The 99,209-nt window shown below is 68.6% G+C and carries 106 protein-coding genes and 13 pseudogenes (1 of these 119 cut by a window edge); 61 read left to right on the top strand and 58 right to left on the bottom strand.

The features are described 5' to 3' along the window. On the top strand, window positions 1-1,228 hold the 3' portion of the coding sequence (locus ACIRPT_RS26820; RefSeq protein ID WP_403831412.1) for a hypothetical protein. 911 nt of this gene lie to the left of the window's left edge; 1,228 of the gene's 2,139 nt are visible here — the last part of the coding sequence; its start codon lies beyond the left edge, outside the window; the stop codon is at window positions 1,226-1,228. Window positions 1,229-1,861: 633 nt separating this feature from the next. Continuing rightward, window positions 1,862-2,689, top strand: coding sequence for a MarR family transcriptional regulator (locus ACIRPT_RS26825; RefSeq protein ID WP_403831414.1), 828 nt, complete (start codon window positions 1,862-1,864; stop codon window positions 2,687-2,689). A 419-nt stretch (window positions 2,690-3,108) separates the two neighbouring features. Here ACIRPT_RS26825 and ACIRPT_RS26830 read toward each other — a convergent pair whose 3' ends face one another. Next, window positions 3,109-4,104 carry a GNAT family N-acetyltransferase gene (locus ACIRPT_RS26830; protein ID WP_403831415.1) on the bottom strand — a complete coding sequence of 332 codons (996 nt, stop codon included), beginning with the start codon at window positions 4,102-4,104 and terminating at the stop codon, window positions 3,109-3,111. Window positions 4,105-4,574: 470 nt separating this feature from the next. On the opposite strand from ACIRPT_RS26830, the gene ACIRPT_RS26835 reads away from it, so the two are divergent. After that, on the top strand, window positions 4,575-4,949 hold the full coding sequence (locus ACIRPT_RS26835) for a hypothetical protein (protein ID WP_403831416.1): 375 nt from the start codon (window positions 4,575-4,577) through the stop codon (window positions 4,947-4,949). Between the two features lie 333 nt (window positions 4,950-5,282). On the opposite strand, the gene ACIRPT_RS26840 is transcribed toward ACIRPT_RS26835, so the two are convergent. Further along, window positions 5,283-6,773, bottom strand: coding sequence for a sensor histidine kinase (locus tag ACIRPT_RS26840; RefSeq protein ID WP_403831419.1), 1,491 nt, complete (start codon window positions 6,771-6,773; stop codon window positions 5,283-5,285). Between the two features lies 1 nt (window position 6,774). After that, the gene (locus ACIRPT_RS26845) at window positions 6,775-7,437 is read right to left on the bottom strand and encodes a response regulator transcription factor (protein ID WP_403831672.1); all 663 of its coding nucleotides are present in this window, start codon (window positions 7,435-7,437) and stop codon (window positions 6,775-6,777) included. A gap of 334 nt (window positions 7,438-7,771) precedes the next feature. Between ACIRPT_RS26845 and ACIRPT_RS26850 the strand changes: the two genes are divergently transcribed. The 10 genes from ACIRPT_RS26850 to rocD all read left to right on the top strand — a co-directional run bounded on the left by ACIRPT_RS26850 (window position 7,772) and on the right by rocD (window position 18,704). Then, window positions 7,772-8,452 (top strand): DUF3159 domain-containing protein, encoded by a 681-nt coding sequence (locus ACIRPT_RS26850; RefSeq protein WP_403831421.1) that lies wholly within the window; start codon window positions 7,772-7,774, stop codon window positions 8,450-8,452. Next, window positions 8,449-9,639 carry a cytochrome P450 gene (locus ACIRPT_RS26855; protein ID WP_403831423.1) on the top strand — a complete coding sequence of 397 codons (1,191 nt, stop codon included), beginning with the start codon at window positions 8,449-8,451 and terminating at the stop codon, window positions 9,637-9,639. The genes ACIRPT_RS26850 and ACIRPT_RS26855 overlap by 4 nt, the downstream gene beginning before the upstream one ends. A 103-nt stretch (window positions 9,640-9,742) precedes the next feature. Next, the gene (locus ACIRPT_RS26860) at window positions 9,743-9,937 is read left to right on the top strand and encodes a ferredoxin (protein ID WP_403831425.1); all 195 of its coding nucleotides are present in this window, start codon (window positions 9,743-9,745) and stop codon (window positions 9,935-9,937) included. Window positions 9,938-9,945: 8 nt separating this feature from the next. Further along, the gene (locus tag ACIRPT_RS26865) at window positions 9,946-11,118 is read left to right on the top strand and encodes an NAD(P)/FAD-dependent oxidoreductase (protein ID WP_403831673.1); all 1,173 of its coding nucleotides are present in this window, start codon (window positions 9,946-9,948) and stop codon (window positions 11,116-11,118) included. Window positions 11,119-11,375: 257 nt separating this feature from the next. Then, on the top strand, window positions 11,376-12,230 hold the full coding sequence (locus ACIRPT_RS26870; RefSeq protein WP_403831428.1) for a MurR/RpiR family transcriptional regulator: 855 nt from the start codon (window positions 11,376-11,378) through the stop codon (window positions 12,228-12,230). 105 nt (window positions 12,231-12,335) lie between these two features. After that, entirely contained in the window at window positions 12,336-13,814 is a 1,479-nt protein-coding gene (locus ACIRPT_RS26875) for an APC family permease (RefSeq protein WP_403831430.1), read from the top strand. Then, window positions 13,811-15,118, top strand: a complete 1,308-nt coding sequence (locus ACIRPT_RS26880; RefSeq protein WP_403831432.1) for a glutamine synthetase — start codon at window positions 13,811-13,813, stop codon at window positions 15,116-15,118. Before ACIRPT_RS26875 ends, ACIRPT_RS26880 begins: the two co-directional genes overlap by 4 nt. After that, window positions 15,108-16,256 carry an amidohydrolase family protein gene (locus tag ACIRPT_RS26885; RefSeq protein WP_403831435.1) on the top strand — a complete coding sequence of 383 codons (1,149 nt, stop codon included), beginning with the start codon at window positions 15,108-15,110 and terminating at the stop codon, window positions 16,254-16,256. Before ACIRPT_RS26880 ends, ACIRPT_RS26885 begins: the two co-directional genes overlap by 11 nt. Then, the gene (locus tag ACIRPT_RS26890) at window positions 16,253-17,413 is read left to right on the top strand and encodes a M20 family metallopeptidase (RefSeq protein WP_403831437.1); all 1,161 of its coding nucleotides are present in this window, start codon (window positions 16,253-16,255) and stop codon (window positions 17,411-17,413) included. The genes ACIRPT_RS26885 and ACIRPT_RS26890 overlap by 4 nt, the downstream gene beginning before the upstream one ends. 43 nt (window positions 17,414-17,456) lie before the next feature. Then, window positions 17,457-18,704, top strand: coding sequence for an ornithine--oxo-acid transaminase (gene rocD, locus ACIRPT_RS26895; RefSeq protein ID WP_403831439.1), 1,248 nt, complete (start codon window positions 17,457-17,459; stop codon window positions 18,702-18,704). 395 nt (window positions 18,705-19,099) lie between these two features. Here the strand turns inward: rocD and ACIRPT_RS26900 are convergent, their stop codons facing one another. Further along, on the bottom strand, window positions 19,100-19,573 hold the full coding sequence (locus ACIRPT_RS26900) for a hypothetical protein (RefSeq protein ID WP_403831441.1): 474 nt from the start codon (window positions 19,571-19,573) through the stop codon (window positions 19,100-19,102). 204 nt (window positions 19,574-19,777) lie between these two features. Between ACIRPT_RS26900 and ACIRPT_RS26905 the strand changes: the two genes are divergently transcribed. The 3 genes from ACIRPT_RS26905 to ACIRPT_RS26915 all read left to right on the top strand — a co-directional run bounded on the left by ACIRPT_RS26905 (window position 19,778) and on the right by ACIRPT_RS26915 (window position 21,803). Further along, window positions 19,778-20,005 (top strand): hypothetical protein, encoded by a 228-nt coding sequence (locus ACIRPT_RS26905; protein ID WP_403831443.1) that lies wholly within the window; start codon window positions 19,778-19,780, stop codon window positions 20,003-20,005. Window positions 20,006-20,242: 237 nt separating this feature from the next. After that, window positions 20,243-21,283 (top strand): hypothetical protein, encoded by a 1,041-nt coding sequence (locus ACIRPT_RS26910; protein ID WP_403831445.1) that lies wholly within the window; start codon window positions 20,243-20,245, stop codon window positions 21,281-21,283. Between the two features lie 238 nt (window positions 21,284-21,521). Continuing rightward, a complete protein-coding gene (locus ACIRPT_RS26915; RefSeq protein ID WP_403831448.1) occupies window positions 21,522-21,803 on the top strand; it encodes a hypothetical protein in 282 nt (93 codons plus the stop codon). Between the two features lie 127 nt (window positions 21,804-21,930). Here ACIRPT_RS26915 and ACIRPT_RS26920 read toward each other — a convergent pair whose 3' ends face one another. The 3 genes and pseudogenes from ACIRPT_RS26920 to ACIRPT_RS26930 all read right to left on the bottom strand — a co-directional run bounded on the left by ACIRPT_RS26920 (window position 21,931) and on the right by ACIRPT_RS26930 (window position 23,173). Further along, window positions 21,931-22,344 carry a hypothetical protein gene (locus tag ACIRPT_RS26920; protein ID WP_403831450.1) on the bottom strand — a complete coding sequence of 138 codons (414 nt, stop codon included), beginning with the start codon at window positions 22,342-22,344 and terminating at the stop codon, window positions 21,931-21,933. A 269-nt stretch (window positions 22,345-22,613) separates the two neighbouring features. Beyond that, a pseudogene (locus tag ACIRPT_RS26925) lies at window positions 22,614-22,787 on the bottom strand (transposase); the annotation flags it as partial. A 59-nt stretch (window positions 22,788-22,846) separates the two neighbouring features. Continuing rightward, window positions 22,847-23,173, bottom strand: coding sequence for a nuclear transport factor 2 family protein (locus tag ACIRPT_RS26930; RefSeq protein ID WP_403831452.1), 327 nt, complete (start codon window positions 23,171-23,173; stop codon window positions 22,847-22,849). A gap of 710 nt (window positions 23,174-23,883) precedes the next feature. Here ACIRPT_RS26930 and ACIRPT_RS26935 point away from each other — a divergent pair. From ACIRPT_RS26935 to ACIRPT_RS26950, 4 genes are all read left to right on the top strand, one after another. Then, entirely contained in the window at window positions 23,884-24,630 is a 747-nt protein-coding gene (locus ACIRPT_RS26935; RefSeq protein ID WP_403831455.1) for a phosphotransferase family protein, read from the top strand. Between the two features lie 95 nt (window positions 24,631-24,725). Then, window positions 24,726-25,010, top strand: a complete 285-nt coding sequence (locus tag ACIRPT_RS26940; protein WP_403831457.1) for a hypothetical protein — start codon at window positions 24,726-24,728, stop codon at window positions 25,008-25,010. A gap of 282 nt (window positions 25,011-25,292) precedes the next feature. Next, window positions 25,293-26,003 (top strand): polyprenyl synthetase family protein, encoded by a 711-nt coding sequence (locus tag ACIRPT_RS26945; protein ID WP_403831676.1) that lies wholly within the window; start codon window positions 25,293-25,295, stop codon window positions 26,001-26,003. Further along, window positions 26,000-26,677, top strand: a complete 678-nt coding sequence (locus tag ACIRPT_RS26950; protein ID WP_403831460.1) for an HAD family hydrolase — start codon at window positions 26,000-26,002, stop codon at window positions 26,675-26,677. The genes ACIRPT_RS26945 and ACIRPT_RS26950 overlap by 4 nt, the downstream gene beginning before the upstream one ends. A 281-nt stretch (window positions 26,678-26,958) precedes the next feature. Here ACIRPT_RS26950 and ACIRPT_RS26955 read toward each other — a convergent pair whose 3' ends face one another. Then, window positions 26,959-27,453 (bottom strand): cupin domain-containing protein, encoded by a 495-nt coding sequence (locus tag ACIRPT_RS26955; protein WP_403831462.1) that lies wholly within the window; start codon window positions 27,451-27,453, stop codon window positions 26,959-26,961. Window positions 27,454-27,510: 57 nt separating this feature from the next. Here ACIRPT_RS26955 and ACIRPT_RS26960 point away from each other — a divergent pair, with 57 nt between their 5' ends. Continuing rightward, window positions 27,511-28,386, top strand: coding sequence for a LysR family transcriptional regulator (locus ACIRPT_RS26960; RefSeq protein WP_403831678.1), 876 nt, complete (start codon window positions 27,511-27,513; stop codon window positions 28,384-28,386). A gap of 127 nt (window positions 28,387-28,513) precedes the next feature. Here ACIRPT_RS26960 and ACIRPT_RS26965 read toward each other — a convergent pair. Next, window positions 28,514-28,753, bottom strand: a pseudogene (locus ACIRPT_RS26965) (GNAT family N-acetyltransferase); the annotation flags it as partial. Between ACIRPT_RS26965 and ACIRPT_RS26970 the strand changes: the two are divergent. Beyond that, window positions 28,743-29,200: pseudogene (locus ACIRPT_RS26970) on the top strand (IS5 family transposase); the annotation flags it as partial. The pseudogenes ACIRPT_RS26965 and ACIRPT_RS26970 overlap by 11 nt on opposite strands. A 3-nt stretch (window positions 29,201-29,203) precedes the next feature. On the opposite strand, the gene ACIRPT_RS26975 reads toward ACIRPT_RS26970, so the two are convergent. From ACIRPT_RS26975 to ligA, 3 genes are all read right to left on the bottom strand, one after another. Then, entirely contained in the window at window positions 29,204-30,298 is a 1,095-nt protein-coding gene (locus ACIRPT_RS26975) for an alanine racemase (protein ID WP_403831465.1), read from the bottom strand. Between the two features lie 132 nt (window positions 30,299-30,430). Next, a complete protein-coding gene (locus ACIRPT_RS26980; RefSeq protein WP_403831467.1) occupies window positions 30,431-30,868 on the bottom strand; it encodes a hypothetical protein in 438 nt (145 codons plus the stop codon). 541 nt (window positions 30,869-31,409) lie between these two features. After that, a complete protein-coding gene (ligA, locus tag ACIRPT_RS26985; RefSeq protein WP_403831469.1) occupies window positions 31,410-33,455 on the bottom strand; it encodes an NAD-dependent DNA ligase LigA in 2,046 nt (681 codons plus the stop codon). 496 nt (window positions 33,456-33,951) lie between these two features. Here ligA and ACIRPT_RS26990 point away from each other — a divergent pair, with 496 nt between their 5' ends. Continuing rightward, window positions 33,952-34,728: a class I SAM-dependent methyltransferase gene (locus ACIRPT_RS26990; RefSeq protein WP_403831472.1), complete on the top strand. Its 777-nt coding sequence runs from the start codon at window positions 33,952-33,954 to the stop codon at window positions 34,726-34,728. A 100-nt stretch (window positions 34,729-34,828) separates the two neighbouring features. Here ACIRPT_RS26990 and ACIRPT_RS26995 read toward each other — a convergent pair. After that, a pseudogene (locus ACIRPT_RS26995) lies at window positions 34,829-35,014 on the bottom strand (ATP-binding protein); the annotation flags it as partial. Window positions 35,015-35,032: 18 nt separating this feature from the next. Here ACIRPT_RS26995 and ACIRPT_RS27000 point away from each other — a divergent pair. Beyond that, window positions 35,033-35,446 carry a Tn3 family transposase gene (locus ACIRPT_RS27000; RefSeq protein ID WP_403831474.1) on the top strand — a complete coding sequence of 138 codons (414 nt, stop codon included), beginning with the start codon at window positions 35,033-35,035 and terminating at the stop codon, window positions 35,444-35,446. Between the two features lie 190 nt (window positions 35,447-35,636). Here the strand turns inward: ACIRPT_RS27000 and ACIRPT_RS27005 are convergent, their stop codons facing one another. Further along, window positions 35,637-36,380, bottom strand: a complete 744-nt coding sequence (locus ACIRPT_RS27005) for a TetR/AcrR family transcriptional regulator (protein WP_403831477.1) — start codon at window positions 36,378-36,380, stop codon at window positions 35,637-35,639. Between the two features lie 145 nt (window positions 36,381-36,525). Here ACIRPT_RS27005 and ACIRPT_RS27010 point away from each other — a divergent pair, with 145 nt between their 5' ends. The 4 genes from ACIRPT_RS27010 to ACIRPT_RS27025 all read left to right on the top strand — a co-directional run bounded on the left by ACIRPT_RS27010 (window position 36,526) and on the right by ACIRPT_RS27025 (window position 40,682). Continuing rightward, a complete protein-coding gene (locus ACIRPT_RS27010; protein WP_403831479.1) occupies window positions 36,526-37,659 on the top strand; it encodes an FAD-dependent oxidoreductase in 1,134 nt (377 codons plus the stop codon). 517 nt (window positions 37,660-38,176) lie between these two features. Next, entirely contained in the window at window positions 38,177-38,542 is a 366-nt protein-coding gene (locus ACIRPT_RS27015) for a hypothetical protein (protein WP_403831482.1), read from the top strand. A gap of 104 nt (window positions 38,543-38,646) precedes the next feature. Further along, window positions 38,647-39,543, top strand: coding sequence for an aminoglycoside phosphotransferase family protein (locus tag ACIRPT_RS27020; protein WP_403831485.1), 897 nt, complete (start codon window positions 38,647-38,649; stop codon window positions 39,541-39,543). A 641-nt stretch (window positions 39,544-40,184) separates the two neighbouring features. Next, window positions 40,185-40,682 carry a hypothetical protein gene (locus ACIRPT_RS27025; RefSeq protein WP_403831488.1) on the top strand — a complete coding sequence of 166 codons (498 nt, stop codon included), beginning with the start codon at window positions 40,185-40,187 and terminating at the stop codon, window positions 40,680-40,682. Window positions 40,683-40,749: 67 nt separating this feature from the next. Here ACIRPT_RS27025 and ACIRPT_RS27030 read toward each other — a convergent pair. The 6 genes from ACIRPT_RS27030 to ACIRPT_RS27055 all read right to left on the bottom strand — a co-directional run bounded on the left by ACIRPT_RS27030 (window position 40,750) and on the right by ACIRPT_RS27055 (window position 45,545). Beyond that, window positions 40,750-41,597 (bottom strand): IS5 family transposase gene (locus ACIRPT_RS27030; protein WP_403831490.1). Its coding sequence is split into 2 segments (ribosomal slippage): window positions 40,750-41,217 and window positions 41,220-41,597, totalling 846 coding nucleotides; the frame shifts between segments, so codons are not numbered across the junction. Between the two features lie 103 nt (window positions 41,598-41,700). Beyond that, window positions 41,701-42,567, bottom strand: coding sequence for a GNAT family N-acetyltransferase (locus tag ACIRPT_RS27035; protein ID WP_403831492.1), 867 nt, complete (start codon window positions 42,565-42,567; stop codon window positions 41,701-41,703). Between the two features lie 331 nt (window positions 42,568-42,898). After that, window positions 42,899-43,102, bottom strand: a complete 204-nt coding sequence (locus tag ACIRPT_RS27040; protein ID WP_403831494.1) for a hypothetical protein — start codon at window positions 43,100-43,102, stop codon at window positions 42,899-42,901. Window positions 43,103-43,569: 467 nt separating this feature from the next. Then, window positions 43,570-44,241 (bottom strand): radical SAM protein, encoded by a 672-nt coding sequence (locus ACIRPT_RS27045; protein ID WP_403831496.1) that lies wholly within the window; start codon window positions 44,239-44,241, stop codon window positions 43,570-43,572. A gap of 18 nt (window positions 44,242-44,259) precedes the next feature. Further along, window positions 44,260-44,820: a hypothetical protein gene (locus ACIRPT_RS27050; RefSeq protein WP_403831498.1), complete on the bottom strand. Its 561-nt coding sequence runs from the start codon at window positions 44,818-44,820 to the stop codon at window positions 44,260-44,262. Between the two features lie 95 nt (window positions 44,821-44,915). Beyond that, a complete protein-coding gene (locus tag ACIRPT_RS27055; RefSeq protein WP_403831501.1) occupies window positions 44,916-45,545 on the bottom strand; it encodes a hypothetical protein in 630 nt (209 codons plus the stop codon). Between the two features lie 179 nt (window positions 45,546-45,724). On the opposite strand from ACIRPT_RS27055, the gene ACIRPT_RS27060 reads away from it, so the two are divergent. Further along, a complete protein-coding gene (locus ACIRPT_RS27060) occupies window positions 45,725-46,408 on the top strand; it encodes a hypothetical protein (RefSeq protein ID WP_403831503.1) in 684 nt (227 codons plus the stop codon). 35 nt (window positions 46,409-46,443) lie between these two features. Here the strand turns inward: ACIRPT_RS27060 and ACIRPT_RS27065 are convergent, their stop codons facing one another. Further along, a complete protein-coding gene (locus ACIRPT_RS27065) occupies window positions 46,444-46,635 on the bottom strand; it encodes a hypothetical protein (RefSeq protein ID WP_403831505.1) in 192 nt (63 codons plus the stop codon). Window positions 46,636-46,918: 283 nt separating this feature from the next. Between ACIRPT_RS27065 and ACIRPT_RS27070 the strand changes: the two are divergent. Beyond that, window positions 46,919-47,185: pseudogene (locus ACIRPT_RS27070) on the top strand (GNAT family N-acetyltransferase); the annotation flags it as partial. A 73-nt stretch (window positions 47,186-47,258) separates the two neighbouring features. Here ACIRPT_RS27070 and ACIRPT_RS27075 read toward each other — a convergent pair. Then, on the bottom strand, window positions 47,259-47,822 hold the full coding sequence (locus ACIRPT_RS27075) for a GNAT family N-acetyltransferase (protein ID WP_403831507.1): 564 nt from the start codon (window positions 47,820-47,822) through the stop codon (window positions 47,259-47,261). 9 nt (window positions 47,823-47,831) lie between these two features. Here ACIRPT_RS27075 and ACIRPT_RS27080 point away from each other — a divergent pair. Then, a pseudogene (locus tag ACIRPT_RS27080) lies at window positions 47,832-48,008 on the top strand (transposase); the annotation flags it as partial. Window positions 48,009-48,148: 140 nt separating this feature from the next. Here ACIRPT_RS27080 and ACIRPT_RS27085 read toward each other — a convergent pair. Then, complete coding sequence (locus ACIRPT_RS27085; protein WP_403831509.1) at window positions 48,149-49,618, bottom strand: MFS transporter; 1,470 nt, start codon at window positions 49,616-49,618, stop codon at window positions 48,149-48,151. A 146-nt stretch (window positions 49,619-49,764) separates the two neighbouring features. Between ACIRPT_RS27085 and ACIRPT_RS27090 the strand changes: the two genes are divergently transcribed. After that, the gene (locus tag ACIRPT_RS27090) at window positions 49,765-50,331 is read left to right on the top strand and encodes a TetR/AcrR family transcriptional regulator (RefSeq protein ID WP_403831511.1); all 567 of its coding nucleotides are present in this window, start codon (window positions 49,765-49,767) and stop codon (window positions 50,329-50,331) included. A 96-nt stretch (window positions 50,332-50,427) separates the two neighbouring features. Here the strand turns inward: ACIRPT_RS27090 and ACIRPT_RS27095 are convergent, their stop codons facing one another. Further along, window positions 50,428-50,769 carry a Tn3 family transposase gene (locus ACIRPT_RS27095; RefSeq protein WP_403831513.1) on the bottom strand — a complete coding sequence of 114 codons (342 nt, stop codon included), beginning with the start codon at window positions 50,767-50,769 and terminating at the stop codon, window positions 50,428-50,430. 302 nt (window positions 50,770-51,071) lie between these two features. Further along, window positions 51,072-51,650: a TetR/AcrR family transcriptional regulator gene (locus tag ACIRPT_RS27100; RefSeq protein WP_403831516.1), complete on the bottom strand. Its 579-nt coding sequence runs from the start codon at window positions 51,648-51,650 to the stop codon at window positions 51,072-51,074. 119 nt (window positions 51,651-51,769) lie between these two features. Here ACIRPT_RS27100 and ACIRPT_RS27105 point away from each other — a divergent pair, with 119 nt between their 5' ends. Both ACIRPT_RS27105 and ACIRPT_RS27110 read left to right on the top strand, forming a co-directional pair. Next, window positions 51,770-52,696, top strand: coding sequence for an NmrA/HSCARG family protein (locus ACIRPT_RS27105; protein WP_403831518.1), 927 nt, complete (start codon window positions 51,770-51,772; stop codon window positions 52,694-52,696). Beyond that, window positions 52,693-53,592: an LLM class flavin-dependent oxidoreductase gene (locus tag ACIRPT_RS27110; protein ID WP_403831520.1), complete on the top strand. Its 900-nt coding sequence runs from the start codon at window positions 52,693-52,695 to the stop codon at window positions 53,590-53,592. The genes ACIRPT_RS27105 and ACIRPT_RS27110 overlap by 4 nt, the downstream gene beginning before the upstream one ends. A gap of 87 nt (window positions 53,593-53,679) precedes the next feature. Here the strand turns inward: ACIRPT_RS27110 and ACIRPT_RS27115 are convergent, their stop codons facing one another. Further along, entirely contained in the window at window positions 53,680-53,823 is a 144-nt protein-coding gene (locus ACIRPT_RS27115; protein ID WP_403831522.1) for a hypothetical protein, read from the bottom strand. Between the two features lie 220 nt (window positions 53,824-54,043). Next, window positions 54,044-55,111: a 5-methyltetrahydropteroyltriglutamate--homocysteine methyltransferase gene (locus ACIRPT_RS27120; protein ID WP_403831524.1), complete on the bottom strand. Its 1,068-nt coding sequence runs from the start codon at window positions 55,109-55,111 to the stop codon at window positions 54,044-54,046. 490 nt (window positions 55,112-55,601) lie between these two features. On the opposite strand from ACIRPT_RS27120, the gene ACIRPT_RS27125 reads away from it, so the two are divergent. Continuing rightward, on the top strand, window positions 55,602-55,781 hold the full coding sequence (locus ACIRPT_RS27125; RefSeq protein ID WP_403831527.1) for a hypothetical protein: 180 nt from the start codon (window positions 55,602-55,604) through the stop codon (window positions 55,779-55,781). Window positions 55,782-56,028: 247 nt separating this feature from the next. Here ACIRPT_RS27125 and ACIRPT_RS27130 read toward each other — a convergent pair whose 3' ends face one another. Continuing rightward, complete coding sequence (locus ACIRPT_RS27130; protein ID WP_403831529.1) at window positions 56,029-56,631, bottom strand: DUF6461 domain-containing protein; 603 nt, start codon at window positions 56,629-56,631, stop codon at window positions 56,029-56,031. 541 nt (window positions 56,632-57,172) lie between these two features. Further along, complete coding sequence (locus ACIRPT_RS27135) at window positions 57,173-57,748, bottom strand: TetR/AcrR family transcriptional regulator (RefSeq protein ID WP_403831531.1); 576 nt, start codon at window positions 57,746-57,748, stop codon at window positions 57,173-57,175. Window positions 57,749-57,873: 125 nt separating this feature from the next. Here ACIRPT_RS27135 and ACIRPT_RS27140 point away from each other — a divergent pair, with 125 nt between their 5' ends. The 5 genes from ACIRPT_RS27140 (at window position 57,874) to ACIRPT_RS27160 (ending at window position 61,863) form a co-directional block, all read left to right on the top strand. After that, window positions 57,874-58,719, top strand: coding sequence for an SDR family oxidoreductase (locus ACIRPT_RS27140; protein ID WP_403831533.1), 846 nt, complete (start codon window positions 57,874-57,876; stop codon window positions 58,717-58,719). A gap of 50 nt (window positions 58,720-58,769) precedes the next feature. Next, window positions 58,770-58,907, top strand: coding sequence for a hypothetical protein (locus ACIRPT_RS27145; protein WP_403831536.1), 138 nt, complete (start codon window positions 58,770-58,772; stop codon window positions 58,905-58,907). A gap of 623 nt (window positions 58,908-59,530) precedes the next feature. Further along, on the top strand, window positions 59,531-60,526 hold the full coding sequence (locus tag ACIRPT_RS27150) for a DUF6192 family protein (RefSeq protein WP_403831539.1): 996 nt from the start codon (window positions 59,531-59,533) through the stop codon (window positions 60,524-60,526). A gap of 2 nt (window positions 60,527-60,528) precedes the next feature. After that, on the top strand, window positions 60,529-60,948 hold the full coding sequence (locus ACIRPT_RS27155) for a RacP protein (protein WP_403831541.1): 420 nt from the start codon (window positions 60,529-60,531) through the stop codon (window positions 60,946-60,948). Window positions 60,949-61,014: 66 nt separating this feature from the next. After that, window positions 61,015-61,863, top strand: a complete 849-nt coding sequence (locus ACIRPT_RS27160; RefSeq protein ID WP_403831544.1) for an IS5 family transposase — start codon at window positions 61,015-61,017, stop codon at window positions 61,861-61,863. Window positions 61,864-62,090: 227 nt separating this feature from the next. On the opposite strand, the gene ACIRPT_RS27165 is transcribed toward ACIRPT_RS27160, so the two are convergent. Next, window positions 62,091-63,131 (bottom strand): hypothetical protein, encoded by a 1,041-nt coding sequence (locus ACIRPT_RS27165; RefSeq protein WP_403831546.1) that lies wholly within the window; start codon window positions 63,129-63,131, stop codon window positions 62,091-62,093. A gap of 330 nt (window positions 63,132-63,461) precedes the next feature. On the opposite strand from ACIRPT_RS27165, the gene ACIRPT_RS27170 reads away from it, so the two are divergent. The 3 genes from ACIRPT_RS27170 to ACIRPT_RS27180 all read left to right on the top strand — a co-directional run bounded on the left by ACIRPT_RS27170 (window position 63,462) and on the right by ACIRPT_RS27180 (window position 69,577). Further along, window positions 63,462-64,904: an NF041680 family putative transposase gene (locus tag ACIRPT_RS27170; protein ID WP_403831549.1), complete on the top strand. Its 1,443-nt coding sequence runs from the start codon at window positions 63,462-63,464 to the stop codon at window positions 64,902-64,904. A gap of 447 nt (window positions 64,905-65,351) precedes the next feature. Then, window positions 65,352-68,162: a class IV lanthionine synthetase LanL gene (gene lanL, locus ACIRPT_RS27175; RefSeq protein WP_403831552.1), complete on the top strand. Its 2,811-nt coding sequence runs from the start codon at window positions 65,352-65,354 to the stop codon at window positions 68,160-68,162. 152 nt (window positions 68,163-68,314) lie between these two features. Next, complete coding sequence (locus tag ACIRPT_RS27180) at window positions 68,315-69,577, top strand: lanthionine synthetase C family protein (RefSeq protein WP_403831554.1); 1,263 nt, start codon at window positions 68,315-68,317, stop codon at window positions 69,575-69,577. 51 nt (window positions 69,578-69,628) lie between these two features. Here ACIRPT_RS27180 and ACIRPT_RS27185 read toward each other — a convergent pair. Continuing rightward, window positions 69,629-69,919, bottom strand: a pseudogene (locus ACIRPT_RS27185) (transposase); the annotation flags it as partial. Window positions 69,920-70,347: 428 nt separating this feature from the next. Here ACIRPT_RS27185 and ACIRPT_RS27190 point away from each other — a divergent pair. Both ACIRPT_RS27190 and ACIRPT_RS27195 read left to right on the top strand, forming a co-directional pair. Then, window positions 70,348-70,662: a phage tail sheath C-terminal domain-containing protein gene (locus tag ACIRPT_RS27190; protein WP_403831557.1), complete on the top strand. Its 315-nt coding sequence runs from the start codon at window positions 70,348-70,350 to the stop codon at window positions 70,660-70,662. Window positions 70,663-70,978: 316 nt separating this feature from the next. After that, window positions 70,979-71,464 carry a hypothetical protein gene (locus ACIRPT_RS27195; RefSeq protein WP_403831559.1) on the top strand — a complete coding sequence of 162 codons (486 nt, stop codon included), beginning with the start codon at window positions 70,979-70,981 and terminating at the stop codon, window positions 71,462-71,464. 11 nt (window positions 71,465-71,475) lie between these two features. Here the strand turns inward: ACIRPT_RS27195 and ACIRPT_RS27200 are convergent. Then, window positions 71,476-71,769: pseudogene (locus ACIRPT_RS27200) on the bottom strand (transposase); the annotation flags it as partial. A 709-nt stretch (window positions 71,770-72,478) separates the two neighbouring features. On the opposite strand from ACIRPT_RS27200, the gene ACIRPT_RS27205 reads away from it, so the two are divergent. Then, entirely contained in the window at window positions 72,479-73,204 is a 726-nt protein-coding gene (locus tag ACIRPT_RS27205; RefSeq protein WP_403831562.1) for a hypothetical protein, read from the top strand. Between the two features lie 439 nt (window positions 73,205-73,643). On the opposite strand, the gene ACIRPT_RS27210 is transcribed toward ACIRPT_RS27205, so the two are convergent. Then, window positions 73,644-73,814, bottom strand: a complete 171-nt coding sequence (locus ACIRPT_RS27210; RefSeq protein ID WP_403831565.1) for a hypothetical protein — start codon at window positions 73,812-73,814, stop codon at window positions 73,644-73,646. A gap of 92 nt (window positions 73,815-73,906) precedes the next feature. Between ACIRPT_RS27210 and ACIRPT_RS27215 the strand changes: the two genes are divergently transcribed. Next, on the top strand, window positions 73,907-74,236 hold the full coding sequence (locus tag ACIRPT_RS27215; protein WP_403831680.1) for a DUF6308 family protein: 330 nt from the start codon (window positions 73,907-73,909) through the stop codon (window positions 74,234-74,236). Here ACIRPT_RS27215 and ACIRPT_RS27220 read toward each other — a convergent pair. Next, window positions 74,127-74,492 (bottom strand): DUF6192 family protein, encoded by a 366-nt coding sequence (locus tag ACIRPT_RS27220; protein WP_403831567.1) that lies wholly within the window; start codon window positions 74,490-74,492, stop codon window positions 74,127-74,129. The genes ACIRPT_RS27215 and ACIRPT_RS27220 overlap by 110 nt on opposite strands. A 70-nt stretch (window positions 74,493-74,562) precedes the next feature. Here ACIRPT_RS27220 and ACIRPT_RS27225 point away from each other — a divergent pair, with 70 nt between their 5' ends. Then, window positions 74,563-74,775: a hypothetical protein gene (locus tag ACIRPT_RS27225; protein WP_403831570.1), complete on the top strand. Its 213-nt coding sequence runs from the start codon at window positions 74,563-74,565 to the stop codon at window positions 74,773-74,775. A gap of 42 nt (window positions 74,776-74,817) precedes the next feature. Continuing rightward, window positions 74,818-75,063 (top strand): hypothetical protein, encoded by a 246-nt coding sequence (locus ACIRPT_RS27230; RefSeq protein WP_403831573.1) that lies wholly within the window; start codon window positions 74,818-74,820, stop codon window positions 75,061-75,063. A 149-nt stretch (window positions 75,064-75,212) separates the two neighbouring features. Here the strand turns inward: ACIRPT_RS27230 and ACIRPT_RS27235 are convergent, their stop codons facing one another. The 3 genes and pseudogenes from ACIRPT_RS27235 to ACIRPT_RS27245 all read right to left on the bottom strand — a co-directional run bounded on the left by ACIRPT_RS27235 (window position 75,213) and on the right by ACIRPT_RS27245 (window position 76,297). Next, window positions 75,213-75,341 carry a hypothetical protein gene (locus ACIRPT_RS27235; RefSeq protein WP_403831575.1) on the bottom strand — a complete coding sequence of 43 codons (129 nt, stop codon included), beginning with the start codon at window positions 75,339-75,341 and terminating at the stop codon, window positions 75,213-75,215. Window positions 75,342-75,494: 153 nt separating this feature from the next. Next, window positions 75,495-75,662 (bottom strand): annotated as a pseudogene (locus ACIRPT_RS27240) (aminoglycoside phosphotransferase); the annotation flags it as partial. A gap of 152 nt (window positions 75,663-75,814) precedes the next feature. Continuing rightward, complete coding sequence (locus tag ACIRPT_RS27245) at window positions 75,815-76,297, bottom strand: SAM-dependent methyltransferase (RefSeq protein ID WP_403831578.1); 483 nt, start codon at window positions 76,295-76,297, stop codon at window positions 75,815-75,817. 298 nt (window positions 76,298-76,595) lie between these two features. Here ACIRPT_RS27245 and ACIRPT_RS27250 point away from each other — a divergent pair, with 298 nt between their 5' ends. Beyond that, on the top strand, window positions 76,596-77,117 hold the full coding sequence (locus tag ACIRPT_RS27250; RefSeq protein ID WP_403831682.1) for a MerR family transcriptional regulator: 522 nt from the start codon (window positions 76,596-76,598) through the stop codon (window positions 77,115-77,117). Here ACIRPT_RS27250 and ACIRPT_RS27255 read toward each other — a convergent pair. Then, entirely contained in the window at window positions 77,021-77,557 is a 537-nt protein-coding gene (locus ACIRPT_RS27255) for a hypothetical protein (protein ID WP_403831580.1), read from the bottom strand. The genes ACIRPT_RS27250 and ACIRPT_RS27255 overlap by 97 nt on opposite strands. 249 nt (window positions 77,558-77,806) lie before the next feature. On the opposite strand from ACIRPT_RS27255, the gene ACIRPT_RS27260 reads away from it, so the two are divergent. Next, entirely contained in the window at window positions 77,807-78,349 is a 543-nt protein-coding gene (locus ACIRPT_RS27260) for a GNAT family N-acetyltransferase (RefSeq protein ID WP_403831582.1), read from the top strand. Window positions 78,350-78,663: 314 nt separating this feature from the next. On the opposite strand, the pseudogene ACIRPT_RS27265 reads toward ACIRPT_RS27260, so the two are convergent. The 9 genes and pseudogenes from ACIRPT_RS27265 to ACIRPT_RS27305 all read right to left on the bottom strand — a co-directional run. Next, window positions 78,664-78,777, bottom strand: a pseudogene (locus tag ACIRPT_RS27265) (hypothetical protein); the annotation flags it as partial. Between the two features lie 43 nt (window positions 78,778-78,820). Next, window positions 78,821-79,453, bottom strand: a complete 633-nt coding sequence (locus ACIRPT_RS27270; protein WP_403831584.1) for an HAD family hydrolase — start codon at window positions 79,451-79,453, stop codon at window positions 78,821-78,823. 193 nt (window positions 79,454-79,646) lie between these two features. Further along, entirely contained in the window at window positions 79,647-80,216 is a 570-nt protein-coding gene (locus ACIRPT_RS27275; RefSeq protein WP_403831586.1) for a hypothetical protein, read from the bottom strand. Window positions 80,217-80,599: 383 nt separating this feature from the next. Continuing rightward, window positions 80,600-81,226, bottom strand: a complete 627-nt coding sequence (locus ACIRPT_RS27280) for a hypothetical protein (protein ID WP_403831588.1) — start codon at window positions 81,224-81,226, stop codon at window positions 80,600-80,602. Between the two features lie 242 nt (window positions 81,227-81,468). Next, the gene (locus ACIRPT_RS27285) at window positions 81,469-81,744 is read right to left on the bottom strand and encodes a hypothetical protein (protein ID WP_403831590.1); all 276 of its coding nucleotides are present in this window, start codon (window positions 81,742-81,744) and stop codon (window positions 81,469-81,471) included. 104 nt (window positions 81,745-81,848) lie between these two features. After that, on the bottom strand, window positions 81,849-82,229 hold the full coding sequence (locus ACIRPT_RS27290; RefSeq protein WP_403831592.1) for a DUF6415 family natural product biosynthesis protein: 381 nt from the start codon (window positions 82,227-82,229) through the stop codon (window positions 81,849-81,851). Next, window positions 82,226-82,423, bottom strand: coding sequence for a hypothetical protein (locus ACIRPT_RS27295; RefSeq protein WP_403831595.1), 198 nt, complete (start codon window positions 82,421-82,423; stop codon window positions 82,226-82,228). Before ACIRPT_RS27295 ends, ACIRPT_RS27290 begins: the two co-directional genes overlap by 4 nt. Window positions 82,424-82,501: 78 nt before the next feature. Further along, window positions 82,502-83,692 (bottom strand): helix-turn-helix domain-containing protein, encoded by a 1,191-nt coding sequence (locus ACIRPT_RS27300; RefSeq protein ID WP_403831597.1) that lies wholly within the window; start codon window positions 83,690-83,692, stop codon window positions 82,502-82,504. A 78-nt stretch (window positions 83,693-83,770) separates the two neighbouring features. Beyond that, entirely contained in the window at window positions 83,771-84,442 is a 672-nt protein-coding gene (locus ACIRPT_RS27305) for an HAD family hydrolase (RefSeq protein WP_403831599.1), read from the bottom strand. A gap of 155 nt (window positions 84,443-84,597) precedes the next feature. On the opposite strand from ACIRPT_RS27305, the gene aac(6') reads away from it, so the two are divergent. Beyond that, window positions 84,598-85,071 carry an aminoglycoside 6'-N-acetyltransferase gene (gene aac(6') / locus ACIRPT_RS27310; RefSeq protein ID WP_403831602.1) on the top strand — a complete coding sequence of 158 codons (474 nt, stop codon included), beginning with the start codon at window positions 84,598-84,600 and terminating at the stop codon, window positions 85,069-85,071. A 323-nt stretch (window positions 85,072-85,394) separates the two neighbouring features. On the opposite strand, the gene ACIRPT_RS27315 is transcribed toward aac(6'), so the two are convergent. Beyond that, complete coding sequence (locus tag ACIRPT_RS27315; protein WP_403831604.1) at window positions 85,395-86,369, bottom strand: zinc-binding alcohol dehydrogenase family protein; 975 nt, start codon at window positions 86,367-86,369, stop codon at window positions 85,395-85,397. A gap of 115 nt (window positions 86,370-86,484) precedes the next feature. Here ACIRPT_RS27315 and ACIRPT_RS27320 point away from each other — a divergent pair, with 115 nt between their 5' ends. After that, on the top strand, window positions 86,485-87,078 hold the full coding sequence (locus ACIRPT_RS27320) for a TetR/AcrR family transcriptional regulator (RefSeq protein ID WP_403831607.1): 594 nt from the start codon (window positions 86,485-86,487) through the stop codon (window positions 87,076-87,078). A gap of 122 nt (window positions 87,079-87,200) precedes the next feature. Here the strand turns inward: ACIRPT_RS27320 and ACIRPT_RS27325 are convergent, their stop codons facing one another. Then, complete coding sequence (locus tag ACIRPT_RS27325; protein ID WP_403831609.1) at window positions 87,201-88,172, bottom strand: C40 family peptidase; 972 nt, start codon at window positions 88,170-88,172, stop codon at window positions 87,201-87,203. Then, a complete protein-coding gene (locus ACIRPT_RS27330) occupies window positions 88,169-88,879 on the bottom strand; it encodes a hypothetical protein (protein ID WP_403831687.1) in 711 nt (236 codons plus the stop codon). Before ACIRPT_RS27330 ends, ACIRPT_RS27325 begins: the two co-directional genes overlap by 4 nt. A 24-nt stretch (window positions 88,880-88,903) precedes the next feature. On the opposite strand from ACIRPT_RS27330, the pseudogene ACIRPT_RS27335 reads away from it, so the two are divergent. The 3 genes and pseudogenes from ACIRPT_RS27335 to ACIRPT_RS27345 form a co-directional block, all read left to right on the top strand. After that, a pseudogene (locus ACIRPT_RS27335) lies at window positions 88,904-89,212 on the top strand (ATP-binding protein); the annotation flags it as partial. Further along, entirely contained in the window at window positions 89,209-91,152 is a 1,944-nt protein-coding gene (locus ACIRPT_RS27340) for a hypothetical protein (protein WP_403831612.1), read from the top strand. The pseudogene ACIRPT_RS27335 and the gene ACIRPT_RS27340, both read left to right, overlap by 4 nt. Next, entirely contained in the window at window positions 91,149-91,580 is a 432-nt protein-coding gene (locus tag ACIRPT_RS27345) for a hypothetical protein (RefSeq protein WP_403831614.1), read from the top strand. The genes ACIRPT_RS27340 and ACIRPT_RS27345 overlap by 4 nt, the downstream gene beginning before the upstream one ends. A 70-nt stretch (window positions 91,581-91,650) precedes the next feature. On the opposite strand, the gene ACIRPT_RS27350 is transcribed toward ACIRPT_RS27345, so the two are convergent. The 4 genes from ACIRPT_RS27350 to ACIRPT_RS27365 all read right to left on the bottom strand — a co-directional run bounded on the left by ACIRPT_RS27350 (window position 91,651) and on the right by ACIRPT_RS27365 (window position 93,783). Continuing rightward, on the bottom strand, window positions 91,651-91,791 hold the full coding sequence (locus ACIRPT_RS27350) for a hypothetical protein (protein WP_403831616.1): 141 nt from the start codon (window positions 91,789-91,791) through the stop codon (window positions 91,651-91,653). 537 nt (window positions 91,792-92,328) lie between these two features. Then, window positions 92,329-92,763: a hypothetical protein gene (locus ACIRPT_RS27355; RefSeq protein WP_403831619.1), complete on the bottom strand. Its 435-nt coding sequence runs from the start codon at window positions 92,761-92,763 to the stop codon at window positions 92,329-92,331. A gap of 298 nt (window positions 92,764-93,061) precedes the next feature. Further along, entirely contained in the window at window positions 93,062-93,355 is a 294-nt protein-coding gene (locus tag ACIRPT_RS27360) for a hypothetical protein (protein WP_403831622.1), read from the bottom strand. Beyond that, window positions 93,352-93,783, bottom strand: coding sequence for a DUF6313 family protein (locus ACIRPT_RS27365; RefSeq protein WP_403831624.1), 432 nt, complete (start codon window positions 93,781-93,783; stop codon window positions 93,352-93,354). The genes ACIRPT_RS27360 and ACIRPT_RS27365 overlap by 4 nt, the downstream gene beginning before the upstream one ends. A gap of 379 nt (window positions 93,784-94,162) precedes the next feature. Between ACIRPT_RS27365 and ACIRPT_RS27370 the strand changes: the two genes are divergently transcribed. After that, window positions 94,163-94,546 (top strand): hypothetical protein, encoded by a 384-nt coding sequence (locus tag ACIRPT_RS27370; protein ID WP_403831626.1) that lies wholly within the window; start codon window positions 94,163-94,165, stop codon window positions 94,544-94,546. 163 nt (window positions 94,547-94,709) lie between these two features. On the opposite strand, the gene ACIRPT_RS27375 is transcribed toward ACIRPT_RS27370, so the two are convergent. Together ACIRPT_RS27375 and mihF are read right to left on the bottom strand one after the other, a co-directional pair. Continuing rightward, window positions 94,710-94,985 carry a hypothetical protein gene (locus ACIRPT_RS27375; RefSeq protein WP_403831628.1) on the bottom strand — a complete coding sequence of 92 codons (276 nt, stop codon included), beginning with the start codon at window positions 94,983-94,985 and terminating at the stop codon, window positions 94,710-94,712. Between the two features lie 136 nt (window positions 94,986-95,121). Continuing rightward, window positions 95,122-95,436: an integration host factor, actinobacterial type gene (mihF, locus tag ACIRPT_RS27380; protein ID WP_403831630.1), complete on the bottom strand. Its 315-nt coding sequence runs from the start codon at window positions 95,434-95,436 to the stop codon at window positions 95,122-95,124. 410 nt (window positions 95,437-95,846) lie between these two features. Here mihF and ACIRPT_RS27385 point away from each other — a divergent pair, with 410 nt between their 5' ends. Further along, window positions 95,847-96,239 carry a hypothetical protein gene (locus ACIRPT_RS27385; RefSeq protein WP_403831633.1) on the top strand — a complete coding sequence of 131 codons (393 nt, stop codon included), beginning with the start codon at window positions 95,847-95,849 and terminating at the stop codon, window positions 96,237-96,239. Between the two features lie 130 nt (window positions 96,240-96,369). Here ACIRPT_RS27385 and ACIRPT_RS27390 read toward each other — a convergent pair whose 3' ends face one another. Beyond that, a complete protein-coding gene (locus ACIRPT_RS27390) occupies window positions 96,370-96,657 on the bottom strand; it encodes a hypothetical protein (protein WP_403831635.1) in 288 nt (95 codons plus the stop codon). A gap of 623 nt (window positions 96,658-97,280) precedes the next feature. On the opposite strand from ACIRPT_RS27390, the gene ACIRPT_RS27395 reads away from it, so the two are divergent. The 3 genes and pseudogenes from ACIRPT_RS27395 to ACIRPT_RS27405 form a co-directional block, all read left to right on the top strand. Further along, window positions 97,281-97,697 carry a DUF3052 domain-containing protein gene (locus ACIRPT_RS27395; RefSeq protein ID WP_403831638.1) on the top strand — a complete coding sequence of 139 codons (417 nt, stop codon included), beginning with the start codon at window positions 97,281-97,283 and terminating at the stop codon, window positions 97,695-97,697. A gap of 437 nt (window positions 97,698-98,134) precedes the next feature. After that, window positions 98,135-98,695: a hypothetical protein gene (locus tag ACIRPT_RS27400; protein WP_403831641.1), complete on the top strand. Its 561-nt coding sequence runs from the start codon at window positions 98,135-98,137 to the stop codon at window positions 98,693-98,695. Between the two features lie 10 nt (window positions 98,696-98,705). Further along, window positions 98,706-98,924, top strand: a pseudogene (locus tag ACIRPT_RS27405) (GNAT family N-acetyltransferase); the annotation flags it as partial. A 57-nt stretch (window positions 98,925-98,981) separates the two neighbouring features. Here the strand turns inward: ACIRPT_RS27405 and ACIRPT_RS27410 are convergent. Beyond that, a pseudogene (locus tag ACIRPT_RS27410) lies at window positions 98,982-99,209 on the bottom strand (hypothetical protein); the annotation flags it as partial.

The raw sequence follows: 99,209 nt of genomic DNA on the forward strand, positions 1-99,209 counted from the left end.
GAGCGCGCAGTCGGGCGCTCTCGGCCAAGCGCTGTCTGCCGACTCGGGTGCCGACGCATACGGGGGCGTGGACTTCTCGACGCTGGAGATGCGTTATCTCTCCGACGGTTCAGACGGGGTGCAGTACGCATATTCTTCGCAGCCCCTACCCAAGGGCTACCAGCAGGACACCGCACTCGGAATGCGGATGGTGAAAAACCTGGGATCCGACCTGCGTACCTGGCTGGTGCTCGATCCGCAGAAGTTCTGGGTCAATCTCAATCCCACCGAACCGGACCGCATCGTCGATTCCGCGATGGGACAGACCAACGCCGGACGCGCCATGCTGGAGGCCGACCTCCAGATGAAGCGCACATCGGCGAAGATCCTGCACCCCGACTCGGCGACGGGAAAACAGTACTGGCGGCAACTCAAAAGCTCCGCGGACGGCTCCCTCTGTTTCTCCTCCCGGATGTGGATCGTGCCCGGAAAGGTCGAGGTGCGCCAGGACGGTGATGCGCTCTACATCCTCAAAGCACAGCTCGACGTGAAGACGCAGTCGGACCATATCGACGACCCCTATGCGAAGCCGTGCAATGCCGATCCGTCCACCAACGCCCACAACGAGAACCTGGAACGCACCCTCGTGCTGCCCAAGGTCGTGAAGGCGGTCAACACCGACCCGGAGTACGCGCCGCTGCGCCGCGCGTTCATGGCGCGGATCATCGCGCAGTGGGTGCGCGAGCGGCACCAACAGGGGCACCGGACCTCGTTCGACTCGCTGATCGGCTCCAAGGATCTGGGTCCGGCCAGGATGACCGGCGATTGGCGTCCCAGAAAGGTCTTCGACGACTACGTCCGCTCGTACCGCAACAAGGAGTTCGACATCAAGCGGGAGACCAACGACGGGCGGTACAAGCGCATCACCCGCTACGTGTACGGCGGCGCGGACCTCACGAACGTCCGGCTGACCGGCGTCTCCCCGGCGGACATGCGCAAGCGGTACCCACAACTCGCCCAGTCCGCACGGTCCTCCACCGACCACCAGGTGACCTCGGCCGACGGCTCGATCTGGCTGGGCGGTTCCGTCCAGGCGCCGGAACGGGGCTTCTGGGACGACCTCAAGGACCAAGCCACCCGCCTAACCAGCGGAAACGGCCCCCTCCTCGTGGTGATCCTGCTCGCCCTCGCAGCCATCCTCTTCGGCTTCCGCAACCGCCCCCACCGCGGCAACCGCCCCACCGCGTAAGCCCGACCGGATCCCACGGCGTGGCTGACCACTGCTCGCGCAGCACCTCGCGCGGGGCGGCACTGCGGTCGGCAGCAGCCGGGCTTCTTGAGCCAGCTGTACTGCGTCGCGCCATCCGCGTTCCCTCCTCCAACAGCCGCAGCAGCCCGACCCGCTGAACGGTCCTCATACGATCGTGGATGCCCTCGCAGATCGCGGCGTTCACCTCGCCGGGCAGGGACGACAGCCGCCAGGCCCGCGCGGCGGAGGGATGTGATGCGGATCAGGCGCCCGCGAATTCTGAGATGAGCTCGGTGCTCAGGTGGCTCTGCGCCGGCAGCTCTGTCTGTCCGTGTCCTTACCGCCTGGGCCGTCCCGGATGGACAACTCCGGTGCTCGGCTTTGCCGGGCGCGCCACACGCTTTGTTGGTGCGGTCAGGCCCTGACCGAGTGCCGGTCCTCGACCGGCTGGCCGCAAGCACAGCGGCCTCGCAGCTGGAGCGGACGGCACAGGTCGACGCCGTACCGTGCATGGAACCTCGTCTCCCATCGGGGCCAACCAGCGCGCCCCCGGACGTTCGACTGCCGCACCCAGGAGCTGATCCAGCGGCTCGTACTGCTCCACCGGGCGTGACCGCGGGCATGATGGAGGCCATGACTCACACCGCCCGCCGCATGTTCGAGCTCCTGGAGCCGATCTGCCTGGTCACTTACTTCGCCGACGAGTGCAACGAGGAGCTGGCCGCGCTCGGCCACCGCACCTACTGGGACGGCTACTTCGCGAGCCGCGCCGCGCCGCTCGGGCGGGTGCCGGCGCAGGTCGTGCACGCGGCGTTCTACAGCTTCGCCGACGGGGAGGCCGCGCGGCACATCCCGAGCGCGTGGGAGACGATCCCGCCCGCGGCGTCCGTCGCCGCGCGGGAGCGGGGCAGCGCGGCCTCCGTACGGCGGATCCTCGGCGACGAGCTGGCCGGCTCCCCGGGCCTGGTGCGCGCCGCCGACCTGACCACCAAAGCCGCAACGAGCGCGCCCACAGAAGGCCGGGTGATGTACGCCGGGATGCGCGCGCTTCCGGTGCCGAGCGACCCGGTCGCCCGGCTGTGGCATTCCGCGACCATGCTGCGCGAGCACCGCTGTGACGGGCACGTCGCCGCTCTCGTCGGCGCGCGCATCGGCGGCACGGAGGCCCACGTGCTCGACGCGCTGGCGCGCGGCATCCACCCGCCGGAGTCGTTCGGGCGCATCCATCACCTGCCGAAGGAGCGGCTGGCCGCGGTCATGGACGGCTTGCGCGAGCGCGGGCTCGTCGACACCGACGGCCGGTTCACCGACGCCGGCCGCGAGACCAAGCAACGCATCGAAGCCCTTACCGACGAGCTCGCCGCCCCGCCGTACGACGTCCTGTCTCCCGCCGAACTCGACGAGCTGGTCGCCGAGCTCGAACCCATCACCGCGACGCTGGTGGCCGCGGGATCGCAGTGACGAGAGGCGACTAACGGGACGAGGAGCCCGCCGTCCGGTAGGGCGAGTTCTCGGCCCGGTCTTCGCGCCCGAGGTGTTCGACCCGACGGTCGGCTTCCTGACCGCATCCCGATGCCGACGAGTCGGTCGGCGTGGGCACCGCCGGGCCCGCCCGCCTGCATCTGCGTGCCGCCGCACGGAGCGGACCCGAGCGCTCGTAGAGCCAGGTCCCGGCACCGCGGTTGTGGTACCCCGGGAGTGTCGGCGCCGCCTCGTCGTCTACGAGCCGTGCGATCTCGTCGCGGTCATGGTCCGGCCGGCACCCGCCACGAGCCGGCCACCGACGCCGACCCGCCAGGACCTGTCCGGTCGATCAGGCCGGGCTCAGTCTTCGGGAATCCGTACCACCCACCGAGAGCCTACGGAGCACCTCTGTCGGATCAGACGGCGATCGGCTTGCGGTAGCGGACGTACTCGTTCTGGCGTTGGAACCCTACGCTCTCGTAGAGGTCGTAGGACCGGTGCGGATTCGCCGACCCGGTGTACAACCGGGCGGTCTGCGCACCGTGCTTGCGAAGACACTGCAAGCCGTCCAGCAGCAGGGCCCGCCCAAGTCCCAGACGCCTTGACTCTGCCCGGACGCTCAGTTCTTCGACTTCGCCCACAGTGGCGTCGTGTCGGCGGATGGAGCACAGGGCGACCGCTGCCATGTGTTCTCCGTCCCAGGCAGCCCGCCAGCAGGTCGGGTCGGCCGTGGCAAGGAAACTCTCGAACGGCCACCTTTCTGTGAAGGCGGCATCCGCATACGAATCGACGACGGTCTTCCAGGCCGCGCGGTAGCTGCTCGGATCGACGGCACCGACTCGGATGCCGGCCGGCAACGGCTTGCCGTCGGGGAGTCGTCGGAGATCGACCAGCTCCAGCTCCACCAGGCTGAAGACACGCCGGTATCCCGTTTCGAGCAGCAGTGTCGTTGCCTCCTGTTCACAGGCCGTGGCGTTCGCACCGAAGACCGCCGTCTGTGTGGTTCCGTGCTGCTGCACGAGCCGGCGGATGCGGCATTCTGCCCAGTTGAGCATGGCTGAGCCGACGCCCTGGCCGCGGTGCTCGGGCAGCAGGTAGCCGCGGTGCAGGTACAAGCAGGTCCCGTCCCGCTCCTGCCACCACCTGATCGTCGAGTAGCCGACGACGCCACCGTCGTGCTCCACCAAGACCTGGTTCTCGGATGGGTCGTCCAACTTGGCGCAGGATTCGGCGATCTCGGCTGCCGTGGGGAGCCCCTCCACCACCGAGCGGGCGTCGATCCGATCCCGCTGTGCACAGCCCAGCCGCACAGCGGCCATCCCGTCATGGTCGCGGTGGCCGCGATACGGCCGGAAGACGTAGCCAGGCAACCGTTCCCACGATGCGGGGCCGCTGCCGCAGTTCACGCCCACACCAAGACCCCCGTTACGTTGGATATGCGCTGTCGTCGATCGCGGAAGCGTAGGCCGTGCCGATCAGACGGCAGAACTCGTTTTTTGCAGCGTGACCGTTCGCGGGACTCGACGGACGAGGCGTGGGACCGGGCTGCAGCCGGTCCTGCCGCCCGCTGTCCCTGGTCGTCACGCCGGGTCGTAGAAGCGGACCTTCGGCTGGCTCATGCACCGCAGCCGCCTCGTCCGTGACTGCGAGACCCACCCACGCCGATCCGAAGCCGTGATCGACCTCATAGCCCGATGCCTCACCCGCGAATCAACCCCGAACCGGCGCGACACCTGAACCTCGAACCAAAACACCATCACCGGAATGAAACGCTCTTCAATGCCGCAACGGTGTTTCCTGTGAGTAGGTGGTGTGGGCCGATAATGGGACCGCCGCGGCCGCACGGGTCGCGCAGGGCAACGAGCCGAGGGACCGAGGACCGATGGGTTTGACGCAGGGCCAGCGTGTGCGGCTGACGCAGGACATCGGGCTGGCCGACGCCGTCGCGGGCGCCTCGGGTGCCGTCGTCGGGTTCCTGTCCTTGGCGGCCGGCACCGCGGGCACCGTGGAGCGGATCGACGACCGGCTGCCCGAGAGCCACGAGGTCCGCGAGTACGAGCGGCTGACGTCGCTCCTCGAGGACTACGGCCACACCATGCCCGAGGCCAGCAGGAGGCGGCTCGAGGAGGAGATCGGAGTCCTGGAGCCGGAGTGGACCGCCTTCCGGGAGCGCGGCAGCCGCGCAACGGTCCGCGTCAGATTCGACAACGGCTTCGTCCTCGACGGCGCTGACGAGGCCTGCCTCACCCCGCTCTGACCTTCCGCGCCCCACCCGACGAAGAGGGGCCTCGCGGCGATCCGGCCGGCAGGGCGCGAGGCTCGCGCTCGTACTTGAACCAGAGTCTGATGTCGGCCACTGGCACCGGGGGTTTCTGGAGTTCAGCGATGCCGGAACCACCGCCACGACGTGTTCATGACGTGCTTGTCCATTGCTTGCGCGTGATCGTCATGGAACGGTCGCGGGGATCAGAAGGACCCGCACCCTGAGCTTGGTAATCCATCGGGACCGGTGCACTGAAATGGCGCTTGACGTGCGAGAACGCCATGAAGCTCGGTTCTCTGACAGTGCGCGGGGCCACCGCACGTCCGGTCAGGAGTCCGCTGAGCCGACGACGGGCTCCTCCTCACGAGGGGGCAGAGAGGCGCGAGGTGCGCAGGCAGGCAGGGTGAGGGTGAATGTGCTGCCCTCGCCCGGCGCGGTGCGTACGGACACCGTGCCGCCGTGCGCTTCGGCGATCGACTTGACGATGCTCAGGCCGAGTCCCGTGCCGCCGCGGCCGGGGGTGCGGGAGGCGTCGCCGCGGTAGAAGCGCTCGAAGATCCGGTCGGCGGTGTCGGGGGCCATGCCGGGCCCCTGGTCGGTGACGTTCAGCTCGACGTTGTCGGCGTCCGGCGCACACACCGTTACGGATATCGGGGTGCCGGGTGGGGTGTAGCGCAGTGCGTTGTCCAGCAGGTTCCGCAGCACTTGGAGCAGCCGGTCCTCGTCGCCGTGCGCGAACGCCTCGCGCCGTTCCTCGACAGTGACCGGCCTGCCGGGGTCGAGTGCGCGGGCATCGGCGACGGCGTCCTGGGCGAGCCTGCCGAGGTCGACGGGTGCGGCGGCGAGCGGGCGGCCCTGGTCGAGCCGGGCGAGCAGCAGCAGTTCCTCGACCATGCTGTGCATGCGGGCCGCCTCGTCCTCGATGCGCAGCATCGCCCGCTCGACCAGTTCGGGGTCCCGGGCCAGGCCGTGCAGGTGCAGTTGGGCCCAGCCTCTGATCGTGGTCAGCGGCGTGCGCAGTTCGTGCGAGGCGTCCGCCACGAACTGGCGCAGCCTCTCCTCGGAGTGCTGCCGCTCGTCGAACGCGCGGTTGAGGGCGGTGGCGACCTCGCCGATCTCGGAGGGGCGGTCGGCGACTTCGATGCGCTGGTCCACATGGCCCTCGGCGATCGCGGTCGCGGTCGTGGCCATGTCGCGCAACGGCCGCAGGCCCACGCGCAGCACGCCGCGGCCGAGGAGCGCGATGCCGCCGAGCGCGGCCAGGGTGGCCACGGCGTCGGCGCCGATCAGCCAGTACACCACGTCATCCGTGGGCCCGAGGCTCTCGGTGATCACCACGGTGCTGAACGGCTTCGGGACGACGCCGGGCCGTGGCTGGACCGTGGCGTGCCGGCCTACGGGGAAGGCAAGCGCGCGGTACCGGGGGAGGGGCGTGTCCTGGGCCGGCAGGGTGAGGGGGTGCTCGGCGAATCCGTCCGGGACCGGTGCCGGGAGGTTGGGCCGGGGTGCGGGCTTGCCGTTGAGGTTCCTCGTCCGTGTCTGTGCGACCACTCGGCCGTGCTCGTCGAGCAGCGCGACGTAGACCCCTCCGGGAGCCCGGGAAAGGAGGTCGGCATCGATCGTACGGTCGGGCGGGTTCAGGATGCGGTGCTGGATGGTGTCGCGGGCGTTGGTGAGCTTGGCGTCGGCGGAAGCGACGAGGTAGAGGCGCAGGGCGACCAGTGAAGTGGCGTTGACCGCCACCATGCCCAGGGCGGCCAGCAGGAGGACTCCTGCCATGAGGCGGGCCCGCAGGGAGCCTCGGCGTGCGCGGGCCATGTCACCCGTCTCCGGGGAGCCGCAGGCTGTAGCCGAATCCGCGTACGGTCTGGATCAACGGCGGCGCCTGGGCGTCGATTTTCGCCCGGACGCGGGAGACCAGCTTCTCGACGACGCCGTGACTGAAGTGGTGCTGCCATACGTGGTCCATGATCTGTTCCTTCGAGACCACGTACTCGGCGTTGACCAGCAGATACCGCAGGAGCTTGTACTCGGTCGGCGACAGGGCGATCAGGTGGCCCCGGCGGCGGACCCGTCGGCTGCGTTCGTCCACGGTCAGGTCCGCGAAGCCGAGTACCGGGCTGGGGTCTGCGGTCGTGCCGGCTCTGCGCAGCAAGGCGTGCACCCTGGCCAGCAGTTCGGGGACGCTGAACGGCTTGGTGAGGTAGTCGTCGGCGCCCATGGCGAATCCGGCCACCCGGTCCTCCACCGCGTCCCGCGCGGTCAGGAACAACACCGGCAGCCGCGCCCCGTTCCTGATGAGGCTCCGGCACACCGCGAAACCGTCCATGTCGGGCAGCATCACGTCCAGTACCAACAGGTCGGGGGAGACGGCGTCGTAGGCGCTCAGGGCAACGGCGCCGCGGTCCGCAGTCGTCACCTCGTACCCCGCCAGGCCCAGGGTCGTCTCCAGCAGCTCCGCCATCCTCGGGTCGTCGTCCACGACCAGCACTCGCTGCCCGGTCCCTCGGGGCAACGACAGGCCATCGGCAGGTGAAGCGGCGCGCATGACAGGTACCAATCGGGAGGGGCCACGTCGGCGACGACCGCTCGGGGCTGCCGCGTCTGCGTCGACAACGCACCGTCGCGCCCACGGGTTCCCTGCGCCTGCGGACCGGCTGCCACCCCGGCTCCACGTGTCCACAACACCGTGGCCGCGCAGGGATCGCCGACTGTCAGGCAATGGTCAGGTTGGCGACCGGGGCAGGTCAGCCGGGGTGGGTTCTCTTGAGCCATGACACCCCGACGACCACGTCGCCGAGACGCCAGGAGCAGCCGTGGAACGTGCAGCACACCCCGAAACCGACAGTGACGACGCTGCCGGAGCCGCGATCCGCGGTCGGCTGCGCAGCGGGGCGCTCGATGTTGCGCCGGTCCTCGGATTCACCCTGAGCCTGTCGCTCACCCATCGGATCGCCGTCGCGTTGACGGTCGCTCTGACGGTCGGGGCCGGCGGCTGCGTCGTGCGACTGGTACGCGGAGAACCCGTGCGGCGCACGCTCGGCGTCATCGGCATCGTCGGCGTCGGCGGTGCGCTGGCCGCACTCACCGGACAGGCCACCTCGTTCTTCATCCCCAGTCTGGTGATCCACTGCGTGATGGCCGTGGCGACTCCGGTGATGTTGCTCCTCGGATGGCCGCCGATGGGCCTGGCGGTGGGCCTGCTCACCGGTGAGCGGACCAGCTGGCGCCGCTGCCCGGCACGTCGGCGGGGGTTCATCAGGGGCAACTTGGTCATCTTGGCCGGAAGTTACGTGCTGCTTGCCATCCAACTCCCGCTGTTCCTCTCCGGCCAGGCCGTCGCCCTCGGCGCGGTCGAAACCTTCGGCCCCGTCGTTCTCGCGCTCAGCACCCTGCTGGGCTGGCGCGTCTGCCGACGCGTCGTCGGTACGCACCGCTGCCTCGACAGCCACCCGAGCGCCGAGACATCCCACCCCTTGGAAAGGACACCTTCATGACCGCAGCACAGCCCACCATCAAGCCCCAGCCCACGGTGCGGACCTGTCCCTTCGACCCGCCGGAGGAGTACCGCACGCTGCGCGAGCAGGAGCCGGTCACCCAGATGACCCTCCTCGACGGCCAGTCGGGCTGGCTCGTCAGCCGCTACGAGGACGTCCGGGCGGTACTCACCGACCCGCGGTTCAGCGCCGGAGGCCCCAGGCTGGGGGACAGCACCCCGGCCGGCGCCCCCCATACACCGCCCCCGGGAATGTTCATCTTCATGGACCCGCCGGAGCACACCCGGTTCCGGCGGCTGCTCACCGGGAAGTTCACCGTGCGCCGGATGCGGCAACTGACCTCGCTGGTCGAGCAGTTCGTCGCCGAGCGGCTGGACGCGATGGCCCGAGCCGAGTCCCCCGTCGACCTCGTGCAGGAATTCGCCCTGCCGGTGCCCTCGCTGGTGATCTGCGAGCTGCTCGGCGTGCCCTACGCCGACCGCGAGGAGTTCCAGCGGAACTCGGCCAGGATGATCAGCCTCACCGCGGGCCCGGAAGCGAACCAGGAGGCCCGGGAGGCGATGCGGTCGCACATCCACCGGCTGGTGCGCGCCAAGCGCGCCGAGCCCACCGACGACATCCTCGGCGAGCTGGTGCAGTCCGGCGAGCTCACCGACGAGGAACTGGCCGGCGTGGGATCGCTGCTGCTGATCGCCGGCCATGAAACGACCGCGAACATGATCGCGCTGGGCACCATGTGCCTGCTGGACAACCCCGAGCAGCTGGCGGCGCTCCGCGCCGACCCCACGCTGATGGACGGCGCTGTCGAGGAGCTGCTGCGCCATCTCACCATCGTTCAGTACGGCGCGCGCCGCATCGCCCTTGAGGACGTGGAACTCCACGGACACGTGATCAAGGCCGGCAGCCCGGTGGTCGCCTCGCTGACATCGGGGAACCGGGACGCGGCGCAGTTCCCCGACGACCCCGACCGGCTGGACCTGATGAGGAAGTACAGCCCGCACCTCGCCTTCGGTCACGGCATCCACCAGTGCCTCGGGCAGCAGCTGGCCCGGGTGGAGATGAAGGCGGCTCTGGGCGCGCTGTTCGACCGGTTCCCCACGCTGCGGCTCGCGGTGCCGCCGGAGGACGTACCGATGCGCCACGACATGATCGTTTACGGCGTCCATGAACTTCCCGTGACCTGGTAGCCGGCAGCAGCCACGAAATGGTCAGCGGCAGCCATGGCCTGACCGCAGGTCACGGCTGCCGCCGGCAGATCGCAGTCCCACTGACACGGAACGGAACGTCCCGATGAAGGTCATCATTGACGAGAACAAGTGCGTTGGCGCAGGGCAGTGCGTACTGGCCGCCGCCGAGGTCTTCGACCAGCGCGACGAGGACGGCATCGTCGTCCTGCTCAACCCCCTGCCGTCGGACGACCTGAGCGTCCAGGTCGAGGACGCCGCCCTCCGCTGCCCCGCACTGGCCATCGAGGTGGTGAAGTAGTGCCTGCCATGGACCACATCGTCCTGGTGGGCGCGTCGGCCGCGGGCCTCACCGCGGCCGACGTCCTGCGGCTCGAAGGCTTCACCGGCACCCTGACCATGGTCGGCGAGGAGCTGCGCCCACCGTACGACCGCCCACCGCTGTCGAAGCAGCTCCTGACCGGCAAACTGGAACCGCACAAGACCATCCTGCGGCAGGACATCGACCTCCAACGGCTGCGGATGCACCTGAAACTGGGCTGTCGCGCAACCCACCTGGACCCGGCGGCGCGCACCGTCACACTGGACGACGGGGACCGGCTGGACTACGACGGCCTGATCATCGCCACCGGACTGCGCCCGCGGCACCTGCCCTTCGGTCACGACCTGGCCGGTGTGCACGTGCTGCGCACCCTCGACGAAGCGCTGTCGCTGCGCGCACAGTTGCTGTCCGGGCCGCGCGTCGTCGTGATCGGCGCCGGATTCCTCGGCACCGAAATCGCCGCCACCACCTGCGGCCTCGGCCTTGACGTCACTCTCGTCGGCGTCGAACCCACCCCGCTGGCCAGGCAACTCGGCACCCAGGTAGGCGGGCTGGTGGCCGAGATGCACCAGGAGCACGGAGTCCGCCTGCGCATGGGCCGCGGCGTCACCGGCCTGCTCGGCACGGCGGGCCGGGTCTGCGCGGTGGTACTCGACGACGGCACCTCGCTCCCCGCCGATCTGGTCGTGGTCGCCATCGGCTCGGTTCCGGCCGTCGACTGGCTGGCCGATTCCGGGCTCCCCCTGGGCGACGGGGTGCTCTGCGACAGCACCTGCCAGGTCGCACCCGGGATCTACGCGGCAGGCGACGTCGCCAACTGGCCGCACCCCCTCACCGGCGCGCGGACCCGGCTGGAGCAGCGCACCAACGCCACCCAGCAAGCCATCACCGCCGCCAGAAACCTCCTTGCCGGGCCCACGGGAGCCACCCCGTACGCACCGGTCCCGTTCGGGTGGACCGACCAGTTCACCGCCAAGATCCAGTTCCACGGCTGGTGCCCCGCGGAGGCGCGCATCGAATACGTCGACGGTGATCCACAGGCACGCAAGTTCGTCGCGCTCTACCACGCAGCCGGCCGTGTCGTAGGCGCTCTCGGCTGGAACAGCGCACGCACCCTGCGCGCCTACCACGACCGCATCGCCGCGCCCATCGCCGCCTGACCCGGCTCGCCGGCCGAGCCCACCACGCGGGTATCGGCAGCTCACGCCCGCTCGCGCATCCGGGCGACGGATCCCCGTCGCCCGGATCGGTGCCGTCTGCCCGCCTTCCTCTTCGACGACGGGAACTCCCGGCCGTGTGCAACGATCGTTGCGTCACGCAGTGCGGAGAAGGGACGCCAATGGCTGGCCGGGCCGGAGATCACAGCGACCGGGCGAAGAGTGACCCGGACCCGGAGCAGACGGGCCGGGAGCCCGGGTTGGGGACCACCGTGGCCGAGCGGGTGCGGCGCGTCGAGGGAGGCCTGTCTCCTGCCGAGCGGAAGATCGCTCGGGCACTGACGGCCAATTACCCTGCGGCCGGGCTGGACTCCGCTTCGGGGCTCGCTTCCCAGGCCGGGGTCAGTGCGCCCACCGTGGTGCGTTTCGTCGCCCGGCTCGGGTTCGACGGCTACCGGCACTTCCAGCAGTCACTGCGCGAGGAGGTGCAGGCGCGTCATGCCTCGCCGCTGACCTTGGCTCCGGTGATCGGCAAGGATTCACCCACCTCCGAACTGGTCGAGGCGGCACAGCACGTGAGCAGTGCCACGCTGGACCAGACGTTCGCCGCGCTCCCGGAGCAGGAGTTCGATCAGGCGGTCGGACTGATCTGTGATCCGGCCAAACGGATCGCATGCTTCGGCGGCCGGTACTCCCAGCTGCTGGCCGAGTACCTCGACCTGCACCTCCGGCTGCTGCGGCCGGGGACCTTCGTGCACACCGCGGCCCCGGGGCGCGATGCGGGATTCCGCGTCGACCTGAGCCGACGGGACGTGTGTGTGGTCTTCGACTTCCGCCGCTACCAGAACGACACCGTGCAGCTCGCCCGGTATGCGCACGAACGCGGGGCCAAGGTCGTGCTCTTCACCGACCCGTGGCTCTCGCCCGTGGCCGAGTTCGCCGACGTGGTGCTCCCCGCGCGGGTGGAGGCACCCAGCCCGTTCGACAGCATCGTCGCGCCCGTGGCGCTCGTGGAGACCCTGGTCGCCGCCGTGCATGCCCGCCTGGGCCCGGCGGCCGACGAGCGGATGCGAGCCGCGGAGGAGGCGTGGCGAGGGGAGGCCGACCCGGTCTGAAAAATTCATTTCAACTCACCTGTTGACGCGTCTCTTGCAACGAATGTTTCATGAGGGTGTCTCGGGCCACGACCGTGCGGCCCCCCTTCTGCTCGGGAGTGCGTTGTGCCCGATCATCCTCAAACCTCACGCAAACTGCGGCTGTGGGAAGCGCTGGCACTCTCCGTCGGCCTCATGGGCCCCACCCTGGCCATGGGGCTCAACGGGGCCGGTGTCGCGGCCACCGTCGGCAAGGCCGTACCGCTGGTCTTCCTGCTCGGCCTGCTCGGCGTCGGCCTCGTGGGCTACGGCTTCTGGCGGCTGACCCAGCACTTCCACCACGCAGGCTCCGTCTACGCCTTGGCCGGCGCCACCATCGGTCCCCGCGCCGGCTTCTTCGGCGGCTTCGCGCTGCTCGGCACCTACCTCGCCTTCCTCGTGTGCACCCTGGCCGCGACCGGGGTCTTCGCCCATGCGTTTCTGCACGCGCTGGGCGTGTCGTCCACCGGCCCCTGGGTGGCCGTCGCGGTCGTTGCCACCGTGGGCGTCACCCTCCTCAACTCACGTGACACCCGGCTCACCGCCCGCACCCTGCTGATCGCCGAAGGCATCGGCATAGCGGCCATGCTGGTCCTTGCCCTCGTCGTCATCGGGCGCACCGGCACCGGAACGGCGCCTCGCCACCAGACCCTCGACCCCTCGGTCTTCGCCCCCGGCACCGCCACCTACGGCGCGATCATGACCGCGACCGTCTTCGCCTTCCTGTCCTGGGCCGGATTCGAGGCATGCGCGTCACTGGGCGAGGAGACCGACGACCCCAAGCGCAACATCCCGCGCGCCCTGGCGGGCAGCGTGCTGCTCACCGGTGTCCTGTACGTCCTGATGATGTTCGTCCAGACCATCGGGTTCGGTACCGACGACAAGGGCGTGCGCGCGTTCGCCGGGGCGGAATCGGCCCTGGTGACGCTCTCCGACAGCTATCTCGGCACGTGGTTCTCACTCGTCGTCGCCTTCACCGCGGTCGCCTCCGCCTTCGCTGCCGCCCTGTCCTCGTCCGCCGCCGCTGCCCGCATGGTCTCCGCTCTGGCCCGCGACGGCTTCGGCCCGGCCGCACTCGCCCGCACGGACCCGACGACCGGCTCCCCCAACAGGGCCCTGTGGCTGTGCGGGGCCGTCGCCGCCGCGATCACGGCCGTCATGTACGGCCTGGGCACCACCGCCTTCGACACCTACTACTGGTACGCGACCATCGGCGTGCTGTGCGTCCTGGTCGTCTATGCCGTAGCCGGTGCCGGCGTGATCGTCTTCACCCTCTCGCGCCGGGGCAACATCCCCCGCCGCGAACTGGTCATCCCGCTCGCCGGTCTGGGCTACCTCTGCTTCGTCTTCTACCGACAGTCCACCGGTCAGAGCGCGCCCTACACCTACTTCCCCTGGATCGCCGCCGCCTGGTGCGCGACCGGCCTGGCCGTCGTCCTGCTCGCCCCCTCTCTTGCCGCGCGCATCGGCACCCGCCTCACCAGTGAACTGAACGGGGGACAGGGCGACCGCCAGGAGCAGAGCCCCGAACCGCCCGCCGCCGACAGCACGAAGGTGACTCCATGACTCCCCGCACCGACGACTACGCGACCGTCTTCGTCGCCACCTGCGACCTGGCCGGCCAGGTACGGGGGCGGGCCGTGCCGCCCTCCGAACACGACGCGACTCTGCGCAGCGGCACCGGCTGGGTTCCCGCGAACCTCGCGATCTCCTCGTTCGGGCCGATCGCTCCCGACAACGTCTTCGGGTCCCGCGGCGACCTGCGGCTCATCCCCGACGCCGGCACCGCCGTCGGCATCCCGGCCGACGGCACCACTGAGGGGATGCTGCTCTACCTCGCCGACCAGAGACTGCCGGACGGGCAGCCCTGGGCCTGCTGCCCGCGCACCTTCCTGCGGGACGCCCTCTCCGCGCTGCGCGAACGCACCGGACTGGAGGTCGTCGCCGCCTTCGAGCACGAGTTCGTGCTGGGCAACCTGCCGCAGAGCGCTCCGTTTTCCCTGCGGCGCTTCCGGGACGCCGAACCCTTCGGAACCGATCTGGTAAGGCTGCTGGAACACACCGGGCTCGAACCGGAGACGTGGATCCCCGAGTACGGCGACGGTCAGTTCGAGGTCACCCTGCGCCCCGCGCCCGCCGCGGTCGCGGCCGACCGGGCCGTCCTCCTCAAGGAACTCGTCCGCGACCTGGCCCGCCGCCGTGGTCTGCCCGTCACCTTCGCCCCGCTTCTGGACGCCGGCGGGGTGGGCAACGGCGTCCACCTCCACCTGAGCCTGCGCGACGCCGACGGACGCCCCGCGCTCTACGACCCGCAGCGCCCCGGCCGGCTCTCCGCCCTCGGTGCCCGCTTCAGTGCCGGTGTCCTGGCCCATGCCCCTGCCCTCACCGCCCTGACCGCACCGAGCCCGGTGTCGTTCCTGCGCCTGACGCCGAACCGGTGGAGCGCGGGCGGGGCGTTCCTGGCCGAGCGCAACCGCGAGGCGCTGCTGCGCATCTGCCCCACCACCGAGCTCGGCGGCGCCGGCCCCGCCGCCCAGTTCAACCTCGAATACCGCGCCGCCGACGCCACGGCCAACCCCTGGCTCGCCCTGGCCGTCCTGGTCCGCGCCGGGCTGGCCGGCCTCACCGGCGACTACGACGAGCCCACCGTGTGGCCCGAGGACGCCGACCGCTCCGAGCTCGCGCTGGCGCCGCCCCTGCCCACCACGCTCGACGAGGCCCTGGAGGCCCTGGAGAAGGACGACGTCGTCCGATCCTGGTTCGACCCACGGCTGCTCGCCACCCAGCTCTCGGTCAAGCGGTCCGAACTCGCCCAGCTCGACGGCCTGGACGACGCCGCACGCATTCGAAAGGTCCGCGATGTCTACTGAGCGACTCCTGGCGGAGATCGACCGGCTCCCCCTGGTGGACCACCACGTCCACGGCGCCCTCCGCCACGACGCCGACCGCCCTGCCCTGGAGCAGATGCTCACCGAGTCCGACCGCCCGATCCCACCGTGGATGACCCAGTTCGACTCGCAGCTCGGCTTCGCCGTCCGCCGCTGGTGCGCCCCGGTCCTCGGCCTCGCACCGCACGCCGACCCCGAGACGTACCTGGCCCGACGCACCGAACTCGGCACCGACGAGGTCAACCGCAGACTGCTCGGCGCCTCCGGCATCGGCCACTATCTGCTGGAGACCGGCTACAAGGGGGAAGACATCCTCGACCCCCAGGGCATGGCGGCCGCCTCCGGACGTCCCGTCGACGAGGTGGTGCGCCTGGAGACCGTGCTGGAGGACGTGGTGCGCGCCGGGGTCACCGCCGCCGAACTCCCCGACCGGTTCCGGGAAACCCTGGCCGCCCGCACGGCCACCGCGGTCGGCCTCAAGAGCATCGTCGCCTACCGCTACGGCTTCGACTTCGAGCCCGAACGCCCCCGCGACCACGAGGTGACCGCCGCGGCAGACGCCTGGCTCGCCGAGTGCGCGTCCACCGGCACCGTCCGCGTCCACCACCCGGTGCTGCTGCGCTTCGCCCTGTGGTGCGGTGTCGACCGGGGGCTGCCGATCCAGCTGCACGCCGGCTACGGCGATCCGGACGTTGAACTCCACCGCTGCGACCCGCTGTTGCTCACGCGGTTCATCAAGAACGTGGAACCCTACGGCACCGATCTGCTGCTGTTGCACTGCTACCCCTTCCAGCGCAACGCGGGCTACCTCGCCCAGGTGTTCCCGCACGTGTACTTCGATGTCGGCCTCGGCATCAACTACACCGGCATGCGCTCCGACGCCGTCATCGCCGAATCACTGGAACTCGCCCCCTTCGCCAAGATCCTCTTCTCTTCCGACGCCTGGGGGCCGCCGGAACTGCACCATCTCGGTGCCCTGTTGTGGCGCCGCGGCATGGCCCGGGCCCTCGGGGCATGGACCGACAGCGGTGAGTGGGACGCCGGTGAAGCCCTCAAGGTGGTGCGCATGATCGGCCACGACAACGCCCGCCGCGTCTACCGGCTGGAGGACCGGGCATGACCGGCCGCCACCTGACCGCGCTGGCCGCCGCACTCGAAGAGGAGCTGCCGGCCGCCGCCGCACTCCGCCACCGCATCCACGCCCGCCCCTGCCGGTCCGGCGCCGAGGCCCCCACCCGCGACCTCGTGCTCGCCGCACTGCCCGCCGGCTCCACCACCAAGGTCGCCGACACCGGCGCCGTCGTCCGGATCGGCGGACCGGGCCCCGCAGTCGCCGTCCGCGCCGAACTCGACGCCCTCGCGGTGGAGGAGAAGACCGGCGCGGCATGGACGTCCGAACACCCCGGCCTCATGCATGCCTGCGGTCACGACGTACACCTGGCCGCGCTCACCGCTCTGGGCCGGGCCGTCGGCCGGATCGGCGGCCCGGCACCGCTGCTGGCCATCCTGCAGCCGAGGGAGGAGACCTACCCCTCCGGCGCCCAGGACATCGTGGAGGACGGCATCCTCGACCGGGAACAGTGCCGGGCGGTGATCGGGGCGCATGTGCAGCCACTGCTGCCGGCCGGCACCGCCGCCTGCACCCCGGGTGGCGTCAACGCCTCGGCCGACGAGTTCGCGGTCACGGTGCAGGGCCGCGGCGGCCACGCCGCCTATCCACACCTCACCCGCGACCCCGTCGTCACCCTGGCCCATATCGTCGTCGCCCTGCAGAGCCTGGTCAGCCGTGGCACCGACCCCATGTCCCACGTCGTCCTCAGCGTCAGCACCCTCACGGCCGGCACCGCCGCCAACGTCATCCCCGGCACCGCAGAGGCCCGCGGCACACTGCGCGCGCTGGGCAGCGACGACCGCGAGATCCTGCACGCCCGGCTGGCCGAGGTCGCCGGACTGGTGGCGCAGACCCACGGCTGCGCCGCGCAGGTGGACATCACCCGCGGAGAGCCCGTGCTCGACAACGACGCGGTGCTGACGGCCGCCACCAGACCACTGCTCGGCTCGCTCGGCCTGAGTGCCGGCCACGACCTGCGGTCCGCCGGCTCGGACGACTTCTCCTTCTTCTGCGCGCACCTGCCCTCGCTGATGCTGTTCGTGGGCACCCACAGCGGCACCGAGCAGCTGCACTCACCCACGTTCCTGCCACCCGACGAGCGGATCCGGGACGTCGCCCACGCCATGCTCGCCGGCTATCTGGCCGCCGCCGAACGGAACACCTGAACCACCCCGGCGCTCCCGCCCTTCGCTTCCCGAGGACACCACCATGACCACCACCGACACCCACGACACGCCCCGCCCCGGCTCGGCGACCCCACACCATGTGTCCCTGGCCGAGGCGGCCACCGCCCACAACTACCAGCCCCTGCCCGTGGTGCTGGCCTCCGGCCAGGGGTCCTGGGTCACCGACGTCGACGGCCGTCGCTACCTGGACTGCCTGGCCGGATACTCGGCCCTCAACTTCGGCCACAGACACCCCCGGCTGACCGCCGCGGCCCAGGAGCAGCTGGCGCGCCTCACCCTGACCAGCCGGGCGTTCCACAACGACCGCCTCGGTCCCTTCTGCCGAGACCTCGCCGAACTCGCCGGCATGGACCTCGTGCTGCCGATGAACACCGGTGCCGAGGCCGTCGAGACCGCGATCAAGGTTGCCCGCAAATGGGGTTATGAGCGCAAGGGGGTCGTCCCGGACCGCGCCACCGTCATCGTCGCCGACGGCAACTTCCACGGGCGCACCACCACGATCGTCAGCTTCTCCACCGACCCTGTCGCCCGCGACGGCTTCGGCCCCTTCACCCCTGGCTTCCGCACCGTCCCCTACGGCGACAGCGCAGCGCTGGCAGCCGCGATCGACGAGAACACCGTGGCCGTGCTCCTCGAACCCATCCAGGGCGAAGCCGGCGTACTCATCCCCCCGCCGGGCTACCTCCAGGCCGTGCGGGACACGTGCACCCGCGAGAACGTGCTGTTCATCGCGGACGAGATCCAATCCGGACTCGGCCGTACCGGTACCACCTTCGCCTGCGAGGCCGAGGAAGTCACCCCGGACATCTACGTCCTCGGCAAGGCGCTCGGCGGCGGCATCGTGCCCGTCTCCGCCGTGGTCTCCCGCCACGACGTCCTCGACGTCATCCGCCCAGGCAGCCACGGTTCCACCTTCGGCGGCAACCCGCTGGCCGCCGCCGTCGGCCATGCCGTGGTCGAGCTGCTGCGCAGCGGCGAGTACCAGGAACGCGCCGCCGAACTGGGGGAGCGGCTGCGCGGCCGGCTCGAAGAGCTGGTCGGGCGTGGCGCGGTCGCCGTCCGGTCCCGCGGCCTGTGGGCCGGCATCGACCTCGACCCCGAACTGATGACGGCCCGCCACGCCTGTATGCGCCTCCTGGACCGCCGTGTACTCGCCAAGGACACCCACGGCTCCACCATCCGGCTCGCCCCTCCACTGGTCATCGAAGCCGATCAACTGGACTGGCTGTGCGACCAGTTGAGCGAAGTTCTGACCCGGCCCGGCGCCTGAGACCCGCGGTCGCCGGGAACCGGAGGCCGAGGGCCATCCGCAAGCTGAGCACGATGAGCGAGTCGATCCCGACGAAGCTGGTCTGGTGCAACTTCATACGTTGCGCAGACGAAAGCCAGGCAAGCAGCGCCGACCCACGGGAACCCGTTGTACACGCTGAAGCAGCCGCAGCCGCCGGGGGAGTTGTACGCCGAGTGGGTATGTGTGCCGGCGGACATGGTCTTGGAGTCCGTACGGCATACCCACGATTGGGCGAGCGATCGCGCGAATGCCTGGAGCGGAGGGCGGCGGTCGCCCCCCACCACGGCGGCAATGCGCCGATGGCCGCCCTTCTTCTCGACATGGCTATCGACACGGGACGGCTCGGAATCGTCGCCGAAACGTGAGTCGGTGCGTCACTGCTCATCGAGGGGTGGCTGTCGGGCGAGGAACTCCTCGAAAGCCGCCTTCTGCTTCGGATCCATGAAGCCTTGGCGGACATTACGGGCCTGCTCTTGGAGCCAGTGCGCCTCGTCCGGGTCCAGGAGCTCGGCGACCACCACCCCTCCGCGAGCGACCGCCGTGCGCCCTCCCACGCGACGACGAAAGAGCGTGAACGCGCCGAATTCCGCTGGGTGGGCCAGTTCCTGCTCTTCCGTTTCAGCCTGGTTCGCGTCGTGAGCGTCACTCGTCGGGCAGGCGGTGGGGGCCCAGTGCTCCCAGAGGGCCAGCGTGGCCGCGGGCACCAGCACGGCGCGCTCCGCCCTTGCGCCCCCCTCCCACATGAACGTGACAGTGACCGGCTCGCCGACCGCCTCGGCCAGCCCGAGCACCCTCTCCATCTCATCGTTGATCGGGTAACTCGCCACTACATCTATCTGAATTCCCATAGTGCCTGAGGCTACTGGCCGCCTCTGACACGCCAGGCTCGCAGCTCCTGCTCCTGCGCCTCGTCGATCACGGCGCGAGAGCGGTGATCTCACCGACTGAGCGCCTTTCCGAGGCAATACCGCGCCGGATACTGCGACGGAAAACAACTGCTCCCCGCAATGTGGGTCAGCCCGGAGGCGAGGCCTACGCCAGGCCTCGACGCCGTGCACAGCCTGATCGCGGTCAGCCTCGGCTCCAACCGTTCCAAGGGCGACAAGGACCCGACTGAGTGGATGCCGCCGGCCAAGAACGGCCCCTGCACTTACGCCGCCGGCTGGGTCGCATCCCAACGTCGCTGGAAGCTCACCGCGGACCGCGACGAGAAGACCAAACTGAAGCAGACAGCGGCCGGCTGCCCACGAACGACCGTGACGTACGTACCCGCGCGGTAGACCGTTGAGGTATCGGATCGGTGGCCCGGATTTCACGAGCATGCCGCCTGCGTGGTCGGCAGCCGCATTGCACCGCGGCCCTGGGCATGGGCCGAACGGGTGCATCCTGAGCCGGTCTGCGGGGGCGGGCCCCTGTGATCGCGATCTTGCCTCGGCCGCCGGGTTATGGTCCGCGTGGAAACGCTCCCCTGGGGCAGTTCCTGCTGCTCCCGCTGCTGTTCTTGGAGGCTCGCGGGTATGCCCCGTTCGTATGGCGGGCCGGCGGACGGTCGACGTGGCTTCCCGGTCGGGCTCCGGTCGGGAGCGGGCGCCCTGCTCGCAGCCGCCGCTGCGGCGCTGAGCACGCTGATCCTCGCCACGCCCGCCGCTGCGGCCGTGCCCAGTTGCCGCGTCGGGGCTTACGTCACCGACCTCTACGCGGTGGATCCGGTCAGGCGTACCGTGGACGCGGACCTGTGGCTGTGGAGCCTGTGCCCACGCAAGGATCTGGCCGCCGTCCAGCGGCTCGAGTTCACCAACGCGACGAGGACGATGCTGACCGATCCTTCCAGCGAGAAGGTGGGCAACGAGTACTGGACGCAGGTCAAGGTGTCCGGGACCTTCCGGCAGGACTTCGACCTGACGGACTTTCCGTTCGACAAACAGGTCGTCCGGATCCGGGTTGAGGAAAACGAGCTGGACGAGTCGCGGTTCGCTTACCGGGCGGATGTGAAGAACTCCACGTACAACCCCAGGATCCATGTCGACGACTTCAAGATCACGCAATTCCGGATCGGTGTCGTGGACGAGCCCTACAGGACGAACTTCGGCGATCCCCGGCTCGGGCAAGGAGGCCGCAGCCGCTATTCCCAGCTGGTGATCGAGTTCCAGCTCACCCGGGAGGACATGACGAGCTTCGGCAAGCAGATCCTGCCGGTATATGTGGCTTTCCTGGTCGCCCTGATCTCGTTTCTGATCTGGTCGACGGACAACGAGGTCGCCATGGTCGCACGGCTCGGGATTCTCGGTACCGCGCTCTTCGCGATCATGCTCAACTTGCGGGCGGTCGACGAGGAGCTGGGCACCTTCCTGAACGTGACGCTGGTCGAAGAGATCCACTTCATGAGCCTGCTCTACGTCCTGATCGGTGTCGCCAACACCACCTACGTCCTGAGGCTGTTGACCGATCCCATGCTCCGACCGTCGGCGCGGCGCTTCAACAGCCGCATTTTCGCCATCGCGACGGGCTTGTACGTCATCGCCAACATCGTCGCCATCTCCCTCACCGTGTCGTTCTGAGTCCGTACACTGCTCGGCGCCGAGGTGGCCGCCGGCTCTGCAGTTGCCGCGCGCCGCATCCCACCGGCCGACCGGCACCGGGCCCACCGTGGACCGCCCTCAGCCGCCGGCCGCCACAGCCCGGCCCCGGACTCCACGCCGCCCGGGGATCGGGTGGGGGACCGCGACCGCACGGACGACGACCTCGCCGCGCCCACCGCACACGTCGGAAACGCCGCGCCAGGCCGACGAGTGCTGGGTGATATCGACTTCGGCCATCCACGTGGGGCGCCAGGACGTGACCGTGGTCGGCTACCCCCTCTGGCTCGACCGCGACGGGATGCCATGGAAGCGCCTCAAGTGGAAGATCCGGATGCTGCGCCGGTTCGGCTTCACGCATGCACGCCAGACGCTGGTGACGCCGCCCCCGTCGGTGAGCTCCGGCGGTGAGGCATGGTTGCGCGACGCGAGCGGCAACGTCCAGTTCCCCATGGCGCTACAGGCGGGTTCCACCTTGCGGATGCCGCACATGGTCGCGTAGGTCGGCACAGCCGGGCCCGACGGTGGAGGCCCAGACGGGGATCTGCCGTTCGTTGAGCGGAGCGGAGTCCGTCGTCATGGTCGCCATGGTCGCGCAGGGCACTGACAGTCGGCTTGCGGATTACGGGCTACGATCCGGGCCGTAGCCACAGCACCCCCGCGAAGAGCCCGCCGCCGTACGTCGGAACGAGCCGTTTGTAGTCGTTGGGCAGGGCGATGCCCAACGCCTCCTCCACGGCGGCCCACTTCAGGGTTCGGCCGCCGCCGGGCGGCGGGCAGAGGCGCACCAGCGGTTCGGTATGGCGCAGGCTTCGGGCCGTCTGCATATCGCTCGGCAGCGCGCTGAACCGTGGCGGGGTCCTGGTGGCGTCCAGTACCACCGCGCGCATCCGGTCGCCGACCGCGGCGCGGGGTGTGTCCGACCACCATGAAGGGTGTTTGGCCTGGACGATGAAACCGTCGTGCCCGGCCGCGTGGACGGCGGTCCCCACTGGAGCTACGGCCGTGACGACCACGTCGTACTCCTGATGATCCGCAAGCATGACAGCCACCCTGCCCCACGTCGGCAGGCGAGAACACGGCGGGTAGGCAGGCCGGGACCTCCCAGCGCACTCCCCGCGTGCCTAGGTTCCCTGAGACAGACGGCCGAACGAATCGGTTTGGCGAGAGCACGACGCGATTGAGCGAGACAGGACATCGTTTGTCGACGGTTTCAGGAGGTGCGAGGTGCCTGAGTGATCAATGTCGATGAGTTCGGGAGTCGCTGTGGCCTTCCTCGCGGGCCAAGGGGCGCCGTTGCTCACCTTGTTCTCTATGGTCTGAGCCGGTCTCGTTCAATGAGAGTCTCAGGACTATGACGGTTTGGCCCACGTCGTGGCAGTTGGCGGGCCGCCGATTCTTCGAGCCGAGTGGCCGTCCTGGGGCAGGCGGTTGGGCTTCGGCGCACGGGCCGGGCAGGCAAGTGCGCGCGGAGGTTTCGAAGCCCGAACAAGCTCAGCGGGCTCCGGCAGGGTTGGCGTCCTCGCCGAGGTAGGTGCCGTGTCCCTAAGCGACGAGCGGGCCGTCAAAGATCAGTACCTCGTTGACCAGACCGCCCTTCTGATTGCGGTAGTTGATCACCAGGCAGTTCACACCGACGTAGCTGCCAACCAACTCGAACCGCAGGTCGGGGATGCGCCGTAGCCCCTCGTCCCAGTAGGCCCGCAGCGCGTCCTTGCCGCGGATGACTCCGTCACCCTCGAGTAGTTGCGCGGCCACGGGCGACCGGAACGTCACATTGTCGGTGAAGTGGGTCAGCAGAGCGTCCAAGTCGTGCGCGTTCCACGCGGTCAACCAGGAATCGACGAACGTACGCGCGGTCACATGATCCATGGGCACATTATGTGGTCCCGCCCCAGGTCCTGACGGCCGTTCGGCTTGAACTACCGGCGGTCCGCCACCCGCTACGACGTGGGCAAACCCGTCAAACGCCTTGAGATTCGCATCGAACGAGACCGGCTCAGACCAGCTGACCGGGCCGCGAGGGGCGAGCAGTGACGTAGTCCGTCCTGTCGAGCCTAAGTTCGCAGCCTTGCCGCGGCGGGCCCGAGCGTGGGGCTGGTTGAAGCGTCTGTGTCCGCTGAACGGTTATGACGTTGCGCCGGTGGGCCATGGCCGATCCGTTCTTCTGGGGTGGCTGACCTGGATGCCCCGATCGGCCCTCGGCCACCGGCCCGACCGCGCCGGGTGTGTGTCCGATCGGCCATGGCCGGCCACCGCGTGGCCGGTGGCCGGAATCCTGGAGTCGGTCATCGGCGACGTCCGTAGCGTGGCCGATGTGCCCGATGGCCATCGGCCACGGCGCAGGATGGCCTGCTAACCGCATCAGCTGCGGGTGTTCGCTGTGGGGTGAGCATGTGCGTAATCGGGTGGCGTCCCCGGGAGCGAGCGGGGCGCGGTCATCGGGAAGCGGCGACAGTCCAGGCGTCGGCCCGCAGACGGCCCGTAAGCTCGCAGGACAGCTCAATTCCTCGTGATTAGCCGCGTAATCGCAGGCGAAAACCCGGCGACATCGGCGATCATCCCCGGGATACTGGTCGCCCATGGATGAGGTCAAAGTCGTCGTCGCCCATTCCGAGCGTGCGACTCTGCGCGTCGGCGACGTGTTCCTGAAGGTGGACGCCGATCAGGCGCGCATCGACGTCGAGGTCGAGGCGATGTCCCTGGCGCCGGTCCCGACGCCGGAGGTCCTGTGGCGCAAGCCACCCGTGCTCGCGATCGCCGCACTTGCGGGGACGACGCTTGGGCGCCTCGGTGGGCCGTCGACCGGCTCGCCGACGGCGTGGGCCGCGGCGGGCGCCGCCATCCGGAATCTGCACGACGCGCCGCTGCCGTCCCGGCCGGGCCGGGCCGGCCGGAGCGTCGTCGCGCTGGCAGCGGAACTCGACGACGAGTGCGAGTTGCTCGTGACGAACGGCGTCCTGCCCGCCGACCTGGTCACCCGCAACCGCCAGGTCGCCGAGGCCGCACTCCGGCCGTGGACTCCGGCGTTCACGCACGGCGACCTGCAGATCGCGCACGTCTTCGTCGACGGCGACGAGGTCACGGGCATCATCGACTGGTCCGAGGCGGGCCAGGGTGATGCCCTGTACGACCTCGCCACCTTCACGCTCGGACACGAGGAGCACCTCGACGACGTCATCGCCGGCTATGGCACCGACATCGACCTCGACGTGATCCACGCGTGGTGGTCGTTGCGAAGCCTGCTGGCGGTTCGCTGGCTGATCGAGCACGGCTTCGACCCGTTCGCACCGGGCTGTGAGGTCGACGTGCTGAGATCTCGGATGTGAGGCTGCGCGGGCCTGACTGCCACGTTTGCGTTCTGACGCATCGAGTGGGCCATCCCCTGGGGCGCCTCACCTGCCCGTACTCTCAACAGAGTGCGGTGCGCAGTCGTCGCCAGCAGATGATGGCGCTGCCGATGGCGGCGAGCGCGTGGTGGATGTCGTCGTGGATCGCCCAGGATCAGCGGGATCAGTTGGCTGACGTCGTTGCGGTTGCCGCCAGTGGTGATTGCCGCGAGCGGGATGCCGTGCGCCTCGACGATCAGGTGGTGCTTGCTGCCGGCACTGCCCCGGTCCAACAGGGACGGACCGGTGGCCGGCCCACCCTTCATCGCGCGGATGTGGCCGGAGTCGACCGCTGCGCGGGGGAAGTCCAGCAGGTCTGAGGCCCGCAGCTCGGAGAGCAGCAGCTCGTGCAGGTGCTTGCCAGGCCCCGGCCTCGTTCCAGCTCCGCAGCCGTCGCCAGCAGTTCATCCCCGAGCCGAAGCTCAGCTCCTGGAGCAGAAACTCCCAGCGGATCCCGGTGACAGCACGAACAGGATCCCGCACAGCACCTTGCGACTATCCAGACGCTTCCGACGTGGACGCCGCGGATTACGCGGGACGACCAGCAGCAGCGGTATCGCGCCGAGTTCCCCGACCACGCCCAGCGCGCCCTGGGACTGACGATCCTCGCGGGAGACCTCATGGGCTTCCTGGCACTCAAGCCCATTCTCGACGCCGACATACCACCCCGGACACGTCAGGCCATGCTGTTGATCCAGGTACAGGCCGGGCGAGATGTCGCCCTCGGACAGATCCTCGATCTGGAACGGGACACATACGAGCTGCCGAGCGATGAGTTCCTGTCGGACGTGGCGGAGTTCAAGGGAGCCCGGTACTCGATTCTCTCTCCCATGCTGCTCGGCCTCGCGGCAGTCGGCAGCGTCCCGGGCGAATGCGCCGACGGATTCCGCCGCTACGCCCGGCTAAGCGCAGAGAGCATCATCATGTTCGACGACTACATCGATGTCTTCGGCGTCAACGCGAATCTCGGGAAGACTCCCGGAGCCGACATCCGGCAAGGCCGGCGGAGCCACGCCATCCGAGACGTACTCCAGGCAGCGGACCCACGGGACCGGTCCGAGGTCGAGGAGATCCTGCGGGACCCCTCTGGTTCGGCCGACGGGATCCAACGGGTGGGGGAGATCGGCCGGGCACTTGGGGTAGACGAGACCATCAGATCGCAGATCCGGGACCGGGCCGAGCCGGCAGCCACCGAGGCCGCCAGCTGGCGCCGGTACTGGCGCCACGAGGCCGTGGACGCCCTCGCCCGCTTTCCACTCCTGACGATCGAGCAGCTCTTCCGCGAGACCGGGAACGGAGCCAACTCCGATTGACCGCAACATCGCGGCACCCCCGACCCGTACGGGCGGTCGTGTGCGACATCGACCACACACTCACCACCCAAGGCTCTGCCGGCGCCATGGCCAGGGCTCTGGGAGTACCCGCCGCCGCCCACAGCGCCATCTACCGCGACCACCAGGCCGGACAGCTGGACCACGCCCGTACACGCGCCCAGCTCCTCACCCTGTGGCGAAACACCGGCCGCGCCACCCGCCAGACCTTCACCACCGCATTCGAGACGGTCCCACTACGCGAAGGCGCCACACGCCTGGCAGCGCACCTTCACGACCCGGGCATCCTGCTGTGCCTGATCACCAGCTCCGCTCAGCTGTACGCCGATATCACCGCCGCCCGTCTCGGTGCCGTTGCCGCCTACGGCAACGGCACCCTCATCTTCGACGCGGCGGGCCACCTCACTGACCTCGACTTCTCCCTCGACACCGGCCCCCTCAAAGCCCGTCACCTCGCGCGATTCTGCGCCGAGCACCACATAAGCCCGGACGAGATCATTGCCGTCGGCAACGGCCCAGACGACCGCTCTCTCTTTGAAGTCACCGGCCGCGGCATCCTCCTGACCCGCAGCACGACGTCCCCTCAGGCGGCGGCCTGGCGCACTGCCACCACCTTGGAGGCTGTCACTGCTGTCATTGACGAGGCCGGGCACTAGCTGGGCGGTGTCCCCTCGGCAGATCGCAGCCGGCCTCACGAGTCCAGAAGCTGGCCTGACGGCATGGATACGTGTTGTTCATCAGCAGCCTCTACCCGAATAGACCGGGGGCTGGTGGCATGGCGTCAAGCGCCCGGGATCCTGCCGCGCCACCCCCCACACGGAGCCCCCTGCGCTCGACGCACCGACTCGCCTGGTCGTCCGAGGGGGGCCGGCGGGACGGCAGCGCCACGGCCTCGCCGGTCGGAGGAAGGGTGGTGGGCCGTTCCGTCCCGTCGGCTTCAGGCGAGGTCAGTGGCGGGCTCGGTCGCGTAGCGGCTCATCGCATCGATGTTGGCCTCTCGCGTCAGTGGCCGGCCGTCGGCGAACACCTCCTGGAGGTCTCGGAAGTACTGCACGTACAGGTCGGGGGTGAATGTGCTGAGCATGACGGCGGGCTGATCGGTCAGGTTGGCGAAGGTGTGCGGGGTGCCTGGCGGAACCATCACGAGCGTGCCCGTGGTGGCGTCGTAGACCTCGTCCCCGACCGTGAACCGCACGGTGCCGGAGAGGACGTAGAAGCCCTCGTCGTGTTGGGCGTGGCGGTGCTGCGGTGGTCCCTGGGTGCGCGGGGCGAGGACGGACTCGGCAATGGCGAGGCGGTGCCCGGTGTGGCTGCCGTCCTCCAGAACGCGCATGCGCGTGGTGCCCAGAACGATCGTCTCACCGTCGCCGGGACCCACCACCGATACGGCGGGGTCGGCCTGCGGCTCGCTGGTCTTCGCTTCTTCGGTCATGCTCACGAGTGCACCGCCGGGACCCCGCCGGTGTCCAAGACCCATCTCGCAGCGCCGATGCCTCGTGGGTATCGTTGCAGCGTGGAGCTACGGACCTTGCGCTACTTCGTGGCGGTCGCCGAGGAACTCCACTTCGGCCGGGCCGCCACCCGACTGCACATGAGTCAGCCGCCGCTGAGCCGGGCGATCAAGCAGTTGGAGACCGACGTCGGGGCCCTGCTCTTCGCCCGCTCGCCCACCGGCGTCACGCTCACGCCGGTGGGCACGGTGCTGCTCGACGAGGCGCGAGCCTTACTCGACCATGCCGACCGCGTCCGTGTACGCGTCAGCGCGGCGGCCGGCGCCGCGACCCTCACCATCGGCATCCTGGGCGACGGCACCGATCCGGGAGTGTCCAGGCTGGCCGCCGCCTACCGTCGAAACCACCCCGGCATCGACATCCGCATCCGGGACACCGACCTGACCGACCCGACGTGCGGGCTGCGCGCCGGACTGGTCGACGTCGCCCTCACGCGGGCGCCGTTCGACGAGACCGCCCTGACGGTGCGTACGCTGCGAACCGATCCGGTCGGCGTGGTCCTGCGCGCCGACGATCCGCTGGCCCGCCGCGACCGGCTGCGGCTGGCAGAGCTGAGCGACCGCCGCTGGTTCCAGTTCCCGCAAGGCACCGACCCCATCTGGCAGTCGTACTGGAACGGCGTCAGGCCGCGCGAGGGGCCAATGGTGCGCGCCGTTCAGGAATGCCTGCAGGCCGTGTTGTGGAACGGCACGGTCGGCCTGGCCCCGCTCGGACACGACCTGCCCGCGGAGTTGGCCGTGGTACCGCTGATCGACATGGCGCCGAGCCGAGTGGTGGCGGTGTGGAACGAAGGTGACACCAGCCCCTTGATCCGATCCTTCGTCGAGATCGCGACAGCCGCGTACCGCCACTGAACGCCGGCGACTGGTGCTGCCACATCCCGTGAACAATTCGAACGCTGCGGCCCTCGGGACTGCCTCCCGAAGAGGTGAACATCTGCTGCCCCTTCTCGCGTACAGAGCCAACTGATCCACAGCTTTGAGTGGGGAGGGTGCCCGCGAGCGTCATCTCGAGCTTCTCCATGATGTTGTGCGAGCCGTGATTCACGGACATCGTCGCAGCCCAGACCATACGCACACCCAACTCCATGAATGCCTTGCCCAGCAGGGCCCGCGAGCCCTCGGTGGCATACCCCTTGCCCCAAGCCCCCTGCCGAAGCCGGTAGCCGAGCTCGACCTCGTCCCGTGGGCCCGCCGGCTCGGGACGCAGTCTGACGGGTCCGAATCCCGTAGGTCGCGGCAAGAAGGGCTCGAAGATCCACTTGATCACCGAGCGGTCCGGTCTGCCCCTCTCGATCGGCATCTCCGCTGCGAACACCCATGACAGTCAAGGTCTGGAACCCTGGTACGGGGTATCCCGCCGATCCGCTCTCGGCGTGGACCGCGCCGACGGCGGCCTGCGAAGCTCCACGCCGACAAGGGGTACGACTACGACTACCTGCGACGTTGGCTCCGCGGCCGGAACATCGTCCCGCGCATCGCGCGCAAGGGGATGGAGTCCTCGCAGCGGCTGGGCCGCCACCGTTGGACCGTGGAGCGGACGGTGGCCTGGCTGGCCGGGTGCCGCCGCCTTCACCATCGCCACGAGCGCAAGGCCGGACACTTCCTTGCCTTCGCCGGCATAGCCGCAACTCTGATCTGTTACCGCCGTTTCTTCCCCCTGAGGTGATGCTCAGCTATTGGCACCTCGTGCCGTGACCTGCCAACGGTCGATCACCTTGCGGTCTCGGACGACCAGCAGCTCATCGGAGAGATTCACCGGCGTGCAGATGTGGTTGGGGACGACCGCGACCACCGACCCAAGGCGTGGCCCCCTCACGCCTTCCGGAAGGCGGACCACTGCGTGGTGCTCCCACAACCCGGTGATGGATCCCTGCGGGAACTGGGGCAGGTAGCCGTGGCCCGTCACCCAAGGCGACCGGTCAGAGCCAAGGACCTTGCTACCGACGTCCAGCACGAAGCGGTCCGGGGCGGGAACGCTGATCACCGTCGCCGCAGCGACCAGCGCCAGGTCCTCCACCCCACAGGTGCCGATGGCCAGCTGGGTGGCGTCATTGAAGACGTAGACACCCGGCCGCAACTCGTTCACCGCGCCCGGCTGCCACTGCCCCACCGTCGGAGTCGATCCGCCGCTGACCACATGGACATCGACCCCGAGATCCCGCAGCACCTGTGCGGCCTCGCCCAGCGTGCGCTCCTCGTCTTGTGCGGCGCGCTCACGTGCCCGCGCGTCGTGACCGTAGCCGTGTCCCGGAAACGTGAACACGCCGGCAACATTGAGTCCCGCATCGGCGGCCGCCTTCCCGACCTCACCAACCATGTGAGGCTGCACTCCTGTGCGACGGCTCCCGCTGTCGACCTCGACAAGTACCTCGACCGGCCGGTCGCTGCCACGCACGGCGTTCCCCAGCCGCTGTGCGCCTTCGACCGACTCGACGCCGACTCTCAGAGCAGCGTCGTCAGCCAAGCGGCGCAGCCGCTGCGCCTTGTCGGCATCGAGCCACACGGGGTACGCGATGAACAGGTCGTCCACGCCTACCCGGGCAAATGCCTCGGCTTCGCCGATCGTGGCCACCGACAGCCCGCGCGCGCCAGCCTGAAGCTGGAGGTCCCCGATCTGCGCGCACTTGTGGGCCTTGGCGTGTGGACGCAGGGCAAACCCTTGAGCCCGCGAAGCCTCAGCCATCCGCGAGATGTTGCTTTCCAGCACATCCGGATCGACCACGAGTGCCGGCGTAGCCAGCCCATCGGGCAGCAGTATCGCCATCTCTTGCCTCCCACCATGGAACACGTCGAGATGATCATGGCAGGTCGGCAGACGAGGGCCACAGGGCCATCGCCCCAGGTCACACGGACCAATCGAGACGACCTCTAAGTCCGTGATTTCCGGCGCATCACACTAGCCCTGCTTGTGGAACACGCAGTCGATCTCATCCTCGACGTCCACGAGGTACCGCAGGGCTAGCTTGCCGTCCTCTGTCCCCTGGTACTCCAGCGAGTAGATCTCCTTCTGGAACTCCAGGTCCAAAGAGGGCGGGATGTCACCCATGCCGGCCTCCATGTACCAGTGGCCCTTGCCCGTCAGGCGGGGCCGCTCGAGTCCCTCCCCACTGGCGTCGGAGAAGAAGTTCCTGAAGCGGAATGTGCCGTCCTTGGTGACGTCGAGGTCAGTCGCGCAGTCTCCGGCGGTCCAGTGGCCCAGGACCATGCTCGGGGTCACCGGCTTGGGGGCGGGCCGGGGCCACGCGCAGCCCGTGGCCAGGCTCAGCGCCGCAGCCGCACCCGTGATCAGCACGGTGGTGACGCGCCGTGTCAGCGGCCGCCCGTTCCCTCGCATGCGTACCTTCCGTTCTCGTACGTTCGTCCTGGAAGCCCTGGAAGCCCTGGAAGCCCTGGAAGCCCTGGAAGCCCTGGAAGAACAAGCCCAGGATCGCGCCGAGGATGCCGATGACCGCCCGAGCCCTCAACGGTCAGTTCCAAGGGCGCAAGCTTCGGACTCTGCGCGCGTCCACCCTATAGCTGCCGAACGAATTTGCGACTCAGTACCTGTGGCGCATCCGGCAACGTTACGACCCTGCGGCCGGGCTGGCCGGATGCGCCTTTCCCGGGCCGGACTGGCTGCTCGACACCCTCCTTGCCGAGGTGCGGCGCCACTCCGGCGACCGCACCACCGACGACATGGCGCTGCTCGTGGTCACTCGAGGCGGCGGCTGAACCGGCGAACGACCTGTCAGCAATGCGGCGCCGCGCACACAGCTGGCACCAACAGGGCTTCGAAGAGGGTTAGTTCGGCCACATGTCGGGCGAGCCCGGTGTGCCGGGGGTCGGCCGTGGCGGATGGCGGTGACAGGGGTGTGCGGGGTGCCATGAAGTCTGGGTCAGGCGAGGTAGCCGGTGACCAGCGCGGCGAACTCGTCCTCAGTGAGCACCCTCGTGCCGAGCTGCTCGGCCTTGGCCAGCTTGGACCCGGCGCCCTCGCCCGCGACAAGGAGGGTCGTCTTCTTCGACACGCTGCTGGAGGCCGTCCCGCCCGCGCGCTCGATGAGCTCGTTGATCTCGTTGCGGTTGCGCCCGGCCAGCGGCCCGTGCATGCCACCCGTGACGACGACCGCCTCGCCCGCCAGTGGCTTGCTTCCCGTGCCCGCTTCGCCGGCGGTGGGCTCGACCATGTTCACCCCGGCCTTGGCCAGCTTGTCGATGACCGGGCCCAGTGCGGCGATGTGCGCCGCGATCTTCGGGGCGTTGGCCCCCGGAAGCTTGTTGACCTCCGCCAGCTCCTCCGGGGTGGCAGCCCGGAGGGCATCCATCGTGCCGAAGTGACGGGCGATCTCCCGCGAGAGCGTCCGGCCGGTCCGTACCACACCCAGCGCGCAGAACACCCTGTTCAACGGCTGCTCCTTCGCCTTGGCGAGCTGGACCAGCAGCGAGTCGGCGCGCTTGTCGCTTCCGGTCGCCTCGGCGAGCTGCTCCCGGGTGAGGAAGAACAGATCGGCGACGTCGTCGACCAGACCGGCCTCGACGAGAGCCTCCAGATAGGTCACTCCCAGACCGTCGATGTCGAGCTGGTCGCGGCCCGCGGCGTACTTCAAGGACGGCAATTTCCCGCACCCGCCGCTCGCCCCGCCCGCGCACTCCCATCGTTCACCGGACTTGTCGATGCCCCCGCCGCATCCCGGGCACGCCTCGGGCAGGACGATGTCGGTCTCCTTGCCCGTACGCAGCGCCACCACGGGCGCTTCGACGCGAGGGATGATGTCACCTGCCTTGTAGAGCAGGACGGTGTCGCCCAACTTCAGGCCGCTGTTGCGGATGAAGGCGGGGTTGTGCAGCGTCGCGTAGGTGACGGTGCTGCCGTCGACCGCCACCGGCTCCAGCACGGCGCGGGGGGCGATGTGGCCAGTGCGGCCTATGTTCCACTCGACCGCAAGGAGCTTGGTCTGCGCCTCCACGGGCGGCAGTTTGTAGGCGATGGCCCAGTGCGGGTGACGCGTGCCAAAGCCGGCGGCCTGCTGTTCGGCGTGGTCGTTGGCCTTGATGACCACCCCGTCGATCCCGAACGGCAACTGGGGGCGCAGCTGCTGTATCTCCTCGACGCGGGCCTGTGCCTGGGCCGGCGTGGCGTACACGCGCAGCCCAATGTCGGTGGCGGCGGTGGTCTGCACGCCCAGGGCGGCGACCTGGCCCATGACGGCCGCGTGGCTGGTGCCGGTGAGGAAGCCGGCGCCGTCCAGCTCCACGGCCCCGTAGGCGAAGAAGGTGGTCTCGATGGTGTACGGCCGGTCCTTGGCTCGCAGGGTTCCGGCCGTGCCGTTGCGCGGGTTGGAGAAAATCTTCGCGTTGTGCGCGGCGCGGATCTCGTTCGCCTTCTCGAACTGGTCCCGGGTCAGCAGCACCTCACCCCGGATCTCCACGGTGGCGCCGCCGGGCACCTGGGTGGGAAGGCCGACGATCGAGCCGATCGCATGGCTGAGGTCCTCACCATGTGTGCCATTTCCGCGTCCGACGAGCTGCACGAGGCGCCCGTCGCGGTAGCGGGCCGCCATCGCTGCCCCGTCCAGCTTCGGCTCCACCGCGTAGCCGCCCTCCACCGGGTGGTCGATCCGGCGCGCCAGGGACGCGTCCCACTTCATCAGGCCCTCGGCGTCGAAGACGTTGTCGAGGGAGAGCATGGCCACGGTGTGCACCACATCGCCCACCGGAGCCACGCCGCCGCCGACCTTCCCCGTGGGCGAGTCGGACCGGACCTGGTCGGGGTGCGCCTGCTCGTAGGCGGCGATACCGCGGGCGAGGGCGTCGTAGGAGGCGTCGTCGAGAGTGGTGTTCCCGTCTCCGTAGTACGCCGTGCTCGCGGCGAGGGCCTGCTCGACTGCGTGGTCGTAGGCGGCGCGGTCGGTCAGCGAAAAGGCAGATGCGGCAGTCGTCATGCGGTGATCCTTGCGTAGGGGTCTGACATCGGGTTCCGCACGCCCGCGAAATGCGCTACAGCTGAAGCGTGGAAGGGCTGACGCAGGTCGACCTCCTCGGGGGTGTGCGAGCCCCGCACACCCCGCTGGCCCGGACGGCGGCGCGGCACCCCAGCCGACCCGCCAACCCGCCCGGCGCAAGAGCCATCGGCCGGCTACCGGCAGGCCCTCGACGCGCACCGGGCCGGCCGCAGGACATCGGCCGTCGACCGGCAACCGAGCGACAGGCCACGTCCCACGCCCGAGTGTTGTTCGGCACCGCTCGCCAACTCAGCTGCTCAGTCGTCGTGCGTTCCGCCCTGCCGCCCGCACCCGACCGTGTTTCAGTAGCAGTTGGCGATCAGCGCGCTCGCAGTTGTTCACGAGAAAAGACGGCACTGTCGTCAGTGAGAGCATGGGAGCCGATCACGGGGGTCGACCAGCGCCTCACGGCAACCAGGCACGGTAATCTCGGGCCATGCCCGCGACATCAGTGGCGCACTTCTACGACGAACTGGCCGACGAATACCACCTGATCTACTCAGACTGGGACGCGAGCATCCGTCGGCAGGGGGACGCTCTGGACGCCCTGATCGGCCAGGCTCGCGCGGCGGTGCTCGACTGTTCCTGCGGCATCGGCACGCAGGCCATCGGCCTGGCGCTGCGCGGGCACCGCGTCACCGGGACGGACCTCAGCCCCCGCGCCGCCGCCCGCGCTGCCCGGGAGGCCGCCCGCCGGAGCCTGAGCCTGCGCACGGCCGCCGCCGACATGCGACGCCTCTCCTTTCCCGATGGCCACTTCGACACCGTCGTCTGCGCCGACAACTCGCTGCCTCACCTGCTGACAGAACAGGATGTGCAGGCCGCCCTGGCCGAGATGCGCCGCGTGCTGCGTCCCGCCGGCCTGCTGCTGGTCAGCACGCGCCCCTACGAAGACCTGCTGCGCGACCGCCCTGCTTCGACGCCTCCACAAGTCCATCGGACCGCCGACTGCGCCGACGACGGAGAACGGACAGTCACCTTCCAGCTCTGGCCCTGGCACGACGACGGCGAGCACTACGACCTGGAGCACTTCCAACTCCTTCCGACAGAAGGAGAATGGCGCGTCCAGGTCCGCCGGACCACCTACTGGGCACTCGGCCGGGATCGCCTGGCCGACCGCGCAGCCGAGGCCGGGTTTGTCGACCCCTGCTGGCGGATGCCGCAGGAGACAGGTTTCTTCCAACCGCTGCTCGTGGCCCGCGCCGGCGAGTAGGTGACTCCACCGCCCGACTCGACCGCCACCCGTGAGGGCGGCGGTCGAGTCGGGGCCTGCAGGTGTCAGCCGACCTTGGCGGGTTCCTCGGCCCGACCTGGGTGCTGGCGAGTCGGTAGGAGTCGGTGCCGGTCTCGATGATCGTGCCGTTGAACGTCAGTCGGTCGACGATGGCCGCGCAGACACGGGGATCGGTGAAGGTCTTGGTCCAGCCGCCGAAGGACTCGTTGGAGGCGATGGCGACGCTGTTCTTCTCCGCCCGCTCGGTCAGGGCCTTGAAGAGGAGTGCGTGCAAGGTATCTTTATGGCCCGTTACCTGCGGCTTCGCGACCTCCAGCGGGAGATCGAGGAGGGCCTGAACGTGATGGAGTCCTCCAACCGCGCCAACTCCGTGATCGCCTACGGCAAGGGCGGGGAGATCGCCTCGCATCGGCGCGACGAGCAGGAAATGTTCGTCCTGCGCCTGCGCATCCTGCAATCCTCCCTGGTCTACGTGAACACCCTGATGCTCCAGGACACCCTCGGCGACCCGGAGTGGGCGGACCTCCTCACCCCCGCCGACCGGCGCGGCCTGACCCCGCTCTTCCGGTCCCACGTCCGCCCGTACGGCGACGTGAACTTCGACATGGACACCCGCCTCAACCTTGCCGCGGCGACCGTTCCGGGGCCCGGGAGCGCGGACAGCGAGGCCGCCCGATCCGCCTTGGAGAACGCATGAGCCGGCTCCGCTACAGGCCGTGGGCCAACCGCACCAGCATCTCGCCTGGCGCGATACCGACACGTGGCTGCGCCAGTTCGACCGGCCGGACCTCTTCAACCGCCTCAACCGAGGCAGTCACGTCACTCATCAGGTGCCACTTCCACAATCGGGAGTTGCACCGGTACAGACCCGCCTCGGGCTGCGGCGTTCATCCGGTGTCGGATGATGCCCGTGTCGGCTGGGTGAGGTTGTCCGTGATCAGGCCGAGGGTGAAGTCGAACCGGTCGTGTCCGGTGCCGGAGGTCAGCTCGGCGGCATAGCGTCGGGTCTGCGGAAACGTGTCGGCCGGCAGTGCGGTGAACCGGTGGATCAGCTCCTCGCGGCCAAGGACCCATTCCTGGTCCGGGTGTTTGCGCCGCTGCTGGACCAGCGACTGCTCCAAGGCGTAGGCGCTGATGTAGAGGGACAGGGCATCGAGCGCCCAGGCGGCGCTCTGCGGTTCGATTCCGCCGGCGAGCAGGATCGCCAAAAGCCCTTCCCTGACCCGCAACGCGGAGAGGCTAGTGGGGACTACGCCCAGCGCGGCACGGGAGACTCCCGGGTATTTCAGGTACTGGTCGCGGATCTGCGCGTACACGTCGCGGATCTGCTTGCGCCACGTGGCCGGGTCCGGTTCGGGCAGCACAACCTCGGAGCAGAGTCGGCCGACGAGCAGATCGTCGATGTCCTCTTTGCTGACGATGTGTGCGTACAGCGACGACGGCCCGGTGCCGAGCACCGCGGCGATTCGACGGATGGTCAGTGCGTCGTAGCCCTCGGTGGCCACGACCTGCAGGGCGGCGTCGGTGATCCGGTCGACCGTGATGGGCTTCTTGGGTGGTGGTGGCGCCGCGGGCTCGCCAGCGGGCTGGGCGTGGCGAGCTGCTCGGCGCTGTCGGGGATCGGAGGGCATACCGATCACTATAGCTTGACACGATCTAAGTTCGCGTCGTAGAACTTAGATCGTAAATGCGGAACTAAGTTCGCCCGACGCGGTTCGCTTATACCCCGCCCAGGTACCCGGGCGGGGTTCGGAGGGTCTGCCCAGGAGGTGCGTGATGCGAGTTTCCGTGGTCGGAGCCGGTCTGGGAGGTCTGGCTCTCGCGCAGGGTCTGCATAGTGCTGGGATCGAGGCCGACGTGTACGAGCGCGACCCGGGTATCGCCGCACGGTTCCAGGGCTACCGGCTCGTGCTGAACCCGATCGGTTTCCAGGCCGTGCGCGACTGCCTGCCGACACGCTGGCACCCGCTGCTGGACGAGATCGTCATGGACGCCTCGGCCGAGCAGCTGATCCTGGACCCGCAGCTGAACGAGATCGGCAGGCTCGGCGCGGGCCGGACTGGCATCGTGGTCGACCGGCAGGTGCTGCGACACCTGCTGCTGGCCGGCCTGACTGTGCACACCGATGCCGCGCTGACCGGCTACGACGTGCTGGCCGACGGCAAGGTTCGAGCCCAGTTCGCCCGCTGTGCCCCGGCCACCGCCGATCTGCTCGTCGGCGCGGACGGCGTCGCCTCCGCGGTCCGCGGGGTGTTGTCGCCGCAGACCACTCCAACCGACACCGGCATCCGGTTCGTCATCGGCCGCACTCCGCTGACCGACGAGTTCGCCGGTCTGTCCAAGGCCTATGGCTCGAAGGTCGCGGGCGACGGCGTCAGCCTGCTGCTCGGCGCGATGCGCTTCCGTACCCCGCCGAAGCAAGCCGCCGCACAACTGGCCCCCGAAGTCACGCTGCCCGACATCGGCGACTACGTACGCTGGGCCATGATCCTTCCGCCGAACGGCTCGCTCGGCGCCCCGACCGCGCAGGACGCCGTGCTGTCCAGGATGGAGGGCTGGCATCCGGACCTGCAGGCGCTCATCGAGCAGGCAGACCCGGACAACAGCACCCTGCTGTCCATCCGGGTGGTCGAGCCCCGCGAGCGCTGGGCGCCCGGTCCGGTCACGCTGCTCGGAGACGCCATCCACGCCACCTCCCCGACCGGCGGCAACGGCGCGAACACCGCCCTGCGCGACGCCGACCTGCTGCGCCGCTGCCTGATCGGGGCCGTCGAGCGCCGCCAAGACCTCATCGGCGCGGTCGGCGACTACGAGCGGCAGATGTTCGAGTACGGCGGCGAGGCCGTGCGCCACAGCCTCGCCGCGCTACCCGCCTTCGTCCCGAACCCGGAACGACCCGAGCCGGCATAGGTTCAAGAACCTCCCCGCCACGCCCTCAAGGCCGAACCGCATGGTTCCGGCGTGCTCCGGCTGGCCTCCCTGTAGATGGCCGCCAGCCGGGTTCCACCGACGGGCCTCCTGTCGTCAAGGGGGCTGCGCGCCGATTCGTGCCGAGGGGGCCGTAGCCGGCACGAGGTTGCGGCAAGAGGCACGAGCGGGTCTCGGGGCTGAGTCGTTCCAGGTCTGCAGCAGGCGGGCATCGACTGTCGCCAATTGGCGACAGTCCCAGATCTGGGCTACCGGACGGTTAGCGGCTGGTGAGGATGGTGTGTGTGCCGATTCGGCGCCAGACAATGTGCTGCATGCCTTCTCTGAACAAAGAGTTAACCAAGCGGCCGGAATGCCCCTGTGGAAGGTTGCCCACGAAGCACCGGCGGTGGCTATGAGCTGCCCCGTGATGGTCCGTGATCGTGTTGGACGCGTGAGTCGTAAGCCGTCCGTCGAAACGAACTTGCCACTCGACCGCTCTGCGGGATGACATGCCCTCATGAGCAGAATGGCGCAGCTGCTAGTCCTTGCACGGTACGAGGACGAGGTGATGGAGCCGCTGACGCGGGTCGACGAGACGCGTACTTGGCGCGGCTGTTTCGAGCGGATACCGGACTGGTTCGTCGGCGGGTGGTATCTCGACTTCTTCCGCGAGAGCCAGCGCCGCGGGGTCCTCGCGGACCTTGAGGCGCTGCCGTGGAACAACCCGGAGTGCGTGCAGGTCATGCTCCACGACGAAGACGATGATGCTTCGGGCTGTGGATGTTCCATAAGGCGGGGCTTCTCGTTTAGGGCGACGATCAGGACCGGGCAGCGGACGCAGGATTCTCGGAACTTGAGGGCCGGTCCGTCCCAAAGCCTTTGATCTGCAGCTCTCTGAAATCGAATCGGTGATGCCAGAGGAATCACAGCGAGATGTTCCGGCGAGCGAGAGCCCGCACGCCTGCTGCCTCAGTACTGTGACTTCGCATGACCGACACCGAGATCGAGATCACCGCAGACCTGATCCGCGACCTGCTGCAGGAGCAGCATCCAGATCTTGCAGGGCTGGCCATCCGCGAGGTTGCGGGTGGCTGGGGCAACCAAATGTGGCGCCTCGGGGATGAGTTGGCCGTGCGCATGCAGCGCATGGACCCCACCCCGGAGCTCCAGCTCAAGGAGCGGCGGTGGCTCCCCGTACTGGCCCCGCGCCTGCCGCTCCCGGTGCCGACCCCGGTGCGGTGCGGCGAACCGTCCGAGCGCTTCCCCAAGCACTGGACCGTGATGACGTGGGTTCCCGGCGAGCCGCTGGACCACGGCTCGATCAGCCGCGGCGACCACGCGGCCGACACGCTGGCGGGCTTCCTCCAGGCGCTCCACGTGGAGGCGCCCGCCGAGGCGCCGATCGCTACGGACCGCGGTGCCCATCCCAGGAACTGCACGGACGGCTTCGAGAACTTCTTCCAGGCCGTTGTCCCCGACGACGTTGCTGCCGACGTCCGGGCTGTTTGGGACGATGCCGTTGCGGCACAGGCTTGGGAGGGCCCGCCGGTGTGGGTGCACGGCGACCTCCATCCCGCGAACGTCGTCGTCTCGGACGGAACGCTCTCGGGCATCGTCGACTTCGGCGACATGTTCGCCGGCGATCCAGCGTGGGACCTCGCCGCCGCATGGGTGCTGCTACCCGCGGGCACGGCCTCACGGTTCTTCGACATGTACGCGCAAGCAGACGAGGCGGCCATCCGGCGCGCCCGCGGGCTGGCCGCTATGAAGAGCCTCTTCCTAATGCTCATGGGACAGAACGGAGATCGAGGTCTTCCCGGCGGCAAGCCGAACTGGGGACCTGCAGGCCGGGCGGCACTTGATCGTGTTCTGAAGGGCATTTGACGCACGCTTCTTTGAACCTGTTCTCGATCTTGGTTGAGGGCCATGCGGCAGCCCACAGCGCTGCGCCCGGAACATCACCGTCACTGAGCAACTCCAACACGAGATCTGGTGGCTCCACCGCACCTGCTCACGCAAACTCGCGTACGCCCTGCGCCCTCTACTCGACGCCGGATGGACCGCCCAGAGCCCGGCCGCCGACCTGACGTCTTCTCCTGGGTCTGGAGTGACGAGTCCCTCTCATACGGCGGCCTGGGGGGAGGGCTTCGATGCCGTCATGGAGGCTGATGGTGTCGGCGTGCGCGGCGGTCGCGTGGCAGCCGCCGGTGTGGAGGGCGATGAGGTGGCTGTTGCGGCCCAAGCCGAGGCGGAGCACCCGGGCCGGTGGGGGAGTGCGCGCGAGACTGGTGGCGCGGGAGCCTGCGATGGCGGACGCCGACGGGCCGGAGGACACCACCCGGCACGGTGTCATCCGACCTGGAGCCGCAACCTCCTGATGACGGCGACGGCGCCGCGGATGATAGGGAAATGCTTGACGGACAGCATGCCCGAACACCACATAATGGAGGATCCTGGTGCGGAAATGGATGGCACGACCTGTCGTAGCAGCGGCGGTGCTGGCCCTCCCAGGATGTGGCACCGGCATGTCATCGCAAGACCGCAAAGACGCCGACCGCGCGAGAGAAGCAACGGAACAGCGCATGATGGGCGTTGCGAGAAACTTCGACAAGGTCATGGGCGACTTAACGCTCAAGGACCGCAAGGTAGAGAAGGGCTGCGAGGAGAAGTCGCCGAACCTCGACCCGCATCCGGCGGATGCCCCTGAGGTCAACTGTAAGGTGAAGATCGTTTCCACGTATTCGGCGCGCCTGAGCCCGTCCGCGGTGGTATGCACTGCACGGAAACATCCCGAGGTGATCAAGTGGAGTCCCCCGAAGCACGGCGTATGTGGCGAGGCCGATTACGTCATAGGGGATACGCACTTGATTGAGAAATACCGTATTCACAATGCGAGGCTGAACTGGACTCCCAAGAAGCCTGGAATTTTCACCCTGGAGCAGAGTGAGGACTACTTCTACTGCGAGAAGAGCGACGACGACAAGCAATACTGCCATGAAGGTGACTGGTCTCCCTCTCGGTGAAAAAGCAGCGTGCCCCGGCCGTTGTCCGGCCGGGGCACGCTGGTCACGCTAGGGCGTGCCCTGTCGATCAGCGGAGCCAGATCATGATGGCGGCGATGACGACTTCGGCTCGGTAGATCGCGGCGCGCTTGGCGTATCGGGTGGCCAGGCCGCGCCATTGCTTGAGCCGGTTGTAGCAGCGCTCGACCACGTTGCGGTCGTGGTAGAGGTCGCGGTCGAAGCGAGGCGGTCGGCCGCGGCGCCGGGTTTTCTGATCAGCACGCTCGGGGATGGTGGCGGCGATCCTGCGCCGGCGTAGCTCGGCGCGGGTGGACGGATGCGAGTAGGCCTTGTCGGCGATGACCCGATCCGGCAGCGACCGGGGACGGCCCGGCCCCAGCCGGGGCACCCGGATCGCCGCCAGTAACGGCACCAACTGCGGGTTGTCACCGGCCTGCCCGGGCGTCAGCAGAATCGACAGCGGACGGCCGCGCCCGTCCACAGCCAGGTGCACCTTGGTGCTCAACCCGCCGCGGGATCGTCCCAGTGCCTCGCCGCCGACCGGCGCAACCGGCCACGTGCCGCAGCCCCCCTTTCCCTGGCCCCTGCCGCATGTTGATGCGCCCGGACGATGCTGGAGTCGACCGACACCGCCCACTCGATCGCCCCGACCGCATCATCGTGCACCTGGACCTGCGTGAGGATCCGATCCCAGGTCCCATCCGCCGTCCACCGGCGCAGCCGCTCATGGCAGGTCTTCCACGGCCCATACCGCTCCGGCAGATCCCGCCACGGCGCACCCCTGCGTACCTTCCACAAGATCCCGTCGATGACCTGGCGATGTTCCCGCCACCGGCCATGACGCCCGTTGGAGCGCGGTAACAGCGGCAGGATCCGCGCCCAGGTCGCATCCGTCAATTCACCACGACGAACCATCCGACCGTCATCGAACCCCGATCCACTCCTTGTCCTCAAAGGGCGTTCGGCCCCAGCCGGGGTCAACGACGCGGCCCTGCCCGAAACCGCCGCCTCAAGATTTTCAGGCGGCTCGGCTGACGTCCAGCCGTTCGGGCGACGGCTCGTATCCAGCCGCCCTGTAGGTGGCGACGGCGGCAGCGTTTGAGCTCGGGGTGCAGACGAGCGCGCTTGATGCACCCATCTCTCGCAGCGCCGCCGCAGCGGCGACGCTGATCGCCGTCCCGTGGCCGCGCCCGCGATGGTCGGCGTGCACGCCCATCGGCTCCAGCAGGCCGGGCTTGCCGGGCCCGGCCGACCAGACCGTCACGGCGGCCACTGCGTTGTCCTGGTCGTCGTAGCCGATCAGGCAGCGGGCGTCGGCGTAGACCGGCCCGGCCGAGAGGACGCGCCAGATCTCCTCGGTGAACCTCGGGCTGCCGAACGCCGAGCGGTGCACCGCGGCCCGCGCCCCCGCCGTCTCCGGTCCGGCCACCTCGATCCGCAGTCCGGACTCCTGCACCGGCTCGGAGAGGTCGCGGCGCAACGGCGTCCACGGCTCGTCCAGATTCCAGCCCGCCTCCAAGAGGACCTCGCGGAGCAGGGCGCCATTGGGGATCTCGAGGCCGACCTTCCCGGACGGCAGGACCCCGCGCTCCGGGTCGTCGAGGTCCGCCGCCAGCTGACGCGCCAGATCCTCATCCTGTCGCATGTCCGGCGCGGTCGTCAGGCGCAGCACATCAGGGGCGTCCAGGTATCCAACGGCAATGATCCGCCCGTCCGCACTCCAGGTGCGGACGGCCGCGGCCAGCCTCTCCGCGCCCAGCGCCCAGGCCCAGCCGAGGTCCCCCGGATGGAGTTGCAGCGGCGTCCGGTCGTCCTGCCATGCGCGGAGCGCGTCCACGGCCCCGGTCAGCCCGTCGACGCCGGGCTCGTTTAAAACGATCGTCATGTCCCGCATCTCACACCATCGCGGCGACCGGCCGCACCCGGGTTTCACTCAGCCCGTCAGATCGGCAGGACATGACCTACACACACGCCTCATTAGTCGTGCCGGTCGCCTTTCGAGGCGACCAGGATCGCAACGTCGTCGACACCCTCGGCAGAGCCCCCGAGGTCCAGGTGGCGGTCGCGCTGCGAGGCGACCGAGGACCGCAACATCGTGTCGATCGGGTCATGCCATGTCGGGCGCGGGCGAGGGGACCGACCGTGGTGACGGCGTTGGCCTCCTCCTCGATGGCGTCGGCGGTCTGCTGGAGGAAGTGGCTGCGCTCGCGGAACTTCTAGTAGCCGGTGAACATCGCGGACACCGTGATGGCGCAGCTGATCGCCTTCAGGGTGACGCTCTGCCAGGTCAGTTCCTTGCCGCTGTCCAGGGCTGCGGTCGTGGTCGTCGAAGTGGAGCCGATCATGATGAGGGACTGCAGGCTGTTGTGGATCCGCCGGTACTTGCGGCTGTCGGCTTGGTACAGGGAGGTTCTGACCATAAGGGGATCTGGGCTCGCCTGGACTTGTCCGAGGCCGTGACCGACAACGTATGGGAGTACCGGTGACTGAGGACCCTGCACGGTAAGAGGTGGGGGCAGCGTCTGTTGCTGTAAGCCGCCTGCATCCAGGCTTCGGGGTCGGCCGGTCTGTCCCGAAGGACCCATCGGCCGCCGTCGTTCGCCCACCAGCGCGGTACGAACACATGCCGCGGGACGGCGGCGAGCGGTCCGTACCAGCGCGATTCGGGCCGGACGGTTTCGGCCGCCAGGTGGCGGGCGTGTGTCTGCCAGTCCATGCGAACCACCTTGTCAGTACGCGGGGTTACCGGCTTCGGTTTCCGCCGGCGCGCAGTCGGAACCATCGGAGTCCGGGTTTCAGGCGGTCACGGCGTCATCCCTTGCGGGGTTGCACGCCTCCTCTTCCGCCGGCGCGCAGTCTTCGCTGTCACTGTCGGGGTTGCAGGCTGTCACGGTGCGTCAGCCATCGGGACATCACGCACGGGGTCACGATGCCGTCGGGGGTTGATCGCGGCCCGGTCGGTGCCGCAGCGGCCGCACAGTTCGGCCGGGTCGTGGAAGGTGACGCCGACGCCGAGGCCGACGGCGTTGCCGTTGCCGACGGCGCGGACCCGGTCGACGCGGGTTTCCCCGGTGACGCCGAGCTGCCGCAGTTCTGCGCGCGCGCCGTCGATGTCCTGCCGGTCGAGGACGTGCACGAGCGAGGCGCGCAGCGGGATGCCGTGGCGGACGGCTTCGGTGATGTTCGCCTTGGTGCAGGCGTAGGAGCCCCGCCCGCCAGTGATCTCCTCGTGTTCGGCGGCGTTGTTGCTGTAGTAGCTGGTGGCGAGCCTGACGCCGTCGTACTCGAAAATCTCCCACATCGGCGGGCGGATGCGGACGAGATTGGCGCACACCTCTACCCACATGCCCAGGGACAGCGCCCGGCCGATGAAATGCGGAAGGTAGGGGTGAAGCGTGGGTTCGCCGCCGATGTACTGCACCATCCTCACGCTGAGACCGGCGGCCTGGTCCAGGAGCGCGAACCAGAGGTGCTCGGCCTGGATCGCGACGTCGTCGAGGAACCCGGCGCGGTGCAGCGGGTGCTCGACGGTGTGCGCGGTCCACTTCCCTGCCGGCACCTCCCACTCGTCGACGACCTAGGCCTCGACGCCCTCGGCACGTACCAGCACCCGCACTCGCCCGCCGGCCTCGGCATAGCTCGTCAGCTGGATGCGCGCGACGGCGTTGTGCACGGGGGAGATGCCGGCCCATGCGTTGGCCCATGTGGTGTCGGTGGTCCGCTGGTTGGAGGTCGGGTGTAGCTGGATCGGCAGCCACGGCCGGCCCAGATGCCTCGGGCTACGCTTGTCGTCCATGACGAGCACGCGGTCGGGTTCTGCGAGGTCGCGGGACCAGATACGGACCGTGTTGCGGTCGTCGTCCTCGCCCTCGACGGTCAATGCGTAGCTGCCATCCATGCTGCCATCCATGCGGCGGGTGACGAGCCCGTACGCCCCGTCAGGCCACTCGCCGACAGCGGACGTCGCAAAGCTCTTGTCCGGGGGAGTGGCGGCGAGCTGCCCGCCCTCGCTGATCGGTACGTCGCCGTTCTTGATCTGGTCGAGCGGGGGGCGGGTCTGGGAGCGACCGGCGATCTCGCGCACCTGAGTCTCAAGCTCGCGGATGCGGTCGAGCAGGTCATTGCGAACTGTCGCCATACGGACTTGCGGAATTCGTCAATGACCAGGCGGTCAAGGTCCTCAAGCGCATTGAGGTGCGCGTCGGCGAGAGTAATCAAAAGAGGCTCCTAGATTCAGCCGCCGAGGTGGGCGGCGACGGCGTCGTGCAGCGTCTTCGGTCGCTGATTGGCGGCGGGCGGGCCGGTGAACTCTGCCCCTCCACGGGCGAGGCCGGACGGCGCGGCGGCGAGCTTTGGGTTTGCGGTGGCGGCGGCCTCGATGGCGGCCTGTATGTCGGCGGTGTCGGTCGGGCCGAGGCCGTCGAGGGATGCGGCGAACGTCCTGGAGTCGAGCAGCGCGTCGGCGTCGCCCCCTGCCGCCGCTGCGTGCCGGTATACGGCGAGTTCGACGGCGGTCTGTCGTGCCTGCGCCTGTGCGGCGGTGAGTTGCTGCGTCAGCCGCTCCGGGGTGACCTGCTCGTCGTCGGTGATCAGGCCGAGGGCCTTGCCGATGTTCTGTGTGTGCTGCTGTACGGCGTCATCGGCAGCCTTTTGCTTGGCCGTTACGCGGGACTTGCCGGCCTCGGCGCGGGCGGCGGACAGGTCGGAAACAAGGCGGGCGATGGTCACGGCGGCGTCCTCCCCTTGCGGCGCGGCTGGTGTGGTCGGCGAGGTGGGCGCGTTGCCCTGCAGGGTCGGGCTCGTCGCGGTGGTGGGATCGGCCTGCGGCGCGGTGGGGGTGTTGTCCGTCGAGGGGTCGCTCATGGGTGCACTCCTGGTGTGTGGGCGCTGGCTCCTGGCGGGCGCGTGGACATGCGGAAAGGGCCCGCTCCTGGCGGGCCCGCTGGGCGCTCGACGTGCTCTCAGCAACTTGAAGGGGCACGCTGGATGTAGGAGTGCCCCTGCTTTCGCTGAGGTGGGATGCATTTCTTCGAGTGGGGTGAATGAAGTCTATGACAGGACAAGAAATACTTACGGCCGTCATTCCACTCTTTGCGACCTTGTTGACAGGTGCAATGGGTGCAGTTGGAATTCTCATCAAAGATCGCCGTAACGAAAGAAGCCGCGATCAGCGGTTTCGGCGTCAGGTTGAAATAGGTCAGGCCGAGATCCAATTCATTCACGTATGGATAAAAGCCCGTCAACTTCTGGGCCCATTGGGGGACGATGCCCGACCGGCCCAAGAGTGGTTGGACAGATGCTACGCGTCGGTCACTTCTTCTCAAGAATGGGTGGAGACGCCTACGCAGAAGATTAATATCCTACGTCGACTACTCCTGATTCGGTCGCTTCATGGAGCGGCTGCACAAATATGGCGAGTGGTCTATTGGTTGATATTCGTGGGTTTCAACGTTTACGTGATCACGGCCGTAACTGGAGTTGTGCAATGGATCCAGGGGGATCCGGAGGGAGCGGATCTGGTTGGCGGTTCCTTGATTCTGGCGTTCCTCGTGGCGCCGTTCGCAGCAACCGCCCGATTTCTTGCTGTTCGCCAAGACGAAGTAGCTCAAAAGCCAGTCGCGATGCCGCCGCGCTGGCGTCCCCGGGCCCAAGGCTGGATTCCCGATGAGACCAAACAGTCAGCCGAGGTGCCGCGCTGGCCTCCACATACGCCGCGTGATCCCTAAGTCGAGCGGTGAGGTGGAGACTTTCGTCCGCTGAGTCAGAACATGGCTCCGGGTGGTGCGGAGCTGTCGGGGATCGGTGCGCTGGGCTGTGGTGGGGTGCCGGTCACCTCGGGTGCGGGGATGGTGGTGAGTGCGGCGAGGTAGAGCGCGAACTCGTCCTCGTCGCTGCTGGGGGGAGATGAGGCCCGTCGGGGTGAGTGGCTGCGGCTGTGGTGCGGCCATGTCAACGTTCAAGGCTGTTCGGCATCCCCGGACCATCGTCGGCCGTCGTGCTCGAACCAACGGTCCGAGGAGGTGCGCGACTGGATACGCCCCATGCCACTCATCCTCCCAGCAGGGCGAGACACCCGAGCATGAACGCCTGCAGCTCGTCGTCGCCGAAGCGCCGCAGGCCACGGACCGGATTGGGATCCCGCCGCTGGTGCCTCATGTGTGCTGAGTACGCCGACGGCCGACGGGGTGCGCGAGGCTGTTGCGGCGCTGCGGGAGTGGCAGCACGACGAAGCGCCGATGCAGCTGCATCCCGGGGACATCGGCTGGAACTACCGGTTCGGAACGGCCGAGACGGCCGCGGTGGTCCGGACCTGGAGCCGGAACGGACGGATTCTCGCTGTCGGGATGCTGGATTCGCCGACGGTGGTGCGGATGACGGTCGCTCCCGACGCTTTCCAGGACGAGGACTCGGCGCGGCGGCTCGTCGAGGACTTTTCGCTGCCTGAGCGCGGCGTGCTGCCGGAAGGAGCGGTGTCCATCGAGGCGCCGCAGGGGTGCCGGCTGTCCTGGACGGCTTCCTCGCCGTGACCCGTCGGTTTTGGTGGGTGTGGATCCAGAACGGCCGTTCACGCAGTGGCTACTGCTGTTCCCACTGCTCTTTGGCGATCTCGTACCGTACGCCTCCGAACTCGGAGCCCTCGACCCTCTCCATGTCGGGTGGAGTGGGGAGGGTGCCCGCGAGCGTCATCCCGAGCTTCTCCATGATGTTGCGCGAGCCGTGATTCACGGACATCGTCGCAGCCCAGACCGTATGCACACCCAACTCCATGAACGCCTTGGCCAGCAAGGCCCGCGAGCCCTCGGTGGCATACCCCTTGCCCCAAGCCGCCTGCCGAAGCCGGTAGCCGAGTTCGACCTCGTCCCGTGGGCCCGCCGGCTCGGGACGCAGGAGGAACCAGCCGATGAACGCGCCGCCGTCCTTCTCATGCGCGGCGAACAGCCCGAGGTCGCCGTCCCACTTCTCGTAGCCGGCGAGGATGTTCGGCAGATCGCGCTCGCGGATGAGTTCCGGCGCGGTCGGAATGCTGCCGGAGAGGTAACGCATCACCGCCGGGTCGCTGTCCAGCTCGATCAGCAGGTCCGCGTCATCGGCGGTGAAGTGGCGCAGGGCCAGGCGTTCGGTCTCCAGGTAGGTCTCCACGAGTCGATCATGCATGAAGCAGGTCGGGCAGCCCAACGGATTTTCGAATACCCCGAACCGTGGCAATGCGATGAACATCTGGCGTGCTGGGTCGAACTGTGTCCAGGACGCCATGAGTCGGCCGGAAGCGTTCGGAGCGCCCGAGTGCGGCCCGGCACTCCGTATCTGAAGGGGGTGCTCTTCGGGGCGGCGCGCACCAAGGGCGGCTCCCTGCAGGCTCGCTACAAACGGCTGACCTCCCGCCGGGGCCCGATCAAGGCGCTGGTCGCCCGGCTCCTTCCGCACCGACTGGCCGGCGCGCAGGCCGCCCAAGGTCGGTGTCGCCGTCAACGGCTGTCCGCGGACACCTCGTTCGAGGTGGTGACCGCATCTGGACCGGTGGAACGGTGTGGCACCGCCGGGCCTTCCACGGGCTTGGACCTCGCCAGCCACAGGCCGGTGAACACGGCGGTGGCCAATGTGATGGCGCCAGCCGTGACGAAGGCGCTGTTGAGGCCGGTCTCGAAGGAGGCGCCGCCGGATTGCCGGGTGCGGACGACGGCTCCGAGTACCGCCACGCCGAGCACCGCGCCGATCTGCCGGGTGGTGCTGCTGATGCCCGAGGCGAGGCCGCCTTCTTGCGGGCTGACCGCCTGGATTGCGGCGCCGGTCAGCGGGGACATGGTCAGGGCGAAACCGATGCCGACGACTCCCAGCCGCCACCACACGTTCCCATAGCCGGTGTCGGCGTGCACCATGCCCAGCGCCAGCAGCCCCCCTCCGGCCAGGGCCAGGCCGATGGTGACCACGATCCGGAAGCCGTACCGGGCGGCGAGCCGGCCCGCGAACGGGCTGACGATCACCATGGTGAGGGAGGTCGGGAGGGTCTGCAGTCCGGCACGCAGGATCGAGCTGCCCTGGACGTACACGAAGAACTGGGAGAAGAAGAACGACGAGCCCATGAGCGCGAACCCCACCACGACCATTGCGGTGTTGGACACGGTGAACAGCCGCTGCCGGAACAGCCGCAGCGGCAGCATCGGTGCGGAGCGACGCGCTTCGACGGCGACGAAGGCGGCGAGGAGGATCGCCGCGGCGGCGAAGCTGCCCAGGATGACCGGTGACGTCCAGCCGCGGGCGCCACCCTCGATCAGCCCGTAGGTCATTGCCCCCACCGCCAGAACGGACAGCACCGTCCCCGGGATGTCGATCGCGGGGGCGCTCGGATTGCGGGACTCGCCGAGATGCCGCACGCCGACCAGCAGCAGGATCACGCCGATGGGCAGGTTGACCAGGAAGATGGCGGGCCAGCCGAAGGCATCTGTCAGCACGCCGCCGGCCACGGGTCCGGCGACGAGGCCGATTCCGCTGAATCCGGCCCACAGCCCGATCGCCTTGATGCGTTCTTGCGGCACGGGATAGGCGGCCACCAGCAGGGCCAGCGAGGCGGGGCTCAGTGCCGCGGCCCCGATGCCCTGCAGCACCCGGCCGCCGACCAGCCATCCGGCCGAGGGGGCGAGGCTGCACAGCACCGATGCGGCGGTGAACACCACCGCACCGGCCAGGTACACGCGCTTTCGGCCGAACCGGTCGGCGAAAACGCCCCCGGACAGCAGCAGCATGGCGACCAGCAGCACGTACGCGTCGACGATCCACTGCAGACCGGTCAGCTCAGTGTGCAGCCGGTGCTGCATATCGGGCAGCGCCGCTCCAACGATCGTGTTGTCGAGCAGCACCATGAATTGGCCCAGGCAGGTCACCGTGAGCAGCACGGCCCGGTTCGGTCGACGGCCTGAGGCCTCAGGTGATGCAGCCACGGGGATTCCTCTCCATCGGTGGTGGCGCCTCTCCGCGACCGACGCGGTCAGCCTCTGGACGCCCTAACGCAGTCGGCGACTGCGTTAGGCGACTGTAAGGAGGCTCGCCCCGTAAACGCAAGTCCCAACTGCGTTAAGGTGGGGGCATGGATGAGCGACAGCGAGCCCGGCGACCCGGCGGGCGCAGCGCCCAGGTCGGCGCGGCGGTGCACCAGGCCGTCACCGACCTGATCAGCGAGCGCGGCTACGGCAAGTTCACCGTCGGCGAGGTCGCGGCCCGCGCGGGCGTGGCCGACAGCAGCATCTACCGCCGGTGGGGCAACCTGGAGACCCTGCTCGCCGACGTGGCGCTCACCCGTCTCAACGCGCTGTCGCCGATGCCCGACACCGGGAGCCTGGCCGGCGACCTGCGCACGTACGCGGCCAACGTGGCCCGCGAGATCACCGGACCCGACGGTCTGGCGGTGGTGCGCCTGGCCGTCGCCCTCTCGAGCAACGGTCAGCAGGGCATCCAGGCGCGTGACAACGTCCGTGACGAACGCACCCGGCAACTGCAGTCCATGCTCGATCGCGCCCGCGAACGCGGCGAGCACGCACCCGACGCGCTCGGCGTGCTGGACCACGTGCTGGCCCCGATGTACATCCGCGTCTTGTTCGGCATGGGCCCGCTCACCCCGGAGTACGTCGACGGGCTGGTCGACCGATTGCTGTGACCTCGGCCTGGTCCGCGGGAGCAGAGCACGAAGGTACCGACCCTCGGACGTGGTGCCAGGGCTCCGTGAGGTGCTCGCCGACACGCGCCCGCCGGCTCAGGCATCCGGCCCTTGGCCGGCTCGCGCGGCCTGGCTGAATCCGTCGGCCGGCGGGTCGTCGCCGCGGACCGGGATGAAGTCGACGTCCAGGTGCGGGTCGTAGTCGTCGGGTTCGTCGGTGAGCTCGTGGGTGGAGTATGCGCCGAAGCGGCGGGTGTGCTCGGTCAGGTACGGCGAGACCTGCGCCCAGTCCTCCGGGTCGACCTTCTCCCCTTCGTCCTGCAGCTGCCGGTCGATCTCGGCGATGACCAGCGGGTTGTGGAAGATGGACGTGTTGGCCGGCAGGGCGTTGAACTCTGCGGCCTTCTCCTGCTCGAGGCGGTCGTTGTCGGCGGGCACGCCGCCGTTGCCGAAGCCGATGCGGCGCCGTGAACGGGCTCACCCCGGTCTTCGACAGCCTGCGCGCGAGGGCGGACGGTGAGCACTTCGCGCCGGCTCTGCAGATCGCCGACGACTGAGCGCCGGCCCCGTACGGGGGATCACCTCGATCTCGCCGACGACGAACGGTTCGCGGGCCTTGCGTTCCAGGGTCCGTCCCGCTTTGGGCGAGAACGGGTTCTGAGAACCGATCGGGAGTCCGGCGGGGCCCGGCGGCCAGTTGTTGGTCTTGCTCGGCAAAGGACCGTTCGTGAGAGCCGGGGTCAGTGTGCTCGTACGCCATCGATGGCGATCGACAGCAGGAGGTCGGCCTCGGCCGGGCCGTCGATCTCCTGCTCGGTGGCCAGCGCGATGGCGCCGACGAGCTTCAACAGTTGGGCGATGGTGATCCCGGCGCGCACGGCGCCTGCCGCTTGGGCGCGCACAAGGAGGGCGTCTCCGGCAGCGGTGATCAGGTCGTGGCAGGTTTCGCCCAGCGCGGGATCTCCGTCCCGCATCAGCGAAGCCCCCAGACCTCGGTTGGCCACGGCGTGGGCGCCGACGGCGTGAAGCCAGGTGGTCAGCGCCTGGCCCGGGGCGAGTTCGGCGAGGAGGTCGTCCGCTTTCGCGCACAGGGCCTCCACCCGGTCCTTGAAGACCGCCTCCAGGAGCGCCTGCCGGGAGGGGAAGTGGCGGTGCAGGGTGGCCGAGCCGACTCCGGCACGGCGGGCGACCTCCTCCAGCGAGGCGTCGGCGCCACGCTCGGCGATGAGGGCCCCGGCGGCGGCCACGATCTTGTCGGCGTTGCGGCGGGCGTCGGCGCGCCTCGGTCGACCGGGCGGGGCGGCGGCGTCCTTGGGCACGGGCACTCCTGACGGCTTGATAAACGGGGTGGCCCTCCATATCGTAGCGAACGAGAAACGGAGGGCCACCCCACTTATGGGGATGGCTTCCCCTCCGCATGGACGCGAGGGAGATGATCGTGAAGCTGACAGAGAAGACCATCGTGGTGGCGGGTGCGACCGGCCTGCAGGGCAGAGCCGTGACCCATCACCTGCTCCGCGACGGCTGGCAGGTGCGCGCACTGACGCGTGACCCGAACGGACCGCAGGCCACGGCGCTGGCGCAGGCCGGCGCACAGGTGGTCCGGACGCACATGGAGGACGTCGACTCCCTGCGGGTCGCGGCCGAGGGCGCCTGGGGCTTGTTCAGCGTCCAGCCCACCGTCGGCTCGCCCGGCACCGCGCCGGACTTCACCGCCGACGACGAGGTGCGCTGGGGAGTGAACATCGCCGAGGCCGCGCACGCCGCGGGCATCGGGCACTTCGTCTTCACCTCGGTCGCCGAAGCGGACCGGCACCTTGAGGAGAAGCTGCCCGTGAATCTGGTCAGCAAGTGGCGGATCGAGCGGCACATTGCCGCGCTCGGCCTGCCCGCGACGATCCTGAGGCCGGTGTCGTTCATGGAGAACTTCACCGGCGGATACGCGCTGCGGAACGGGAACCTGTCCACCGGTCTCGCTCCGGAGGTCCCCCAGCAGATCATGGCCGTCGACGATGTCGGCGCCGTCACCGCGCTGGCGTTCTCCCGGCCGGAGGAGTGGATCGGCGGGGCCGTCTCCCTGGCCGGGGACGAACTCACGCCGGTTCAGATCGCCGCGGTCATCGGGGAGGTACTCGGCATACCGCTGCCCTACGTTCAGATTCCGATCGACGCGATCCGGGCCCTGAGTGAAGACTTCGCCTACGCCAACGAGTGGCTCAACGAACACGGCTACCGCGCGGACATCCCCGCCACCCGGGACATCCACCCCGGCACGATGGACTTCAGCACGTGGCTGGAGCGCACCGGCGCGTCCCAGATCGCCGCGTTCCTCGACTCCGCGCGCAGCTCCGGGCAGGACGGATGAGCGCCCGTACACACGGCCTCGGGCGCGTCGGAATCTGGGCGGCGGACTTCGACCGCCTCTCCGCAACCGAGGTCCGTAAGGCTGCCGCCGCGGTCGAGGACCTCGGCTTCGGCGCCCTGTGGTTCCCCGAGACCACGGGACGGGAAGCCATGGCACAGGCCGCGATCCTCCTTGCAGCCACCCGGCACATCACCGTGGCCTCCGGCATGACCGACATCTACGCCCGCGACCCGGTCACGGCCGCCGCCGCGCAGCGCACCTTGGACGAGGCGTTCCCCGGACGGTTCCTGCTCGGTCTGTGGGAGAGCCACCCCAGCCTGGCTCAGGACATCCGAGGCCACCGCTCCGGCCCGGCTCTGGCCACCATGCGCGCCTACCTCGACGCGCTGGACAACGCCCCGTTCGGGCCACCCAACACAGTCGCCTCACAAAACCGCGTACTCGCCGCCCTGGACACCGGCATGCTCGCCCTCGCCGCCGAACACGCCCTGGGCGCCACCGTGCTGGGCATGCCCGTCGAGCACACCCGAGCAGCCAGGACCGTCCTCGGAGACGACGGCGTTCTGGCCATCACACAGCTCTGCGTGCTCAGCCACGACCACGCGGACACCACCGACCTGGCCCGCACCACGGCCGCGGCCGCCCTGCCGAACCGCCGCGACCTGTTGCGTGGACTAGGACACGCACACCCGGACGCGCTCGACAGCCGGCTGGTCGACGCACTGGTGGCCCACGGCCGCGCCGAGGACATCGCCCACCGCGTCCAAGAGCACTTCGACGCCGGAGCCGACCACGTCAGCCTCCACCTTGTGACCACCACACCCGACTCCCCGTCCGTACGGCAGTGGGAGCAACTCGCCGCGTTCTTGCCTGTCCGACCCGGCACACCGGCGTAGGAACACGGCACGAGTGCGGCGCCCTGAAAACCGTCGCGGCTGGTTCGGGATCGCTTGCGATCCAGCCGCCCGCCGACGAACGGGTCTTCAGGATGCCGACCCGGCCGCACCCTCCGCCGCCGGTTCGGGAGCAGCCTGCGCATCGGCCGCGGTGCGGGGGCCGGGCACCATGCACACCGCGGCGGCGAGGCCGAGGTGGGGCGGCCTCATCGCGAACATCGCAGACGTCATGGATGAGGGATCCCTCCCTCCGGGTGCCTTCGCGCTGTTCCTCTCCCAAGGCGCCGGCTACACCGCCGGCCGCCTGCTCCGTCAACGCAACTGACCCCACCGGCGCCGGTGGGCGATGGGGACTACCGATCGTGCTCAAGCAGGGCCCCGGTGCGGAAGGCGCCGGGGCCCTGGACCATGAGTTGTGTGCTCGGCCGACTGCCGGGAACAGCTGGCTTCGTCAGTTCCCCGCGAGGGCTTCCGCTGCCTGCTTGGTGCCTTCGATGCGGGCGCGGATTTTGGCGAATGCTGTCTGGCGGCTGGTGGACTGGTCGTCTGCGAAGGGGGAGAAGCCGGCGTCGTCGCAGGTGCCCAGCTGGTCGGCCGGGATGTTGCGGGCCGCGCGAAGGACGCGGTCGCGGACCTCCTCGGCGGTTTCCACACGCGGGTCGCAGGGGTCGGTGACTCCGACGAACACGCGGATGCCCGGCCGCAGCTGGTCGGCGGTCATCTTCAGAGCGCGTTCCGGGTCTGGCTCGCTGGCCAGGGACAGGTAGAAGCTGCCGGCCTGGAGGCGGAACAGCTGCGGCAGCAGGTCCCCGTAGTCGACGTCGAGGCTGTGCGTGGAGTCCTGGTCGGCGCCCGGGCCGCAGTAGACGCCGATCCGGGTCCGCTCCTGCTCGGTGAGGCGTTCCAGGAGCTGGTTGTTGAGGTCGACGAACCCCTCCAGGACTCCGCCGCTGGGGTCCAGCTTGAGCGAGAGGCGAGCCTCCTCGAAGTCCAGCTGGACCTTGTGCGCGCCGGCGTCCAGGCAGCTGCGGATGTCCTTCTCCGCCTCGTCCAGCACGTCTTGGATGAACGCCTCACGTGCGTACCCGGCGATGCCGGACGGCGGGTACAGCAGGCTCGTCATGGACGGGGCGACCACGGCCTGCTTCACCGGGACCCGCGCGCACTGCTTCGCGGTTCGCAGGTACTGCCCGGCGGTGGTCTGGTACCGGAACGGACCGGTGGTCAGCAAGGGAAGCTGACGCTGGTGCCCGTCCGCGTAAGGGATGACCACCCCTTCCGAGGCGAGGTTGTCTGCACCGGCGATCGGATACGTGTAGGCGCTGGGCTTGCCCTGCTCGCCGTCGGTGACGACCTGTTCGCCTGCCGCTTCCAGCGATTGGACGGTCTCTTGCACTGCCCGCAGACAGATCTCGCGGTACTCCGCGTCGCGGAGCCGGCCTGACTGATGGTCTGCCAGCGCGGCGAGATGTTCCGGGGACCGGGGAATGCTGCCGATCGGCTCAGAAGGGATCTTCATGCCAGGACCCTAGAAGTCCGAGATCACGCCAGCCCCCATGCACATCCAAATCTCTACGAAACCAACCTCCCGAGTGACTCGCGAGCAACCAACGACCTGACACCAGACAAGTCGGCGGCAGGGGCGTCCACCCGCTGATCGCAGTAGCGCTCGCCGAGCTGCGGCGCAGAGTCAAGGCCGGCGACCGGCGATGGGCCATCGACGCCCGCGTGCCGGCCCACGCCCTCGCTCACCGCACGCAAGTCGGTTCCGCAACGGAACCCCTCAAGGAGAAGCCGGATGAATACCCGTCACTGGCACTTCGTGAAAAAAGCGCACCGCCGATCCGGCCGACGGCGCGGTCTACGTCAACGATGACGGCACCCGCTACCGGCGTACCGGCGGGCAGACACTCGCCGCGGAGACCGCCTACCAGCACCAGCTCGCCGAGTTCGGCTACCCGGTCCCGCGCACCCTCGAGGACGGCACCGCCGACGGCCACGTCTTCGTCGTGGAGGAATCCCTGGGCGAGCGCTCGCTCCACGACATGGCCCTGGAAAGCCTGGACGGCACACGCGCCCTGCCCGGGGTGTGCAACGCGCGCAGCGATATCGATCTGGTCTGCTACGGATCACGAGGCTCCGAGACCGCCCAGATGCTGTTCGCCGAACGATCGCTGATCCGGCCCTAGGAGGGAGAGAACCTCATCCGGCTCTACGCCCGGCGGGCAAAGTACATGACTGGCAGCTCGTTGGACGCGCTGCCAGCGGGAATCCCGCAAGCTTCAGGTCCTGACGGCCGGGGCCGGCGCTCATATCAACTGCGAACCCTCTGGTGTTTGCCGGGGTTCCGGTCGGGCCTGGTTTCCCCTGTGGCCCCGGTGATCGGCTAACAGCTCATCGAGCCTTTCCGATCTTTGCCTTGTCTTCAAGATGGTTTTAGGCCCCGGGTGAGAAGACGGTGCGGAAGAGGCCGCCGGTCCAGGGGCCGTCGAAGTCGGCTGCGGTGAGGGTGACGCCGGTCAGGGCGCGTACGGCGAGGATGAGGCAGCCTTCGGGCTCTTCGGTGTCGGCTTCGCCGGTGGGTTCGCAGTCGTCGGAGGCATCGAAGCCGGCCGCGGTGAGGGAGCGGACGACGGGGTGGGTGGTGTCTACGCTGCCGGAGGGGCCGTCCAAGTAGCCGCCGGACAGTTCGAGGCGGCCGAGGATGGCGCCGTCGTGGGCGATGGTGGCCGTCCTCGTGTCGGGGTCGCGGTAGGCGCTGATGGCGGTGCGGCCGTCGGCGGCGAGGGTGCGCAGGACATCGTCATCGAAGCCGATCCAGCTTTCGAATTCGGTGGTGAGAGTCCAGCCGCCGGGCATTTCGCGGCCGAGGATGAAGGCGCCTTCGCCCTGGTGCTCTTGGAGGAAGTCTGCGGCTTGGTTCATGCCCGCGGGGCAGGGAACGGGGGCGGCGACCCCCATGAGGTGGAGGGTTTCGGTGAGTGGGCGGGGGGCGACGGTTATGCACCAGCCTTCACCGAACATCTCGTCCAAGTCCACGGTGTGGCGCCTTTCTACTCGGGTTCGTTGGTCATTGTGGACAAGGCATACAGCAACGGACCCTGCCGCGAATACCTGCGAGGACGCGGCACCCGGCACGCCATCCCGGAGAAGACCGACAGCCAGGCCGCCCGCCTGTACAACGGCTCACACGGCGGACGGCCCCCAGCTCTGGCAAGTGCACCGTGGTGTAGAGCGCCCGAGCCCTGCGGAAGGCGATCGGCCGCCTGGGGGTGCTACCCCCCACGGCGGGGCCCCTGGCCGGGACGGTCCACAGGCCGCCGGGGGCTTCCTCGGTCCGGATGCCGCGCCTGTCGGGGGCGGGCCTGCTCCGACGGTCTCTTCGGCGACTGCAGCACCCCGCCCACGTCCGCATCCCGGTCCCAGCGTTCTCGGGCCGCGCTCACTCCGGCAGCCGCCGCAGCCAGCACCGTCCGGCACCAGGAGGTGAACCGGCCCCGGCGACGATGATGACGCCTGTGGGCGGGCGGTGCCACAGGCGGTGCCCGCCGCCGGACCTGTGCAGCGCCCAGGGGACGGGTTACTGGTCTGTTCCGTAGCGGAGCCCGTCGAGGATCAGGTCGAGGAGGCGGCCGGCCCGTTCGCGTTGGGCGGGAGCGCTGGTGATCAGCGAGACGCCGGCGAGGCTGAAGCCGACGTCGAGGGGGTCGATGTCCGAGCGCAGGAGACCGGCTTCGGCGCCGGCACGCAGCAGGGAGCCGAGCGCGGTGCTGAGCCTGTCGAGGCTCTCGGCGAAGGGGTCCGCCCCGGAGGCGACCACGGCCCGCAGGGCCTCTGCCATGCCCTGCTTGGCGGCCAGGTAGTCGATGAACCTGTCCATCCACAGACGCATCGCCCGGTCCGGTGGGAAGTCGGCCAGCAGCTCCGCGGCGCTGTCACAGACACGGACCAGCTCGTTGCGGTAGGCCGCCTCGACCAGCGCTTCGCGCGTGGGGAAGTGGCGGTAGAGCGTGCCCGAGCCGACACCCGCGGCTTTGGCGATCGCGTCGATCGGAACGTCTGCGCCTTTCTCCGAGAAGGCACGCACGGCTGCTTCCAGGATGCGCTCCCGGTTGCGGCGGGCATCGGCCCGCATCGGGCTCGGCTGGCTGGTCAAGGCTGCTCCCCTCGTCGGGAAGCCAGTCTAACTGGACAACCGGAGAACACTCCGGTTAGCTTTACGGATAACCGGAGAGCTCCCCGGTTATCGCCAATCTGCTTCCTTTCGACAGGAGAGCCCTGATGACCTCCCCGAAGACCGTTCTGATCACCGGCACGTCCTCCGGCATCGGCCTGGCCGCCGCCCTTGCCGCGGCCCAGGCCGGCTGGACCACCATCGCCACCATGCGCAACACCGGCAAGGCCGAGGCCCTGCTGAAGGCGACAGAGGAGAACGGGGTCGCGGACCGTATCCAGGTCAAGCGCCTGGATGTGGTCGACCCCGAGAGCATCGCCGCCTGCCTGGACGAGGTCGTCGCCGAGCACGGCCGCCTCGACGCGCTGATCAACAACGCCGGTGCGGCCCAGGTCGGCACCATCGAACAGATGAGCCTCGACGATGTCCGCACCGCCATGGAGGTCAACTTCTTCGGCGTGGTGGCCACCACCCGCGCCGCCCTGCCGCACCTGCGCGCCGCCCAGGGCCGGGTGATCACCGTCACCAGTGTCGGCGGCGCCGTCGGCCAGCCGTTCAACGAGGCGTACTGCGCCGCCAAGTTCGCCGTCGAGGGCTTCATGGAGTCCCTCGCCCCCGTCGCCGCCACCGTCGGCGTCGATGTCACCGTGGTCGAACCGGGCGCGGTGGCGAGCGAGTTCGTCGCCAACCTCGGCCTCGACGTCCCCGCCCTGCTCACCGCGGCCGGGCCCTACGCCCCGGCCATGGAGGCGTACCTCGGCCGCACCCGGGACTCCTTCGGCAACGCCCAGTCCCCGGCCGAGGCCGCCGCCCCGGTCATCGAAGCTCTGACCGGCGAGCACCCGGCCTTCCGGGTCCAGACCTCGGAGTGGGCCCGTGAGTTCGTCGGAACCACCCTCGCCGACCTCGACGGTTCCGCCGTCCAGGCCCTCACCCGCGCCTGGGTCCGCTGAACAATCCCAGAACAGGAACACCCGTAAGGACCGAGCTCACCGCACTCACCGTGGTGCACCGCTGGTACGCCGGATACGAGACCGAGCACCGCAACCCCGTCCACCAGGGCGATCTCGTTACCGAGAACTTCATCCTCCAAGCCTTCCGGCACGCCGGAACCACAGGACTCGCCGCGGCGCTCGCCTGACCGGCACGGCCACCTGCCCCTGTCCGGGCCGATTTCCGGACCCACAGGACCGGACACCGATCGCCGCAGGACACCGGCAGTTGCCCGTTACTGAGTACGTGTTTCTAAGCCCCGGTTCTGAGTAGCCTTGGGTTCTACGCTGGTGTGGTGTCCAAGGGCACCGGGCGAGCCGGGGAGAGGAACTGTCGGGCTTGTGGCGAGCGGCTGAGGCAGGGGGCACGGCCGCAGGCGGTGTACTGCTCGTCGGCGTGTCGTGCCAGGCAGTGGCGTACGGATCGGCAGTTGCGCAAGCGCCTGGCGGCCGTTCAGGGTGGTGCGGGTGAGGTCGAGTGTCCCGAGTGCGGGACTCGGTGGATCGCCGACGTCGACCGGAGATCGACGGCCTTGTACTGCGGGAAACGGTGCAAGGTGAGGGCCTGGAGGCGCCGGAAGGAAACGTTCGGCGGACGGTCACAGTAACCGCATCGCGAACGCATCGTGAGTCCAACTTCGTTCATCAACCGGTCATTTGCGGTCGTTCGTTGTGATCAGTGGATTTGCGGTCTGACTCTCGGCGATGAGCGGGTCGTGTCCACGTCACGGACTTCAGCTCCGTGCCCCGGCCCGTATGGGTGGTGAACACCATGCCGGAGGAGATCGACAAGGTCGGAAACGTCAGCCAGTCCCGTTACGAGCAGATCGTTGCCGAGCTGCGGCACGTCGTTGAACAGCAGACTCAGGCGTCGTTCACGATCGGCGACCGTGCGTTGGAGATCGAGCCGGTCCGGCCCCGCGGTGGCATCGCGGATGCGGAGTGGACGGTCAGGCAGTCCCTCGTGCGTCTGGCCGAGGACATCGGCTTGACGTTCAGCACGGTGAAGAACGCCAGGTGGACCGCATCGCGGTGGCCGAAGGAGCATCGCCAGGCGAGCGTGTCGTTCACGATTCACCGCGTCCTTGGGCGGATCGAGGACGAGGAGGATCGGTTCGCCGCGATCAAATCGCCGCCCGCGGGCAAGAGGCGGTGGACGCCGGACGAGGCCAAGCGGCGGGTGGGGTGGACGGTCGACAACCCCGAGACCCCGCAGGAGAAGGTCACCGCGATCCACCACCTGGCCCGGGACGAGGAGGTCGCCGCGGCGGTGACCACCGATTTCCTCAAGCGTCCGCAGGTGGCGGCCAAAGTCTCCGCGGAGAACAAGGTCCGGGTGGTGGAGGAGTTCACCCGGGACGAGTCGGTCGCGGCGAGTGCGGCGACCAGCCTGCTGCGGCGCCCGGACGTCGCCTTCAAGGCAATGAGTGACGATACCGCCCGCTTCCAGGTCAACCATGCCCAGAACGAACGCCACCGGCAAGCCCGCGAAGACTTCGAGGACGCCAGCCCGGTCGCCCCGGCCGTGAGGCACATCGACCGGACGGTGGAGTTCCTGGACCTGGTCACCGCCTGCCACTCGTTCGTCGCCGCGGCCGGCCGCACTGTCCCCGGCCTGCGCGACCGCCAGCTGTCCGACGAGGAACGCACGATCGTGCACGAGAACGTCGCGCGGGTGCGGGCAACCCTCGACTGGATCGAGACCGCGGTCGACACCGGCAAGGTCGACATGGACGACGAGCTCGCCCGCATGCTGAAGGGCGAGTAGCCATGCCCCGCGCCTCACGGCGCCGGGGCGACGCCGCCAGGCGGCACGCGGACACCGTCCGTTTCGTGCTGTTCGAGGCCAGACCAGCCGGCCTGCTGTTCCACCAGCTCGTCAGGGCGAGCGACCTGTCTCCCAGTCAGGTGCGGTCCGGGCTCGCGGCCCTCAAGGACGAGGCCGCCTCCAAGGGCTGGCCGCCGTTGATCTGGACGAGGACGGACGGCTACCAGCTCGGAGCCGAACGGGCTGCCCTGGAGGCATACGAGCGGGCGGTCGTCTCGGAGAAGTTGACCGAGTTCCGCCGGTTCATCACCGGCACCGTCGCCCCTCATGCCGCCGCCCACCCGAACGACAAGTGGGTACGGCACATCGTCGCCCAGCTCAATTCCATCGAATCCACCCTCGATCTCGTCGTTTCGTCCTGACCGCCACTGCGGGGGCGCCCGGCCAAGTGGCGGGCGACCCCGCAGTGCTTCCTGGAGGGAGTCCGCATGCGTCAGCGCTGTTATCCCTCCGACACCACGAATGCCGAATGGGCCTTGATCGAGCCACTGTTGCCTCCGCCGGCCTGCGAGACGGCCAAGGGCGGGCGGCCGGAGAAGCACCCCCGCCGGGAGATCGTCGACGCCATCCGCTACGTGGTCGATACCGGCTGTAAATGGCGGGCCTTACCTGCGGATTTCCCGCCATGGCGCACGGTTTGGGGGTTCATGGCCCGCTGGGCTGCCGCCGGCGTCATCGGGCAGATCCGCGACCACCTGGCCGGCCGCATCCGCCGGGAGATGGGCAAGGGCCCCCGCGCGGTCGCCACCGTCATCGACTCCCAGTCGGTCAAGGCCGCCGAGACCGTCGGCCGCAACTCCCGCGGCTACGACGCAGGCAAGAAGATCAACGGCCGCAAACGCCACATGGTCGTCGACACCCGCGGCCTGCCCCTGCTGGTCATGGTCACCCCCGCCGACCTACACGACAGCGCCGCCGCTAAGGAAGTCCTCTTCCGGCTCCGCCTCATGCACCCCGAAATCACCATCGTCTGGGCCGACTCCGCCTATGCCGGCAAGCTCGTCGACTGGGCAAAGGGGCACCTGAAGCTGACCATCAAGCCGGTCAGCCGTCCCAAGGACGCCTCCGGCTTCGTCGTCCTGCCCCGCCGTTGGGTCGTCGAACGTTCGCTGGCTTGGATGATGCACGCGCGTCGGCATGCGCGGGACTACGAACGGCTCGTTCAGCACTCCGAAACCTTGATCACCTGGGCAGCCATCACCCTCATGACCAGACGCCTATCCCGCAAAGGCGCCACCCGCGGCTGGACGAAAAAGAAGCCGGCACCCGCTACATGATGAGCACCAGCACACCAGCCGTCAGAAAATCGAGGCCCCCGCCGTCGCCACACGAGTGTTCACCTGAGTGTGACGCTGGACGGACTCCTTGGGCATCTCCCGAGCAGCCTTGGCAAGGTCAGTGACGACCCGTTCGAGACACTAGAAGGGTGGCTTGGGAAGATCAGAAGCGCGTACTTAACCGCTGGTACCGATGTTCCCCAAGGCCAGAGTAGCTACGGACTGGCTCACTGAGGTCCAAGGAGGGGCTCAACGTAGTGGGGCGCCACCCCCGGCCCGGTGCTGACGATGTCGGTAAAGCGCCCACTTTCCTGAGCCCATTGGTGGTGGCCGCTCATCCAGTCCTCGTAAATTTCGAGAACCTGGCCAACGTGCGTCCTGGCCTCTGCGGACAGCCGCGAGGCTTCCAAAATGTGGTTCATCTGACGCCGCCCCTGGACGTACCACGCCATGCGCGCATTGGCCATGTCCTGTGCACGGTCGACGGCCTCCTGCTGGCTGCAACCCACGCCGGCCTGGATCACCATCACGAGATTGTGCACGTCGTCGCGAGCAAGCTCCTTGGACAGCGAGCGGATGTCGTTGTGCCAGCAGGCGACGTCGGACGCGGCCAGCTCCAGATCCTGGAACTCCCGTGACCGGTAGAGGCTCATGGGCACCTCATGGCCGACCAGCGCTTCGGCGACGTCAAAGACGACGTGCATCGCCCCTGAGTCGCGACGATGTGCGATGTATTCACCGATCTCGGGAACCTGATGCTGGGCACGTCGAGCAGCTTCGGCCTCGTACGACTCAAGAAAGTCCCGCGTGTGCCCGTACAGGCGCGCCGACCACTCCGGAGTCCTGCCCCTGCAAGTCCGCTCCAGCAGATCCGCCAGCGCACTGGCAACTGGGGGAAGTTGTTCGGGATCACCGATGTCACCGGTAAGCACCCGAGCCATAGGGCTCATGGCCGCTCTCCAACGGTCGGGATCGCGGCCGAGGGGTCCTTCGTCCCCCTGGTCATCGATCATGAACATCCACGTCTTCCAATCGGCCCCGAGCAGAAGCTCATCCAGACCAACTTGGGTGTAGACGTATGCCGCAAGATGCCCCGATCGGAGCCTTCCAAAGCGGGCCACCGCTGCCTCGGAGGTAAGCATCCCCATACGCTGGGCCCACTCGAAGGTCGACGCCTGGGCCTGCTCACGATCGGGATGCGTTCGCACCGGGAACGGGACATCCGCTTCCAGCGTCGACAGCGGCGCGGCATCAGCCCTCACGGCCATGAGTCCACCCTGCTTTCTCCCACGAAGGGCCTGAGTCTCGGCTCACATGCTGTCATGAGCAAGATCAGTCACGCCGATCTCGGGCCGAACGCAGCCACGGAGGAGTGCGGCTTCGCGCTGGATCACCTCCCACCAAAATCGGAGTCGCCACCTATCGGTCGGAGTCTCACCCCCGTTCAGAAACAGGTTCTGAGCTTGTTCTTTTTCTTCCGGCTTCGAATGGTGTGTCGAACTGGGTCGCTCACCTGGGGATTCGCCGGACATGAGGGCGGCCTTCGTCTGATCATGTGCTCCGACCAAGGTGCACGTGACCACGACGAAGGCCGTGAGGTGAGTCTGCTGCCTGATGCTGTCCGGCGGGAAGCGTTCGCGGAAGCGTCACGCTTCCGGGGCGAGTTCTACGAGTGTCTGGCCGCCCGGCGCGACGCGTTGTTCGAGCTGGTGGACGCGGTGCTGTGTGCGGACGGTGCGGTGAAAACGCCGGTGGACCTGACGCTGCTGCCCGAACACCGTCGTGGGCACGGAGCGATGTACGGCGGCCTGAACCACGGCCGGATCGACACGGACCGGCTGCGGACCGTGCTGGCCGGGCTGTCGCTGCCACGGTTCGACGGCGGGCGCCTGGTCCTGGCGGTTGATGTGTCGCCGTGGCTTCGCTCTGATGCGCCGTGCTCGGCGGATCGGCTGTTCTGCCACGTCTACGGCCGCGCGAAGACGGCGTCGCAGTTCATTCCGGGCTGGCCCTACTCCTTCGTGGCCGTGCTGGAGCCGGGTGCCACGTCCTGGACCGCGATCCTGGACGCGGTGCGGCTGGGACCTGCGGATGACGCGACCGCGATCACCGCCGCCCAGCTCCGTGGAGTCGTTGAACGGCTCATCGCCGCGGGTCAGTGGCAGACCGGGGACCCGCATATCGTGATCGTCAGCGACGCCGGCTATGACGTCACCCGCCTGGCCTGGGTCCTGCGTGACCTGCCGGTCGAGTTGGTCGGCCGGGTTCGTTCCGACCGCGTGATGCGTCTGCCGAAGCCACCGAGGATGCACGGAGTCAACGGCCGGCCGCCCAAGCACGGCCCGGAATTCCGCTTCGCCAAGCCGGAGACCTGGCCCGAGCCCGCGATCACCACGGTCACGAACACCACCAACTACGGCAAGGCCGAAACGCAGGCGTGGGACCGGGTCCACCCCCGGCTTACTCACCGCTCCTCATGGCTCGACCATGACGGCGAACTCCCCTTGGTCGAAGGGACGTTGATGCGGTTGAAAGTCGAGCATCTATCGAAGGAACGAGATGCCCTGCCGGTGTGGTTGTGGTCCTCCAAGACCGGCGCCACCCCGGACGACGTGGACCGTTTCTGGCAGGCGTTTCTCCGCCGCTTCGATCTGGAGCACACCTTCCGCTTCGCGAAGCAGACGCTCGGCTGGACCACCCCGAAACTCCGTACTCCCGAGGCGGCGGACCGCTGGACCTGGATCCTGATCGTCGCTCACACCCAGCTCCGACTCGCTCGCCCCCTCGCCGCGGACCTCCGCCGGCCCTGGGAGAAACCCGCCATCGCCGACCGGCTCACCCCGGCCCGGGTCCGCCGGGGGTTCAGGAACATCCGCGCTCACCTGGCCTGTCCGGCGCGTGTTCCCAAACCTCGAGGCGCCAGCCCCGGACGGCCACCCGGTGCCAAGAACAAACACCGGGCACCCCGCTACGACGTCGGCAAAACCGTCAAGCGCCCCGAGACCCTCAAGGCCATCGGCAAGCCTGGAAGATCTTGGTAGATAAAGAACAAGCTGAGACACCCTCCTAGTCGGCGAGAGCGGCATCGAGGGACTGCTGCACAGCCCGTCCATGGGGACCCGCGCCGGGACTTGTGGAGCCTCCCGGCGAGGGTAGTGATGCAGCCATTTGAAGGCCACGCCTTCCATCCCGACCGACGCCCACGGCAGCCACTCGCGCACCGTCTCCGCCTCGGTGGCCGACGGGCACAGCACCCACGGCGTGGACCGCCGCCGTCCGGCAAACACGGACTCCAACACCGCCCTGCGCCGCTGGTACGGCCACACGGTCGTATCCGTTCCGGACAGCCGCAACAGATCGAACGCGGCGAAGCGAGCCGGCCACTCGCCTGCGGCCCGAGCCGCGCCGGCGCCGCGCCGGGCGAGCCGGTCCTGTAGCCGTTCGGCAGCGGGCAAGTGGCACGGAACGGAAGGCATGCTCGGCCCTCGATGTCGTGCATCCCGGGCACCCCGGGGTGCCATACTCCGAGTGTGACGGAAAGTTATCGCTCAATTGCTTTGCGTGGCCTCGGGGTTGTGGGTGCCGACTGGACACTCCGGGACGGTGAGACGTGGTGCATGGTCGCACCGCCGCGTCGTGTCCACCGCGAACAGGGGTGGAAGCTCCACCTTTCCGCCACACTGCTGTCCGCGCCCCAGGTCCTGGAGAACGCCGCCGGCGTCTTGTCGGTGCGCGGATGCGCGTTCAAGTTCGCCGTCTCACCGAGGGTGACCGTGGAGCTGACATCGGCGCGGGCGGCCCGCGCCCAGTCGGGGAAGTTCCTCACGGTGTACCCGGACTCCGACGACCAGCTGCCCGCGCTCGCGGAGGAACTCCATGAGCGGACCCTGGGACTCGCAGGGCCGGCGATCCTGTCCGACCGGCGCTACCAACCGGGCAGTCTCGTCCACTACCGGTACGGCTGCTTCGCCGCCGCCCGGGAGCTCAACGATGAGGGCCTGTACGAGAGCCGGCTCCGCGCGCCGGATGGAACCCTCGTCACGGACCAGCGCAACCCCTGGTTCTCACCGCCCCCGTGGGCGCCACCGCCGTTCCCCCCACCCCGACGGTCGAACCCGGACCGGCCCCACGGAGCCCCGACGACAGTCGCCGGCCGCTATAACGTCCGGGAGGCGATCCGGCACTCCAATCGCGGCGGGGTCTACCGGGCCCGGGACCTGCGCACCGGCGAGGACGTCCTGCTCAAGGAGGCCCGCCCGCACGTTGCCACCGACCGCAACGGTCGCGACGCCCGCCACTGGCTGCGCCACGAGGCCGACGTCCTCACCCACCTCGCGCCGCTACGCCTGGCACCAGCCGTCCGCGACGTGTTCGAAAGCGCGGAGCACCTGTTCCTCGTGGAAGACCTCGTCGGCGGCGAGAACCTGCAGCAGTGGTCGTCCCAACAGCTCGCAGGCGGCAATCGGATTCCGGTGAACACTGCACGGGCGCTGGCACGCGAACTCACCCGACTGGTCAGCGCGGTGCACACGGCCGGATTCGTGCTCCGTGATCTCAAGCCCAGCAACGTCGTCATGACACCGGAGAACCAGCCGCTGCTCGTCGACCTAGAGTGCGCAGTCCGCACCGGCGAGGCGGCCGAAGTGGTGGGTACCCACGGATTCACCGACCCCTCCTACCTCGACGGCCCGGACGGCAGCAGCGACCAACCGCCGCCTGCACCCGGCCCCGAAGTGGACTGCTACAGCCTGGGCGCCACGCTGCTTCACACCGTCACCGGCATGATCCCGCTGCTCGCCGCGGATCGTCCGCGCCGGCGCGCGGCAGGCGAACGGCTGAAAGCGATCGTTGATGCCGCCGCCCCATCGAATTCCACCCTCCGCGCCCTGGCCCCTCTCGTCGTCGGTCTCACCGCCGACCCACCTGACCGCTGGGACCTGGAGAAGGCCACCGCGTTCCTGCGGGCGGAACCAGTTCACGCCCCCGCCGTGCCGCCGGGCACGACGCCGGAACCCGAGCGCCAGGGCCTGACCGCTGACAGGGTCGACCAACTGCTCACGGGCGGCCTGGCCCACCTGGCCGCCACCGCCGAACCAGCCACCGAGTACCTGTGGCCGTGGCCTCGCAAGGCTCCCCAGGGTGATCCGTGCAGCGTGCAGTTGGGCGCGGCCGGCGTTCTGGCCGTACTGGACCGGGCGGTGCGCTGCGGTGAGCCGAGCGCCGAACCGACGCTGCGCACGGCCGCCCGGTGGTTGGACGAGTGCCTGACCAAGCCCGGGCGGATCCTGCCCGGTCTGTACTTCGGCCGCTCCGGCACCGCCTGGGCCCTGCACGACGCGGCTCGCACTCTCGGCGACCAGCAGCTGGCGGACCGGGCCAAGAACTACGCGCTGAACATCCCGCTGGACTGGAGCAACCCCGACATCTGCCACGGCCTCGCCGGCGCAGGCCTCGCCCAGCTCCACCTGTGGCACGCGACGGGTGACCACCGGTTCGCCGAGCGGTCATCGCAGTGCGCCGACCGGCTCCTGCACCTCACCTCGAACAAGGACAGCGGCGTGGACTGGCCGATCGGCGCCCAGCACCGCCGGGAGCTAGCAGGATCCGCCCTCTACGGATTCGGACACGGCCTGACCGGCCATGCCGCTTTCCTGCTCGCCGCAGGCCGGGCCCTTGACCGCCCGGAACTGGTCGAAATCGCGGCCGCCGCCGGGCACGCCCTGTGCGCCGTTGCCGAGGTGCGCGAAGACGCGGCCGACTGGCCCAAGGGACCCCGCCGAGGCGAGCGAACAGACCTGAACTTCTGGTGCCATGGCGCTGCCGGCATCGGTACTTTCCTCGTCCGGCTGTGGCAGGCCACGGCCGACCCGCGCTTTCGCACCCACGCCGAGTACGCGGCGAACGCCGCCCACCGGGACCGCTGGCGCGTCGGCCCGAGCACGTGCCACGGAGCTGCCGGCAACGCCCAACTGCTCCTCGACCTGGCCGTTGCCACCGGCGACCAGCACCATCGCGCGCGGGCCGCCGAGATCGCCACCTGCCTGTACGCGCGAGCGACCTGGCGCGACGGCCGCCTACTGGTACCGGACGAGACCCTGCGCGACATCAGCGCGAGCTACCACACCGGCCTCGCGGGCACTCTCGACTTCCTGCTGCGCCTCAAGCACGGCGGGAACCGCTCCTGGCTGGTTGACACCGATCAGCTAGCCGGAGAACCCCACGAAGAGAAGGGAAACAACAATGGAGACCGATCTCCTGGAACTGCAGGAACTGCCCGAGACCGACGAGCAGACCCTTGAGCCGATGATGTGCTGCGACACCGTCTTCACCACCGACCGCACGGACGGCTGTACGGAGCCGCCTCGCTGCCACTGAGCACCAGGCAGCACACGAGCTGGTTCTGTGCGGTCGATCCAGGCCGCACAGGACCGGACCAGCGAAGGAGGCGGATGTGACCTACTGGTCAGCGGTACTGCCCGACGACCTGGCAGCCGGGGCCCTCGACCTCGTCACCAACCTCGCCGGACCAGCGGACCGCCCGCTTCCGCGATGCCTGCGGCCCGACCTCGCCGCGGGTGGGCCAGGACTCGCCCTCGCCCATCACCAGCTGGACCTCACCCTGCCAGGCCGAGGCTGGGGAAGGCTTGCCACCGGCTGCCTCGAAGCCGCCGCCAGAGGAGCCCAGCGCCTCGGCACCTCCTCGCCCAGCCTTTTCGGCGGCCTGGCCGGCCTCGCCCTCACTGCCTGGACACTTTCACCCGGCACAGCCGCACTGCCCACCGTGCACGACCGCGTCACAAACCAAGCGACCGCACGCGCCGAGGCACTCCACGCCGCACTGCACGACCCGGCGAACCAGCCAGGCCTCCGCAACGACCGCGCACACCACGGACAGCCCGTCCGGACCTTCGACGTCATCAACGGCCTCACCGGCACCGGCGCCTACCTCCTGCTCCACCACCAGGAGCTCACCGCCCGAACGGCACTGCGCACCGTCCTCACCACCCTCGTCGCGCTGTGCGGCGCTGGGGACGCCCCCCACTGGCAAACCCCCGTCTGGGCCCTCGACGATGCCGATCTGCGCACCGAGTTCCCGCACGGGCTGCTCAACTGCGGTCTGGCGCACGGCATCCCCGGCCCGCTCGCGATGATGTGCCTCGCCCTCGAAGCCGGGATCAACGTGCCAGGACAACGAGCGGCTGCACGGAGTACGGCCACGTGGCTGGCAAACCACCGCACGGATGACCTCTGGGGCCCGAACTGGCCCGGCCGGGCATCACCCCCCGACCAGCCAGGCCCAGCGAACTCCCGCACCGCACGGGCGTCCTGGTGTTACGGCAGCCCCGGCGTCGCCCGAGCCCTGTGGCTGGCCGGTCGCGCGCTCGACGACCCCGGCCTGCGCGACCTCGCCGTCGAGGCGATGAAGTCCACCTACCGCCGTCCGGCAGCGCATCGCCGTATCGACAACACCCCTGGGCTCTGCCACGGCCTGGCCGGTCTGCTTCACATCACCACTCGGTTCGCGTACGACACCGGATGCCCGCAGTTCGCGGACGCAGCCGCTGACATCACCCAACGCCTCCTGGACCCACGAACCACCCTGCCAAGCGGCGAGCCCGGATTCCTCGACGGCGCAGCCGGGGTGGTGCTCGCCCTGCTCGCCGCCGCCACGAACGAGACACCCACATGGTACCGGGCCCTACTGCTCGCCTGAGAGGGCATTGTCTCCCAAAGTTTCTTCCCGAGGTGGGTGTTTGATGGTGGTTCATGCTCCTGACCAGGTTGGGGTTGATTCGCGGGTGAGGCGGCGAGCCACGAGGGCGATCACCGCGATGCAGATCATGGTGGTGGAGCGGGTCGGGAGGGCTTTGTAGTCGCGGGCCAGGCGGTGTTGGTGCATCAGCCGGCCGAGCGTGCGTTCCACGGTCCACCTGCGCGGGAGCACGGTGAAGCCGCGGGTGCCGGGCGTGCGGCGGACGACTTCGAGGTCGATGCCGAGGCGGGCGGCGTGGTCGACCAGGTTTTCGCGGTGGCCGCGGTCGGCCCAGCAGGACCTTGTCAGCTTCTGCTGCGGCAACGGCCTGCGAGGCGCCGCGTCATGGGCCCGGCCGCATCCGGCATTTGTTCTGTGCGCCGGATCCGCGGATCGTCGCGTGGTGGGAGGCGGAACGCGCCAAGGCACCACGGTGACTGGCTACCGGGCAGGCCCCAGGGCTGACTGGAAAGGGGAGGGGCGGGGGTCAATGCCCGATTTGGAGGCGCATCCGGTTGATCAAAGGCCCAGTATGGGGCCCGTGATCGAAGCTCGTCCGCGCTTCAGCGACCACACGGTTCATCAGGCGTCAAGGTTTCCGGTTCGCGCGAGGGATATTTCACGTAAGTGGGACTGTTGCGGCACCGGTGTCGCCTACGTGCCGGTCTGGGGGGGGGGACCGCACCCTCGCGGCCTCCGATCAGACGGACCTCGAGAACAGCTACGTCAATGTGCGGCCCTCGGTGAACTTCATCAAGCAGTCCATCCGTCAGAGCACAAACTGGACGGCCGTCGAGCCGAACGACGACCGCCTCCAGACGTCTGTGAAGACAATGGTCACCAGCTTCCTGACGGACCTGTGGCGGCGAGGAATGCTGGTCGGGACGTCACCCGATCAGGTGTTCTACGTGAACCGCGACGAGACCAACAACCCACCCGAGGAAGGCGTCCAAGGCAAACTGCGCATCGAGGTCGGCGCCGCACTCGGCCGTCCAGCAGAGTTCATCACCTTCGAGGTCTCGCAGCCCGTTGGACAGAGCTCCTGAGCCGTTAGCCACACGAACTGACCGGCGGCCCGGGATGAGCGCGGAGTCCTCCGCGATGCCACCACGCTGCCTTGACCAGATGGAATGCGGCCACCATCGCGGTGGCCCCATTCCATCAAAGAGGTCATTTCAGTTGGCGGCTCGGTGTGATGAGGCAGGTGGAGAGGGTGATGGAGGCGAGGGCCGCCGCCGTGGGTGCTCGCGGCCTGCCATCCGTGGGCTCGCAGGACCCGGGATACGCTGCTCCGACCCCTTATGACTGGAGGTCATCTGAGTGTTCCCTGCACGAATACGGACCGCCGCTCCGTTGGTCCTGGTGACTCTCTGCCTGTCCGGCTGCTCTTCACACTGGGGCTGCACCGACACGACGGCAGAGCGCGGTGAGGCCGGTGTCAGGGTGCAGGTCATCGATACGTCAAGGCGGCCTATCGGCGTCACCGCCGAGGTCGTCGACTGGCGCCTTGAGCCCCACCCGCAGGTGCCCTCCAGAGGCGACCAAGTTCACTTCCACTACCGCTTCAACGGTGCCGACGAGACGGACGGCCCTGCAGTGGACGCCTGCGCGGTGGACAAGAAACGCGTGGCGTTGATCTGTCAGAGCGTCTATTCCTCTGAGGCGTTCGGGCCAGGTGGGGACCACAAGGGCGACGAGTGGCTCGCTGTCGAGCACCCTGAACAGGTGGCCGGAGTGCTCTTGATACCCAATGACCAGTCCTACAGCAGGCGAACATGCGAGCAGGACGTCAAGGATGGGGGCGGAGTGCACCCTCCAGAACCAGCCGGCCCGGGGGACCAGCTGTAGAGATGTCATTTTCAGTTGGTGAGCCGTCGGTGGCATATGAGGGTCGCGGCAATGGCGGTGAAGGCAAGGAAGTGTTCCGGCTTTCGCTCGTAGCGGCGGTGGAGGCGTCGGCAGCCGGACAGCCAGGACACCTTCCGTTCCACGACCCAGCGGTGCCGGCCCAGGCGTCGGGATGACTCGGTGCCCTTGCGGGCGAGGCGGTGCCGCATGCCGCGGGAGGACTGCCAGCGCCGCAGATGCCGGTAGTCGTATCCCTTGTCCTCGTGCAATTTGCCGGGCCTGCGGCGTCGTGGGCCGCGGCGTGAGCAGACGGCGCCATCCCGACGACAGTCCGTTTCGACCCGAGCGAGTCCCTGGAGATCGACCGATGGATCCTGGAGCTGAGGAACCAGACCGGCATCCGCTGGGACAAGGCTGAAGTGATCCGGGAACTGGTGCGCATGGCGCGTACGCCCGACGGTGCCGTCAGCTTCGTTGCTCTGTCCGTGACCCCGCCGGGTCTCCTTGCGGCTGGCTTTTTGCTCAGTGGCACCGGCAGTTCCGCCATGTTCGTTGTCTTCGGCGCTGTCCTGGTGGCGCTGGCCATGGTGAGCCCCGCCGGCCGAGGGCTGTGCCTGATCCCGGACACAGCGCACTCCCTCGCAGCTGGGTATCGCCCGAGTTGTTGGCTCAGCCCGCTGGAACGGCGAGTCGGCGCCGGGGCCAGGCTTCCTGTGCGGCACGCCGCCCGCCGCGGTGCCGCCCGGGGGATCCCGCCGGGCCGGTGGTGACCGCCGGCGATCGTCAAACAGGGCGAGTGGGTGCCTAACAGCGCGGCCATGGGGCGCTACTTCGAAGATGCCGGTGGCTGGGGAGGGGAACGTCTTGATCGGCGTGCTGTAGGGGAAGTGTTCGCCCCAGCGGTGCGCTGTCCAGCGCTGATTTTGCACGTCCGCCCGAGCAATCCCACCACCCACACCCCGCGTCTTGTGGAAATGGGCCCCAATCGGGCACCACCGAGGCACGATGACGGCCATGACCAACGATTTCGCCATACCCGACAGCCCGAACGAGGCTCCCTCGCCCCAGCCCCCTGACGGCGCCAGACCTTCCGCCCGGCCACGTGGTCCCTGGTCACGGCCGTGGTCCGCCGGCCTGGCTGGTCTGCTGTGTGGGGCAGCGGTGGTGGGGGCGTGCTGGCTGGTCTCCTCGGACGGCAAGGGGCCCGTGGGCGGGACCGGCTCCCGCCGGCCCCCCGGTGAGGCGGCCGTCCCGGAGTCGCTGGGGCCATATCAGCGATTCTCGAAAGCCGCGCGTAGCACCCACGCCACCAACGCGGACCAGATCGCGCGGCGCATCGCCGACGTCGACGAGAAGAGCACACAGCTGCTGTCCAAGGCGTACGGCGGAGCCCCGGCCGCGGTAGCGACCTATGCGAACGCCGGCCTGTCCGAGATCTTCGTGCTCACCGTGGTGCGTGCTGTCAGCCCGCGCCCGTTCACCCCGTATCAGAACGCCGCACAGCTGGGGCTGGCGAAGCCCGCGCGTGAAGTGGTCACGGTGGGTGAGGTCGCCTGCTTGGTGCACAACCAGCCGACGACGGCGGGGAAGAGGCCCGGCCCGGAGGCGGTGACCGTCGAGTCCTGCCAGCGTACGGGGGAGGGCCTGACCGTCCAGATCCGCAGTGTCACGGGCGATATCCACAGTAGTCCGGAGCGGATTGCGGCCCTGGTCGACAAGGCTTGGTCCGGACTGTCCTGACCTACGGGGCGGTGCCTACGTCGGTTCGACGACCGGGGCCTGAACGGGCCGGGCAACTGGTTCGGCTGCGAATGCAAGCGTCGACTCAGCGGGGCTGGGCGTTTCCGGATCGCCAAGCTGTGCTGCAGCGACGATCTGCCAGGGCGCCTGATCCGCGAGCGGTGCGTAAGCCGGCCGGTTCACGACACGTCCGTTCACGACACGTCCGTCCCGGTTGCGTGGCCACGGGTTGCGGCCGTCCGCCATCCGCCGTCAAGGCATCGACATCTCTTGCTCCCGGAGGCGGCGGTCCCACCGCCCGAGGACTCCCGCCGGCGCCGTATCTCTCCCTGGGGGCCGGCCGAAACCCGCGGTGGTCATTGCCGCTGCGCGACCCGGCCACCGGGTGTCGCGTCGTCACCTCGAAGCGGCCTCGCCATCGGTTCGGCCTGAACCAGGTTCACTGGTTGACTGGCAACTGCACTGCCCGCAGGTGGTGTTCGCGGCCGCCGTCCGCTTCGGATGCCAGCCGATCCAGCTGAGAGATGGTGAAGAAGCGGTCGGTGAAGCCGGGCCATGTGGCGATCGCGTACGCTCTTACCTGCCCCGCGTCGGCGGCCTCCTCCAACACTGCGAACGCCTCGCCACACGAGTGGCAGCGCAGCCCGGTCGTCTGCCTGCCCGCCCTGTTTTTCTGTGCGGAATCGGAGACCTCTGGTGCCCATGGCTGACTCTCTGGTGCCGTTCGTTGAACGGTCGCGCGCCCTTGTCGCTGATGCTCGGGCCATCGTGGATTTGCGGCGCTACTTCGGCATCGATCTGCTGGCCGGCGCGCTGCCGTTCACCGGCAGTTGCTTCGAGGGCCTCGCCGGTGGGGGAGAGGGCCCTGAAGTCGCCGACACGGTCACCGCCACTGACCTGGTCGCGGTGGAATCCCTGTCCGTCACCGTTCCGGTGCCGGTCGCGCTGGACCTTCTGGAAGGCCGCCTCGGCGCGCGGCTGTCCGATGTGCTGCGTGCCTTTCCCGGGGGCGTTGGAGCAGTTCGGAGGTGACCGAGGCGGCCACCTCGTCGTCGCGGGTGAGGTCCTTGACGACCTTGACCCGCTCGGCTGCCGGCATGCTCGATGCCGTCTCCGGACGGCTGAGCAGGGAGGCGGTGACCTGGACGGCGACCTCGTCGTCGAGGGTCAGGTCCTTGACCGCCCGAACCTTCTCCTCGACCGAGACGGGGTTGTCGACCTGGTACCCGACCAGGCGTTTCGGCCCGTCGGTCGTCGAGGTGTCGTCGTAAAAGTAGGCGATTACCAATGCGGGCGGTTCGGGGTCGGAGTCTCCGTAGTCAGACGCTCTACGCGACGTCCCACGGAGGTCGGAACTGGTGATCGAGCGGATCCTTGCGGAGGCGGTGGTGGTCGAAGAGTCCTTCGGGGAGGTGAGCGAGTCAGCTTGGCTGTACCCGGAGGAGGAAGAGGTCGTGGCCTCCGCTGTGGACAAGCGGCGCCAGGAATTCGGCTCGTGCCTGACGGACCTGGAGCGACTCGTTGAGGGAGCCAAGCCTGCACGGTCAGGGATACGTCACCGAAGCCGTTGAGCAGCGACGGTCTGCATCCCGCCGACCTGGAATGATGCCCCTATGGAAACTGGTTTCCCATGGGGATCGACACCAACCGTCAATGTCGGCCTGTGGCGCTCCGATGCCATCGTGCTGTTCGACTGGCTGAACACCACCGACCTCAACACGGTCCCGGTCACGCATCCGGCTCAGAAACAGGCGCTCACAGACCTGCTGGCGCGCTTGGAGGACGAGGACGTCAGTGACTCCACAGCGGAGGAGATCGCCGCAGCCCAGAATGAGGTGGCCAAGGATATGGGCTGGTAGGACGCCCGCGGCGATCAAGCTTCGAGGGCACGGACTTGAGGTTCCTTGTCACCAGACAGCGCTCTTTGGCCAGCGGCGATTGACACCGCTGGTACGGAAGACGGCCGACGCTGCACTTCAGCGCCGGCCGCGTGACCACCCCAAAACGCCTACCCCGCCCAGTTCACTCCCAGCTCGGTCGCGTCGATGAACTCACCCGCCACAACCACCAGCTGGCCGATCAGCTTCAGCAGGCCACCACCGAAGAGAACGCCGCCCTCCGCAGGTTCCGGAGCCACTTGATGATCAATGGTCCTGCGAACGTCGATGAGAAATGGGTTCTGTCACAGATCACGGGGGGTGGTCACGGCGGGTGATGTCGCTGTTCGAATTGAGGTAGGGCGTGGGCAATGGCGGTTCGCTGCCGCGCCCGCGCCCTGGACCGGCTTGGCTCAGCCCAGCGCGTCCGTCAGGGCGGTGACGTAGGCATCCAGCCGCTCCTCCACGGCTCGTGTCGTCAGCTCTGTTCTCCCTGCCTCCCGCCATGGCTGCGCCACCCACTGCACTTCTTCTGAGCACGCCAGCCCGTCCCGCACCTGCCAGTACAGCCGCTCGCCCGCCAGCGACCCGGCCGGCTTCGCGGCCGCGGTCCGCGGCTTCTCGCCGCGGTCCAACGCAGGCCCGCAGCCGCCCCCTCCACCCAAGCGCACCGATTATCGGACGGCCTCTGACTGAGTGCTTCCGTTGGCGAATCCCGCCAGCTGAAGCACTCTCAGTGGTAGTGGCGCATGATGTCGGTGGCCCAGTCGGGCTGGGTGGTGTGGCCTTGGGGGCCGAACTCGGTCATGTAGGGCTTGATGTCGAGGACGGGGGTGCCGTCGACGGCGTCCAGGCCTTGGACGTGCAGGTCGAGGCCGTCGGTCTTGAGGAGGCGGCAGCGGGAGACGCCGAGCCGGTTGGGGCGGTTCTTGCCGCGCTGGGCGAAGATGCCGACCAGGGGCCAGTCGGTGTTGCCGCGCGGGTGTCGGGCCCCGGTCTGGATCTTGGCGGTGGGGACGCGGTCGAAGTGGTAGACGACTTCCAGGTGGGAGAAGGTGTCCAGGCCCGCCACCGCCTCCGGGCCGTACTGGTCGGCGTCCAGGCGGATGATCGCGGTCTCCTTGGCCCAGTCGTCGTCGCGGACCTCCGCCCGGCCGCCGACCACCCGGCCTACTGGCACCGAGACCACCGCGGCAGGAGTGCTGTTCTCGGGCATGTGCAGTGCCTTTCGCTCAAAGGCTCGGTCAGTTAGTTGAGTTGGCCTACCGTACCGATGGCCTGCGGTACATCGGTATGCGGCACGTGCGCACTTCGTCCGAGGCCGCCCATCACCGCCCTGGCTGCCAGACGCCTGCGCTACCTGTTGCCTTAGCCCGCCCGGGGATTGCTCACGTCCCCCGCGAAGACAGTGCGGCCCTGATCCGGTAGGCCGGAGCGGGGGCACACTGCTCATTGCGATGGGGGTTGCTCAGAGATTGACCGTCCAGTTGGGGCGAAGGTCTACCGTCGTGGCTATGGGCCTGATGCGGATTTCTCAACTCGCTGAGCGCACTGGTGTCCCGGCTGCGACGCTGCGTTTCTACGAGAGTGCCGGGCTGCTGCCGGCCGGCCGTACCCCGTCTGGCTACCGCGCCTATAAGGACGACGCGGTCGAGCGGCTGGCGTTCACCGGCGGGGCCGAGCAGCTGGGGATGCCCCTGGAGGAGATCGCAGGACTGCTCGCGGTGTGGGAGAGCAAGTCGGGCGCCGAGGTGAAGGCCGGCTTGCGGCCTCGGGTCGCGACTCGCCTGGCCAAGGCCGAGCAGCGGGTGGCCGACCTGAAGGCGTTGACCACCTTGCTGCACAGTGCGCTGGAGCACCTCAACGCGCTGCTGGAGCGGGCCGCCCGCTGCACCCTGGAGTGCGCGGTCCTCGCGTCGCCTGGATCTGGCACGTTCGGTCACGGGCCTGCGTTTCCCTCGAAGTCGCCTAGGTTGATCAGGCTCACCCGGTGGTCCCAGGCATCCCACCTCACACACTTCTGCGCGCCCCAGTAGTAGTTGTCGTAGCCCATGAGGTCGCCGTATGCCTCGTCTTCGTGCGCCCGGTCGGGTCTGCCGAACGCAACCAGGAATTCCTCGTACGAGGTCAGGTGGGCGAAGTGGGACAGATGAGGGCCGTAGGTCGTGAATCCGACGACCGTCCCGGCTCGAACCTTGTAGGTGAGCTTGTCGGCGCAGTACAAGAACCCGTCTGACCGGGCAGCGTGGTCGACGACCTCGTCGAGGGTCAGCCGGCGCCCGTCGGCATCGTAGTACTCGCTGTCGATGTTGGTGCCACCGCGGTACCGGGCGACCACGGAGGACTGGGCCCCGGTAATGCACTGTCGTCGAATGCTGGTGGCTGGTTCTCCCAGGGCTATGCCGCCCATCTCGACAGTCGTGAGGTCGAGGTGTGCCCGGGACAGCACGTCCAGGTTGTCGAGGATCTCGATCACCGTCAGAGTCTAAGCTCGCCATTTGGGGGCCGTGTCGAATCCGGCTCGAACTTGGGCGACCATTCCCCAGTTCACCGGACGTATGCGAGGCCGTGGCCCGATCCTGTGCTCAGCGACAATGCAGCGCGGAGGCCGGGATCGTGGGACTGGCCGAGCACAGCGTCCAAAGCGCGGCGTCACGCCTAGGGCGTGTATCGAAAATACCTGGTGAGGATGGAGGGAGCCCATTTTGTGATCCAGAATGTTTGGATGGTCACGCGTGAGACACCCCGTTTGATCCTGCGTCGCTGGCGCGAGGAAGACGTTGCGCCCATGGCTGCCATCAATGCCGACCCCGAGGTCATGCGGTGGATCCGGGACGGCAGTGTCCGTGACGAACAGCAGACTCGCGTCGGGATCCAGACATGGGAGAGCGAGTGGGAGTCACAGGGCTTCGGCCTGTTCGCCGTGGAGATCCGGTCCACTGGCGAGCTGGCCGGGTTCACCGGACTTTCGGTGCCCGACTTCTTGCCGGAGGTACTGCCGGCGGTTGAGGTCGGCTGGCGGCTGGGACGTTCCCACTGGGGGCAGGGCTTGGCCACCGAGGCCGCTGCGGCCGCTGTACGGTTCGGGTTCGAAGAGCGAGGGCTGGAGCGAATCGTCAGCATCACTCAAGTGGGCAACAACGCCTCCGAACGGATCATGACCAAACTGGGGATGCATCCGGTCCGTGAGACCGTCAATCCCACCGGCGGTCGGCGAGTCCGGGTGTTCGAGTTGTCGTCGGACCAGTACGTCACAACCACTCGTTGATGGCGGCAACGAGGACGGTAGCCTCGTAGCGGACCGCGAGTTTGTCGTATCTGGTGGCCACGGCTCGATATCTCTTGAGGCGATTTATGCCGCACTCGACCGCGTGCCGGGCCTTGTAGTCCTCTGGGTCGAACTTCGGTGGCCGGCCACCGCTGGACCCGCGCATCCTGCGGTTGCGGACCTGGTCGACCTTGTCCGGAATGGTGCAGCGGATTCCCCGGCAGCGCAGGTAGGCGCGGTTCTTCCGGCAGGCGGTGCCAGGCGTCGTGCTCGGCCGGCATGTCCCGCCTGGGGCTGCCGGTGCGGAAGCGCCACATCACCTCCTTGAACTGGTCCCGCAGATGCTCCGGGCAGGGGCCGAACCGCCCGACCGGTAGATGGGGCGCGATCAATGCCCACTCGGCATCCGTGAGTTCAGGACGAGTCACCCTTGCCTTCTACCAGGTCAGCATCACAGGAGAGGGGGACTTCTCAATCGTCGGGCAGGAAGCCCAGCACCTTCTGGAGGTCGGCAGGCTCGTGGTAGTGCACACCGGTCATCCCGAGCGTGATGGCAGCATCGATGTTCTCCAGCCGGTCGTCCACGAACAGACACCGGTGGGTGGCGACTCCTGCCCGCCCAGCTGCGATCTCGTAAATCTCCCGGCTGGGCTTGGCCACCCCCACCCGGGCGCTACTGACGACATGGTGCGCGAGATCCGCCAGCCCCATCGACTCAAGGTCACGCTCCAGCTCCAGAGTCGCGTTGGTCACCAGGACCAGGGGCATGTGTCCCCGCACCCGGCGCAGCAGGGCCACCACCACGTCGTCGGCCCGGAACGGAGCGTCGGCAAGCGCCGCCGCCAGCTCACGGGCGCTCGCCTGCGGCACCCAGCCGGACAGCTCCGATGCGATGGAGTCCACCCATTCCTCTGTGGTGATCTCTCCAAGGAGGATCGGCAGGTCGAGTTCAGGGGCGTAGGCCGCCCTTGCGGTGGTGCCCTCGGCCAGTCCCACGGCACGCTCCAGCTCGGCCAGTGCGGCCAAGTCGTAGAAGCGGATCACGTTGTCGAGGTCGCACAGCACCGCGTCAAAGGGCCTGCTGGATATCTCGGAAACCGTCACCGCCTCTGAATAGCACAACGTTCGACCACGATCGCAACCAGGAACAGGCCCTAGTCCCCCAGGTTCTCTGGGGGCACGGCCGCTGTAACCGCCGCGGGCAGCCGGCCATTCAGGATTTCCTGGCGTGGCGGTGACAGTCCGAAGTGCTGCTGCAAGGCGGTCAGGGTCGCACGCAACGAGTCGAACTCCTCGCTCACGTCGTCATCGAGGAGTCCGGCTTCCTCGAACGCCGGGAGCAGGAACGCCATGGCCTCGTCTGGGGTGTCGCCGATGTCGAAGCGACCGACCGTTTGGCCGTGATGCGGCCCCTGGCCTGCGCATTGACGGGGATGGGAACGTGATCGGCGTCGATCATGTCGCGGATCCAAGCCAGGCCGGTGTTGTCGGTGACCTGCTGCCCGTGCGCGTCGTAGAGGCGGATGGTGACGAGCTGCCGGCTTCCTTCCTCAGTTGTGGTCAGGAGCGCGCCGGGCGTTTCCCCGAGGCTCTTCACCGCCTGCAGGAGCTGGATTTGGTCTGCGGTGCCGAGGTCGGAGACCCGGCAGGCGAAGCGCTGGGCGTTGATCGCTCTGCGGCAGAAGCTCCGGTGGAATTCGGCGGTGGTGGGGTGGCCGTCGTGTGCGACCGCGAGCTGATGGGTCGTGCTGGTGACGACGAAGCACGAGGCCACCCACCAGGCGACCCCTTGGTGGATCTCGCCTGGGAACGTGCCGGCGACGTGGCCGTCACGGATGACCGCGTCGGTGTCGATCGGGTTAAGCACGGATCTCCTCCAGGTGCTCGATGACAGCGGCGGCCAGGTCGTTGGGGCTTTGAGCATCGGTGTGGAGCATGATCGCCGTCGGGTCGATGGGGGGCCGTGATCGTGGACGTCTTCCTGCAGTGCGGCCAGGCGGCCGGGCAGAACAGCTCGCTGTCGTCCTGCTTGATGCCCGTCTCGCCGCCATCCGAGGCAGCTGACTGGTACTGGGCGGACGTCATAGGGTCGGCCGACTTCATTCCATGCGGCGGCTCGTAAGCGGCTCGGCGAATGAACCAGACGCTTACGGTGCTCCCGGTCATCACCGGCGGCACAGTCGCCTGTTCACCTGGCCGTTCGGTGGGGCGAAGTCCGTCACGAGGCCCATGGGATTCCTGTGGGTGTGCTCACGAAGTGTCGACCACGGTGACGTTGCGCAGCTCCCTGATCAGCCTTGTAGCGAGAATTCCGCGGAGGTTCGGGTCACTCAGCCGTAGAAGGGCCTCATGCTGGTGGGTCATCCAGCCGTTGGCCGTCAGGGTGTAGGCCGTGCCGGAGTATCCCCACAGGCGAGGGCTGCGCACGCGAAGCGTGACGAAGTCCGTTCCCCGGAGGTGAGGACACTCCTCGACTGCGGTGTGGACGTGGGTGTCACACAGCGGTGGCATGGCGGTCAGGGAGCGCTCCGGCCAGGTGGGCGGGTCGTAGGACTTGCGCCAGTCCAGGAACAGCCACCCGTCCTTGTTTCTGGATGCAGGGAGTCCGCAGACCTGGCACTTCATGGTGAACATGGCCAGGTACTGGCGCCCCGGATGCATCTCGGCGTATTCAGGGCGGCCCGTTCCGGGCTTCTGCTCCACTCGCGCCCACAGCACGTTGCCAGTGCGGTCCTCAGGGCTTTCGACCTTGTAGCCGAGCCGGATCCCGGCCGGCCCCATCTGCACCATCAGATCGCTCTCCGGCGCGAGCCGCTCCCCTTCCCACCGCGCCACGAACGGCACCAGTGAAGGCTTCTTCAGCGGGCACTCAGACACGTGCATCATCCTCAAAATCGAAGTCTCCATCACCGGCATCCGGCCGCGCTGACCGGCGCCCCGCTCGTCCCGGCACACCGGCGGGGCCGGCGGTCGGTCGTAGCCCCAAAGCGTCCAGAAGGGTGAGGCGGTCTTCGTCGTCTCGCGCGAACCGCTCAACCAGGCGCTGCGAGGCTTCGGTTTCCGCCGCAGTGAACCCCCGGGCCATGGCAAGTAAGTCGCATGGCACCTGGGGCGACAGGTTAGTCGCCATGCTTCACCCTCACCGTGAGGGCTTTGCGATCGGATTCGCCGAACGTGGTGGTGGTCCAGCCACCGGCCTCAGTGACGAGCCGCCGAAGGGCCAGACGCTGGACGGGAGTGCTGGCGAGGCGGCCCCAGTTGTGCACCAGGCACAGCACCTCGCGTCGGCCCGATTCGGCCCGCATGGCTTCCAGCAGTGCGGCCAGCTGTGGCCGGGTGGTGCTCAGGGCGTGACTGCCGAGGTCGGTCCACCGGCCGGCCAGCACCCAGTCCATGCGTTCCGCGTATATGCGGCAGCCCGCCAGCCTCATGTCGAGCTGGTGATGACGGCGAGTGGCACACCGGTCGTACACGAACGCCAACGGGGGAGGGGTTGTGGTCATCGACGTGCCTCCGCCGTGTGCAGGACGAGAAGGTACTGAAGGTCTTTGGTGAGCTGCTGCACCTGGACATGCGCGGACAGGGGGCCTTCCCCGAGTCCCTGTTTCATCTGCTGCTCGATGCCGTCGAACCGAGCTCTCCGCTGGTGGGACTCTCCGCCCGCAGGCCACCGTCGGTGGGCCGCCTCACGAGCCTCGGGAAGCAGCAGCGCGATATGTCCCCGTAACTCTTCCTCCAGCATCACCATCGAGGAGAGGTCGAGCCGGCCGCTGCCGAGTTGCAGTGCGCGACGGATCGTCCCGCGGATCGTGTCCGCATCGATCGGATCACCGCTGGTCTGCCGCAGCTTCCCGGAGTCCTGACGCGATCGTGCGCTCACCGCGGCCTCCGCTTGCTGTGCCACTCGCAGGCCACGATGAACCAGAGGCGCTGGCCGCCGCCGACCGGAGTGGTGACCGATCCGGCCGGGGTGAGGGTGCTGTGCGCGGAGCCGCACCAGTAGCACGCCTCACCATGCAGCCGGGCGATGCTCACGTTGGGGTCCGCGGGAGGCGGAGCTGTCGATTGCGTCATGGTCTCTCCCTGTGCCGTTGGGCTCAGAGAGAGGTTGGCCTTGGCGGTACCCCTCAAGTACCCCTGTGAGGGGTAGCTTCAGAGGCTTGCTCCGGCGTGACACCACTCGGCGAAGTTCGAAAGGCTCTCAGCGTCCGCTCTCTTCAGCCGGCGCAGTGTGGCCACGTCCTCCTGAACCCACCGGTGTTCCCGCGCGTGCTGAGGGGCGATCCGACGAGCTACCTTCAGCGACTCGAACGCTGCATCCGGCCGACCGGCCCAGAGCTGGGCGCGGCCGAGTTCGATGTAGAAACCCGAGCGCCGCTCTGCCGGCAGGTCCCGCGGCGGCTTCCATTCGCGGGCCAGCCGCAGAGCCCGGTCCAGATTGCTGTCGCCGAGACTCACAGCCACCGAGACCTCGTGGACACGCACACTGTCCGGCCCGAACGCCGTTCCCCGGTAGACGCCTTCCTTTACCCGGTCGCCGAGAGCGCGCGCCATGTCGAGGTGCACAGTGGCGGCGGCACAGTTGCGGGCCCGGCCGGCAACCACCGCCGCGCGCATGTGCAACGCGCCACGGGCCGCCAAGGCCTCTGGCTCGTCGTTGCGTGGAGTGCGGTCAAGAGCCTGTTCAAGAGCGCGCAGCCCCGCGGCATGCGTCCGAGCGGCTAAGTGGATCTCTGCCCGGACGTAGGCCGTGGTCGCGTCCATGAGCGGCTCGTGGGCCTGCGGCGCTGCCCACTGCATGAGGCCGATGAGGCGGGCGGAGAGGTCCTTGGCACTACGCTTGAACGCGACGGCGTCCGCGGCTCGGCATGCGTCCACCAACAGCTGCGCGACCGCGGGCCGGTCGCCTGGTGCAGCAATGTGCAAGGCGCGACACAGTTCGGCAAGGAGCCCCGGGGCGGTACGGGCGATGCGCGTGTACTGGGCGCTCAGCCGATGCGAAACGACCGCTGCGACAGCTCCACGGAGAGCCCGCAGATCACGGCACGGTCCGTCCTCCGGCGCTTCGAACTGGGCGAGGACGGAGGACAGACCCGGCATCGCTTGGTGAACACGGTCGTCCGGACGCTCCAGGTCCGGAAGCAGGCGGCATGGGTCGATGCCCAGAGCATCAGCAACGGTGCTCAAGACAGCGTCGGACACGCCGCGTTCACCGCGTTCGATCTTCCGGATGGTGCCCAGGGCGACTCCCGCATCACAGGCGAGTCCGGATTGCGTGAGGCCGGCGATACGGCGTTCATAGGCGATGCGCGGGCCTAACCCGCGGTAGACGGTGCTGGCCATACTGTCTCCGTTCGGTTCAGCCACTCCGAACCGTACTCGGATCATCACGCTCCGGGAGCGAAAGTGGCTCTACCTGCCTCACTCACGGAGGCTGGGCCGCGCAGCCGAGGAGTCAGGGCGGAGGGCATCCGCCAGTTCGGCCAGGCTTCCGATCCGCCAATCCGCGGCCTGCGCGTACTCGCTGTCCGCCCACAGGTGCCCGAGGGGCCCGCGGCGCAAATGCGCCGTTCGCATCCCGGCTCGGGCCGCCGGCAGGACGTCGTTCTGTGGGTGATCACCGACGTACAGCACTTCGTCCGCTGAGGTACCAGCCAGCTCAACAGTGCGGGCGAAGAACTCGGGGTCCGGCTTCGCCACACCCCACTCTCCGGATGTTGCGAGCGCATCCACCGGCAGGTTGAGCGTGCGCAGCAGCTCGCCGGCCCGGACGGTCTGGTTGCCGGCCACGATTACACGGATTCCTGCGTCCTGGAGCGCAGCGAGGGACGGTCGCACGTCCGGGTACAGGTCCGACTCGTCCAGGAACTCTCCCAGGCCGGCACGCTGCATCGCCGCCCGCTCGGCCTCGATATCGATGCCAGGCCGCACAAGCCTCAGTGCGTCTGCGTTGTCCCGCCCCTGGGCCACCACTGCCCCGACCAAGGCGGACAGTGTGTGGCGGTTGACGCCGAGCCAGTCTGCCCACGTGCCCCAGCCGCGGTCATCGCGGATCAGGGTCTCGCCGACGTCGAATGCCACTGCACGGATCATGTGCGAAGCCTACGGCGGGTGATCCAGGTTCATTTTTCAGCGGCTCCCACGTGATCGAGCATTTTCGTTTGGTTGAGCCGGCGCTTACGGCGTGGTCGACTATTGAGCAACTCATGCCTCTGACGTGCTTCCATCTCCCGGGGATACTGAGGGGCATGGAGCTGCATGGGGACAAGGTTGTACTGCGGCCGGTGGCCGCCGGAGATGGGGCCGTTCTTGACAGGATCGTGCGGGAGCCGGAAGTTGCGGCGTGGTGGTCGCCCCCGGACGACTTCGAGGGCAAGCTCGCCGTTGTCTTCGAGGGCGAGGTCATCGGAGCGATCCAGTTCGCGGAAGAAGCCGACCCCGAGTTCCGGCACGCCGGCCTCGACATCTTCCTGACGGTGCGGCATCACGGGAAGGGATTCGGCACCGATGCCGTGCGGACCCTGGCCCGGTGGCTGGTGCACGAACGCGGCCATCATCGGCTGACCATTGATCCCGCCGTGGCCAACACCGCGGCGATCCGCAGCTACGGCAAGGTCGGGTTCAAGCCCGTGGGGATCATGCGGGCCTACTGGCGCGATCACCAGACGGGCACCTGGCAGGACGGACTGCTTATGGATCTGCTTGCCGACGAGCTGATCTGACCGGTCGGCGCCAAGTACACCGGGCGTGCCGTGATGTGGGCCGCACCAGTTCTTCGGTTGTGCAGACGAAGTGGCCCGTGCGGCTGGCTTCGTTGATCTCTGGGAACAGCGTTTGTCGACAGGTTCCGGAGTCACTTGATGATCAATGGGCCCGTGAACGTCGATGAGAAATGACGGTACTGACGTGGCCGTGAAGGCGGGACGGCCAGCCGCCCTTCAGGGCAACTGACCGTCGGTGGCAGGTAGCGGCAGGTGTCAGAGCCTGTGTGGCTTGGCCCTCGCTGCTCGTCAGCCGTAACCAGCGTTGGGACGGCCCAGCCGCCTTACGGGGCGACCAGTATGCGGCCCAGCTGTGCACGGCTTTCCAGCAGCCGGTGCACCTCGCTGGTCTCGGTCAGCGGCAGCTGGGCGTGGATCGCTGTGTGGAGGAATCCCTGGGCAGCGTACTCGGTAAGTTCAGCCAGGTCCTTCGCTGCGCGCTCGGGGTCGGCCGCATACGCGGCTATGAGGGAGAACCCGGTGACGGACCTCAGGGCGAACAGGTCAGTGACGGGGATGCTGCCGAGCTCGCCGCTCGCGGCCCCGTACGTCACCAGGCGTCCGTACGGGGCCAGTACGTCCAGGCTACGGCGCAGGATCTCGCCGCCGGCCGCGTCGAGGACGACATCCACACCGCCGGGCGCGGCCGTGCGGACCTGTGCCGGCCAGTCCTCGTCGGTGTAGTCGACGCCGATGTCGGCGCCCTGGATGCGGGCGAAGTCCAGCTTGGCGGCCGTGCTGGCCGTGGCGATGACCGTACCCGCACCGAGCACCTTCGCGAGCTGCACAGCAAGGTGGCCGATGGCGCCCGCGGCGGAGTGCACCAGTACGGTCTCGCCGGGCGCCAGCCGCCCGGCACGCAGCACACCCAGGGCCACCGGTGCCACCATGGGGAGCGCACTGGCCGTGCCTGCGTCGAGCCCGTCGGGTACCGGGACGAGCCGCTGCGCGTCCGCGACGATGAGGTCACAGAACGCGTCCTCGGAAGCCGTGGCGACCCGACGTCCAATCAGGGCCGGGTCCGTGTCCGGTCCGACTGCCTCGACCGTGCCCACCACGTCGCCGGTTAGGGACCTGGGTAAGGGCCGCGAGTAGAGCTCGGTCTGAGCCATGCCGCGCCGGAGCTGGGTGTCCACGAAGTTGGCCCCGATCGCCGCGGCCCGGATCAGCACCTGCCCCGCTTTCGGGACGGGCGCCGGGGTCTCTTCCAAGGCAAGGACCTCAGGGCCGCCGTAGGAGTGGTAACGGATTCGTCGCATGACAACTCTCCTCGAACAGAGTGGTGTTCTAAACTGGACCGATGGTCCAATTCCGACCGTACTGAACCGTCGGTCCAGTTGTCTATGGGTGTGGTCCTGGATGAGGAGAGAGCTGATGGCGGAAGGCCGCCGCGAACGCGCCGATGCGACACGCAATCGGCGAGCGATCCTTGAGGCCACGGAGAGCCTCCTTGCCGAGCACCCTCCCGAGCAGGTCTCGATGGAGCGCATCGCTGCTGCGGCGGGCGTGGGCAAGGGCACGGTGTTCCACCGTTTCGGCAACCGCGCGGGGCTGATGCGGGAGCTGATGCTGGAACGCGCTCACGCCCTGCGCGAATCGGTCACGGAAGGCCCCCCGCCCCTGGGCCCGGGCGCTCCTCCCCGGCAACGGCTGCTTGCCTTCCTCGACGCGGTCGTGGACGTGGTCGGACGGAACAAAGGTCTGCTGGCCGCTCTCGGGCAGGCGGCGACAGCCCCCCGCGACGCCCAGAAGGACTCGTCCGAACAGCACTCGGTCTACGGGTTCTGGCACGGCCACATCAGCGCGCTGATCACTGAGGAACGCTCCGACCTGGACGCCGAGGTGCTGGCCCATATCCTGCTCGGCGCTCTGCAGAACGGACCGATCGTGCACCTGCTGGGGCAGGGAGAGACTCGACGGCTTGCCATGTCGCTGCGGCTGCTCGCCACCGGCGCGCTGGAGGAGTGACGACCCGCCAGGAACCGCCCCATCCGTCGAAGCGGTGGTTACGCCGGATCGCCACGTACAGCTCGAACCGTAGAGGCAGGCGCGCAAGGCTGCTGGACAGGAACCGTCGGCACGGAGCGGATCTATCCGACGCGGCGGATGTCACAGGCGTACTTCTCCCAGTACCCGTCCAGACTGATGACCTCGACTGATTTGCTTGGCTTGGGTGCGTCGATCATGCGGTTTCCGCCGGCGTAGATGCCGACGTGTCCCCAGTTGTGTTTGTTGAAGACGATGAGGTCGCCCGGCTGCATCTTGTCGCGGGGGACGGATGTTCCGATGTGGCGTTGTTCCTGTGAGGTGCGTGGCAGTTTCACCTTGTGGTCGGTGCCTTGGTAGACGGCGTACGAGGTGAGCCCGGAGCAGTCGAAGCCGCCTCCGGACTTTCCGTTGATGGTGCCGCCGCCCCATATATAGGGGACGCCGAGCTGGGTGTATGCGGCTTCGACGATCGCGTTGGAGGCAATGTCAGCGTTCGAGTCGGGCTCACTGGGCTGCGTGACCGCGTACGTCTTGGCCTGGGCGAGGACCTTTTTCACGTACCAGTGGGCGTGGTTGTAGGAGTAGATCGCCTTGTACAGCCCCTTGCTGGTGCCGGTCTTGGCGCCGTTGGCGCACAGCATCCGTGCTGCGGCATACACCGCGTCGGTGGGATCCCATGGGCTGGGCGGGTTGGCTCCGCCGGGTGGGACGGGGTAGGCGTATCCCTTGAAGGTGGCCGGTAGGAACTGCATCGGCCCGACGGCGCCTGCGTAGGAGCGCATGGTGGGGTGGCGGGCGTGGTTGGTCTCGACCTTGCCGATCGCGGCGAGCACCGTCCAGTCCAGCCCCTGGCACGCGGCCGGCGCCGCTTGCCGGTAGAGGGCCAGCATGTTCGCGGGGATGTCGCTCACCTGACCGCTGGCCGCAGTGATCTGCGTCCCGGCGGATTCTTGCTCTTCCTGGTGGCCGGCGGCGCCGTTCGCCACGGCAGCGATGAACAGCACCAGGGTCCCGATCAGTGCGACCGTCCCTGCGCCGAAGGCGGCGCCGACCGCGATGACGGGTTTCTTCACGAACGTCTCCTCGGTCGCGTAGGCCGGGGCGGCGAGGGCTGGCGACGGGGTGGAGCAGGGGGCGTGGCCGGCCGGTTGGCCGCGGCGGCGCGGCTGCGGATGCGGTGCAGTCGCTGCTGCGGGCTCGCCTGCCGGCTGGAGGCTGGCGGCGTCAGCGGCCGCTGCGGGACCATCTGTGTCCGTCGGCTGCGCCGCGGTGCGGCGGCAGGATGCGGGGCGAACGGGCGGCCCGGGGTGCGGCGTGGCGCCGGGGTGGTCGTGCGGCGTGTCCAGTGGGAGGAGAGCACGGGTGGCAGACCGCGACGTGCGCGGATGCGGTTGCTGATCCAGCGGCCGCCGATGCCGCGCCAGTATTCATCGGCGAAGTTGTACACCTGCGGCTCATAGGTCTCGCGTGCCGCATCGAGGCGGTCTTTGAGCTGGGTGGCCGCGTCTGCGACCTGACCGGGCGCAGCCTGCACCGCAGCCGCGGTGCGTCGTGCGGCCCGCGGCCCGTAAACGGGCAGCCCCACCGTGCCCTTCAGCCCCGCGCGGCCCACCCGCATACCGGTTCGGGCCCCGGCACGCACCGTCCGTCCTGCGCCACGCGCGAGCCCCCTGGCGCCCTTGGCCAGGCGCCCGGTGAGCGCGCGGGCACCGCCGGCCCGACCCAGGCCGCCGCTGATCGCGCCGGCGGTGCCGCCGGTGGCGGCCATCATGCCGAGCATCAGGGCGGCTCCGCCGAGACCTGGGGCCTGGGACCTGAGCAGATCCAGACCAGCACGTTGCTGCTGTCCGAACTCGCCACCAACGCGGTGGTACACGCGAGGGGCCCGTCGATACGGATCATCATCGACCGGCCCGCGGCCGGCCTCGTCCACCTCGCGGTCGTCGACCGCGCCCCTCTCCTCCTTCCCCTGATGCGCGTACCGGACATGGACACCGAGTCCGGCCGCGGCCTGCTCATGGTCGACGCGGACGCCGACCGCTGGGGATACGAACTCCTCGGCCCCAAGTCCCGGCCATGGGGCAAGCGAGTGTGGGCGCAGGTGTCGGCATGAGTGGCTTCGTTCACGACTGGCGTCAGCGGTTGTTCATCACTGTGGGAGGCGCCCGAACGGGCTCAGGGGGAAGGATCGCGGTCCTGGCCGTCGGGCACGTGGTCGGAGGCGCCCTGCAATACGTCCTGAAGTGGCTCGCCGGCAAGGCCGTGACCGCGTTCTGCCAGGTCACTGAGGAACTGCTGGACGCCTACCTCGACCACCTGGCCGACGATGAGGTCCCCGTCGATGCCTGCTACCGCCGGATCACCGAGATCCGCAGGCTCTGGGCCTACCGGGACATCCTCCCGCCGGGCATGCGGCTGCCGGACGCCCCGCCCTGGGCGGGAGAGGACACCCAGGACCTGCTGGGACGCACCCGCGGCTACCGGGAGAACGGCACCCGCCGCATCGGCGAGATCACGATGCAGATGACCTTGCGCTGGGCGATCCGGTTCGTCGAGGACTTCTCCGACGACATCCTCCTCGCGCATGCCGAACACCTCGAACTGCACCACAGGATGCCGGAATGGCGCCGGGTGTTCGGCACCCAGATGCCGTCCGGTGTCACGCGGCACCGCAAGGGCGAACTGGCCCGGAAGACCGCCGCCTACCTCGACGGCCTCCGCAAGCGCGGCGAGGCCCTGCCGGGCACGCGCCGGGAGGACGGTCAGCTGGAGATCCGCTGGCGCTACCTGGCCGCGATCCTGGACTGCACCGCTGAATCCTTCCCGAGAAGTGGGACCGGCCGCATGGTGACCGAGTCCGGCCTGCCGATCGCGGAGCATACCTACCTCGGCAACGTCACCGGCCTCATCGACGGGGAGCCCTGGCGCCGCGACCGCATCCACTACGAGGGGGCACCCCGGCTCGCCCGGCTGCTGGCCACGGCCTGCTTCATCATCGTGGCCTACCTCTCCGGAGCCCGCCCCGGGGAGGCTCTCAATCTGCGACGCGGCTGCATCACGCACGACAAGAAGACCGGGTTGTGGCTGATGGAGGGCATCTACTTCAAGGGCGCCGAGGACGAGGACGCCAACAAGATCCCCGAGGGTGAGCCCCGGCCAGACCCCTGGGTCGTGATCGAGATCGTCGCCCGAGCGGTCGCCGTGATGGAACGGCTCCACCCCCGCCCGCTGATCTTCCCCAGGTCGATCGAGCCGCACTACCGCCAGTGGGACAACACCAAGCGGCACGGACACGCCCGCACCCTCCACGGCATCCACAAGGACCTGGCCGCGTTCGTGACCTGGGTCAACACCTACTGCGAGAACCTGGGGCGCAGCGACGCGATCCCACCCGACCGGCACGGCTCTCTGGCGCCCAGCCGGTTTCGCCGCACCCTGGCCTGGTTCATCCGGCGCCGACCACGGGGGCTGATCGCCGCCTCGATTCAGTACGGCCACGCATTTACCCGAATGCTCCAGGGGTACGCAGGCACCTACGAATCCGGCTTCCCCGACGAATACGCCTTCGAGGACTGGCTGTTCCGCATGGAGGGCCTGGCCGAGGACGAACAAGCCCTCGCCGCGGGCGAGCACGTCAGCGGGCCGGCCGCTGACGCCTACCGCTACCGGGTGACGGCGGCCAGCCGCGAGTTCGCCGGCCGCGTCCTGACCAGCGACCGTCAGGCCCGCGATCTCCTCGGCGGCCCCCGCCTGCAGGTCCACCACGGCCAGGGCATGACCTGCGTCCTCAATCCCGCCACCGCCGCCTGCCAGCTGAAAGGGGCCGCAGACGACCCGATGGTCACCCCGGACCTCGACGACTGCCGCCCCAGGTGCCCCAACATCGCGCGCACCGACCGCGACATCGAGCACGTCCGCCAGCAGGCCGCCGAGCTCACGGAGACCGTCACCGACCCGCTCGCACCCCCGATCCGGCATGAACGCGATCGGCACGAGCTCGCACGACTGGAGCAGATCATCGAGGTCCACCAGCAAGGAGCCGCCACCCCATGACCAGAGTCCCGATCGGGAGCGAGACGGACCCGGTCCGGCGGACGATCATCGCCGCGATGAATCGGCTCTTCGCCGGCACCCCCCAGCGGTCCAACGGTCGCCTCAACGTCTCCCAGCTCGCGATCGAGTCAGACCTCAAACGCTGGCACCTCACCCACCAGCACGCCGACCTCAAGGACCTCTTCCAGGAACACGCCGCGAAGGACGAAGCGAAACGGGCCGCTCACGTCCAGTCCTCAGACGCCTTCGAGGAACTCAAGACGAAGTACACCGATCTTCAGGCCCACTGCCGCTTCCTGGAGGCACGACTCCAGACGGTCGCGACCGCCGCCAACCTCCTCGCGCTGGAGAACGCCGCTCTCTCCGGCCAGGCCCTCAACGAAGGCAAGGTCCGTGCCCTTCCCCGCAGGCGGACGCAGATGCCGTGAATCCCCTCGGCCACCGCCTCCGCCTGAGTACGACCAACATCATTCTCATCGTCGTCACGCCGATGATCAGTCACTCGTCAGCGGCGCCCGGGTTGCCTCCCCGGCCGAATCGCTGATGCCAGCGCAGGGCGCCCAGGTTCTGCCACACCACACCGAGCTCGATCTGGGCTGGAGTGAGCCCGATCGCCTCAACCAGCTTCTCCTCGCTCATGCCGGCAGGATGCTCGTCCATCGCGCGATAGATCTTGCCCGCCCATAGCTCAGCGTCAATGAAAGGTCGCTTCCGGTATCGCTCTTGCAGGTCTCGCAGATGCTCACGAGAGCAGGCGACGATCATCCGGCCGCCGTCGAGCTTTTGGGTCGTGGGCGTGGACGACGGAGGAGTCCCGCACGACGGTATACAGCTCGGAGCCGTCGTCGATCATAGCTCCGCACCGGTCACACAGCTCGGGCTGAGCCTCGTCCTCGCCGACGGCGTCCGGATCGCTGTCCCTCACTCTTCCTGTCTACCGCTCCACAGAGGTCACCGCGTCCTGGCCCCCAAACTCCGGCATCAGGAGCCTGTGCTTCCCAGCACCGAGGCTGCGGAGGAGTAGGAGGGACTGGACACCGCCGCTGTCACTCACGGCTGGAGGGTAACCAGCTCTCGTGAGATCGCCGCCTTGGGAGCAGAGCAGCTCCGGTGGGCAAGGCTAAGCCGACCATCACGCCTCGCCGCTGACCGGACCGGTTGGGCTGTCTGGACCAGTCAGCGGCCCCAAATCCTCCGGCCCGGCTCGGGCAGCGCAAGCCTGGCCACCACTGTGTCTGCGATCGTCGACGCGCGCTCCTCTTCCAGTCCGTGCTGCGCGGCCATCTCCAGCACCGACTTCCGTACCTCGGCCAGCTGCCGCTGGGTCAGCGGCGGAACTGTCACGGCTTCGACCGGCCTGCGGAAGAGCTTGCGTAGCGCGGATCTCGCCCGGCTGGCCGCGCCGTCCGCGATCTGCTGTGCCGCCTGGTACACCGCCAGCCACACCACGGAAGTCACCAGCTCGGAGACCTCGCCGAAGCCGAAGCCCAGGGGCTGGCGCCTGCCGCGGCCGGCCAGCCGCCGTACGACTGTGGCGTCGTCGAACTGGTACAACGCCGTCACCAGCGGCAGTTCCTCCGTGGCCACCTCGGCCACCACGTCACGGACCACGTCGCGTACTAGCGTCCCGTCCGTCGTAATAGTCCGGCCGCCGGACCAAGCTGCTCCGGAACCAGCGCCCCATGAGTGGCGCTTAGAGGCCGATGGAACTCTGGGCGGACTGAGTTGAGAAGCTTGGGGGACTGGCTCGTGGGGAGTTTCCTCGGCCTGCTGTGTGATGGCGTCCGCGGTGGCGGCGATGGCGGTGGCGGAGGCGTCCGGGCAGGCGAAGGAGAGCAATTCGCTCAGGCGCTCTGCGTGCTCGGCGCGTTCTGTGTCCGTCACCACGTCTCCAGGGTAGGCCGGTGGCTCACAGCGGGGGCCCTGACTGCTTTACGCAAATGGGGCAGCGGTAGTTCGGCCGGGTGTTGACGGCCAGCAGGAAGCCGATGGCTTCGTTTTCGGCGCGACGCACGGTGGCTGCGGCACTGTCCTGTGGGAGCGGTGCCGTTCCCATGATGGCCTCGATTAGGTGGGTGAAGTGTTTCTCTGCCTCATCCCAGTTCGTTTCGGCGCTGGCCTTGAGGTGGCGGGCGCCGAAGGCCAGGACCGCGGCCTTGACGGCCTCGCCGCCCTGTTCATGCACGTCATGCAAGGTGATCACGGGCCGCTCCCGGAGGAGGGAGGAGAGCCGGGTGATTCGGCCAGGCGGCGCAGTTCATCCAGGACGTCGCTCAGCTCGCGTGCGTGGTGGGCCTGGATCTGTTCGGTGATGACGTAGCCAGCGGCCGCTCCGATGATGGCGGGGATCGCGGCCCAGCCCGCGAGGGACAACGGCCAGGCGCACCACTGGCGGCGGACGGCCGCGGGCGAGGTGATCCCGGTCATCACGTCGTAGGCGTTCGCCCAGCCGATCAGGAACCCGTTGAGCACATACAGCCCCGCGCATACCGTCAGCACGACTGTGCCCCGGCTGAGCAGCCAGAAGGCGAACCGGGGCAGGGCGTGCCGGTCGGCCCATCGTGCCCGCAGCCGTTGCCGTCGGCCCGGTGGCGGGGGCCCGCCAGACGGGCGCGCAGATGCGGAGGACACATCGCCCACGGTAGAGGCTAGGTCACCTCTCAGGCAGGTGAACGGCCATCTTTGGCACAAGAACTGACGTGACGTCACGCTGGCAGGCGGCTATTCAAAGGCAACAGCACCGTTGCATGGGCTGACGGTTGCAATGGATCCCTCACCAGGGCATACGCGGCCTCCACCCACAGGTAGAGAGCTCAACACACTGGCGGGATAAGCGATTCCGTCGGCGGCGTGCTCCTGCCGATCACCTCGGCCTGGGGCGTGGGCCTGTACTCCTGCCGCGGCCAGTCCTCCAAGACCTTCGTCTGCGAGGCGGTGCAGCAGTACGCCCGCCAGGGCGAAGGAGTGACGGTGGTCTTCTGTGGCGACTGGACGCTGTGTCCCTCGCTCCGTGGTCGAGCGGATGGAGCGCTACGGCAACGGCGACCTCGACCTGGACTTCCGGCAGATCGCCATCACCGCCGACGATGTCCGCTCCGGCCGGCTCACCACCCACGACGTCAACACCCGCGACGTCAACTACGCCCGCTACCGCGAGGAGTGCCTGCGCGAAGGCATCGACCCGAACACCGCCGTCGAGGTCGAAGCCCTCCGCCCCGGGGAACTGCGCCAGCGGCTCGACGTCGAGATCGAGGGCCTGGTCGACGACATCGACCAGTGGAACATCGAGTTCAGGGCGGAAGCCGCCGAACGGGAGCTGCTGCGGCGTCTCCAGGGCGTGGCGAAGAGGATCGTTCGAGACGAACCGACGTCAGAAGACGATCAAGGCGAGTAGCTCCGGTGCACCAGAGCTGAACAGCGAGGGGGCGGCCGCTCGGCCGCCTCCTCGGGCTGCTGGTTCAGTGTGAGGTGGCCGGGTGGACTGGTGAAGAGGTGGTGTTCCAGCCCTGCACTATTCGACGGTTCGCCCCGAGCCGGCCGGCCCGTGAGGGCGATTGCTATCCGGGGATGAGCCCGTCGTCGGTGAGCATCTCCAGAACCCCTTCGAAGGGCAGGTCCGCCGAGGGCAGACAGAACTCGGGCTCCGTCGAGCCGTCGGGCACGGGTGCCCCCAGCTGCCGAACGCCCGCCAGCAGGTCGGTCAGAGCCTGGTGGAAGCCCGGTTCGTCACCGGCCTCCATTCGCTCCATCATCTGGTTGTCGAGCACGTTCAACTTGGCCAGGCTGGCTTCGTCGAGCTCCCACCGGCCTTCGCCGGCAATCTGGGCGATCATCAGGTCTCCTCACAACAGGTCGTTGTTCGTTTGCAGGCTTGGATGGCCTCGGCCGGCCACGGCACAGCCGGATGGCGGCGTCACGCGGTGGTGCTCCGAGCCATCGAAAGAAGTGGTGCCGCGGTCCGCCAGCAGGTCAGTGCTTGAGCCCTTCGAGCAGTGCGGCCCGCTGCTTGCTGCCCAGGCTGCCGATGCGTCGGGCGCTGGGGATTTCGGCCTCCTCCATCAGCTTCACGGCCTTGACCGGCCCGATCCCGGGGAGGGCCTTGATCACCGCCGCGACCTTGGTCTTCTTGAGCAGGTCCTCCTTGTCGGCCCGCTTCAGCACCTCGGCCATGGTGACCTTCCCCTTGCGGACCTGGTCGATGAGCTCGGAGCGGGCCTTTCGCACCGCGGCGGCCTTCGCCAGTGCGGCCGAGCGTTGTTCAGCGGTGATGGTGGGCAATGCCATCGGGGACTCCTCTGTTTCGTGCGGGGACGCGGACGGGCGCGGCCGCGGTCCCGCACAGCGGTGCGGCGACCGTGACCGGCAGCGACAGCCGTGCCCAAACCGATGCCACATCAAGGCGCTTCGGGAGGCGATTCCTGCGAACGAGGGACGCGCACGAGCGGCACCACGTCGCCGGGTTGAGTCGGCGCAGGCCGCGCGCATCGTGTGCGCCGTCCTGCAGATCACCGGCGCGTTCACTTACCCCCTGGAGTTCCCGGCCGCAGCACACCAAGCCGCGTGTACCACAGTTGTCGCATCCGCTAGAGTGCTTAGGACTGCTCCTGAGCTGCGGAAACGCCAGTTGCACGCTCGTGGTGCCCCGGAGAAATGTCGGTGGCTGGGACCCTACCGGCAGATGCGTTCCTCGTTCCGTGGTCGGGCGCATGGAGCGCTACGGCAACGGTGAACTCGACTTGGACTTCCGGCAGATCGCCATCACCGCCGATGATGTCCGCTCCGGTCGGCTCACCACCCACGACGTCAACACGCGGGACGTCAACTTTGCCCGCTACCGCGAGGAGTGCCTGCGCGAGGACATCGACCCCCACGTCGCGGTCGAAGTCGAGGCCCTCGCGCCCGGCCTGCTGCGAAGCCGGCTGAACGACGCCATCGAGGCCATGGTCGACGACGTCCGGCAGTGGAACATCGAGTTCCGCACCGAAGAGGCCGAGCGGGAGCTGCTGCGTTCCCTGCAAGGAGCAGTGAAGAAGATCGTTCGGAACACCACGGTCGAGCCGGACGCCGAAGACGACGAGGACCAGTAGGCCCCGTGCCGCAAGGCGATACTGAGGCGGCTGAGGAGCTACCCCTCCCGCGGCTGGCTAACTGTCGTCCACCAGCGCGAGGAAAGCGGACGGGGACTACCAGCACACCGGACCGCTGGCTACGGTCTGGTCAGGCGTTCGCGAACGTGCCCTGGACGGCCGTTTCCTGTTGCTTGCACGACGGGCAGCGATGGATGGAGAACAGCAGCGACCCGTGCCGCAGCACGTCCCTGATGGCGTCCGGGCCGGCAGGGTTGTCGCACTGAGAGCGCCGGCGGTCCGCGCCGTCCTCGAACGCGCACCGCCCGCAGCGGAGCCTGTCGGGCTGCTCGCCGAACACGACCGTCGGAGCCGGGCTCGCCAGATGCACACAGGCCAGAAGGCAGCCGCGTTCCTGGGCCTGGTAGAGCGCGGCCACGATGGTCTTGAACCAGGCAGGCAGATCGGTCAGCGAGGTGGAGCGACCGCGGCCCGACCCGAGTACGGCATCGAGCGTCGCGGTGGTGTGAGCGGAGGCTGCCTGGAACTGGTCGCGAAGAGGGGTGGAGTTCTACATGGGGTCAGGGGACCGTCTGAACCAGGTGGTTTCTAGGAGGGGGTCCAGCGCGTCTGGGTGAAGCCCCCAGCGGTTGCTGGCAGACCGGTTTATGTGCCACCCGGCATGGACCCGTGATGGTGCCCCTGCGTAGGTGCTACCGACCTCCGGTGAAGGAGGGCGGCCCGTGGTGCTCGGCAACGTGGTGCTCGGTGTGGCGTACGGCCCCGCGACGTAGCCGACATGCTGCGCCAGGCGGGAAGCGAAGACAGCGGCATCACGCTGGACGACCGGAAGGTGATTGAGTGGCAAGGCGGTGGATCAGAGGTCTCCTCAACAGGTCAGGCGCCGTGCCGATCACGGCGACTGACCAGAAGGGTGCGGCCGTTGGCCTGTACCAGGGCAACGTCGTGGGCTTGAATCCTTGAAGATCACCACATGCGCCATATGTATCTGGTTGACTACTTAAAGTAAGGGAGAAGCGGTATCTGAAGCGAAGGAGGCCTGTGGTGACAACGACAGACGACGAGAGGACCAATCCTGCGGCCCGGCTCGGCTTCCAGCCCGGTCAGGTGGTCCAGGAAATTGGGTACGACGACGACGCCGACCACGAGCTGCGAACGGCAATCGAGGAAATTACCGGTCAGGGCCTGGTGGATGAGGACTACGACGATGTCGCTGACGTCGTCCTTCTCTGGTTCCGAGACGATGACGGGGACTTGACCGACGCCTTGGTCGACGCGATCGGACTGCTCGAAGACGGCGGCATCATCTGGATGCTGACTCCGAAGACCGGGCGCGATGGCTACATTGAGCCCAGCGATATCAGCGAAGCTGCCCAGACCGCTGGCCTCTCTCAAACCAAGTCCGTGGCCGTGGCCAAGAATTGGGTCGGCGCCCGCCTTGTGGCGCCCAAGCGGTAGCCAAGCCGTCTCAAGCATCAACGGTGGTGGTCATGCGACCCACCGGACACGCCCTAGCAATGGAGGTCAGCATGGCAATCGAATCAACCGGCGGTGTCCTTGTCGCGGTCGGTGATCAGGGCCTGCTGCGAGTCAGCCAGGACGGCGGCAAGACCTGGCAGAAAAAGACATCACGGGTCAGGACGAGCACTACTCGGCCATCGCCTACGGCAAGCCGTCGGGACAGTCCCGGCTCGTCCTAGCGGGTGCAGCCAACGGGCAGGCGAAGGCGTACTACCGGGCCGCCGCCGAGGAAAACTGGACGCCTGCCGCGATCACGGGCTCGGGCCAGCCTCGCCAGGTGGCCTGGTCCGAGGAGCGCCGACAGTTCGTCATGGTTGGTGACAAGGGCCTGGTTGCGATCAGCGACGACGGGGAAGTCCTGGGAGACGAAGACGGTGGGCGGCGGTACCGACCTGACGGGCGTGGCCTGGGGCAAGCCCGGGTGGATCGTCGTCGGTGCAGACGGCTCCCTCCTGTCGAGCACGGACGGCAGCGCGTGGACGCGTATCGAATCCGGACTCACTCACCCGCTGACCAGCATCACCTGGGACGGCAACCGTTACCTTGCCCTCAGCGCGGCTGGCCAGAGCGTAGCTGCGAGCACGGACGGCAAGTCGTGGAAGTCGGCCGAATTCGCAGATCTGCCCGCCTCGGGCACCGCCATTGCTGCCGTCCCAGGCTCTCAGCCGGTCTACGTCGCCGCTGGCGCCGCATCCAAGATTGCGAGCAGCAGCAACCCGCTGACGGCCTGGCAGCCCAGGAGCATCCCGGGGAGCACCAAGGCCAGCGCGACCTCCGTGATCTGGTCTTCCGTGCACCGGAAGTTCATCGCCACGATGGAGGGTTGCTTCGTCGCCCTGGGCGACGCAACCGGGGCTTCTTGGGAAGCGGTCCCGCTCGGCAGCCCGTGGGACAGCCAGACCATCCGCGCGATCGGCGAAGCTCCGAGCTTCTAGGACCGCAAAGCTCACGCTCCACCGCATATATGCCACCTGTGACCCGCGGAACCTCGGGTCGGCACGGGTGCTTGGCAAGCTCGGCATGACGTGGGAAGGACGTCATCGTCACACCGCGCTGATCCGGGACGGTTGGCGAGACTCCGAAATGTTCAGCATCCTCGAGGACGAATGGCGGGAGGGCGACGGCCCGGATACCGGGCCGGGCCGGCCGAACCCGGCCGCCTGAGCGCGGCCGGGAACTCAGGTGGCCGGGCCGGTGTCGAGTTCTGAGCTGCGCGGGAGGTCAGTCGTCGTCTTCCCCGGTGTAGAGCCGGGTATCGAGGTGGCCAGCCCAGGCCAGGGCCCACGCACGCAGGTCTTCAACCTGTTCAGGGCTCAGGCCGTAATCGCCGAAATCCTGGTCATCCCACCACTCGGCGCCGGCGAGGCGGTCGCGCAGGTCGTGGAGGCACCCAGGGGCCGGCCGACGGGCTTTGGGCGGAGCATCCTTCCTGCGAGTGGCGAAAAACCG

The organism is Streptomyces sp. NPDC101227 (genome assembly GCF_044767545.1).
Taxonomy (GTDB): Bacteria; Actinomycetota; Actinomycetes; order Streptomycetales; family Streptomycetaceae; genus Streptomyces.

Coding starts and splice junctions, on each gene's coding strand:
- ACIRPT_RS26825 (WP_403831414.1), top strand. CDS start 1,862: ATGACTCACACCGCCCGCCGCATGTTCGAGCTCCTGGAGCCGATCTGC.
- ACIRPT_RS26835 (WP_403831416.1), top strand. CDS start 4,575: ATGGGTTTGACGCAGGGCCAGCGTGTGCGGCTGACGCAGGACATCGGG.
- ACIRPT_RS26840 (WP_403831419.1), bottom strand. CDS start 6,773: ATGGCCCGCGCACGCCGAGGCTCCCTGCGGGCCCGCCTCATGGCAGGA.
- ACIRPT_RS26855 (WP_403831423.1), top strand. CDS start 8,449: ATGACCGCAGCACAGCCCACCATCAAGCCCCAGCCCACGGTGCGGACC.
- ACIRPT_RS26860 (WP_403831425.1), top strand. CDS start 9,743: ATGAAGGTCATCATTGACGAGAACAAGTGCGTTGGCGCAGGGCAGTGC.
- ACIRPT_RS26865 (WP_403831673.1), top strand. CDS start 9,946: ATGGACCACATCGTCCTGGTGGGCGCGTCGGCCGCGGGCCTCACCGCG.
- ACIRPT_RS26880 (WP_403831432.1), top strand. CDS start 13,811: ATGACTCCCCGCACCGACGACTACGCGACCGTCTTCGTCGCCACCTGC.
- ACIRPT_RS26885 (WP_403831435.1), top strand. CDS start 15,108: ATGTCTACTGAGCGACTCCTGGCGGAGATCGACCGGCTCCCCCTGGTG.
- ACIRPT_RS26890 (WP_403831437.1), top strand. CDS start 16,253: ATGACCGGCCGCCACCTGACCGCGCTGGCCGCCGCACTCGAAGAGGAG.
- rocD (WP_403831439.1), top strand. CDS start 17,457: ATGACCACCACCGACACCCACGACACGCCCCGCCCCGGCTCGGCGACC.
- ACIRPT_RS26900 (WP_403831441.1), bottom strand. CDS start 19,573: ATGGGAATTCAGATAGATGTAGTGGCGAGTTACCCGATCAACGATGAG.
- ACIRPT_RS26910 (WP_403831445.1), top strand. CDS start 20,243: ATGCCCCGTTCGTATGGCGGGCCGGCGGACGGTCGACGTGGCTTCCCG.
- ACIRPT_RS26920 (WP_403831450.1), bottom strand. CDS start 22,344: ATGCTTGCGGATCATCAGGAGTACGACGTGGTCGTCACGGCCGTAGCT.
- ACIRPT_RS26930 (WP_403831452.1), bottom strand. CDS start 23,173: ATGGATCATGTGACCGCGCGTACGTTCGTCGATTCCTGGTTGACCGCG.
- ACIRPT_RS26935 (WP_403831455.1), top strand. CDS start 23,884: ATGGATGAGGTCAAAGTCGTCGTCGCCCATTCCGAGCGTGCGACTCTG.
- ACIRPT_RS26955 (WP_403831462.1), bottom strand. CDS start 27,453: ATGACCGAAGAAGCGAAGACCAGCGAGCCGCAGGCCGACCCCGCCGTA.
- ACIRPT_RS26960 (WP_403831678.1), top strand. CDS start 27,511: ATGCCTCGTGGGTATCGTTGCAGCGTGGAGCTACGGACCTTGCGCTAC.
- ACIRPT_RS26975 (WP_403831465.1), bottom strand. CDS start 30,298: ATGGCGATACTGCTGCCCGATGGGCTGGCTACGCCGGCACTCGTGGTC.
- ACIRPT_RS26980 (WP_403831467.1), bottom strand. CDS start 30,868: ATGCGAGGGAACGGGCGGCCGCTGACACGGCGCGTCACCACCGTGCTG.
- ligA (WP_403831469.1), bottom strand. CDS start 33,455: ATGACGACTGCCGCATCTGCCTTTTCGCTGACCGACCGCGCCGCCTAC.
- ACIRPT_RS26990 (WP_403831472.1), top strand. CDS start 33,952: ATGCCCGCGACATCAGTGGCGCACTTCTACGACGAACTGGCCGACGAA.
- ACIRPT_RS27000 (WP_403831474.1), top strand. CDS start 35,033: ATGGCCCGTTACCTGCGGCTTCGCGACCTCCAGCGGGAGATCGAGGAG.
- ACIRPT_RS27005 (WP_403831477.1), bottom strand. CDS start 36,380: ATGCCCTCCGATCCCCGACAGCGCCGAGCAGCTCGCCACGCCCAGCCC.
- ACIRPT_RS27010 (WP_403831479.1), top strand. CDS start 36,526: ATGCGAGTTTCCGTGGTCGGAGCCGGTCTGGGAGGTCTGGCTCTCGCG.
- ACIRPT_RS27015 (WP_403831482.1), top strand. CDS start 38,177: ATGAGCAGAATGGCGCAGCTGCTAGTCCTTGCACGGTACGAGGACGAG.
- ACIRPT_RS27020 (WP_403831485.1), top strand. CDS start 38,647: ATGACCGACACCGAGATCGAGATCACCGCAGACCTGATCCGCGACCTG.
- ACIRPT_RS27025 (WP_403831488.1), top strand. CDS start 40,185: ATGTCATCGCAAGACCGCAAAGACGCCGACCGCGCGAGAGAAGCAACG.
- ACIRPT_RS27035 (WP_403831492.1), bottom strand. CDS start 42,567: ATGACGATCGTTTTAAACGAGCCCGGCGTCGACGGGCTGACCGGGGCC.
- ACIRPT_RS27040 (WP_403831494.1), bottom strand. CDS start 43,102: ATGGTCAGAACCTCCCTGTACCAAGCCGACAGCCGCAAGTACCGGCGG.
- ACIRPT_RS27050 (WP_403831498.1), bottom strand. CDS start 44,820: ATGGCGACAGTTCGCAATGACCTGCTCGACCGCATCCGCGAGCTTGAG.
- ACIRPT_RS27055 (WP_403831501.1), bottom strand. CDS start 45,545: ATGAGCGACCCCTCGACGGACAACACCCCCACCGCGCCGCAGGCCGAT.
- ACIRPT_RS27060 (WP_403831503.1), top strand. CDS start 45,725: ATGAAGTCTATGACAGGACAAGAAATACTTACGGCCGTCATTCCACTC.
- ACIRPT_RS27090 (WP_403831511.1), top strand. CDS start 49,765: ATGGATGAGCGACAGCGAGCCCGGCGACCCGGCGGGCGCAGCGCCCAG.
- ACIRPT_RS27110 (WP_403831520.1), top strand. CDS start 52,693: ATGAGCGCCCGTACACACGGCCTCGGGCGCGTCGGAATCTGGGCGGCG.
- ACIRPT_RS27115 (WP_403831522.1), bottom strand. CDS start 53,823: ATGACGTCTGCGATGTTCGCGATGAGGCCGCCCCACCTCGGCCTCGCC.
- ACIRPT_RS27120 (WP_403831524.1), bottom strand. CDS start 55,111: ATGAAGATCCCTTCTGAGCCGATCGGCAGCATTCCCCGGTCCCCGGAA.
- ACIRPT_RS27140 (WP_403831533.1), top strand. CDS start 57,874: ATGACCTCCCCGAAGACCGTTCTGATCACCGGCACGTCCTCCGGCATC.
- ACIRPT_RS27150 (WP_403831539.1), top strand. CDS start 59,531: ATGCCGGAGGAGATCGACAAGGTCGGAAACGTCAGCCAGTCCCGTTAC.
- ACIRPT_RS27155 (WP_403831541.1), top strand. CDS start 60,529: ATGCCCCGCGCCTCACGGCGCCGGGGCGACGCCGCCAGGCGGCACGCG.
- ACIRPT_RS27160 (WP_403831544.1), top strand. CDS start 61,015: ATGCGTCAGCGCTGTTATCCCTCCGACACCACGAATGCCGAATGGGCC.
- ACIRPT_RS27165 (WP_403831546.1), bottom strand. CDS start 63,131: ATGGCCGTGAGGGCTGATGCCGCGCCGCTGTCGACGCTGGAAGCGGAT.
- lanL (WP_403831552.1), top strand. CDS start 65,352: ATGTCGTGCATCCCGGGCACCCCGGGGTGCCATACTCCGAGTGTGACG.
- ACIRPT_RS27205 (WP_403831562.1), top strand. CDS start 72,479: ATGACCAACGATTTCGCCATACCCGACAGCCCGAACGAGGCTCCCTCG.
- ACIRPT_RS27215 (WP_403831680.1), top strand. CDS start 73,907: ATGGCTGACTCTCTGGTGCCGTTCGTTGAACGGTCGCGCGCCCTTGTC.
- ACIRPT_RS27230 (WP_403831573.1), top strand. CDS start 74,818: ATGGAAACTGGTTTCCCATGGGGATCGACACCAACCGTCAATGTCGGC.
- ACIRPT_RS27245 (WP_403831578.1), bottom strand. CDS start 76,297: ATGCCCGAGAACAGCACTCCTGCCGCGGTGGTCTCGGTGCCAGTAGGC.
- ACIRPT_RS27250 (WP_403831682.1), top strand. CDS start 76,596: ATGGGCCTGATGCGGATTTCTCAACTCGCTGAGCGCACTGGTGTCCCG.
- ACIRPT_RS27260 (WP_403831582.1), top strand. CDS start 77,807: ATGGTCACGCGTGAGACACCCCGTTTGATCCTGCGTCGCTGGCGCGAG.
- ACIRPT_RS27285 (WP_403831590.1), bottom strand. CDS start 81,744: ATGGACTGGGTGCTGGCCGGCCGGTGGACCGACCTCGGCAGTCACGCC.
- ACIRPT_RS27295 (WP_403831595.1), bottom strand. CDS start 82,423: ATGACGCAATCGACAGCTCCGCCTCCCGCGGACCCCAACGTGAGCATC.
- ACIRPT_RS27300 (WP_403831597.1), bottom strand. CDS start 83,692: ATGGCCAGCACCGTCTACCGCGGGTTAGGCCCGCGCATCGCCTATGAA.
- ACIRPT_RS27305 (WP_403831599.1), bottom strand. CDS start 84,442: ATGATCCGTGCAGTGGCATTCGACGTCGGCGAGACCCTGATCCGCGAT.
- ACIRPT_RS27315 (WP_403831604.1), bottom strand. CDS start 86,369: ATGCGACGAATCCGTTACCACTCCTACGGCGGCCCTGAGGTCCTTGCC.
- ACIRPT_RS27320 (WP_403831607.1), top strand. CDS start 86,485: ATGGCGGAAGGCCGCCGCGAACGCGCCGATGCGACACGCAATCGGCGA.
- ACIRPT_RS27330 (WP_403831687.1), bottom strand. CDS start 88,879: ATGCTCGGCATGATGGCCGCCACCGGCGGCACCGCCGGCGCGATCAGC.
- ACIRPT_RS27340 (WP_403831612.1), top strand. CDS start 89,209: ATGAGTGGCTTCGTTCACGACTGGCGTCAGCGGTTGTTCATCACTGTG.
- ACIRPT_RS27345 (WP_403831614.1), top strand. CDS start 91,149: ATGACCAGAGTCCCGATCGGGAGCGAGACGGACCCGGTCCGGCGGACG.
- ACIRPT_RS27350 (WP_403831616.1), bottom strand. CDS start 91,791: ATGAGCGAGGAGAAGCTGGTTGAGGCGATCGGGCTCACTCCAGCCCAG.
- ACIRPT_RS27375 (WP_403831628.1), bottom strand. CDS start 94,985: ATGATCGCCCAGATTGCCGGCGAAGGCCGGTGGGAGCTCGACGAAGCC.
- mihF (WP_403831630.1), bottom strand. CDS start 95,436: ATGGCATTGCCCACCATCACCGCTGAACAACGCTCGGCCGCACTGGCG.